This window comes from Salinivibrio sp. PR932, from assembly GCF_001996125.1.
GTDB lineage: Bacteria > Pseudomonadota > Gammaproteobacteria > Enterobacterales > Vibrionaceae > Salinivibrio > Salinivibrio proteolyticus.
Genome location: NZ_MUFM01000008.1, coordinates 1 through 115,343 on the forward strand (window position 1 = coordinate 1; position 115,343 = coordinate 115,343).

The window sequence follows — 115,343 nt, forward strand, 5'->3', positions numbered from 1 at the left end:
AAGTAAATTGATGAGTATATGATGTAACTAACTGACATTTATGAGTATTTGATCAACATTTGTACTCTTGATTTGTTTTTCTCAAGCACAGGAAGGCTATGAAAACACTTGTAACGGGTGCTGCCGGTTTTATCGGTAGCCATATTTGTCGCAGGCTTTGTGCTGATAGATACGATGTAGTCGGCGTTGATAACCTCAATGACTATTATGATGTGAACCTTAAAAAAACTAGGTTGCAATGGGTTGGAGATGTAAGGTTCAGATTTCACTGTATGAGTGTCGAAAACTCAGACGAATTGAATCGTCTGTTCAATGAAGAGCAATTTGATTGTGTGATTCACTTAGCAGGGCAGGCTGGCGTCCGTTATTCCTCGGAAGAGCCTATGGTCTATGGAGAGAGCAACCTCATGGGTTTTCTTTCAGTCCTAGAGGCGTGTCGAGCCTTTAACATTAAACACCTGGTGTACGCGTCATCGAGCTCAGTGTATGGGCTGAACGATAAAATTCCATTTTCAGCGAATGACAATGTGGATCACCCAGTTTCTCTTTATGCTGCAACTAAAAAGGCAAATGAGTTAATGGCTCATAGCTACTCTCAGATGTATGGGTTACCAACGACAGGACTACGTTTTTTCAGCGTTTACGGTCCTTGGAGTCGGCCGGATATGGCATTCTATAAGTTTACAGAGGCAATGATTGAAAAAAGGCCAGTCGATGTTTTCAATAACGGCGAACTATATCGGGACTTTACTTACATCGATGACGTTGTAGAAGCAGTAGTTCGAGTAACAAGGAGAATTCCAAAGAAGAACCAAGAGTGGCTAAAAGCTAATGAAACCATTGCACAAAGCTCAGCGCCATATCAGATTTTTAATGTCGGTAGCGGGACTCCCGTCAAACTCACAAAAATGATTGATTTGTTAGAATATCAACTGGGAGTGCCGTCGATAAGGCAATTGAAGCCAATGCAGGTAGGGGAAGTGTATACTACTTACTCTGATGTAAAAGAGCTTTTTGATGAGATTGGTTTTACGCCACAAGTGCCATTCCATGAAGGCGTCGCAGCTTTTGTAGAATGGTATAGTGATTACCGGCGAATTTCTCAGCAGCAAGTCAAGAGTGCAGCTAAGTCGATTTAGTTCTATGCTGAACTACACAGGTGCGTTGTATGCTTTCTAAAGTATTCACGCGCACCTAAAAAATCAAATACGGCTTTAGCTCCTCAAAGTTCCCCACAATAATCTGCTGACCTTTAGGGTTCGAATCTAGCACACTAATATCGATATTGTAGGTATCGAGAACGTAGCGAACCAACGCAGCATTAGTTGGAATTGTGAGTGTGCTATTTTCCATACCGTAGTCATGGGCAACGACAGCGGCCTGAGCTTCTGTCAGTCTCGGGTCCGGCATCAACTCAATAGCGAGGGGAGTATTCCATCGGTCATCGTTGGACTTCCCCATTACATTTTTAGCCTCAAGGCATGGAATACCTCTTATGCGGCTGAGCACAAAATCACGATAACCTTTCGCATGCTCACAATAGGCACGAACATGCCAGCGTAGAGGGGTGCAAACGAGGGTATGAGGAGAGATAATCCGCTCGACTTCAATGCCGTCTTTTAGTGATGTGTAGCTTATGTCGACACGTTTCTTCTCACTAATAGCTTGAATTAAAGGACGTAAGACTTGTGGTGATATATTACGAGTTGTAGGGCGAATCATCGAGACACTCTCAAACCCCATATCGAGTTCTTTAAATGTGATGGTCATATCTTCACTTCTTGAAAGAATGTGCAAATATTCATCAGCATGACCTTTTGTTACTTGTGGACTATAGCTATCACTGGGCTTGTAGCCTTTTAGCTGTTTATCATAAACAAGGTTTCCTGGCGCGATATCGGCTAGATAGGTGTTGATGTCTTTCGATGCTTGCTGTCTGCCAATACCAAAGCTCTTAATCAGGTGATTGGTCGTTAACCGTCCTTCCCACAGCGCGATGATTTCTATCATTCTGTAACGGAATAGTAGATCCCAGCGTATTGGCCATTTGCTCATCATCTAACTCCTGTCTATTTATGCGACGTGTGTATGTAATCAGTATTTACCTGTCTTTGATGGCGACATAGTATGTATTGAGTGTTTTGGAGTCAATTCATAGCGAAGCTTGCTGGAGTTTGAACTTTAAAAATAAGGGAATTGTAAATGGTTGCACCGAAAAGTCTCACCTTTCAGCTACACCAACATTGGGAGGTGGTTGAGCAGTTAACTCGGCTTTCGAGAGAGTTTCCAGCGTTTGAGCTGAGAGTACTTGAACAGGTGATCAATCAGTACAAAAGTAAAAATGCGGAAAGTAATACTGTGCTCACCAGCCTTGTTAATGCAGACATATTGCAGCCTATCAATCGCAGCAGCGACTATCAGCTAAACACGCTAGTTGTGGACTTTGTCAGAGGCTTAACTCAGGAGCATGAGTTAGGTCTATCAGCGGTACTTAAAGCTCGAGTTGATGCGATTAAAGACGCCACCAGCCAAGTGTTAGAAGGGCTTGATATGGCGGACAACGATTTACTTCGTACTGGCGCGAACAGGCTGTCGGAACTGGTTAGAAAAATTACCCAACAGTTAACGCAAGACAAACAAGCAATATTTGAAATAGCAGAATTGGCGAAGTCTGCGGACACCACTGTCCCAATTGAACGTCGTTACCGTGAAGTGTTGGAAGTGTATGACCAATACGTAGAACCCATGAACGAAATGATGGATAGCGGTCTTGGAGGCAGTTTCTATCCCTTATTAGAAAAGGCGGAAGAAGCACTCGATACTGCCGTTGACATACTTTCCATACGTGGATCTTTGTATCAACAAAGGCTGGCAATGCGCCAGATAGCTTATCAAGTCAAAGATCTTCGATACCAAGGGCGAGTCATTGCTCAGCAATGTGCTGATACTTTGTTGCCATTAAGAGAGGAAGTCAGGCAGCACAATCAACTTTCAGCGGTGATTAGCAAGCAGCTAAGCCAAGTTCGTAAAAAGGGTTTAGCGCGAGGACTAAATGCCGAAGGTTTGCCTATGTGGAAAAGTAGCCGCGTGACTAAAATTCAATTGGGTAATGAAGTACGTGAGTTGATGGCAGAATTCTTGGACTTTGAACCTAGTTCTATACCGTTCCCGGATGCAGAGGAAGCGCCAACCAGTCCAATGAACAACTGGGTTGATAAAGAGCTTTTGAGGGAACAACTTGCTGACTCGCTACCGCTCGCGAATCTAATGACGTGGCTCAGAGGAAACTATCAGCACCTACCAGATGCCGAGCTGTTGCGGCTCTATCACGAGCTTGTTCGCGACCCTCAGTGGCAAAGCACATTAGGGGCGAGCTCAAGTACTACAGCGCTGAACACAGTAACCGTAACCTACCACCCTCACGAAATAAAGATGTTGACTGGCTCAACAAATGCAAAGGATGTTGATAATGCAAACTAGCAAAATCGATTTAAATGAGCTGGCTCATCTGACTGAGCTATTTACCTTTTTTAATTCTGGCCGGCACCTAAATCGCTCGACAGATGCGACTTTATGGCATGAGCTAGAACAGCAAGCAGAGCAGTACCAGTACCTATTTGCTAACTTGGGTTTTGACTTGCGCATTGATGGACGGGGTTTTGCTTGGTTCCATGATGAAGATGGTAACCAGAACATCAATAAACAATCACGCCAGTTAGCACTATTGCTGATGGTGATATTTGACCATCAAGCTGATAGCGGCCGCTCCCTCGGTCAGTTTTACCAATGGACGATTGATAATGCCTTGCTAGATGAGGTTTGCGAAAAGCATCAAGAGCTTTTGGATGCAGAAGAAATCGACCAAGATGCACTAGCAAAGATACTCGATAACGCAGTGCGAAAAGGCTTTGCCGCTCAAGAGAATAATCACTGGCGTTTGCTGCCTCCGGTATACCGATACCTAGACCATTTCGAAGCTATCACTGAACAAACACCCAAAAATGATGTGTCCGCTTGTGAGGAAGATGAATAATGTTAAGTTACGGCTTTCAACGTTTAGCGTTAATTGGCAGTGCTGGGTACCAGCGAGCAGAACTTCCTCTTGATGACTCTGTGTCACTAATTGCGCCAAATAACCATGGCAAAACAAGCTTAATTAACGCACTCCAGTTTCTGCTCATTATCGACCAAAGAAGGATGGATTTTGGCTCTCATACACTGGAGAAGGCTCGCCGTTTTTACTTCCCAAATAACAGTGCTTACATCTTGCTAGAAGTTATCCTGCCACAAACCGGCACCGTGGTGTTTGGATGTGTTGGTAAAGGGGTAGGTTATGACTACGAATACTTCGCTTACAAAGGTGAATTAAACCTAGATGATTTCCGAATGGATGATGGCAATATCGTTGCCCAACCAAAGTTAGTTAACCACTTAGCAACGAAGAAGCATCGAGTCTATAAATTCAATGATAAAGAGTTCAGATACTCGATTTATGGTGGTGCAAAAAGTAAGAAGAATAGCGACATCGATTTTACGGTGTTTAAACTTGAACATGTAAGTGACGCTCGTTCGTTCCAGCAAGTCCTCACCAAAACGCTCAGGCTCGATAAGCTCAACTCCAGTGATGTAAAAGACTATTTGTTGAAGATATTTAGCCGAGAGCTACCCAACGCCAGTATCGATTTTAAGCAAGAGTGGGAGAAAGCATTTCAAGATATCAATCTAGAACGTGAACAGTACCTAGCAGCCGTTAATAATCTGGAAACGATTCAAGAGCTCGAACAAAAGTTTGAGCGTACCTTGTCGTTACGAGGAAAGATCGCCGCATGCCAGCCGAAGGTTAATGAATTGCTGCAGGATTGGCATAGTCATGTTCAAACGCTGACTGATAATCTATCAACGCAACAAACTAAGCTTGAACAAACACAACGTGATCTCCGAAGCCAAGATATTGCCCGTGCTGGAGAGCGTACAGACTTAACCAATAAACTGGAAGAGTTAAACCGTATAGAGAAGCAGCGACAAGAGTTGGAAGAGCGGTTTACCTTGATCCCGGATCAATCGTTTTTAGAGAGTCAGTTGAAAACAGCAGAGCAAAAATATGATGCTCAGGCTGCCTTGTGTGTTCAATCACAGCGGTCCTCTTCTGCTGCGATTGGCAAGCAGTTGAAAGAAAAACAAGATCAGCTGCAAAGATTGCAAGCTCAACATCAAACTTTGGGTGACAATTTATATCTTCATCTTTCTAAAGTGCTCAATGTAGATGAATTAGAAAAGCTGAACAAAGTACTTAGCCAACAAGTGATGCAACTGCCACCTTCACAGTATTCGTTTGACATCAATCAGTTGCGAAACATGCTCAATAGTGAATCTTCTGAGCAACTTTCGCTTTCAGGTTTAAAACTTTCACTTGAGGAGCTGATTCCTCAGCATGTTCAAAAAACAGAGCAAGAGCTTATTGAAGAAATACGTAGTGTTAATGAGCAGATCGAGAACCTTAAAGATTTGCTTGAAGCAAGCAAAGAAAGTGAGATTGCTGAAAACAAAAAGAACGAATTAAACCGTGCAGTAAGGCAGTGTGAACAGGATCTTGAGGATTACCAAAAGCTTCAACAGTTAACAAAAAGTCAGGCTCAGCGATCTGAGCAAAAAGAGAAGCTTGAGCAAGAGCTAAAAACCATTACTGCTGAGCTAGATAATGAAGAACAAAGGCACAAAACGATAACGTCAAAAATCAATGAAATTGCAGGTAAGCTAACTCAGCTTAAAACGGATAGTGAAAGTGTTGAAAAGCTCAAAAACCAAAGAATTGATGATCAATCGCTGTTTAGCATGCTTTCGGATCAACCGCATACCCCATGGATAGTGATGGATGAGTGGTCTCTTGAGTATCTACCTGTTCGCCTCCAACAGTTTATCGAGGATTGTAAAGACCTCGATAAACTGTCCAAAGACTTGCGCCAAATAAGAAATGACTTAGCTCAGAAGGGGCTTACCAAGTTTCAGATGGCCCAAACTCAAGATGAGGAAATAAAAGGGATTATTAAATTCAGTCATTGTTTAGATAGTGAGAAGAAAGCGCTGGAGAGACGCGCTCGCTCAGCGGTTGTGAATGTAACGGCGAGTTTAAGAGAGTTGCGAAGTGGGCTTTACGCACTACAAAGCAAGATGAAGGAATTCAATCGGCTAATCAGTCACAGGCAGTTATCGGATCTCAAAACATTCAAAATTGAACCCGTTGAGGAGAATCAACTTGTCGATGCAATGAATGTACTGATACAGCAAGCGGAGCAAACTGAAAGTGGTCAGAGTTTTGAGCTGTTTGATCAAGGCAGTATTCTTGATGATGCTGAGTTAGATCGAGCGAAGAGCTTGCTGATCGAAGAGGGCAATGCTCGCCAAGGTCTAAGAGTTGCAGATTTGTTCAGACTTGAGTTTGTCGTTGCTAAGCAAGGGCAACAGCAAGAGTCATTCGAAGATATTGATAGTGCCGCTTCAAACGGGACCGTATTGATGGCTAAGCTTGTGACAGGTCTTGCGATGCTCCATCTAATGCAAGATAAACGTCATCAAATGAAAGCGGTATGTTATTTGGATGAGGCGTTGGCCCTGGATACCAAAAACCAAGCTAACTTGATAGAGGTTGCTGACCAATTCGGTTTTGCATTGATTTTTGCTTCACCAGCACCGTTAACCACCGCTCGTTATTGTGTGCCTATCCACCAAGCGAATGGAAAGAATCACATTAGCCGTAATAGCTGGCAGATTTTCGAACCAATTGATAGCCAAGAACTGTCGCAACCACAAGTGGAACCATCACTATGAGCCAGGTATTGGTTAAGGCACTAACGCGACTAATCGAGATGCACCCTGATTCCATTGCCGGAAGCACATTGACATCATCTCAGAAGAAGCAGCTTGATGAGTTCAGCCGCAAAACTCAGAGTGTACAAGTTACTCCTAAAGGCCGTGGCGTTGTCTACGGCATTCTAGATATGAATGTCGTTAAAGTCACACTGGAGCAGTTGGCGCCCAATCAAAACGTGTCTCCATCAGCCCCGCAAAGAGCCGTAAACATAGCCTCCACACGCAGCAGCAAACAAGGAAGAGTAGGTCACGATGTGACCTACGTACTGGCTAAAGCGGTTGCGAATCCGCTATGGGAGTCTTTCGGAGGGCCAACTGAGCACTTAAATGTAGCGACAGAAGAGTTTGGCGTTTTTTCCCTTGAAGTGGGCGGAGAAAGAAATAGGGATCTTAACACTCATCATTCTATTTGGCTGGTGGAAAACCAAGCATTGTTTGACCGTCTAGATTGGCTACCCAATAACGAACCCACTACCGTTATTTGGTACCGAGGGCAGCTACACAACAAACTCATTGATTGGCTATCGGTGCCTGAAAGGGCAACGATGGTCTATTTTTTTGCCGATTATGATGGAGTCGGGCTAAATAACTTCCGGCGTCTGAAAGAGAAGCTAGAAGAAAGAGCAGAGTTTTGGATGATGCCGAATTGGAAGGAGCTTCTGAAACGATACGGGCAAAACCAGCTTTGGAATGATACTGCACGCGAATTCAACTCATTTCTTGAGAGTAATAGTAATTTGTTGGTTCAATCCTCTGATCTACAAGCGCTAGTTCTAGAGATGCAAACGAACGGGTTAGCACTTGAGCAAGAGTCCATTTGGCTTAGTAAGAAATAGGCTAGTGAATTGAGTAGGGGACTAATGAGTGAAAGACGTTTGTTTTAGAACGCCATCCTATTCAAGAGTCGCTTCATGAACTACTATACAAAAGTTACAAATTGTAGAGATAGCAAACTGAATGAAAGACTCAAAACTAGATCCTGAATTACTTGAGAAGCCTGAATTCAGATAATAAGTGCAACACTCATGGTTAAACTGGCGAGAGGAAGTCAACTGCTGATAGTGGTACGCTTCTCATCGCCAAAATCAAAACGTGATTACCATGAGCTACCAGTGTCAACGCCAGTTTAAAATTGACCCACTTAGCGACGTTATCGCCGAAGTAAAACTAACCCACCCACGTAATTAATTTTTGCTTTCAGATAAACTGTCCAAAGCCGATGGTACGGTTCCTGCCACCTTCTTTCCTCGTAATCGGTAGCTTTCACCGCTGATTTGTACGATGTGCGAGTGATGAAGAAGTCTATCGAGTAGTGCCGCCGTCAACGTTGTATCGTCGGCGAACGCCTTTGACCATTGAGAGAACGGCAAGTTACTGGTCACGATAATACTGCCTTGCTCATAACGTTTCGCGATGACGTTGAAGAACAAGTTGGCCTCTTCTCTGCCGAACGGTAGATAGCCGATTTCATCAACGATAAGGAGTTTGGGGGCGAGCACACTGCGTCTCAAGTAGCTTTCAAGTTTATCTTGAGCTTTTGCTGTAGACAGTTGAAGCATCAAGTCTGCTGCGGTGATAAACCGCGTTTTAAGACCTTTTTGCACGGCAAGTTGACCAAGACTCACCGCAAGGTGGCTCTTACCGACGCCACTTGGCCCGAGTAATACGATGTTTTCCTTTCGCTCAATGAACGCTAAGCCTGTTAGCTCATGAAGCTGTTTTCTTGGTGCACCAGTGGCGAACTTGAAGTCATAGTCATCGAACGTTTTTTCCATTGGGAAGCTGGCGAACTTAGTCAGTGTGGCTCTTGTGCGCTCGGCTCTGGCTTCCAGTTCTGCGTTCAACAGTGACTCCAAGTAATCAGCAAGCGTCAGCTCTCGGCTGACGGCGACGTCTGCCAGTCTCGACCATTCTTGACCGATAGCATGTAATTTCAGCGCCGTACAGGCCGCTTCGATGCGACTCATTTGAAGGTTCATGCACGTACCTCCAGCAATGCATCATACGTCGAGAGAGGGTGCTGGAAGCTTTCAAGTGGCGTCACACTGTCGTTAATGGTTGGCGCTGGGGCTGGGACTGTCATTGAGGGCAATGGCTGAAGGGTAAAGCGCTCTTCGTCTAACAGAGCTTGAGGCTTTTGGCCTGTCGTACCATGCGTTCGTTGGTGAGCGACGGTATCTAGCCATGCGCCGACGTGCCCATTGAGAGCATCTGCTGTGATTTTAAGACCATGCTGCTTGAATGTCGCTGCGAGTGGCGTGACGAAGCTACTTTTCAAGTAAGCGTTAAATCGCTCCACTTTTCCTTTGGTTTTCGCACGATATGGACGACAGACTCTTGGTTTAAAGTTGTATCTCTTGGCCGTCGCGAGCAGCGCTGGATTCCACCGATGTTCACCTTCACCGTAGGCATCACGCTCTATCATGATGGCTTTCGCATTATCGAACAGCACTTCTTTAGGGACGCCGCCGAAGTATTCAAACGCTTCTTCAAGACCTTGTATCCAGTCTTCTTGACGCTCTCGTTCACTAAAGCGGACGAAGGTCGCTCTGCTATAGCCAAGCGTTGCCAAGAAGGCTTTAACACGGACGCCGTAATGGGTGATGGTCGTAAAGTCCACTTGCATCTGCTCACCTGGCAATGTCTCGAATCGAACGACAGGGTCGGTAGGTGTACTTGGTTTGTACTGTTTGATGTACTCCTTGAGCATCGTTATACCGCCTTCATAACCCAGTAATTTTAACTCACGTAATAAGACGGTTGCTGGTATCCAATAAGGCTTTGCGGCTTCAATCCGCGTATACAAGTAGTCATGGTACGGCTGAAGCTTAGTTGGTCGGGGCTGACGCTCGGGATAAACTGGCGCTTTGCTTTTATCTCGAAGGTAATTGCGAACCGTATTCCTTGAGATACCCAAGTCTTTTGCAATGCGGCGGATACTGCGCCCTTGCTGATGTAAAACGTGTATTTCCACGAGTTGCTCCTGATTGATCATAATCCGCCGCTTTGTCCATATAACGAACGGATAGTTTGGCTCAGGTGGGTCAATTTTAAATCGACGTTAGTGGGTCATTTTTACATCGGCGCTGACACCATGTGGTCGACCATCTGATTCTATTCATGACTACCAGTGGCGAGTGCTAAAAGAAGCAATGATGTTCGATATTCCTGTTGAGCTTTCGGTACAAACTCGACGGGTAAACTGCCCTGACTGTGGAGTCAAAACAGAAGCAATATCTTGGGTTGCTCCATATTCACGAATCACAAATCGCTTAAAAGGTTATATCGAGAAACTGCTCCCGCTGTTACCCATCAAGCATATCTCCGAGCTAACCGGAGTGCATTGGCATACGATTAAAGAAATTGATAAACAACGTCTTAAGCGATTTGTGCCAACGGTGCCTTGGGGTAGTATACGTCAGCTTGTTATGGACGAGTTCGCCATCTTCAAGGGACACAGATATGCGACTGTCATCGCTGATGCCCAAACACACCAAGTGCTTTGGATTGGCATAGGCCGAAGTCGAAAGGACATTCGCCCATTTTTCGAAGAGCTTGGCGAGCATGCTGCCAACATTGAAGTTGTGGCGATGGATATGAACACAGCTTTTGACCTTGAGGTGCAGGCACATTGTCCAAATGCTCGTATCGTCTATGACTTGTTTCATGTCGTGGCTAAGTTCGGTCGAGAGGTCATGGACAGAGTTCGTGTAGACCAAGCCAACCAACTGAAAACTGACAAAAAAGCACGTCGTTGGATAAAGCGCTCCCGATGGGTTCTTTTGAAGAACCGAGAGAACTTGAGCATAAAGCAGCAAAGTTATCTTGACGAAATACTATCGATTAACAGAGATCTCATGATAACTCACCTGCTTGGATCTCAACTCAAGGAGCTTTGGTATTGTGATTCAGAGGAGCAAGCTAACGGGCTGTGGGAAGTATGGTGGCAGCAGGTGAATGAAAGTGGTATCCAACCCCTAATTAACTTTGCTAGAAAGCTCAAGCCTTACCTCCACGGAATCGTGGCGTCCGCTTCATATCATTTGAATACTTGCACGCTGGAAGGCATCAATAACAAGATAAAGCTTATCAAACGGATGGGGTATGGCTACAGAGACACGGACTACTTCTTTTTAAAAATCAAAGCGGCCTTCCCCGGAAAGCCGCGATGAACCATTTTTTTTGTAGATGTCCGGCCATGGGAAACCCCATGACGCCTAGGCCAATAAAAGCCACAGAAGGAGTTTGAGTTGTCATATAGCATCCTTGTTGTTATACGAGCGATAATTTATCAGAAACTTAACCTGATTTGTTCCTTCAGATGATAATCTTGTACCATCACATTTTGTGTTGTAACACGGATTACTATGACAGCACCTCAATCTATCGCTTTAACCATTGCACACATCAACGACACCCACTCGCATTTTGAATCGACACCTGTTTCGCTGAGCTTGGATAGCACACAGACGCGTGTTTATGCGAACTGCGGTGGCTTTGCACGTATTGCATCTGCCGTTAAGCGTTTTCGTGCTGAGGCGGACCAGAAAGGCCACGCGTTCATGTTCTTGCATGCGGGGGATTGCTTTCAAGGTACCTTGTACTATTCCCTATTTAAGGGGCAAGCCAATGCCGATATGCTCAATCAGTTGGGCATTGATGCGATGGCAATCGGGAATCATGAGCTAGATCAGGGTAATGGTCCGGTTGCTGATTTTCTTGATCGTATTACTTTTCCCTTGCTGGCCGGCAATTGGCACGTTGCCAATGAAGCTGCAGACAAAGAAAAGCGCGTCAGTGAAAAGCCCGCGTTATTGCCGTATTTGCCCGAACAGAAACGCGCTAGCGTGATGATCAAGACGATAGCAGGGCGTAAAGTGGGTATTTTTAGTCTCGCGGTCGAGCAGATGGCTGCACTGGCTAACCCTGATCATGACACGCCTTTTTTGCCTGTCACAGAAATTGCCAAAAACACGGTAGCATACTTGCGTTTGCAAGGGGTCGGTACTGTGATCCTGCTCAGCCACTTAGGGTATGACAAAGATAAATCATTGGCTGAATCCGTCTCTGGCATTGATGTGATTGTGGGCGGGCATACCCATGTCTTGCAGGGTGACTTTCAAAACATTGGCCTCGACAGCCAAGACCCTTACGGTTATCAAGTGAATGATACCTGGATTGTCCAAGCCGGTTGCCACGCTCAGGCAATTGGACGTTTTACCTTAACGCTAGATGCCAAAGGGCGCCCGACCCATTTTGAGGGGCAAAATTATTTATTGTTAGGCCGCAGTTTGGCGATGGATGCGTCGCGCGAGCATAAACTGACTGCTTCCTCATACCAAGCGGCACGTGACTATTTGAACCAACAGCCAAATCTTCTGATCTTGCCGAGTGATCTCACCCTCAAGCAGTATTTGCAGCAAACTTATCGCCCTCGGGTAGCACAGTTAGAAAGTGACATTGTCACGCATGTGCCACAGCGGTTGCGTCATGTTCGCGTGCCGGATCAGCAAGGCGGCAGTGATGTCGCGCCATTGGTGACGGAGAGTTTTCTATGGGCGGCGCGTGAACAGGGTATCGAGGCAGATTTTGCCATCCATAATGCCGGCGGCGTTCGGGTGAGCTTAAATGCAGGTCCGCTTTCTGCCGCACTTATCGCCGGTTCATTACTTCCGTTTGCGATTGATGTGATTGCGTATCGGGTAACGGGCGCGCAAATCCGCAACGCGCTGGAAGGTGCAATTAATAATGCCACGGATAATGGGGTGATTGGACTCGGTTCGGGCAGTTTTCCCTATTGTGCCGATCTGCGCTATCGCTATGAAGCATGGCAGCCAATGGGCGGGCGCATCACCCAATTAGACATTAAGCGCGGTCAGCACTGGATTGCGATTGATGATGAGCGCCAATACGTTGGTGTGTCATCTTCATATACCGCGCAAGGTAAAGAGGGCTATGACGCTCTTCAAACCGGCCGTCGTCGCTCAATTGGTTTATCGATGGCGGAATGCTTCATGCAATACGCGCGAGCGCAAGATGTATTGCAACTCCCTGACCAGCCTTTGGTGTGTTATCTCGTATCACCTCAGCAGGGCGAAAGCTGCTGGCAATCATAATCACTTACTTGGCCCATCCCTTGCTTACTATCAGATGAAGGATAACCACGGCACTTTGTTGCCGCAAGGTTAAGTTTTCATCTCCATGGTCGATATGTATCTAGGAACGCAGTTTATCGGCACACGAATAGAAAGTGAGGTTCGTATGGAAATGCGTGATTGGTTCGATGTGGGTTTAATCACCTTTTGGCTACTCGCGTGGGCATCGTTAGTGTATTTTGTGCCCGTTATTTAAGCGAGTTATCCGTGGTGGCGTTGTGGGATGCGCGCTTTAAACGTACTCCCCAACGCACCAGTAACGGTTGTAAATAAATAGGTAGCTGAATGGCCCCAATGAGGGGTAAAAATACCGGCCCCAATGCAGCGCCAGCTACCGTATAAGTAAGTAACACGTTGCGGTTCACGGCGGTAACTGCGGCAATCATACTGGCTTCTTCCCCGTATCGCCGGTAGATAATGTACGCAACTGCAAAGAAAAGCATGCATAATGCGACTGAAATTGCTAACAGCTCCAAGGCGTAACCGCTATCCTTCTGCCACATGGCGCCAATCGGACCCACTAAGCCCAATGGAAAGCTAAACACCAATACAATCGTGAACTGCGCCAGTTTTCCATGAATACGTTTTAATTTTTCAGGCTTAATCCATGCGTGAAACAGCGCGGCCATTCCCATCGGACCAAAAATAAAGATCACAAGCCTCGCAATATAACTGTATAAGTCGAGTGAGAACGCTTCGCCACTCAATAGGCTCAGATTAATAAAGAGAACAATGGGCATCAGTAACGTCGACGCAATGGTGTATGCCATGGCGATCAATGCGTCCATTTCTAATGAGCGAATAATGGCAGGTGTTGCGAATAACGAGCCAGTGGCACAGATCCCGCTGATCGCGAGTAGCATGGTATCGGAGGCGCCCAGTCCCCATGCAATCGTACAGGTAACGATAGTCAGAACCACGGCATGAACAAACGCATAGAGCCAAACTCGCCATTGCCCGAGTGCTTTTACCAATAAGGACTGATTAATCCCGAGTAAGGTAAATAACATTAATGCGAATAACACATAGGGCAGGTAGGGAAAAAGCGCTAATGAAAGGTGAGGAAACGCAAAACCGATTACAGCGGCAATAAAAAGAAACAACGCAGAATGTCGAGCAAGAAATGCCAGCATAGACAGCACCCTAATCACATGTGTAACGGCAATGTTACCAGCTTTTTTCTGCAAGTGAGTAAAGATTGTTCGTTTTCGTCGATTTATACGCAAAAAGACCTGATATAGCATGTAGCAGAAGGCAGGTTCAGCAATCGATGTTGTTTAAAATCGACCATATCTCCCATGATTTATCTTAGCTCTTTATTTAACCGAAAATTAACAAAAGTCATTGCGGTGGATAGTCGTGTTTCGGATAAATAAAACTAATGGCTAGGTTGAATTATCATCAGTGTAGAATCTAAGTCACTGTTTCTATAATGCGCCGCGAGTGATTCAGAAAACAAAGCGAGGATCGTATGACAACTGTTACGGCAAACATGCCACGCACACGTCGATCTTACGCGGTGACAATCAAAGGACTGATCGCTCATGCCATGGATGTGTTGTTCACCAGCAACACCAATGCACATGCTTATGATGCAAGCCGTTTACCCGCACATTTGCAACGTGATATTGGCATAAACCGATAAGATGACCTGATAAAAAGTAAAGCGCCATATCATAACGATATGGCGTTTTTTTTGTTCTATCGCGACGGTTAACGTAAAGAAACCGGTGCGCGACTAGTACTTTGGCTTGGATCATGGCAGGTTAGCTATTGACGCTAAACGTATTTTAATGGAGCAACAAACACAATGGGATGGTTTTCTAAATTATTCTCACGAAACGATGCCCCTCGCAAGGCATCAGCCCCAACAGTGACCCCGACTGAGTACAAAGGCTATCTTATTTATCCCGAAGCAACGCCAGAAAACGGGCAGTACCGAGTGTGTGGGCGAATTTGTAAACAGCAGGGACAAGAAACACTCACGCATCAGTTTATCCGCTCAGATTTATTGGGGAATCAGGAAGATGCTAATAGCTTGATGCTAGTCAAAGCCAAAATGATGATTGACCAGAATGGCGATCGCCTATTTTGACCTTACTTCTGGCATGGCCTTCTGCGCCATACCAAAACTAATGCATAAATATTCGAAACAAAAAAAGATAAAATGTAGCACTGATCACATTTACACCAGAATTGCGATCCTTGCCCTGTGGTGATTGTCGCTCAAACTCGTTAAGTTAGTGATGTTGCGTTGCTAAGCATCGGACGCTGACAACAGACTGCACCCACGTCGCACGTGCCTTATGTGGTGCTTGCGGCGTTATTTTTTATCGATTTTTCGCAGTCTTTATGGGTTTTATCAAGGTATGCCTTTTTTTGTCAGTATTATGCCTACAGGTGCTTGATATTTGACCTGTGGTTCGTTACAAAAAATTTCTCATAAGCCAATAGTCAGGGAATAGCTATGCAGATTGGTGTTCCAAAAGAAAGGCTCGTTAATGAAACGAGAGTTGCTGCGACACCAAAGTCGGTGGAGCAGTTGATAAAACTCGGCTTTGAAGTAGCAGTTGAAAAAGGCGCTGGCGAGCTAGCGAGCTTTGAAGACACAGCCTATGAACAAGCCGGGGCGAGTATTGTCGATACCGAAGCCGTTTGGCAATCGGATATCATTTTCAAAGTGAATGCACCGGGTGTGGTTGAAGAGACAGGCCAAGATGAAATTGCGCTCATTAAAGAAGGTGCCACGCTAGTCAGCTTTATTTGGCCAGCGCAAAATGAAGAGTTGCTGGCGCGTTTGGCGGCTCGCAAGATTAATGTGATGGCGATGGACGCGGTGCCAAGGATCTCTCGCGCACAATCGCTGGATGCGCTAAGTTCGATGGCCAACATTGCTGGTTATCGCGCGGTGGTCGAAGCCGCGCATGAGTTTGGCCGTTTCTTCACTGGACAAATCACTGCGGCAGGTAAAGTGCCACCTGCGAAAGTCTTTGTTGCGGGCGCTGGTGTGGCCGGGCTTGCCGCCATTGGTGCCGCAGGTAGCTTAGGGGCGATTGTCCGTGCGTTCGATGTACGCCCTGAAGTGAAAGAACAAGTTGAAAGTATGGGCGCCGAGTTTTTAGAGGCTGATTTTAAACAAGACAATTCAGGCAGTGGCGATGGGTATGCCAAAGAGATGTCTGATGAGTTTAATAAAGCCGCAGAAAAGCTCTACGCTGAACAAGCGCAAGATGTCGATATTATTATCACGACCGCGCTCATCCCCGGCAAACCTGCCCCGAAACTGGTGACCAAAGAGATGGTCGACAGTATGAAACCGGGTAGCGTGATTGTTGATTTGGCCGCTGCAAACGGCGGTAACTGCGAATACACGGAAAAAGATAAAGTGATCACAACACCCAACGGGGTGAAAGTGATTGGCTACACCGATATGGTGGGCCGCTTACCGACGCAGTCATCACAGCTGTATGCCACCAACTTGGTCAACCTCACCAAACTGCTTTGCAAAGAAAAAGATGGCAATATCGGCATTGACTTTGACGATGTGGTGATTCGTGGTGTGACCGTCATCAAAGAAGGTGAAGTCACATGGCCTGCGCCACCGATTCAAGTTTCGGCGCAACCTAAAGCGGCACCGAAAGCCGAGCCTGCGCCGAAAGCCGAGCCTAAGAAAACCTCTCGTGCGACCAAATATGGTTTGATGGCCGCGGCTGCCGGGGCATTTGGGTGGATCGCGAACTATGCGCCGAGCGAGTTTCTTTCTCACTTCACGGTGTTTGTTTTGGCCTGTGTGGTCGGCTACTACGTGGTCTGGAATGTCACTCACGCACTGCATACACCACTGATGTCGGTTACCAATGCGATTTCCGGGATTATTATTGTGGGCGCATTGCTGCAAGTTGGACAAGGCATTGGGTTTGTCACCTTCCTCGCATTCATTGCCGTGTTGATCGCGAGTATCAATATATTTGGCGGCTTTACTGTTACAAAGCGCATGCTTGAAATGTTCCGTAAAGGGTAAGGAGAAACAATGTCTGAAGGATTGGTACAAGCTGCGTACATTGTATCGGCGTTGTGTTTTATTCTGAGTTTGGCTGGACTGTCCAAGCAAGAATCAGCGCGTGCCGGTAACTATTACGGTATTACCGGGATGGCGATCGCGTTAGTCGCGACGATTTGGGGTCCTGAAGTACAGGGCGTTGGTTGGATTATTCTTGCGATGGTCATCGGTGGTGCGATTGGTATTTATTATGCCAAGCGTGTTGAAATGACCGAAATGCCTGAGCTGGTGGCTATGCTACATAGCTTTGTAGGTTTGGCTGCGGTACTAGTGGGCTTTAATACCTATATTGATCATCCACCATTGACCGGTGCGATGCTTAATATCCACTTGGTTGAGATCTTCCTCGGTGTATTTATCGGCGCGATTACCTTCACCGGTTCAATTGTCGCCTTTGGTAAACTCCGTGGAGTGATTTCTTCCAAAGCCTTGATGCTGCCACACCGTCACAAGTTGAATCTAGCCGCGGTTGTCGTCTCGTTCTTGTTGCTGATTAGCTTTGTGAATGCGGAAGGGTCAACGGCAGCTCTGTTGATTGTGACCGTGATTGCGTTAGCGTTTGGTTATCACCTCGTGGCCTCGATTGGTGGTGCAGACATGCCAGTTGTGGTGTCGATGCTTAACTCCTACTCAGGCTGGGCGGCTGCCGCCGCAGGCTTTATGCTAGCAAACGATCTGTTGATCGTGACTGGTGCGCTGGTAGGTTCGTCGGGTGCGATTCTGTCATACATCATGTGTAAAGCCATGAACCGTTCGTTTATCAGTGTGATTGCGGGTGGGTTTGGTTCTGATGGTACGGCGTCATCCGGTGACGAGGAGATGGGTGAGTACCGTGAAGTGACCGCCGAAGAGGTTGCTGAGATGCTGAAAGACTCAAAAAGCGTTATCATCACCCCAGGCTATGGCATGGCGGTTGCTCAGGCGCAGTATCCCGTCTATGAAGTGACAGAGAAGCTTCGTGGGATGGGTATTGACGTACGTTTTGGTATTCACCCTGTTGCGGGTCGTTTGCCCGGTCACATGAACGTATTGTTAGCCGAAGCGAAAGTCCCTTATGACATCGTGTTGGAAATGGATGAAATCAACGATGATTTCCCTGAAACGGATACTGTCTTGGTGATTGGCGCGAACGATACGGTTAACCCTGCCGCGACCGAAGACCCGTCAAGCCCGATTGCAGGTATGCCAGTGCTTGAAGTGTGGAATGCACGCAACGTGGTGGTATTTAAGCGTTCTATGAATACCGGCTATGCTGGGGTACAAAACCCGCTGTTCTTTAAAGAGAACAGTGCGATGTTGTTTGGTGATGCGAAACAAAGCGTTGAGGCAATATTTAAAGCGCTTTGATTGGCAAAAAGCATCAATATAGGTATAAAGAGTCAGCGAAGGCTGGCTCTTTTTTTGGGCGGGAGGGTTCACGTTGAACTGCGGTGTCATCGTTACCGATTGCTTTCATCGTGTGCAATACACCGAACTTACATTGCACTGACATTTCATTCACGTTGGGTGATAAGCTTGCGACTATGCGAATCCTGCTGTTAATGACCCTGGCGCTTATGGCGGTGCCAACGAGTGCTGCAAGCTCTTTCTCTGAACAAATGACAGCGTTCAGAGCACAGCTATTGCTTGCCGATCCGGTGGCACGATATAACCTCATTGGCATTAATCGCGCCTTCCCCAAGGTCTTACTCAGTCCCGACAGTTTATTGCCACAAACCGCTAATTACCCGCTTAAAGACATTCGTCGTTTGTACCAAGCCGCACAAAAGTGCCAAGGGCCGTGGCCTGTTCACCCCAAAGTGACTGAGCCTTTAGTGTTCACGCGCGCCATGTGTAATCACACTCAGTTGCCGGTTGCTTGGTTTTCCCGCTCAGGGTTTATCCATCCAGGAGGAGGCAGCTATGCGGCGAAATATGTCGAACAATTTCCGTCTCGGCGCAGTGAGCTGACCCGATTTTTTCATATTCAAGAACGGCCAACGGCTCAACCGGATACCTTGTTGGGGCGGTTGCAGCGTATGGATAACGCTGCTGTCGAAGCGCTGAATAGTGGTGCGAAATCGCTACTCAGTAGTGATGAAATGTGGGTTCGTGTCGGTAGCTATTATCACTTGTACCCTTCGACACAATGGCAGCCATTATTAGCAGAATTCGATTTGCGTTTGTCCGCGATGGGCGAACAAGATTTTTGTTTGGCGCGCGTGGGAAACATTTGCTGGAATGAAGAAAAAGCGCCGACGTATTGGCCCTATTTGGTTGGTGCTTTGATTGTTATCAACCTTGCGGCGCTCGGAGGTTGGGCATTTAACCGTTGGACGGTTCAGCGCCGGTTGATGCAAGAGCGGATGCTGGTGCTACAGATCCTCACCCACGAACTGCGTACGCCGATTGCCAGCCTCTCAATGACGGTGGAAGGGTTTAGGCGCAAGTTTGATACCTTGCCTGAGTCATTTTATGACGAGTTTCGACGCTTGTGTGAGGACGCACGTCGCTTAAAGCAGTTAGCGGAAGCGAGCAAAGACTATTTACAATCGAACCAAAAGCCGTTGAATAAAGAGACGATCCCTTCACTAAAAGAGTGGTTGGGGTACATCTGTGACGAGCACAATGTCACTATGTATGTCTCGCAAGATGGTGCCGTCAGTGCCAATGTATATTGGCTAGCAACCTCATTGAACAATTTGATCGCTAATGCGGTCAAATACGGTGTGGCACCGGTTGAAGTGCGCGCACAGGTATTGTCAGATCGTTTTACGATCGCGATTCAGGATCAGGGCGACCTGACTGCCAAGGACTGGAAACATATTCGTAAACCCTTTGTTAGTCAAAGTGGCTTAGGCCTCGGACTAACGATCGTGGAATCTATGATTGAGCGGATGGGGGGTAAGCTAAGCTTATCTGGCCCGCCCACTACATTTACTTTGGAGATTCATTGTGACGCAAGCGACGTTACTTCTGGTTGAAGATGATGCCAACTTGGCTGATGGCCTACTTGCCAGTTTAGAGCAGGCCGGTTACCGTTGTTTATACGCCGATAGCGCGACAAAAGTGGCAGAGCTATGGCGTGATGCAGATTTGGTGATCCTCGATCGCCAGTTACCCGAAGGCGACTCAATTGATTGGTTGCCTGACTGGAACAAACTCAAAACGGTACCTGTGATTTTGCTGACCGCGATGGTCTCCGTGCGTGACCGTGTCGGCGGCCTTGATTCGGGCGCCACTGACTACATCACCAAACCTTTTGCTGAAGCAGAATTGCTGGCACGTATTCGTGTTCACCTGCGTAACCCTGTTGGTGAAGTCGATGCATCCAGTGATGAAATTGTTGTTAACGATGTGCGCATTGATACTGCAAGTCGCGCAGTAATGTGTGGCGAGCAAGAGGTCGTACTGACACGGACTGAGTTTGATTTGCTTCATTTCCTGGCTAAAAATGCGGGCCGAGTGTTCACACGGGATGAGCTACTGGATCAGGTTTGGGGCTACAACCATTACCCAACGACGCGCACGGTTGATACGCACATTTTGCAACTTCGCCAAAAGTTGCCTTCAGTGAATATTGAGACTTTGCGTGGCGTTGGCTACCGCATGAAAGCATAATGCGTTTACGACTCACGCACGGTTTATTCGCTGCTGCCTTGATAGCAGGTGGTACTCAAGCGGCCTGGTTTGATGGTAATGATGCCTTGACCAGCGCCCATCAACGCCTGCTGGAAGGGAACACAGCAGGCAGTATGGACGCCATGATTGAAGCCTGGCAGCAGCCAAATCTATCCGCTTCGCGTCAGCAGCACTTGGCGCAGCTGCTTGCGTTGGCGATAACCGAAGATTGCGGGCGGAGCTTGAGTCAGCAGACGATGCCAGATTGGCTGAGCAATTTATCCCTGCGCCGTGAAACGGTGCAGACGACCAGCCGTGTCTATTATCGCTTGCAAGTTCGTGGGGAGTCTCAGCCCGGTATTGCCCGTTTTTCGCTGAAACATTGGCCTGATGAAACCATTATTTCGCAGCGTTTGAGCGGTCAAAACCAACACCAGTGGTTACTAGAGCAAGATGGTCTTTCTGAGCCAGTGAAAGAAGGGCTCTATCAGCTTGAGGTGACGTCAGTAGAAGGAGAAACATGGACCAGCTGGTTATTGATGACTCAGCCTCAACCTTTGCAAAAAATCAGTTGGAAAGACACGCGAAGTTGGCGGATAGCCCCGCCTGACAGCTTAGACTCTACGTGTCAGCGCCCGTTTTTGACGCTCAATCTCTATCCCCACAATCAGCCAGATGGTGCGCCGATATGGTCGGTCGAAAAGCACAAACGCTTGCCCACAACGTTGCCAGTGCTGGATGTACCGAACGGCCAGTATTGGTTTAGTGTGGCGCTGATTGAAAGGCGCTGGCAAGGAGCTTTGTCTGTTGAGGAAGTGCAGCGAATTGGCCGGGCGATTGATTTACCTGATTTGGATCCGGATGCGCTTCGCGCAATAAAGCCCGACTGACCAAGGTGTTACACGGCTTAAACCTGACATTGTTCACATCTTTTGACCTTACCTGATCGCGCTGGTTGCCAAGCCGCTACGCTCTTTAAATAAACGAAGAGGAAAGCGAGGCAACCTAATGCACGATAAAAAACACCTGCTTGTGTTTGCGCTTGCAGCATGTACAGGGTCTGCAGTGGCAGCGACCAATCCTACCGATGCGCGAACAAATGCGATGGGTGGGGCTGCAGTTGCGGCAGGCGACTACTTATCTGCAGGATTTCACAACCCTGCCTTGGCGGCACTTGACCCTGACAGCGCGTTTGGGGTGGTTTTTCCTTATCTTGGCGCAGAAGTGCGTGACCCAGATAAGCTCATGGATGATTTAGACGATATCTCTGATGCTTACGATAACAACGACCTAACGGCTGCGCAGCAAGCAATGCGAAATGCGCAGGGTGATCAGGCGCACTTGGATGCGGGGGTCGGTGCAGCTGTGGGGATCCCAACTGGCTCTATCTCTGCGACACTCTATGCTTCAGGGATCATCGAAGGTGCAATCTTACCGGATATTAAAGATAGCGATATTACCACACCGTCGATTAACCCCAGCTCGACCGCGACCATCGTTGCCGTGGGGGTGGGTGAGCTGGGTGTTGCGCTTGCATCAAACGTGGAAATTGCCGGTCAACGTATCGCGGTGGGTGTCTCCCCAAAATTGCAGCGCATTACAACCTATAACTATGGCGTCTCGGTTGATTCTTATGACACCGATGACTGGGATGATAGCCGTTACCGTGAAGAAGATAACGGCTTTAACATTGATGTCGGAGCGGTGTGGCAGACTGGCCCTTATCGCGTCGGCTTAGCCGGTAAAAACCTGATCAGTAACGATGTGGACACAGTGACAAGTAGTACAACGGGTCACAGCTTTACCTATGAGGTAGGGCCACAGTTTACGCTTGGCTCGGCGTTTGTCTCCGACTTTGTCACCATTGCCGGCGATATCGACTTAAACAAGAGCAAAGGGTTTAAAGGCACGCTGAATATTGACGATGATACCCAGTTTTTCCGGATCGGGGCTGAATTTGATGCCTTTGGCCATGCCCAATTACGCACTGGTTATCGCGCGGATATGAAAGATAACGTTGAAGACGCATTTACACTGGGTCTAGGCTTGTCACCCTTTGGGGTGGTCAACGTGGATATCGCGGCGAGTATCATTGATAGCAACAGCTATGGGGGCTCAGCCCAACTCGCATTTACTTTCTAAGCTCGCGGTGACGAAAAGTCGATGACAACGCAAAAGGCAGGCCCTAAAATAGCCTGCCTTTCTAATAGATGAGCGTATTTATGTTCGACGGTATTACATTGACGCATGATGAGCAGCAACAGGCTGCAGAGCGTATTCACGCTTTGATGGCAGAGGGCATGAGTAGTGGTGAAGCCATCATGAAAGTCGCGGCAGAGATCAGAGCACAAGCAGCAGCAGCCTCAGCGTCTGAAGAGTAAGAAAAAGCAGCAGAATATGCTGCTTTTTTATTTACAATTCACCGGATCCCTGATTTATTTAATAGTAGAGAGGTCAAGGGAGTCGGGGATGAGTCACGCGGTCGAACAAGCAAGAGAGTGGGCACGAGTCAGGCATGCGCTGCAACGATATGGTGCGCAGCCTTATCGCTGCCATCTCGATCATGTAGAGCGTATTGCTGCACCATATGGTGAAGACGCGCGTATTGTCGCTCAGTTGCATGATATTCTTGAAGACACCGCCACTCGCGTCGAAGAAATCGCCGAGCGCTTTGGGCCGACGATAGCGCGAGCGGTTATGCTGGTGACCGATCCGCGCAAACCGACCCGACATGAGAGAAAACGGGCACTCAACCAACGTTTGATCGCGCTGGATCCCAGCGATGAAGCCGCATGGCTCGCCTTGGTTGTCAAAACCTGTGACCGTCTTGCCAATGTGATCGCAAGCAGTGAACACAGTCCACCGCGTTTTCAGCAATATCAACGAGAGCATGGCGGCTTTCGGGTGGCCGTATATCGCCCTGGTCTATGTGATAATTTATGGGCGGAGTTGGATGGTCTGATTGATGCCGGCCAGCAAGCCGACCGACATCCCGATCACCAACTTCACGCCTCGATATCGTAGACAGTCGGAATGGGTTGACGTTTGTGCTGGGTGGATTGATAGACCTGAATGATCTTCTCTTTCACCGCCTCATCGACGGGCTTGCCTTCCAAGAAGTTATCAATTTGCTCATAGGTCAGCTGAAGCGCGTCTTCATCGGCTTTTTGTGGTGATAACTCCTCCAAATCCGCGGTCGGGACTTTATTGACCAATACCTCTGGCGCACCCAGTGCCGCAGCCAGTTGGCGCACTTGTCGCTTGCTTAATCCAAATAGAGGAGCAAGGTCGCAGGCACCATCACCGTACTTGGTATAGAAACCAGTAATGTTTTCCGCAGAATGATCGGTCCCAATTACCAACCCTTGAGTTAGTCCAGCAATCTCGTATTGAGCGACCATGCGGGCGCGTGCTTTGACGTTACCTTTGACGAAATCAAGGGTTCCTTCGTTATCGGGTAAACGATCCACCGCCGCGACGGCATCTAATACCGCACCGTGCATGCCATCAACACCGGGTTTGACATTGACCGTGACCGTTTTGCTTGGCTTGATGAACGACAATGCCAATTGCGCTTCGTCTTCATCTTTTTGCACGCCATAGGGCAACCGCACGGCGATAAATTGATAGTGATTACGGCCGATCTCTTCGTTCAATTGCTCAACGGCTAGCTGGGCTAATCGACCACAAGTTGAAGAATCAACGCCCCCGCTAATACCTAACACCAGGCTGCGCGTTCCCGAGCGGGTGAGCATGGTCTTAATGAAGTGAATGCGGCGTGTAATTTCTGCTTGTGGATCGATAAAAGGTTGAACGCGCATTTCTTCGCGGATGTGTTGTTCCATGTTGTGTTCCTCTTGATTTCGCTTGCATGCGACCGACGTGATGATTCTTATTGGGTTATTGTGCATGATCTCGCAAAGCTTGGGTATAGCTACGCCACGATTAACCGTTATCACTGGTTACGAGATGGCCAATAGCGTCGATCCACGTCGCTGATGGTCGCGCAATCAGGCAGATACATGTAAACTTCGTGGCAAAGAGGAATGATATGACTGAAAAAATTGCCATTTTTGGCAGTGCGTTTAATCCGCCCACACGCGGGCATGCTTCTGTTATCGAACAGTTGACGCATTTTGATCGCGTATTGCTGGTACCAAGTTATAAGCATGCGTGGGGAAAATCGATGGCCTCGTTTGAACAGCGTTGCCAATGGGTTGATGCCTTTATTCACGATTTGAACATGCCGCAGGCCTCGTGCTGTCGCCTTGAAGCAGAGCTGGGTAAAAATGGTGACGCTGTCACAACTTATATGTTGCTGACCGCGCTGCAGGCACACTATTGCCACGCCGATCTGACTTTTGTCGTCGGGCCAGATAACTTATTAAAGTTCGGCCAGTTTGCGCACAGTGAGCAGATCCTGGCGCGTTGGTCCGTGCTAGGAATGCCAGAATCCGTCAATGTACGCAGTACGTATATCCGCGATCGGCTGGCAAAAGGGCTGTCAGTCGACGACTTGACGACCCCAAGTGTTGCCGAGCAACTCAGCCATACAGCATTCTCGTTCTCTGATTAAGCGAGTACAGCGTGATATTCGTCGGATAGCGCAAGGGCTACATCGTAAGATAGCCCAAGCGAGGTTGCAGCAGCTTCCAGTTTGTTGCCGGATTTAAGCTGCGCCCTTAACTGGCGGACAGTGAGATACTCGCACAACGCTGAATAGGTAAGCTGAGTGCAGGCCTGGAAGGTAAAATGCGCGTTGTCACCTTCGAGAGGCCGCCCAGCATTCGCTTGATCAACACAGGCCGCTACACATTGATAGCTAGCGTCGTTTGCGATTGCGGGTGATAGCGTCACCAGCTGATCGAGCAGTACCCCATGCAGGCGACGCGTTGCCGGTGTGTTTTGGTTCGCACCGGATAACGGATCAAGTGCTGTGAGTCCGGCATGCAATAATGTGCTGGGTATCACGTGGCCCGCAGACTGAGGAAGTGACACCGTCACTCTAGGCGATACCGTTAGCTGATGCAGGCTGGTGTGTGGCGTGATCATCAGTGCGTATAGACAATCAAACGGGAGCCAAAAGCCTTGGCCAGCGTACACGGGAATATCCTGTTTACCGAGGCGTACGAGAACTAAACCGATTTCTACGTACAAGAAAGTGGCGGTATGGCGACGCTTTCGCGGGGTAAGCACGAGGCAATCTTGGTGATAGGCGGTGTATTCGCTGGTGTACTTCATGTCTGGCTCTCATTTTTACAGGCCGGCAATGTTGAGCACTTTTAAACAAGAGGTCAAGCCCCAATATGATTGAGGGAACTCATGAGTACAGTATAGGTCTGACCTCCAACCTCTATAAAATGTCGCTGGATTAACTTTGAATCCTTGTTTGACCGCGTAGAATGGCGCGGTTTTTATCAAATGAAACGGAAGAACGTGCAAACAGTTAACGATCCTTACCAAGACATCCGCCCTTATCATGATGATGAGGTACCTGCAGCGATTCATCGCTTGATCCAAGACGATGAATTTATCAATGCGATCTTATCCTATCGTTATCCTCATGCTTCGGGCCCGCTAGGGTGGTTACTTAAGCCCGCACTGAAACTTTACCTCACCCAAAAGTGGCGCAACATTAAAACCGTACAAGACGTGCAGTTGCATGTCGCGAGTTACATGCGCAAGATGATCAAAACATCATGTGACAACGTCACTGTTTCGGGGGTCGAGCACCTTTCGCCGGATAAAGCGTATCTCTTTGTCTCTAACCATCGTGATATTGCGATGGATCCCGCGCTGGTCAATTGGTGTTTGCATCAGCAAGGCTTAGACACAGTGCGTATCGCGATTGGTGATAATCTATTGCGTAAACCCTGTGCGACCGAGCTGATGAAGTTAAATAAGAGCTTTATCGTCAAACGCTCCGCCAGAGCGCCGCGTGAAATGATGAAATCTCTCTCTCAGCTGTCGGCGTACATACGCCATTCATTAGATGAAGGCCAGTCTATCTGGATTGCTCAGCGTGAAGGGCGTGCAAAAACAGGATTAGACATGACCGATCCTGCCATCCTCAAGATGTTCTACATGGAAGGGCGCAAAAACAAGCAATCCTTTGATGAGTACATGCAGGCGCTAAATATCGTGCCGGTGGCCATCTCATATCAAAATGATCCTTGCGACTTAGACAAAGCGACTGAGCTAGATGCCGTCAACCGTTTGGGCGCTTACGAAAAGAGTGAATTTGAAGATATTCAAACGATTGTAAAAGGCATTGTGGGGCAGAAGCGTCAAGTTCATGTCGCCTTCGGTGCACCTGTGACCGTGTCACAATCAACACCAGAGACTTTAGCGGCGGATATTGATCGGCAAATTCACTGTCTATATCGACTTTATCCAGCTAACTATATCGCGGCGGGGGAAGCGCATGACAGTGTTACCGCCGAAGAGCGCGAGCTGTTTGAACAAAAGTTGGCACAAGCACCTGAGGTAGCACGCGATTATATTCGTCAGATGTATGCGAATCCGGTGATTAATGCGCAACGTGCCGCCAGTGATCAAGCGACGACATCGATAGACCAATAGTGACAAGGTCACCTATTGCTAGCGTGAAGGCGATCCCACACGGGCGGATCGCCTACTTCTTCGAGCATAAAGTCGATAAACTCGCGTACTTTAGGGGCTAAATGTTTGCGGCGAGGGTAGACGATATAAATCGGAAGCGCGAGGCAGGGACGCCAATCTGGTAAGATCTCAACCAGCTCACCTTTTTGAAGTTCATCATCGAGGAGGTAGGTCGCTAAATAGGCAACCCCCATCCCCGCTTTTACAGCTTCAAGCACGGCAGGGGCGTTATTGATGTTATAGCGGCCCGATACGCGAACTACTTGCTCATTGCCTGCTTTATTGAATGGCCATTTATCATAGCTGCGCTCGCGACTTTGATAGGTGATACAGTCATGGTGCCTCAAATCACTCAATTGACTTGGTGTTCCTTGCCGAGCTAAATAGTCCGGCGAGGCAACCAGTTTAAATTGGCAATCCGCGAGCTTGCGAGCCACCATTCCCTCTGGCGGTTGTTCATGGATCGCGACCCAGCAATCATAGCCTTCTTCAACCAGATTAGGGCGATGATCAAAGAGTGTAATATCGAGATCGAGCGCAGGGTACTTTTGCCGAAATGTGGCAAAACTGCGCGTGATCAGCGTGTTACCAAATGACTGTGCGACACCGATACGTAACTTGCCCGTCACTTCGTCACGATAACCTGCCACCATGGCTTCCGCTTCGTCTAGCGTTGCCATAAGTTGCGCACCATAGTCGGCGTATTGTGCGCCGATTTCCGTTAGCGACACAGAGCGCGTATTCCGCTGTACCAATTGCACCCCCAACCTGTCTTCCAAATAACGCACTTGCTTACTGACTTGAGACTTTGAAATCCCTAACCGTTCCGCTGCGCGAGTGAAGTGTTGTTCTTGAGCCACGGTAGCCAAAACAACAATTTGTTGAAGGTGATCAAGCATTGCTTACGCTTCCCTGAAAGTTGGTAGCCAGAAGCGTACCACAGTTCAACCCAGCTCGGGAGAGCAGGGCATCATTTAGTGACGCCGTCACGTCATTAGTTGAGAGACCCAAAGTGGCTATTGCACTTATTTCATAAAATACTATCCAAGCGTGACAACTTACCAACTGCCAAGCTCGCTTATCGCTTCGATCATTCTATGACCAATGACGGGTCCACCTATCGCCTTCTGTTATCTCTAACGAAATAAAATGACTATTTATCCATTACTTGATCTTATAGTTTTCCAGTGGAAACAATGATACGTGTGAATTGTAAGTGCTTACTACAAACGCTGTAATTTAATTACGTCTGACCTGTTTGCGGATGCTGCTGCTAACTATTTATTAATTTCATTCATTTAATGAATCGATGTTATCTGTTTATATTCATGGGCTAACATGGATAGAATTCAGGCTGGAGGTGGACATGATCGAATTACTCAAGCAGTTTTTTATCTTAGGCTGTATGTCATTTGGTGGCCCTGCGGCACATATCGGCTATTTCGAGCGCGTTTTTGTGAAAGAGAAGCAGTGGCTGAGTGCAGAGGCATTTGCGTCAGGTTTGGCGATCAGTCAGTTTTTACCGGGACCAGGCAGTAGTCAGCTTGGTATGTATATCGGCTATCAGCGCGGTGGCTATTTGGGAGCATTGGGGGCATTTGTCGCGTTTACGTTACCTTCTTTCGCTTTATTAACCGCAGCAGCGATGCTTAGCAGCAGCAATGATACAGCGGGTTGGATAAGCACACTGATTAGTGCGGCTAAGTTATTGGCTGTGGTTGTGGTGATTGACGCGACAATATCGATGGGGCGAAAATTCATCCATTCGTTCACTACAGCGGTGATTGCAATTGTCACTACGGTATGGCTACTAGTGTCGCCGTCTGGCGTTGTTTATCAAGTACTCCCCATCTTACTCGCTGGCATGATCGGTGCTATTGGTTTTAAACAAACCAGTGTTCAGGCGGCTTCGATATCGATGGCGCACGCGCAACGGCGCAGCGGGATCATTCTCAGCCTGTTTGGGTTTTTACTCACGGTTCCTTGGCTTTTCAATAGTGTCCTGCCGGTACAAGTCTTCAACCTGTTCTACCAAGCGGGAAGTTTTGTATTTGGCGGCGGCCATGTGGTGCTGCCGTTGTTAGAGCCCATTGTGGGTGACGTTGTCACAGACTCTGCATTGATTGAAGGCTACGCCGCCGCACAATTAGTGCCAGGTCCGATGTTTACCATGGCCAGCTATCTTGGTGCGACGGTTGAAGGGCTATCGCCAATATGGGGAAGTCTTATCGCCACAGTCGCAATCTTTTTACCCGGTGCGTTATTGATGTTTGGTGTATTGCCCGTGTGGGAGGCCGTTAAATCGCAGCCTAGATTGGCGGGGGCTATTATCATGATTAATGCCAGTGTTGTCGGACTCTTAGCGGCAGCGCTTTATCAACCCGTATGGGTATCGGCGTATAGCCAGTGGACTGATTTAATCCCGATAGCCGTTGGGTTAGTGGCGCTCATTAAATGGCGATTATCAGTTTTTTGGGTGCTGTTAATGATGATTGGTTACCAGTGGTTCTTTTGATGCCGTCCAGCCCGATATGAGTTCGGGCTTTATTTTACTCCCTTAATGCACTATAACTTTATATGTTAATCAAAAATTCAACGTACTATCTGGTGGTCAAAGATATCTCAGTTGCCAAGACAACAGGTATCACACCATACGGTGTTTAGATGTGGTGGGCAGAAAGTATCGTGCCCCAAGCGGTTATAACTCTTGGGGCGATTGGTAGTGGAGATATCCTTTATAGCGAATATTGCCATGTCTGGCGACTGCCGGTTTCCGATGCACGTTGAGCAAGTTCAATCGCGTAAATTACCTTAGTCGCGGATTCGGCGCTCACCGGGGAAGGGCGTTGATGTGTGATCGACTCTGCCAGTAAAGTAAAAAGTTGCTGGTATTGGCCAGTATGTAATGGGCAAGTCATTTTAGTGACGCTGTCACCTTTCTCTAGCGTTGCTTCATGCGACTGAGTACCAAAGTTTTTGTCCAATATGGACATGGCTGCACGCAGTTGATCTTCTTGAATATCTAACCCGTTGCAAGAGAAGGTTGCCTTTTCGCCGTGTACCGTAAAGCGCTCTGTGGTGCCTGACCGATATGGGCTAGAGTTCAGTATCACTTCGCTATCTGGGTAATGCAACGTGAGCTGAAAATAGTCCGTTGTTTGGCTCCCTGGGCGTAAAGCGCGACACTGAGCTGAAATAGCGTCTGGGTCTCCGAGCAGGGTTAGTGTTTGGTCAATCAGGTGCGAACCCAAATCGAAAAGAATACCAGCGCCTTCGCCAGGCAGCTCTCGCCAACGTTGCCTTACTTCTGGGCGATAGCGGTTAAAGCTTGAATGCATGACTTTAATATCACCAAGCTCATTGTTTTCTATCAGTGATTGGAGAGTCAGAAAGTCGCCATCCCAACGGCGATTATGGTAAGGACAGAGGATTAGGCCTTTTTCATCCGCCAATTTTGCCAGAGCAAGACCGTCTTCACTGCGCGTGACAAATGGCTTTTCCACCAGAACATGGCAACCGGCTTCGAGTGATTGGCGTGCGTGCTCATAATGCAGATGATTGGGTGTGGTAATGACGACCAAATCAGGACTTTCATGCTCAAGCAGCGTATTGATATCTACGTAGCATGTCGCTTGGGGTAAATGTTGCGTGACGTTCTCGGGCTTACTGGAGACAACAGCCGTAATATCAAACTGCGGCATCGCATTAAGAAAAGGAAGATGGAATGTGTTGGCAGAAAAGCCGAAGCCAACCAATGCGGTTTTAATCATGAATAAACCCAAAATGGACGGTGTTTGTCTAAACCCTATAGAAAATCTCAAGGATGATCAATTGGCGCGCCCGACAACATCGATTATGCTAGTGCAGTCAAGAAGGTCGGGTCGATAGCTTTTTGACTGAATGCATCAGAGAGACGCGGATGTGTCGCCATTTTAAATTGCTTAGGCCGGGCACTGCTAAGTCAAAGAGTGATTTAAGGAGACACTTTAACTTTGCTATAAAGTGACATTACAACTTTGCCCTTACACCATTGGTGCGCATTATCTATGTTATGTTAAATGATATATCCGTCAGATCAAGATTGGCATCAACAAGACAAGTGCCTGCATTCCTCGTCGATACGTTTTGTCCCCTTCACTGTGTTTACGCGACTATTCAACGTAATCGTATATTTACCATAAAATAGCTAATCACCACTTTCTTTAATCCACTCAGTTCAAATGCTTCGCTTGACCTAAGGTGCTTCAATCTCGCAGTGATAAGCTAAATGATGATCTTTTATGGGTATATTTAGTGTTATCTCAGCAGTTTCCGCCTGTTGACCTTTTTAGGTGCTGCAAGGTTTGCTACAGTTTTGCTAGTTTGTACGCGAACCGTTAAATAAGGGAAAAAATGAGAGTTCAAATAGTGGCTTGGCTGTTAGTCGCATTGACCAGCTTCAGTGTGTCTGCCGAGGATGAAGGCGAAGCCAAACAAGCCTCCGCACAACCTAAGTCGTATGCGGAACAAAGTATTTATGACAAGCCATTGATGGAACGCTATGTTTTGGATGAGATTCGTAATCTCAGAACAGACTTCCAAGCCCTTGAAAAGCGTATGGTGGTTGAGATTACCGACCGTGAATTAGACGTGGCGGACAAATCACTTAACTATGCCAATGTCACCGTCACCTACTTTTTCTATTTGATTGCGGGCGCTGCATCATTGATCGCACTGGTTGGTTGGCAATCGTTGCGTGATATTAAGAACAACACCAAAGAACTCGCTGACCAACAGTTATCGGAAATTGCTGAACAATATGAGCGAAAGTTCCAAGCGTTAGAGCGCGATTTGAAACGCAAAACACGTATCATCGCCGAGAATAACAAAGAAATTGAACGGATTAATGAGATCCATAACCTTTGGTTACGCGCACAGCATTCACAAACGCCAGAACAACGGATGGAAATCTACAATGAGATTTTAAAAATTCGCCCTGGTGATCTAGAAGCCCTCACTCATAAAGCGGATGCCGCGATGGAAATGGGTGAATACCATTGGGCGTTGAGTATCAGTAACCGTGTTTTAGAAGTGGATGACAAAAATGCCAACGCCCTCTTCCAGCGTGCTTGTGCTTATGCCCGTCTTGGTGCGGAAGAGCAAGCGATATCTGACTTGGAAGTCGCCGTGGCGGAAAGCGCTTCTCTGCGTGAAGCGGCTCGTGAAGAGGCTGACTTTGAATCACTTCACGGTAACGAGCGCTTTGACGTGTTGATTGATCCGGAGAGTAATCCTTAGTCAGCATCCATTATGGCAAATCATAGACAATGGGCAGCATGCGCTGCCCGTTTTTTATCCACCGGCGAGTTTGACGGTGTGGCCTTTTTTCTCAAGATGGGCTTTGATTTGATCGCGTTTATCCCCTTGGATTTCGATAACGCCGTCTTTAATCGCGCCACCACAGCCGCATACTTTTTTAAGCTCGGCGGCGAGTAGTTTTAACGCCGCGTCTTCAAGATCCAGCCCTGTTACTAAGCTAACGCCCTTCCCTTTACGCCCTTTTGTTTGGCGCTGAATACGAACGATGCCATCTCCCCTTGGGCGAACTGGCTTTTCCGTTGCCTCTTTGATGCGGCCGGTTTCGGTAGAATAAACTAATCGGTTGTTATCAGACATGGTGTATACGTAATGTGAAAACCTTGGTGAGACTATACCAAAACAAAAAGCGGCTTTGCAGATAAAGCCGCTCATCTTATTGGTTGGTATACATTGAGTGTATTAGGCGCGCAGTTTTTCGCCGTTGCGATCAATATAAAGTTTGAGGGCGGGTAAGGTTCCTTTCATCAGGTTTCCCCGAACCATCATGTACCAGCCCTTTTCGTCTTTCTCGGGATCGTCATTCATCAGGCGAAACCCTTTGTACTCTTCGACTTGGCGGGTTTGTTTACGAGCAAGCGCATCAAACTCGGCAGGATCAGTGACCATGCTGGTATCGACCCACCATTCAATCGACTTTTTGACACCAGTCAAGCTGCCAGACACAACTTTACCGCCTAGCCGTGCACGATACACCTCTTGGATATCACCAGAGCCTTCTACTTTCTCAATGGTGTAGCCACGGTGAAAAAGGCGTTGGGTCATAGTTTCCTCCTGATGCCGTTCCCACAATAGTAATCTACCTATTATGAGTTACGAACCTACTAAATTTTTAGACTATTATCACGTTGAGTTCGAGGATTTTCACTAATTTTCAGTCTTGGAAAGACAGGTGGTTAGACAAAGTGCGATATGTTTCAAGTTTTATTCTTTGGTTGCTGTTATTATATTCGTATAGCAATAAAGTTATAGTGCGCTATGAAAAAGATTAATCCCATTGATGACAAGAACTTAAGTGCGAGTATTCAAAAATTTAACCAGGGCATACTCTCCGTTGAGGATTGGAATGGTGTGACAGAATCTCGGTACAGTCGAAACTCTCTACTAAGCTATCGAAATGACTGGCAAGTTTTTGTTTCTTTTTGCCAAAGCCAACATGTCACGGCGTTACCCTGCGCGGTGACAACACTGCGTCGATTTGCTGAACTCACCTCTCAGCAGCGAAAAGTATCGGCGATCCGCCGAATCATTGTTACTGTGGGCTTGGTGCATCGCTTACACCGTCAGCGAGATCCGAGTAAGCATCGCGAAGTGAAATATGCCATGGCGCGGTTGCTTGCTGCGAAACTCCCAGAGGCAAAAGAGGCCGCACCATTTAAAAAAAGACACCTGTCAGCACTTCGAGAGCAGTTCCAATCAAGCAAGCGACTGCGCGATATTCGCGATCTTTTAATTTGGTCATTGTGTTATGAGGGCTTACTCAAACGCAGTGAACTCGCCGCACTCGCCGCAGAAGATGTTATGTATGACGGCGAAAAAGCCTATGTGATGATTGGAGAGCAACGGGTTGTGCTCTCTGAACAAACGGCAATGACACTCGCCACTTGGCTCGAGTACAGTGGGATCCATCAAGGCCCCCTACTGCGACGAATTAACAAGCATGGTCACTTAGGCGACACACCGTTAGACCCCTCTTCAATTTATCGCGTTTTTCGCCGCGCCAGTGATGTGTTAGGGGAATCAGTGATGTTCTCTGGACAATCACCACGCGTAGGGGCAAGTAAAGCTCTGGCAAAGCAAGGGTTAAGTATCAAGCAAATCCAACATCTAGGCCGCTGGAAAAGTCCGGCTATGCCGGCGCAATATGTCGGCAACCGCGAAGCCAGTGAGCAAGCCAAGGCACGTTACCGACATAAAAAGCCTACAGAGTAGCGCCTAAATTACCCGTTTCCCTGTTGCTTTGCTAATACACTGGGCGAGATATTCGTGGAAAGAATAACCATGATGCTCTACCAATTTGGGGAACATCGAAATCGGGGTCATTCCTGGGAAAGTATTGATTTCATTCAGTAAGATTTGATTGTCGTCACTCAAAAAGAAGTCGATACGAGACAAATCTTTTAAGCGTAGGTGCACAAATGCTTGACGCGCATACTGTTGAATCGCCTCTATTTGTTGATCCGTGAGGTTCGCCGCTTCAATATGCGTATTGCTATGGCTCCCGTCGCTGTACTTTTCCTCGTAGGTGTAGAAGGTGTTCTCTGGGCAGCTGATTTCGCCCGGCGGTGTGACAATTACATCCTCTCCCATGTGGAACGCGGCGACTTCAAGCTCACGTGGTTTGATCGCTTTCTCGATAAGCACTTGGTCTGAAAACGTAAACGCATCTGCAATTCGCGCTTCTAGCTCATCGTCTTTCGCCACACGGTAGCAGCCCACGCTGGAGCCTTGGCTTGCCGCTTTTACAAAAACCGCCCCTTGCTCGTCATAAAAAGTGCGTGCCCGAGCCAAGCTACTTGGGCTTTGATCGGTTAAAAAGACGTAAGGTGTATTCGGAATCCCAAGGGCGTCAAACCATAGCTTGGAGGTGATTTTATTAAAGCACACTCGGCTCGCTTCAGGTCCGCAACCGAGATAAGGCAAGCCTGTAATTTCTAATAATGATTGAATATCGCCTGTCTCACCGGGAAAGCCGTGAATACAAGGCACCACATAATGGATTTGGGTGTGTTCTACCTTGCTACACAGCATGCCATCGGTATCCAAGTGGCAGCGCATGCCATCCGCTAAATGCCAACCTTGATCGGTCATTTCCACTTTATGGACTTTCACTCGCGGCAGTTTTGCCAGTTGTGACTCAAGATACTGAGCCGAAATCAAAGAAATCGCATGTTCAGCGCCACCGCCACCACACAGCAAAAGAAGGTTTATTTTACTCATCATTTTCTCACAAGACGTGTCATGCACGTATTTTGCTGACTTTTAAGCCATAGTAGACAATTGTTCGCTAGCTTTCATTATCCAAACAATCTTTATGCCCGCTTTGATAGTCAATTGCTTGTCAATTATACAAGTGAGTACGGCACACCAGGCGCTCAGCTGTGCGTCATCCACCACACACAAAAAAGCCGGCAAATCGCCGGCCAGTTCAGCAAATGGGCCGCGCTTAGTTAACGCGCACCATTTGTGGGTTGGACGAGCGTTTGATATCCGCAATGGAGCGAACAAATGGGCCATATTGGCGCACTGTTTGTGGAAGCGCCTGAATCGCTTGCTTGGCCGCATCTCGGGTTGGATACTCGCCATAGAGCAAGGTGTACCAAGGCAAACCATCGACCATTTTTTTATTGCTCCAAAGCGGCTGATCGCTGGGTAAGCGTTTAGCGTAATCGCTAAATCCACGATCGTGACTCAGTGCTACAACTTGAATGGTATAGCCCGGCCCTTGTTTCGCTGGTTTTACCGTTTGCTTTTTAGGCGCAGGTTTTGGCTGAGCTTGTGGCATCGGCTCCGCTTTCGCCATCTCTGGCTGTTCGTTCGCACGGGTATCGGTCGACTCAATGGTCTGACTATAGATTTCGGTAGTGACGCCGCCACCGCTGCATCCCGTCAAGAGCGCGGCAACAGCCAATAAGGCCAATTTTTTCATTGCAATTCTGTCAGTTATCCAAGTTTGTGTCATTGTGCCCCCGACCTAACAACCATTCAATAAAAACTTAGGTGGCGGCGTAAGGTTTCGGCTGCAGCTCACAGATGGCCACCCCTGCCTGTTTTTCAGTGTATCGTGTTGAATAAATTCTGCTCCGCACAGATCACATTGCGTTAAAAAAAACCGCTGAATTCAAGCACGAATAGATACACTGGCTGACAATCTATCCTGTTTCTCGGCTTATCATGCCACGCAAAGGAGGAGCGTTATGTCAGGGATTGATCAGTTACTTAAGCCCAAATCAATCGCGGTTGTTGGTGCCTCAGACCAAGCTAACCGCGCTGGGTATGTGGTGACTCGCAACCTGCAATCGGGGGGATTTCAAGGCCCAATCATGCCCGTCACGCCGAAATATCAGGCGGTTGCGGGAATACTGGCCTACAAAACCATCGAAGCACTGCCATTAGTGCCTGACTTAGCCATCCTGTGTACCCGCGGCGAGCACAATCTCAGTCTCATCGAACAGCTGGGCGAACGTGGCGTCAAATTAGTGATCGTGCTAGCAGCGGGCATGCGCGGGCAATTTAATGAGCAAGGCGAAAGTCACTTTTCACATATGCAGGCCATTGCGGCGCGCTATACCATGCGGGTGCTTGGACCGAACAGTCTGGGGATGATTCTGCCTTGGCTCAATTTGAATGCGTCATTTGCGCCTGTGTCTGCCAATAAAGGAAACATTGCCTTTATTTCTCAATCCGCCGCTGTCTGCACCACAATTTTAGACTGGGCCAAAAATAAGCGAATCGGCTTCTCGACCTTTATTTCACTCGGCGAAGCCTGTGACATCGATTTTCCAGAATTATTGGATTATCTGTGTCGCGACAGTAAAACCGATGCCATTTTGCTTTATGTGGACTCAATCCGTGATGCGAGACGATTTATTTCCGCCGCTCGCGCCGCGGCACGTAACCGACGTATTTTGGTGCTAAAAAGTGGCCGCACTCGCGGTGGCTCGGTGGCATTGGAACAGCTGAGCCACACCAATATGGGCCTCGATGCAGCCTATGACGCCGCCATTCGTCGCTCGGGGATGCTGCGCGTGAACAACACTCACGAACTATTCGCCGCGGTCGAAACCTTGTCGCACTCCGTTCCTTTACGTGGCGAGCGTTTGGCCATTATTACCAATGGCGGCGGCCCTGCCGTTATGGCGGTCGATACACTGATGGAGTCGGGCGGTAAGTTGGCGTCCCTCAGTGAGAAAACTATTGAAGCGTTGAATCAGGTATTACCCGCAAGTTGGTCGCGTACCAACCCGATCGATATCGTAGGCGATGCGGACACACAACGATACCAAGATGCCATTGATATTCTGTTGGCGAGTGATGATGCCGATGCACTGCTTATCATGCATTCACCCTCGGTCACGGCGCCGGGGCTGGCTACCGCGAAAGCCATTATCGCTGCTCTCAAGGAAAACCCGCGCGCGCGGCGTTTTAATATTCTCACTAACTGGCAAGGCGAAGGCGATGACGCCACCGTGGCTCGATTAGCATTTACCCACGCGGGCTACCCGACCTATCGCACACCAGAAAGCGCCGTTACCGCCTACATGCATTTGGTAGAGTACCGGCGTAACCAAAAGCAGTTGATGGAAACGCCCACGTCCACCGGACAAACAGACTACGATTTGCCGGCGGTTCGCGCCTTTATCGATCAAGCTGAAGACATTGAGCACCTCACTCTCACCACACATGAAGTCCGCCCTCTTCTTGAAGCGTATGGCTTACACGTCATGTCAACCTGGCTGGCTAGCGATCCGGTCGAAGCGGCGCAAATTGCCGAGCAAGTGGGCTATCCGGTTGCGGTGAAACTGAGATCGCCGGATATCCAGCATAAGTCGGATGTACAAGGCGTGATGCTCAACTTGCGCACGGCCGCTGAAGTGGCGAATGCTTCACAAGCCATTTTGGACCGCGTGTCTATGACATTCCCAAACGCACGCATTCAAGGCTTATTGATTCAATCCATGGCTCCCCGCGCCGGTGCGCAAGAGCTAAGAGTGACCATCAGTAATGATCCCGTGTTTGGCACCATTATCTTATTGGGTGAAGGTGGCTCGGACTGGGACGTGACCAAAGATGCCGCGGTGGCCATCCCGCCGCTCAATATGGCGTTAGCCCGCTATTTGGTGATTGGCGCGATTAAGTCTGGCAAAATCAAACAGCGCGGCTTCCCCGTTTCCATTGATGTGCCCAGTTTATGCCGCTTTTTAGTGACACTGTCACAGATGATCATTGATTGTCCTGAAATTGACGAACTGGATATTCACCCACTGTTAGTCGCTGGCGACGAGCTCACTGTATTAGACGCCTCTCTACAATTGCGTGATTATGCCGGTAGTCAGCATCAACGTTTGGCGATACGCCCCTATCCTAAAGAGCTTGAGCAACAGGTTACCTTAAAAAATGGCAATACATTGCTATTACGTCCTATTCTTCCCGAAGATGAGCCAACCCACAAAGCATTTGTAGAGCAAGTATCGGAGGAAGATCTTTATCGTCGCTTTTTCTCTGACGTGGGTGAACTTAACCATGAGGCCCTCGCCAACCTCACTCAGATTGACTACGACCGAGAAATGGCACTGGTTGCGACCTACACCTCTCCTTCTGGACAAGAAGAAATTTGGGGCGTGGTCCGTTTGCTGGCTGATCCTGAAAATACAGAAGCCGAGTTCGCCGTGCTGGTGCGCTCGGATTTAAAAGGCGTTGGCCTTGGCAGTATCTTGATGACTGCGATCATCGATTACGCCAAACAGGCCGGCCTGTCTCGCATTACCGGCATGACAATGCCGGCGAACCGAGGCATGATTGGATTAGCACAAAAGTGCGGTTTTAGTATTGATGTGCAGATGGCAGACGGCGTGGTGGATATGCTGCTGCCACTGCATAAAAACCAAGATGCATAAACCGATTACGGCGTATCAATTGGAATGTCACCGGCTTGCAAATAGGGCGCAAGCAGCTTAGGAACTTGCCGCACCAACCAAGATTTCGCATTGCCCATACGGTTGCGCTTCCACGCGAGTCCCATTTTTAACTCGAAAGGTGTGCTGCCCTTCAATAGCTTAAGACGACCCGCTTTCAAGTCATCTTGGATCCAAAACCACGGTAAAGTACCAATCCCCTGACCTGCCAATATCGCTTGATACTTATCATGCATCGAGCTGACGGTTAAACGTGGTTGATCTTCCAACACATTGTAAGTAATCGGCTGCATGCCGCGTGCAGTATCGGCAACCGCAACTCCCCGATAACCAGCCCGAATATCCGGGTCGACAGGTCGCGATTCCTTATGAATGGGATGATCAGGCGTGGCAACCCAGTACGCACTCATTTCACCTAAAGGTTGTACCTTAATCCCTTGAGGAACTGACGCTGGGATCGGCGCAATCAGCACATCTGCTCTATCTTGCGCGAGCGATTCCCAGCATCCGGCAAGAATTTCTTCTGACAGTTTCAAACGCGTGCTGCTTTTATTGGCAAGACGCTCAATGAGCGGGAAAAAGAACGCACTTTTAAACAAACCGTCATAGGCAAGCCGAATTTCGAGCTCCCACCCATGAGCTAACGACGCCGCGTCGGCAATCATCTCATCGGCCGCATTCAGTAATAAGCGTCCGCGCTCTACCAATAAATGGCCGGCGTCGGTAAATGTTGCACGGTGACCGGACCGATCAAAGATCACTAGTCCAAGCTCATCTTCCAGCTTTTGAACTTGGTAGCTCAGTGAGGAAGGGGCACGATTGAGTGACTCCGCTGCGGCGGCAAAACTGCCTTTTCGCTCAATGGCATCTAAAACCTGTAACGCTTCAAACGACAACATAGTGCTTCTCTTAATCTGCATCACGGAACGTCGCAGAGAATTGACGATGAGCGATGCAGGTAGGGACCTATAAAGTCTTAACACTTTAGCAGGGTTTTCAGTGCACTCCTACTTCAAACGCCAATAAAAAATGCCTATCAGATGATGAGATAAAAGCAATAAATCAGCGATATAGCACAAAATCGTCACCGGATTTATTTCCTTTCAACAAGAACTGTCATACAGTAAATGAGAGGTGACGATGAGACTAGACCGGATTGAAATAGCAGGCTTTCGTGGCATTAAGCGCCTGTCACTACAAGTTGATGAACTCACCGTTTTAATCGGTGAAAATGCGTGGGGTAAATCTTCCCTTCTCGACGCATTAGAAATCGCTTTGCATCCTAGTGGTGATCGCCCTAGCTTCAAACGCTCGGACTTTCATGTTGACCACACCCTAGGGATTGCCCCAGAACAACAATTTCAAATCGTACTGCGTTGGCAAGAAAGCTTTGCTGGCGAACATAAAGCGCGGCGCTATCGACGCTTTACACCGGTGTGGAATGGCGAGCATGAGGGTTGCCGCACTCTCGATTATCGCTTGAGCGCCACCACAGAAGAAAGCAAAGTCCACGTACGTCGCGAGTTTCTATCCAGTCAAGGCGATGTCATTCAAGATATCGATAGCGATGCGCTGGCACAGCACCTCATGCAGATCCACCCTGTGGTGCGGGTACGCGATGCAAGACGCATGCGAGTGCCCGGACAAACAGTGACCAAAGACAATACTCGCCTTGAGCAACGGCTCGATAATACCTATCGCCGGTTGTTAATGATGCCCGGACACGTTAATAAAGGAGAGATTAAGAGCGGACTACATGCGATGCGGCAACTGCTAGATCATTACTTTGCCGTACAAGAGCACGATCGTCCCCCTTACCCCATCCATGCCCCCGGAGCGTTAGCGTTTACCCATAATCAAATGCATCCCTTAGAGGCAGTGGCTAACAATACCTCCAATCAGAGTCATCTTGTTTTAATGGGACTGTTAAGCGCATTTGTGCGAGCGCGAGGGCCAAAGCAGCTTAAACGCAATGCGCGACCGATCATGGTATTTGAGGATCCCGAAGGTCGCCTGCACCCCACCTTATTGAATCAAGCTTGGCGCCTTATCCAGTTGATGCCGATGCAAAAAATACTGACCACCAATAGCGGTGATCTTTTGGCGGGGGTTCAACTTGATCATATCCGAAGATTGGTACGCCATCCGACCGAAACACGCAGCCACCAAGTCCCCTCACAGCTGTTAAGTAAAGATGAACGCCGTCGCGTTACCTTTCATGTCCGCTTTCATCGCCCCAGTGCCTTGTTTGCGCGCTGCTGGCTGTTGGTTGAAGGCGAGACGGAGATTTGGTTATTTAATGAGCTAGCTCGCTTGCAAGGTTATGACCTCGCTGCCGAAGGCGTCCACTTAATTGAATTTGCACAAAGCGGCCTACGTCCATTAATCAAAACCGCCAAAGCCTTGGGGATTGAATGGCACCTCGTCGCCGATGGTGATATGGCCGGGAAGAAGTATGCCGCAACAGCGCGCGGACAGATTGAGAATCAGCCGGAGGGCGTCAGGCTTACCGTTTTGCCGGATAAAGACATTGAACATTTCTTGTATAACAACGGCTATGAACCTTTGTTCCGAGATATGGCAGGCATGACAAGCCAACAGCCTCACATGAATGACAGGCGCATCATTACCAAGGCACTCAAGCGTTACGCCAAACCTGATGCCGCGCTCGCGATCATCGCCTATACCGAGAACGAACTGAAAACGCCGATCCCTAAGTTGCTTCGGTGGATCCTGCAACGCGCGATCGGCTTAGCCAGAGGGATGGGCTAATTAGCCCTCCTTGTTGATACGCTGGAAAAACAGAGTCACTTTCCCCACTTCAACCCCCCATTTGCGCATCGAGGTGACATTAAATAAATGATCTGAATCTTGTCGGAACATCCAGTCGTCAAAGTGCAGTTGATACTCGCTATCGCCAACGGGCACAACCAAATCATAGCGCCAATTTAACGCATTCCCTTCGACAACTCCTGTCGCAGTGCCCACGATATCTCCGGCGGTCCCTGAATAGGTGCCGTCTGCGTGGCGGGTAATCGTCCAAACACGCGTTTGGGTCTCGCCGTCGTCATACACAAAGGACTCGTCGAGTGTCAGTGTATCGCCATCCACAGTGCCAATGATATCTACCTCAAAACGCCGACGTTGCTCACCAGAAAAATCTTGCACCATACCCCATGCTTTTGTGTGTCCTTCAAAATACTCAAACAAGTCAAACGCAGGGGTACGCGCTTTGTAGTCTTCAATGTCCGCTGAACACGCCGTCAACAGCAGCGCAGCCACGGCGAGCAAGGCCCACTGAATTCGCTGGATCTGCCTCGTCGGTAGAATCATGTTGGATCTCCTAATAATGCTTTACGGTGATCGGGGTAATCGGTATTTTCTGATAACCAAATGGCCAAGAAGGCGTCGGCCAATGCCGTATCGGTCAGGTTAAGTGTTAGCTGCCAGTTTTGGTCCGCGCGTTGGTAATAAAACGAGCCACCAGTCCGGGTGCGCACAAATGCGAGACGATCGTTCTCCTTGATATCGCCCCAAGCTGGCGAGATTGTTTCCAGCCACACTGCGCGTTGCGATGCAGAGAACCCAAGGTGCTGCCACTGATCGTCCGTCGCTTCCATCAGCCGTTTGTCGCTGATATCTCGAGCATAGGTAATCACCAATGCATGTGGCTGTTGTGGTTGATACTCTCCGTCAGGCGCACGCAACTCGGAGCGATAGATCGTCCACCAGCCCCATGTGAGTGTTGCCTTGCCAACTTGAGGCCAAGATTGCCATGCATTCTCCATAGTAGGAGATGCCGTCTCGGCAGAACTCGGCCACGAGAGGATTAAGGTAAGCCAGCCCACGAGCAGAATAGCTTTCATCACTCACCTCCTGAGGCCAACGTCGTTGGCTGTGTTTTTTCTACCAGCCAACGTATTAGGTGGATAAGGATCACACTGTACACCGCCCATACCGCCACCAGAACGAGACTTGTGGTGAGCCAAGGTTGCGGAAAAACAATCGCGCCAAGCCGTTCTCCAGCAACATAACTGCTCGCGCCACCCAAAGCGCCAATCAAACTCATCGCCCATAGAGAATGGGTGAGAATGATCTCACGCAACAACCAAACGAAGGCGCAGAACCCGCACCAAAGTAGCGCCAGCCACACCGGCATCCACGCTGATGCAGGTTCAGTGGCAAGCCAGCCAAAATGGATTAACACATTGTCACCGACAAGGCCTATCGGCGTTAAGGTGATGATCGCCCAAAGGACATCGCGCTGATAGAAAATCGCCGCGGCAAGCATGGCGACTAGTAACCACTGGGTGCTACTTTGCCCCAACGCCGCCGTGAACCAAAACACGTTAAAAAGCAGAGAGATCACCACAAAGCGCATGATGTTAGGCCTCACGCCAAGCGGGGCGACTAAACAGCAACTGCACAGCGCTGATGGTGCGCTCGCGGAATCCCCCCTCACAGTAGCAGAAGTAGTATCGCCACAAACGCGCAAAGCGTTCATCATAGCCAAAGGTTTGTAGCGTATCTGCGTTTTGGTTAAAGCGCTGATGCCAGTCGGCGAGTGTATTGGCGTAATCGATACCAATATCTTTTAAATCACGAATCACAAAATCGGTCTGCGCGGTAAAATGATCCAGCAATACATTCACTGATGGTAAGAAGCCACCAGGAAAAATGTGCTTTTGGATAAAGTCTACATTCCGGCTATAGTGTTCATAGCGCTGATCGGCAATGGTGATGGCTTGAATGGCCATCAGTCCCTCAGGTTTGAGTAACGATTGACACTTTTTCACAAAGGTATCGAGATACTCTTTACCTACCGCTTCGATCATTTCAATCGAAACGAGCTTATCGTACTCACCGTCAAGATCGCGGTAATCTTCTTTTAGCAAGGTGATTTGGTTTTGCAGGCCCGCTTGTTCAATGCGAGCTTTTGCCCAAGCATACTGCTCTTCCGAAATCGTCGTCGTGGTGACGCGGCAACCGTACTCTTTAGCAGCGTAGATAGCCATGGCCCCCCAGCCCGACCCAATCTCAATTAAGTGATCCGATGGTTTGAGCTTGAGTTGCCGACAAAGGCGGTCCATTTTCTCAATTTGTGCCGCTTCCAGGCCCGCAGTGTTCTCGGTGTAAATAGCGCTAGAATAGAGCATCTGCTCATCAAGAAAGTGGCGGTACAGATCATTACCCAAATCGTAATGCGCGGAAATATTACGACGTGCGGTGTCTTTTTCGTTGCGGTTTCGCCAGTGTGCCAGCTTATTACCAAGATTCACCAACCAACCGGTGTGTTTTTCAATGCGATCGATGGCATGTAGGTTGCGAGCAAAGACGCGGATCACATCGGTCAGATTGGGAGATTCCCACCAACCATCCACGTAAGCTTCAGCGGCGGCAATACTTCCGCCGGTCAACATGCGAGTGTAAAAGCGCGGATCGTGGACGAGCACTGAGGCATGAAGGCTAGCTTGTGGATCACCACATTGTAAGGTTTGCCCCTGCTCGTCGACTAAAGAGATACAAGCATCTTTAACATGTGCCAGTAATGTGTAAACCAACTGCTTAGCATAGTGCTCTTTGCGTGTCAGCGTGCGTTGAGTTTGAGAAACGTCCGTCGCAGACATAATTACTCCTTCTTCGCACCTGGGTGCGGATAAAACGGTGCGCCCTTTATCCATAATTTGAGCGCCTGCCAATAAATACCAATGAGAACTTTTACTGTCTCGATCGGGGTTCGGATCAATAGTTTATTGAGGGTTTTCGTGGTAAAGGGGCGCCGCTTCATACCTAAAGTGGCATCGAACTCTCGATCATCTCGGTGCGCTTCTAAGTGCACATGCACACGTTCACCCAGTGGTTTGAGCCGCCAGTGATACCGTTGCTCAATCGGGTTGAATGGCGAAACATGAAAGGCTTTATCATGCTGCCAGCGCTTCCCCGCGGGTATCGCATAAAAATGCTTCTCTCCCCAAGGGGTATTACTCACCTCTGCCAACAAATACCGCCACTGATTGTCCGTGTCGTAGATGTAATAAAGGTTCACGGGGCTAAAGTACACGCCCAAATAGCGTAGTTGGCATAATGCGTAGACTTTACCCGAAATGCGCTCACCGGTTAGCGCATAGAGTTTATCGAGACAAGCCGCTTTGGTGTCCGACTCCCCCGCGAAATAGTCGGCGTGATGAAAAGCTGCGACCCCCCACTTCCCGAGTCGAAAGCCGCGCACACGCTCTGCCAGTGTGCTTAGCTCATCCAAATCAATCAGCGGCATAAACACGGGATAGTTAAAGGCGTGTTTGATTGGCGTAAAGCGTCTATGTCGGACTTGGCCGACATAAAGCCCGCTTTGAAGTGATTCTGCCACTGTACTCACTAACTCATTTCCTCAACTACATCGAGCGCACTGCGCACACCATCTTCATGGAAGCCGTTGTACCAGTAGGCGCCACAGAACCAGCTTCGTTGCTGGCCATTAATTCGATGGCGCTGTTGCTGCGCGGCGACGCTTTCGGTATTAAATACCGGATGCGCATACACAAACTGCCGTAAAATCTTACTCGGATCGATTCGATCCGTTTGATTTAGCGTGACACAGAAGGTTTCAGGCGCCTGAATTGACTGCAATATATTCATATTGTAGGTCAAAGCTGCAGGTTGCGTGTCTATATCTTCTGACACGGGCAGATGATAGTTCCAGCTCGCCCATGCCCCTTTGCGAGTGGGAAGTAGTGAGGTATCGGTATGGAGCACAACCTCGTTATCTTGATACGGAATTGCGCCTAACACTTCACGTTCAGCTGTTGAAGGATCGGCTAGCATCGACAGGGCTTGATCGCTATGGCAAGCAAAAATGACATGATCGAACTGATACTCGCCACTCTCTGTGGTGAGCACAACGCCATGCTGGTGACGGGTTACTTGCCTAACGGGGGTGTTTAATTGGATCTTTTCAGCAAACGCTGGGGTGAGCTTTCTAACATATTCACGCGAGCCACCCGGAATGACGTACCACTGCGGGCGATTTGTAATATCCAGCAAGCCGTGGTTTTGGAAAAAACGGAGGAAAAATGCCAGAGGAAATCCGCGCATATCTGAAAGTGTGGAGGACCATATTGCCGCCCCCATCGGTAAGATATAGTTTTGACAAAAATAGTCGCTAAATCCGTGCTGGTTAAGGAACTCACCCAAGGTGTGCATAGCCAACTGTTCTGATACTTGGCCGCGCTGATGGGCCTCACGCGCCAAACGGTTAAAACGCATAATCTCGGCTAAGAAACGGTAAAACCGAACATTCACCACATTACGTTTTTGTGCGAACAGCGACGCTAAGCTATGTCCGTTGTATTCCAGACCATTTTCATCGTTACGCACACTAAAACTCATCTCAGAAGGCTGTCGACCTACCCCGATTTCTTCCAGTAAACGTTCATAATTCGGATAAGTACGATCGTTAAACACGATAAAGCCCGTGTCGATCGCATAGCGTCCACTCTCAACTTCTACGTCAACGGTCGCCGTGTGGCCACCGAGATAGTCATTGGCTTCAAAGAGCTGAATGTCATGACGCTTATTTAAATAGTGGGCACATGTCAGGCCCGCAATACCGGAGCCGATAATGGCAATTTTCATGCTTGTTTCCTTGTCATGCGTCGAGCAATGGCGATCTGCCATGATGTAGGGAGTAAGGCGATAATTTTCAGGAAATAGGTAAACTTACGCGGAAAGTGAACTTCTGCTTTGCGTTTCTCAAGCCCTGCTTGAATGGCCGCCGACGCTTGCTCGACGGTCACCCGCATCGGCATGGCGAAATCGTTTTTATCCGTTAGTGGCGTTTTAACAAACCCAGGCGAAACGAGTGACACTGTCACTCCTTGATGAGCGAGATCAACCGATAGCGTATTGGCTAGATAACTGATAGCAGCTTTAGATGCGCCATATGCCTCTGCGCGAGGTAAAGGCATGTAACTCGCTGAAGAGCCAACGATCGCCAAATGGGTGCCCGGCACAAAGCTTGCCTGCAAGGCTTCGATACAATTAAGGACGCCAAACACGTTGATATCGAATACGCGTTTAAACAAGGGTACATCGATTTTTCCGTAGTCGATGTATTCACAGGTACCGGCATTTAGGATCACCAAATCAGAGCTTGCTGATAAGGCACCGAGCGCTTGATGGGTTTGGTCCCTGTCTGTGGCATCAAACACTAACGGCTCGAGAGACGCATGATCCTGCTGCATCGCATCGAGCTTGTCTTTGTTACGACCACACGCAATAACGCGCCACCCTTGGCGCGCATAGTCTCGCGCTAATTGCTCGCCAATCCCCGATGTCGCGCCAGTAATCACAACCTGTTTCATTGTCCTAACCTCGCTTTTATATAAGTGAGTAGTCGACCCATCAACGGCAAGGCCTCATAAATCATTTCGCCCATGTCAAAATAGTCGCGGTGACGACTGATTCGCCCATCCGTAAACGTCAAATGCGAGCAACCATGCACCTGTCTCAGTTTGCCTTGTTGTACACGCGGATGAGAAAACGTCATGGTCCACGTCACGAACGCATCACTGTCGCCAGCCGTCGTATGGTGAATATCAAACTGACAGCTGGTGACGTTTTGATACAAAGAAGCAAAGTACGCTAAGAACGCAGATAGCCCTTCAATACGGTGTGCTGGGTCGATAAACACAATGTCGGGGTGGTAGATCGTTTCAAGCGATGCCAAATTGTCTTTACTGAGTGCTTGATAGACTTCCGCAAAACGCGCCACTTGAGTTTGAACGCTCCCGCTCTCCATTATGCAGACTCCTTGGGCTGATTTTTGGCCGCCTCAAAAATCGCTAATGCCTGTTTGCGCTGCTTAGCATGATCAATGATCGGTTTGGGGTAATCCAATGACTGCGCATACTTTTCCGCCCACGACCAAGGTTGATGGATTTGCTTACCAGGCACCTCTTTTAGTGCTGGTAGCCAACGACGTATGAAGCGCCCATCACTGTCGAAGCGCTCCCCTTGGGTTGTCGGATTAAAAATTCGAAAGTAAGGCTGCGCATCGGTGCCAACTGACGCTGACCATTGCCAACCTCCGTTGTTGGACGCAAAGTCGCCGTCAATCAGCTTGGACATAAAGTAGTCCTCCCCCCAACGCCAATCGATGAGCAAGTCCTTGGTTAAAAAGCTGGCCACTATCATCCGCAGGCGGTTATGCATCCATCCAGTGGTGTTTAATTGCTGCATCGCAGCATCCACAATCGGAAAGCCGGTTTTACCCGCTTTCCACGCTTCAAAGCGGGCGTTGTCGTTATCCCACACCACAGACTCTCCCCACTCTAAAAAGCAATGCTTTTTGCTAATACTGGGGTTTTGGGCGCTCACTTCTTGATAGAAATCTCGCCAGATTAACTCTGACAACCAAGTTGCTGCGCCTGAATCGGGCTCGCGCCAGTGCGGATGCTCAGATTGCAGTCGCGCTAAGCATTGGCGAGGGGACAATGCGCCAATGGCAAGATACGGTGACAGCTGACTGGTGCCATCAATGGCAGGGAAATCCCGTTGCGTCTTGTAATCTGCGGCTTGTTCTCGGCAATAAGTGCGTAACTTATCTAAGATGGCTTTTTCCGTGGTCGGCCATGCCGAGACGGCCTCGGTTGGATAGTCAAATTCAATCGGCTCAAGAGAAGCAAAAATAGTAGTTAACCGCGTATCATCAGCACGAGCAGCTGGCGCCTTGAGCGGTGACTGATCCATGCCTTCTAATGCACGTAGACAGGCTTTTTTAAACGGGGTAAAGACTTTATACGCATCGCCTTTCCCAGAACGAATCGTGCCGGGCGCAAATAGATTGCGGTCATGGTAGGCGTACCAATCAATGCCCTGCTCCTCTAGTCGTTGCTGTGCTTGGCGATCGCGATTTTGCTCATTCAGCTCGTATTCACGATTCACAAACACAGCGTTGACGTTCAGCGAGTTCGCAAGGGTTGCGACCGTTTCAGACGCCTTCTTATAGTCAGCGGCTCTTGTCACCAACAGCGGAATGTTAAGTGCACTGAGTTCGTCACGCAGCGCCTTAAGCCTTGCTTCAATCAATCCTGCCTGAATCGGGGCCATATGGTGGGCAGCCCATTGATCCGGTGTTTCCACAAAAAGGCCCACAACAGGCTCGTTTGCTTCGCACGCTGCATGCAGTGCACGATTGTCGAGGCAGCGCAGATCGCGTCGAAACCAAACTAAATGCATAACGGATTGTTCTCCTTGAGTTCTTTTAGCTCGTCTCCATGTACGGAGCAAATAAATGGCTGGCTCACAATGTGAATGTCAGATTGTGCGTAACACTGCCGTAGCTGATTAAGCTGGGAACGATCGAGACGGTGCGCAGCCATCACTGCGAGCGTGGGGATCTTTTGCTCTCGCATCACTTCGAGGATAAGGCCAAGTTGGGAATGTGGCTCACGCAAGATAGTGACGTTGTAACCTTTCTCATTCAGACGCATCGCCATCATGGTGCGCTGATAATCTTCTGTGTCAGTAAGTGTCACTAACCAACAAGGGAACTTACTGTTGCGTTTTGCGTTCGCCAACATTGCCGCTTGGCATTTTTCGATTACCGTACTGCGCCACATATCTTTCTGCAGAGAACAGATGGCGCTTTGCTCCTCATCCAACCACGTATCTAGCGGCGTAAAGACGTGTTCGATGAGCCAATAAAACGGATATTCTTTTAATAAGGTTTCAACGTGCTGGCCGAGTTTTTTCAGTGATAAGTCATGAATCAACTTCATCAGCTCACGGGCTAACGTGTCATCTTCGCTATCTATTTGGGTCTCGGTTTGCGACAGTAACGGTTTCACTTTGCTGATCGGAACACCTTTGTCTAGCCAACGTAAGATCCGACCAATCATGGCGACGTCTTCATCACTGTAAAGACGATGACCTTTCGGTGTTCTAGCCGGAGACAGCAAGCCATAACGGCGTTGCCATGCGCGCAATGTCACTGGATTAACGCCGGTACGATCAGCGACTTGGCTGATCGTCAGCGTGCTTTCGGGATTAGAGTCCATAACGTAACCTCAAGGCATCTGGATACGGCTTCAGATACGCTTGACTAGCAAGGTAATCATCTGGGTGGTTGTGCAAATGGTGAGCAATGAGGGTCAACGGCGCTAACAGCGGCATCGTGCCTTGACGGTAAGCATGAATAAGGTGAGTCAGCTCTGCTTTTTGGCTCTTGTCTAAGTTGTTCTTAAAATAGCCTTGCAGGTGCATCAGCACATTGGTGTGCTTTTTCCGCGTCGCACGGATAGCCAACGACTGCATAAACTGCGTGCGATACTGGTGGAAGAAATCATCAATATCGTACTCCGCGATGTTCGCCATAAAACGGCCCAATTCTCGGTAACGCTCAGGCGAGTGCGCCATCAACACTAATTTGTACCGCGAGTGGAATGCAACCAGTGCTTTTCTTGTCACGCCACTTTCGACACTGCGATATAAATCGTCTAACGCAAATAACCGGAACACAAAATTCTCACGCAGGATGGGATCATTTAATCGGCCATCTTCTTCAATCGGCAGCCACGGCATACGTTCCATTAATGCTTGGGTATACAGCCCTACCCCAGAGATATCAGAGGTGTAGCCATTTTCCCGATAGACTTTGACACGCTCCATGCCACAAGTGGGCGACTTGGCACAAACGATATAGCCACGTAGTGCTTTATGGGCCAATTCATCCGCTTTTCGTTCACTAAAGGCCACCATTTTTTCAGTATGATCTTTGCTGGCGTCTTTGGTCTCAACCAAACGAATGTCGCCCACATTACCCTTGTCTAATAAACGAATCGTCGGCCTTGGCACCGGTAAGCCGATTGCGACTTCCGGACACACAGGGACAAAATTGACATAGGGAGCGAGCTCTTTGGTCACAAACGGGCTGCGTTTATGGCCGCTATCAAAACGCACCTTTTCACCAATCACACATGCGCTAACACCAACTGGAAACGACATGCTTCACCTCTTCTTATCAAGCGGCATGAGCCGCAGAGTTGTACATTTATATTTTGTTGTACAACTCAATGTAGGCGAAGGATCACTTTTGTACAATATTTTTTATTTGTACAAGTTTACTCTGGTTCTTAATGTGCCCTCACGCAGTCCCCTTAACAGCTGCTACGCTTTACCTATCCCTTATCAAAGAGGGAGTCTCAGATTTGTCTCACTATTGATACGACTTGAGTCACTCGTGTCACATACACTTGAAGCCACCATGATATAGCTCTCACGACCATGCCCTTACAGAGAACGACACTAAACATCGATGACCGTCTCTCCATTGCGAAGCGCCCATTTCGACCTCGCGGCCGCGCTATACTCGTGATTGCGATGATCTGCTTTGCTATCCTGATTGCCACTTTTTCCTTATTTAATACCGCACAAGAACAACAACGACTGCGCACCGAGCAGCTATTAAGCGTCGAAGCAAAATCCTTTGCTGACGCGTTAACGCGTCACATGAATGCTCACCTTAATGAACTCAGTGTGCTTGCCAGCGAGATAGAAAAAAACATTCCCTCGACGTACTCGACATGGCAAGCATTAGTGCTAGCCCATCAGGGGAATGACGTTCACTTTCAAGCCTTGTTCTGGGCTGAGTCTGATCGCAAGATTCGTTGGCATTACCCCCAAAGTGACTCAGAAAAGCCCGAGCAATTCCCGTTTGACGTTGTCGGAGACGATAACGCTCAGCTTTCTCATATGGATGTAGAGTCGCTTCATAACTGGCATATTGCGCACCCTATCTATACGCAAAACCGGAATACGCCTGACTACTATCTCGGTGGCACTCTCGATATTGCAGAACATATCAGCCACCTAGCAGCCGATTATCTCGATACATTTCAGAAGCTGACGCTCTACGCTACAAGTGATGGGCGCGCCGTATTCGGGGACATACCACCTAATGGAGTGGCAACAGGACAAGTTGGGCTCACGCTAACCGGCGCTAGCCCCGAGTTTGTCGTCACATTGTGGAACAGCCCTGAATCGGAACACTTTTTATCTTTGCCAATGCTCATTTACATCTCTGGGTTGGTCGTCACGATCTTAGTAGGTATTGCCTTGTATTTAATTGAAATCAATTTGATGGCGAGAAAAGCTGAACAAGCGACCATTGCTCGACTGCAAAATGAAATCGCTCAACGCAAAGACGTTGAAAATCAGCTACATTTTATTGCTAATCATGATCCCCTCACCTATCTGCCAAATCGCCATGCACTGCTTAATCACATTCAGCACACCATTAATAAGACGCTCTCGGCAACGCGTACGCTGTCGCTGATTTGTATCGACATTGATAATATTAAGGAAATCAATGATCTTCATGGCTACCGCATTCACGATGACGTATTAACTACCATCGCCAAACGCTTACAAAATCTATTGCCTCCACAAGCTTATTTAGCCAGAACCAGTGATGAACATTTTGTCATGCTGCGCACCGATCTATCGCCTTTAGAAGCCGAGATACACGCCAAGCAGGTACGCTTGAGTGTAGAAAAAGAATGCCAAGTTCAGGGAGTGACTGTTTTACCTAGCTGCGCGATTGGTGTGGCGTATCGCTATGACACATCTATGCCGGCTCATGAATTACTACGCCACGCCGATACCGCTGCGCATCGAGCACGACAACTCGTGCACCACCGTGTGGTCGTATTTCAAATGGCGATGCGTGACCACCTTCAGCAAAAGCGCGACATCGAATACACCATTCGCAAAGCCATCCAAGGCAATGAATTGATGCTGCATTTTCAGCCTCAGGTTGATTTAAAAACGCAGCGTATCGTCGGCATTGAAGCCTTAGTCCGCTGGCAAGATGAAGGGGGGACTATCATTTCGCCTGACACCATCGTCCGTACTGCTGAAGATACAGGATTGATGCAACAACTGGGGAATTGGATCATTAACAAAGCGCTAGAGCATTATGCCATGCTACTCACTGAGGGTTGCGCACCGCCGATGCTTGCTATTAATGTCTCTGGGCATGAATTTCAAGACAGTTTTCTGGCTGATACGATTTTACAAGCCATCGAACGCCACCAAGTACCAGCAGAGCGCGTGCAAATCGAATTAACCGAGCAAGTGTTTATTGAAAATTTGGAACAAAATCAACAGACATTGCACACGCTCACCGAAGCGGGTATATCACTAGCGATTGATGATTTTGGCACCGGCTATTCATCACTGGCCTATTTGAAACATTTCCCTGTCGATACGGTTAAAATTGATCGCAGCTTTATCGACCAACTCCCCGAATGCAAAGACGATGCAGTGATTTGCCAAGCCGTGATTGGCATGGCGGATCTCTTAGGCTTGAAAGTGGTCGCAGAGGGCGTCGAACACCAAGCCCAAAAGGACTACTTAGCCCAAATCGGCTGTCGTTATATTCAAGGTCACTTGTACTATCCCGCCATGGGCGTCGATCAACTACTTACCTTACTGAAACAGCATACTCCTTACCTACGCTACTCAAATTCATAGTCAAGCAACCAATGCATATGCCCTTTACGACTCCCATCGATGGACGTCATCACAGCCCTGACATAAGGCTTCTTTGCGCTGTTTGGGCCACTGTTTTATCTGATATTCCAACTGCATGGCGGCTTGTTTGCTCATTGCAGGAGATTGCCATACCAGAGAAAGTGGCCCTTTCCCTCGCAACGCACGCGCACCTTTGCCACTGAGATGTTGTTGAAAGCGGCGCTCAACATCCGTCGACACGCCACAATACAAAGCATTGTGCCGCGTACGAACCAAGTAAACGAACCACGACTCGCTCATGTTTTTTTATTTGGATAATAGCGCGTTTAATGCCTCGCGCAGGCTGGCGACCTCTTGCTCAAGCGCATCAACCCGCGCTTCCAATGCATGCTGCGTCCCGTGAGATGGGTTTGGCACCGCGGCGTTATCTAAGCTTAGCTCTAGCGTTTCTGTTTCGGGTCTCATTTCGCTTTCAGCGCTCGCTTCGGTTAATTCACCAAATAAATGGATGTAGCGCGATTCCCGTTTACCCGGCTCACGTGCTAGCTTCATTATCCATTCGGCCTCTATCATGGCACTCAACGTGCTTTCTACTTGCTGCATATCGGCAAATTCACATAACCTTTGCGTCCGTGTGCGCAGCTCACCTGCAGTCTGTGGGCCACGTAACAACAGCACGCAAATAATCGCTTTTTCTTGATCCGTAAACGTCAAATTACCGAAAGGCGTATTACAAAAACGATGCTGATACTTGCAGACACGGCTTCCCATCCCTTCCTGTGGGCTGATAAGACGTGCATCGATAAGCGAATTTACGACGTCTAACACGTCGGCGTCGGTGAGCGCATAGACAGGCTCTCGATTACTTTTTTGATTTACCGCTGTCGTGAGTGCATTTAAGGTCAGTGGATAGTAGTCAGGCGTAGTCACTTCTTTTTCCAGCAAGCAACCGATGACACGTTGTTGATAGGGCGTTAATAGCATTGACATGATCCATGTCCTCATCGAGATAATAATCGTGTTATAGCAAGTTGGGCATAGCCGAGCAATTGCGCTCCAACTAAGTGCTGAATAATTCGGCACAAACAGGCACACAGACTGGTATCAGGATCACATGTTAGTCAGGCTTGAGTGAAAAGATCGCGACACATAGCCTGACACCAGATGATATACTGGTAGGAAATGGATTGTGGAGTACAAACTATGGGCCTGTTTCGTTCAACCCCAAACCGTAACCTTGGTTTGTCAATCGTGGCAAAAAACTGCAAGGTTGTTGGTGATATTGAGCTTGACGGAGATATCCAAATTGATGGCTTTGGTGAAGGCAATATCACTCAGGCTAATGCCGTGGTTATCTCAGCAACCGGACACTTCCGCGGTACGATTCATGCCAAGCATATTACGATTAACGGTTTGGTTGAAGGACAATGCGAAGCCGATGCGATTGACATTCTCTCGCAAGGTAAAATGAAAGGCGTGCTCAATACCGAGCAGCTCACCATTGAGAAAGGCGGCTTGCTCGCAGGTGAAAACCGTGCCACCTTGGCCACCGATACCGTCGTGCCACTGGACGACCAAACACGCAGTGAGCGTACAGAGAATAACGAAAAGAAAGACCGAAAAGCCGCAAGTCGCTCATAACGACGTGGGCTTAGCATAAAAAGTGAAGGAGAGTCGGTGCATGTCCGATACCAGCAGTACCAATATGAGTTTTGACGAGTTTTCCCCAGAACTGCAAAGCGTGATTCGTTATGAAAATGCTCCTGAAGCCATGTACACGATGATAGCCTCAGTTCATGACGCGGCAGAGCCTAGTGTGCGTGAAGCATGGGAAAAGCTCCCTGCTAGTGCGCAAAATGTGCTCGACAGTTTCGACCAGTTTCATGCTTTGGTGGCAATCAGCCAAAGTTATGTCGGGATTGATACGCTCAACGAATTGCAAAACGTCAAACTCGATGACATGTCCGAAGACGAGCAAGAGAACTACAAAGCACAGGTACTGGACGATGTGCTTAAACGTTGCGTTAAAGACTTATCCAAGCAATTAAAACAGGCGCGTTTAAAACCCGCGCTCAAGCGCGAGTTTCAATCTATCTTTCAAGTACAGTAATGCTCACACAGTAAGTCCATCGCACGATAATAAAATAAGGGCCAGTATTATACGCTGGCCCTTTTCTTTTTAAGCGCTCTTACGCTGCTGTTTTGCGCCTCGTCTGGCTCTTACTGCGCCCGCTAGCTGACGTAGAGTTAGCTCGGTGTCTTCCCAGCCAATACACCCATCGGTGATGCTTTGTCCATAAGTGAGCGACTGCCCTTCAATCAGATCTTGGCGCCCCTCAATCAGATGACTTTCAATCATGACGCCAAAGATTGCGTCATTGCCGCCAGCAATTTGTCCCGCCACATCGTTGCAAACTTCTTTTTGCTTTTGATACTGCTTGCTACTGTTCGCGTGGCTAAAATCAATCATTACCTTTTGGCGCAGCCCGGCGCCTGCAAGCGATGAACAGATCTGATCAACATCTGTTGCGCTATAGTTCGGCGCCTTGCCGCCACGAAGGATCAGGTGGCAATCATCGTTTCCTGCCGTTGCAACGATAGCAGAATGGCCGTATTTGGTTACCGATAAGAACTGATGCGGCGCGCTTGCTGAGCGAATAGCATCCGTCGCAATCTTAATATTGCCATCCGTACCGTTCTTAAAACCAACCGGGCACGACAAGCCTGATGCCAACTCACGATGCACTTGAGACTCAGTGGTACGCGCACCAATAGCGCCCCAACTGATTAAATCGGCCATGTATTGCGGCGTGATCATATCGAGGAATTCGCCTGCCGCCGGTAGGCCCATATTGGCAATATCAAGGAGGAGTTCTCTTCCTAAACGCAGGCCATCGTTAATCTTGAAACTGTTGTCTAGATAAGGGTCATTAATCAGGCCTTTCCAACCCACCGTCGTGCGCGGCTTTTCAAAATAAACGCGCATCACCACTTCCAAATCATCATTAAGCTCTTCTCGGAGAGCTTTGAGCTTGCTGGCATATTCTTTGGCAGCATTTGGATCGTGAATGGAGCAAGGGCCGACTACGACCACCAATCTATCGTCTTCGTCATTCAAAATATGATGAATAGATTGACGTGCATCGAACACGGTCTTCTCTGCTATCTCTGTAGCGGGGAATTTTTCTAATACAGCGATCGGTGGCAGCAACTCTTTAATTTGTTGAATTCTTACATCATCTGTCGGGTGTACACTCATGGGCTTAATCCTGTGCTTGCATGCAGCTTCATCGGGCTGCTTTTTCTTCATGAGCCTTTACGCTAACGTGAACACCGCCATGGTGCAAATATTTTTTTACGAAAAAAACATAGATAATTTTAGGATTAAACTTGCAGTTTCAATTTAACTTAAAATCACATATCGAACTAACAACCTGATAAACCAAAGTTGCACAGTACGATCTATGTTCTTTAAACTAGGCCCTAATTATTAAGGAGTAACCTAGTGCACTATCTAACTAAGTTTGGCTTCATATCAGCGCTGCTGTTCTCATCAGCAGCAGGAGCGACGAATTTTAACTATAACTACCTTCAATTTGACGTCCTCTCAAACCCCGGAGGGTTAGGCGCTTCGACCAAATTCGTAATCGCTGACGGCGCTCACCTTGTCGCGAGAGGTGACTCACAGTTTGAAGGCGACTGGTTTTCCTCTGTCGGAGCTGGTTTTCATGCTCCCATCAATGACTTTGTCGATATCTACGGAGAAATTGAAGGAGCTTGGCTAAAACGCCCCGAAGCGCCCCACTATGAGACAGGTGAATTAACAACAGTTATAGGTGGAGGGCTTAGAGCATGGGTAGCTCCATCTTTTGAAGCAGATACATACATAGGCTCGATTATTTTCGACAAAGATGACAGTAAAAGTATCGTTGAACTTGGTGGCCGCTTTCATTCAACAGAGACACTTTCACTCGGTGCGACGTGGCGGGCAAACGGTCTTGAAGAAAATAGGTTGATTTTTTCAGTCAGATACCTGTATTAATAGGCCACGGTCATCCACCCTATTCTTTCCTACTCTGGGTGACCGTGTCAGTGTGACCTCTCTCACTGGCTTTATCGCTATATTAAACTAACTTTATGTGAGATACGTATGCCACCTATGAAGGTGGTGTGTGTCTTGTGTGCGTGGTGATAAAACCCATGTCAGGACGTTCGCCGTCATTGTGCGTGGGAACTGTCGGAGGGTAAAACGATGGTGATGACTCAACGTATTGATGAATTTGAAAGAAAAATTCAAGAGGCCTATCAAGAAGGTAATATCGAAACCGCACATCGCTTGGAAGAGCAAGTGTCGATGTTACGTCGACGGCTTACAAAACCGGCTGCGGATTTTAAAGCCGCGAGCCAAGTTGAAGATTTTCATGAGGTAGCAGACGGCGATTACTACGACAACTAACCTCACTTCCCTCTTCAGTACGCGCCTATTCAGTGCGCGATAAATAACAAAGCCTTCTCAAAAGAGAAGGCTTTTTTACTGACAGAATGAGATTTTAAAGGGCCTAGTCAGCAAGTTATCTCGTGAGGCGCTTATTGCGCGGCACGTTCGCGGCGCACAATCCACGCAGCAGCAGTGATAAAAGCAACGACCAATGCAGTTTCCACAGCGTTTCCTATTAATAGTCAATGAATCTTGTATGCAGCCGTCTACTGCACACTCCAACCCGCATTTGCTTAACCATCAAGCAACGATTGCTGCACAGTGTACGTAATATGTAATTAAATTGCTGCAAAAAAGCACAGTTTCACCAAAGAAAAGTGAGATTTTTGGGCATCATAGCGCTAAGCAATACAAAGTTTCATTGGTGTACAAAATTTAGTGATATACAGCGAATATCTTTCTGATTGTAGCTAGCCGCCGGCATAATAGATAAAACAAAGGAGGGATACCCCTCCTTTTGTTCGATAAGCCGTATTTTGCTCTATTCTGGTTTAGGTTTTTTCCGCATCATGGGCGTATCGCCAGCAGGCACATTGTTATAAAAGCTCTTATCGCGTTTCTTAGGTGCTTTCGGCTTCGCCTTTTGAGTTGGCTTTTTACGTTTCGCAGGCCCTTTCGACTGAGGCTTGGCCGACTTTTTCTCTTTGAAACCTTTAAATTTACCCGTTAGGCCCTCAATCGCAGTGAAAGATAAGCTCAAACGCAAAAAAGCTTCAATGTTTTTAAAGCTTCGCCAGTCTTTCGGGCCAACCAATGAATAAGCCAAACCTTGATGCCCAGCTCGCCCTGTACGCCCCACACGGTGAATATATTCTTCCGCATGCTTCGGTAAATCAAAGTTGATCACCATAGAAACGTTAAGCAAGTCCAGACCACGGGATGCCACATCCGTAGTGACCAAGACATCATGAAGGCCGCGCTCAAACTCATCCATAATACGATTACGAGATGACTGGTTAAGCTCACCGCTCAAGGCAATGGCTTTATAGCCGGCTTGGTTAAATCTCTCCGCAAGACGCTCAGTGTCTGCGCGCGTTGCGGTAAAGACCATCACTTGTTTGTGCGCATTAGCTTCCATTAAGTGATCCAATAGCGCATGCTTGTGATCAAGATGATCACTCAGTACAAAATGCTGTTCAATGTCACTATGTAGCGTATGCGTTTCTCCCGCCGCAATGCGTTTAGGGGACTTAAGCAGCCCTGCAGCCATGTCTGTCACTTGCTGATGGTCCAGCGTCGCAGAAAACATGAGCGTTTGGCGTAAACGATGGTTGGCTTGCTCGTTAATGGCATCTAATTGCGCCTTGAATCCAAGATCGAGCATACGATCGGCTTCATCAAGGATCAGCATTTCCAATCCAGCTAACGACAAGTGATGCTGTTTCAGATGATCGGCAAGACGCCCAGGCGTGGCCACAACGAAAGTGGGTGACTGACGGAAAACTTTCGCTTGCTCGTTAAAGTTTTCCCCCCCCAATACCAATGCGGCTTTATGGGGTGTACCACTGGTCAGCATACGCAATTGCCCATACACTTGCTTTGCCAACTCTCGTGTTGGCGCGAGCACCAAAACACGTGGGTCGCGACGACTGAGAGGTTTAGTACGTAGCACGCGCTGCATCGCCGGCAATAAAAAAGCCAGCGTTTTCCCTGAGCCCGTTTTTGAGGAGGCCAACAGATCCTTCCCGGCCATAACAACAGGAATCGCCTGTCGCTGGATATCGGTTGGCTTTTCAAATCCACGGTGGGCAATGAGCGACAGTAAACGTCTATCTAATCCCAGATCGTCAAATTGCAAGGTATTACTCCAATGGTATTTCTATGACAAAGCGCGCAGTAGCGCCATTTAAGGTCGCGAATGCTACCATACTTTACAACAAAACACTGCACTAAAAACGGGTGCAACACGCGTTGAGGATAGGGATGAAAGAGACAATTTACCACCAATGGAAACGCCTGTCGTTGGTAGAGACACAAACCGTATTGCCGGATGGGCGTCCTCATCGGCATCATGTCATTCGCCATCCAGCCGCGGCAGTCATTTTACCCATACTTGAGGATGGCCGCCTTGTGTTGCTCAATCAATTTCGACCCGCGGTTAATCAATGGTTGCTGGAAGCGCCCGCTGGGACTTTAGAGCGTGATGAATGCCCGCTAGAAGGTGCAAAGCGTGAGCTTGAAGAGGAAACGGGCTACCAAGCCACGTCGTGGTACTCGCTGGGCTCTGCACTCCCTGTGCCTGGATTTTGTGATGAAGTTCAGCACTTCTATCTGGCTTCTGGCCTCACCCAGACTGAAATGAATCTGGATGATGATGAGTTTATCCAACTCCGTCTGATGACCGTGGCCGAAGCAAGAGCACGCATTGCGGCAGGAGAGATAAACGACAACAAGACCGTTGCCCTTATTGCACGTGCTGATTATCAAGGTTTACTGCCACAGCCTCAATCTTAGCTATCCACTCCGCATTGTTGTTAATGAAATGTTGACGCCGCAGTGTAGCAACGAGTAGCTTGAACAGGTATGACCAGATTAACAAGGAGTGTGTATGTTTTCTTCCCCTTTGGCGCGCGCTAATCAGCACCTTTCGCTGTTTGGGTTTCTCAAAGTTCCTATGATTGGTTGGTGTCGGCCCAAGATTCTTGCCATTGACGATCAGCACGTACAGATGAGAATCCCATTAGGACGCCGGACTAAAAACCACCTAAACAGCATGTATTTTGGCGCGCTAGCAGTAGGTGCCGATGTGGCTGGCGGTTTTCTTGCCATGGCGATGGCCGAGCAACACGGGATTAAAATCAGTCTCGCTTTCAAAGCAGTCACGGCAGATTTTCATAAGCGCCCAGAAGACGATGTGATTTTTACCTGCCTCGATGGGCAAAAAATCCAAGCCATGATCCGCGAAACCATCGAAACCGGTGAGCGTGTCAACCAGCCTGTCACCATTGTGGCTACCTGCCCCACGCTTCATGGCGATGAGCCGATGGCAACCTTTGACTTAACCCTATCCCTCAAGCAAATTAGTTAGTTTCTCTTTATTTATCGTAAAGCAGCCTTACCGTTTCGGTAAGCTGCTTTGCCATGCCAACTCAACCTCTTACGCTCTCTTTTTGGCAATCAAATAGTTACATTTAGCATCCGGTTTGAGTGTGACTGCTCTATAAAAGTCTTACTCAGCATATTGACATTTAACTATCGCGCTTCTGATGCCCCTTAGCGACGTAATTCACCGAGTTATTAACTGTTTTTGTGGATAGTTCTGCAGTTATCCACAGCCTCAACCTTGAGACACTGACATAAAAAAAGCACCGCGGTTGCGGTGCTTAGTCGTATCAGGCATTACGGTGATAATGGATTTGATAAAAAATCCGATACAGTACAGGCACCACAATCAGTGTTAGCACGGTCGCAAAGCCCAATCCAAACATGATAGTCACTGCCATTGGGCGGAAAAATACATCCGGTAACAACGGCAGCATCCCTAAAATGGTCGTCACCGCAGCCATACAAACCGGACGAACACGACTTACTGCCGCGTCCACGACCGCTTGGTAGCGCTGTTTGCCACTGGCAACCTCTATATTGATTTGGTCAATCAATACAATCCCATTTTTCAGCAGCATACCACTTAGGCTCAAGAAGCCGAGTAATGCCATAAATCCGAACGGCGTATTCAGTAAGAGCAGACCCGTGGTCACCCCGACAACTGCAAGCGGCACGGTTAACCAAACAATTAACGACTCTTTCACCGAGTTAAACAGCAGTATGGTTACCAAGAACATAAAGAGGTAACCCAGAGGCATAATACTAAACAGCCCTTCCTTCGCTTCTGTGGATGACTCATGCTCACCGCCCCATTCAATACGGTAGCCCTCAGGAAGAGGAATCGACTCAATATCACTGCGGACCCGCGTCAATAAAGTTGCCGCCGTGACGCCACCCAATGGATCGGGGTCAGCCATCACGGTTAGCATGCGTTTGCGATTTTTACGCATGATGATGGGGTCTTCCCAACGAAGGTCATAGTCGAGGATCACCTGTTGCAAAGGAATATAATCTTTCAGCACAGGGCTCCAGATCTTCATCCCTTCGAGGGTATTAATATTGACGCGCTCCTCATCCGGCAAGCGGGCCACAATGGGCATTAAATTGGTGCCATCACGATACACGCCAATACGTTTGCCACTGAAGGTCATGGTTAAAAGATCGTCCACGTCTTTTTTGGTAATCCCGTAGCGACGCGCTTGGCTCTCGTTAAACTCAGGTTCGAGCACTTTGGTACGTTCGCGCCAATCATGACGAATATTGACGGCATCTGGGTCTTGATGAAGACGCGCTTCCACCTGCTTAGCAATAGCTCGCAATTCCGTCGGCTCAGGTCCGATAATCCGCGCTTCAATTTTTGACCCCGAAGCCGGCCCTAAAGTGATCGGTTTGAGCTTAAGTTGAACATTCGGATATTGCTGCTGAATATGTGCACGCACCAGTCCCATCGTGGGTTTTACATGGGCATACTCATCCACACGGACGATCAGCTCACCATACGCGGCGTAAGTTTTCTCTGGTGAATAGGTCAACATAAAGCGCTGAGACCCTTTCCCAGCACTGGTCGATACATAGCTCACCCCTTCTTGTTCACTCAACCAGCTTGAGACATCATCCAAGGTGCCTTGGGTCGCCCGAATATCTGTCCCTTCAGGCAGCCACAAATCCACCATGAACATCGGTGTGGTTGAGTCAGGGAAGAAAGATTGTTTCAGATGGCTAAACCCGTAAACACTGGCTCCCAGCGCAATGACCATGACAACTAGAGTCAGATAGGCATGATGCATACAAAACGATAAGAATCGTTTATAAATCACAAACAGCACGCCATTGTAGGGATCCGATTGCTCATCGTCCTCGGAGACGGTGGTTTCTTTGAAAAACATGCTGGCAAAAAAGGGCGTCAGCGTAATGGCTGTAAACCAACTGAGCATCAAGGAGATCAGCAGAACCGTAAACAAGGTGCCGCAATACTCACCGGTTGCATCTTCAGATAAACCAATCGGCGCAAACGCTGTAACCGCAATCACGGTCGCCCCCAACAAAGGCCACTTGGTCTGAGTGACAATATCGTGCGCGGCCTGCATTCGCGTTCGGCCGCGTTTTAAGCCGACTAATATACCTTCAACCACCACAATGGCGTTATCCACCAGCATGCCAAGCGCAATGACCAAGGCACCGAGTGAAACACGCTGTAAATTAATATCGAAGTAGCGCATAAACACGAACGTGCCCAGCACGGTTAGCAGTAACACCAAGCCAATTAAAAGGCCCGAGCGCAGTCCCATAAAAAAGAGCAACACGATAATAACGATCGCCACCGCTTGCCCAAGACTAGACACAAAACCGCTGACCGAGTTGTCGACTTCATCGGGCTGGTTATACACATGATGCACTTGAATACCAACGGGCTGATTATCATTGAGCTCCGCCAAACGTTTATCGACGTTCTTCCCAACTTCCACCACATTGACGCCATCCGCGAATGAAATACCCACTTGCAGCGCCTGCTGACCGTTATAAGACAGCACTTGGCTAGGGACTTCTTGGTATCCCCGTTTTACATCCGCAACGTCGCGCAGATAAATCAGCCCTTGTGAGCCCGCTTCGGTGAGGATCAAGTTGCCCAATTCATCCACAGACGAGAACTCGCCGGTAGGGTGAATACGAATATACTCATCCCCCACTCGTACAGCTCCCGCATTGCTCACCAGGTTTTGGGTTGCCAGCAGGTTAAATAAGGTATTAGGAGAAATACCCAAGCTGCTCAAACGCTGAATCGACACCTCGATAAAGACTTGTTCCTGTTGCGTACCCGTCACTTGTACTTTGCCCACCCCTTGGACTAATTCAAGCTCACGACGCAAATAATCCACATAGTCTTTAAGCTCGCTATAGCTATATCCGTCACCGGTTATCGCCAATAAAATTCCGTACACATCACCAAAGTCATCCATCACTTGTGGCGGGTTCACGCCGGGAGGAAGTTGTCCCCGTGCATCGTTCACTTTTCGGCGCAGCTCATCCCATATCTGGGGAAGATCATCGGAACGATATTTGGGTTTCATTTTAACCGTGATCTGTGAAAGGCCACGACTGGAAATAGAGCGAACTTCATCGACATAGGTAAGCTGCTGTACCGCTTTTTCAAGCGGATAAGTGACCTCTTCTTCAACCTGCTGCGGCGTTGCACCAGGATAGCTGGTGATGACCATTGCATCTTTAATGGTAAAGGCCGGATCCTCTAAACGCCCTAGCCCCAAAAACGCGATGGTACCCCCAATCAAAAAGATCAGTGTAATCATCCAACTGATAACTTTGTTTTGAATAAAATAACCTGCCACGCCTTGCTTCATGATCTCTTTTCCTCTTGTGACGCGAGCTGTACGGTTTGCCCATCGGCCAGTTGATTCGCGCCGTCAACAACAATGCGATCACCCTGTTTCAACCCTTCAACCACTTCAATCCGGTGACCGTGAATGCGCCCCATCTCAATCTGCTGCTTGTGCACGGTATTGTCCTCAGCATTCAAGAGCCATACATAACTGTGCTCGCGATCAAGCGGGTCACCATCTTGGTTAAACACCGCTTCTATCGGTATAGAGAGCCCTGTACGGGTTAACTGCAAGCCTTGACGAGAAATACTGACTTGAACGGGCATACCATCGAGAATGAATTGTTGCTCTGGCATCGGCATCGTTAAGGTCACCACAAAGGCACCGCTTTGCGGATCCGGCTCGGCGGTATATTCGTCGATCGACGCCTTGAAGGTATTGCCTTGTTGGGTAATCACTTCGGGGACCAATCGCGTTTGCACCGATTGCGTGTTTACACCGGCATTGCGACTAAACAAAATATCAGGGACTTGAATACGAATGTCGGCACGTGTGGCATCGTGGATATTCATGATCGCTTGCCCAGGGGCAATGGTTTCAAATGGCTCCACACTGACACGAGAGATAACGCCATTTTCCGGTGCTTTCAGCTCAACGTAAGATAAATGCAGCTTCGCGAGTGCCAATTCTGCTTGCGCAATTTCGCGCTGTGCTTTTAGCTCATCAAATTGTGATTGAGCCAGCATACCTTGTTCAACCAAGGGTGCCGAGCGACGATATTGAGCATCCGCGACATCAAAGCGCGCACTGGCGTTCTCGACCGCTAAGCGATAGTCCGTTGGTTCAAGTCGCGCCAGTACATCGCCTTTCTTGACCAGATCACCCGCTTTTACGTTAATTTGCTGCACCTCACCGGGAACCCGAAACGCTAACGTTGCTTTATCTGCCGCGGCGGCCACCGCAGGGAAAGTAATACGTTCATCTTGTTGCTGATGGTGCACCGTAAAGGTTGTCACCACCGGCGTTGTCACCTCGCGAGGAGCTGACTCAGGCTGGCACGCCGAAAGGAGCAATACACCGAGCCAAATACCCAAGAGTTTTGTGATTGCTTTCATAGTCCACGCTCCTTCACCCAAGCTCGTACCCGATCGCCCTCTTGAAGCGCACTCGCGCCTGTCGCGACAATCACATCGCCATTTCCAAGGCCTTCGCTCACTTTGCCATCCTCTAAACGAATGGGCGTGAAAGACACAACACCTTGCGGGTCGACTCGCCAGACACCAAGATTTTCCCCTTTCTTGATCATTGCAGAGGCAGGAATGGAGGTCTCTGTATCTGTCGGTATGGTGACACTCACCTTCGCTGCCATTCCCGGCAAGACATTCACGGCTTGTGGCCGCATCAAGCTCACTGTGACGCGATAAGACGCTGTTTTCGTGTCCGCTTCTGTATCCATTTCCTTAAGCTGGGCAGGAAAGCGACGGTCGCCATACGCATCAAACGTCACAAATGGCGTTAACTGCTCCGCTTGCTGACTAAAATAATGGAAGTAACGCTCAGGTAACTGAAAGCTGACATTGATAATATCTTTCGACTGAATGTGGAGAACGGGCTCTTGAGCTCGGGCAAACTCATTGACCTCTTTCATTCGCAAAGACACGGTACCGGAATAAGGTGCTTTTAGCTGCGTATAATTCACATTCGTCTGCGCTTGCTCTAAACCCGCAGCTGCTTCACTCAAGGCGGAGCGCGCTTCGTCAAAGCGCTGCTCAGATATGACTTTGTCGTTATGTAGACGTTCTGCGCGATTGAACTGCACCTGAGCAAGCTGATACTGTGCCTTGGCCTTGTCTAGCTGCAGACGATATTGCTGGCTATCTAGCTCCGCTAAGCTATCGCCTTGATTCACATCCATACCTGCTTTCACCGGCATGCTCTCTATCACGCCTGATACACGAAAGGAGAGTAATGCCTTGTCATCGGCTTCAACTTGGGCGGGAAATTGACGGGTAATCCCTTCATGACCGATAGCTACCGTCAACAGCTTAGCGGGCCGAGCTGGCGTATCGGACGGTGCAGAGGTCGCCTGGTCCCCACAGCCACTAAGTAGCAAGGTGGCGGCGCAAACCATCACAGCACTTTTGTTCATCTGCCTTTCCTCACAATAAAACCTAGTACTCGACTCGAGAGGCAAGCACTAGGTGTTTGATTGGTCTTTATTTTTTAATCTAAGTTGACACGTTATCCATGCTAACGAGCATGACGGGATGTATCAAGGTGTTTCCGGTAGGCTCGAGACCTGCTCAACAATAGCTTGGGTGTGTTCACGAATTGTCGGTAAATAGCCCTTCAATGTTTCAGTATCATCTGTTTGTGACTTCTCAAGCTCCAAGCAAATCCCCGAAAGCGCATTCGCACCTATCATTGCCGCCGCGCCCTTCATTTTATGGGCGAGCTTTTTAACAGCGACGACATCTTGCTCATCGAACGCCGCTTCCATTTTTTCTAAGTCATTGCTCTGATTATTCACATACTTATCAAGGATCATTTTCACCAGATCCATGCTATCACCCACCTGCTCTTTGACATGAGCAATATCGACGGGAGGCTCAGTAGATTTCATGGTTGCCGCTCCATTCACACGATGACCGGGATCAGGTTCAATATCTGTATTTATGTCTTTGTCATACTCGCTGGTGTGTTTACCTGCCGCCAAAGCGTTTTCATCTAAGTCTTCCAAATCCAGCTCATCGTTATCGTGCTGATCGTCATAATGGACTGCATCGTTGCTGGAATAGAGGATCAGCAGCTCAATCAACTGATCTTTGCTAAAAGGTTTGGCCAAATGCCCATTCATACCAGCGTCCAAGCAACGCTCTGCGTCCCCCGACAACGCATTCGCGGTTACCGCAATAATCGGTGTGTGCTTATCAAATTCACGAATACGACGCGTTGCTTCAAAGCCATCCATTTCTGGCATTTGACAGTCCATTAAAATAATATCGAAAGGTGTTTTTTTATGCAGTTCAAGTGCTTCTTTGCCGTTCTCAGCCAGCGTACGCTTGCAACCTAGTTTGGCAAGAATAATATCGATTAAGTCTTGGTTGACTAAGTGATCCTCCGCGACCAAGACATTTAAATCAAAGCGAATATTGTCGTACTGTCCGACTGCTGCAAGATTGTCATCAAGATCCGCCTCATCAGACGTCAGCACCCGATACAACTCGCTGTAATTAATCGGGCATGTCAACGTCTGCATGCCTGTATCGTGATGCCCATTGTGGCTAATGGCGATACTTTTAGCGACTTTGCCCACCAGATGCTGACAGCTCTGCATCTTGTCTTGATCAATCATCAAGGTTAGCTGTTCGCTATCTCGCGTATCAACTTGCGCCCCCTCAGTAACAGTGACAAACGAGACAGACAGGCGATCGAGATATGCTGCCAATGTTGTGGTGAGCAAATTATCTTCTGATACCAAACAGACTTGCTGAGCTTTCTCTTCTGCGCTCAGTTCATAACCATCAAACAGTGTGTGCGGTGAGTCGGTGAAGGTAATAGGCACGGTAGACACAAAGGTCGTACCTTTATTTTCTTCACTCCGAATAGTGATATCACCCTCCATCAATCGGAGCAATTTACGACATACTGGCAAGCCCAAACCTGTCCCTTGATAAGAGCGCGAATACGAGTTATCCACCTGAGTAAAGTTTTCAAAGATAGCCTCATGGCGATCTTCTGGGATCCCGATCCCCGTATCTTCCACTTCCATGACAAGATTCGTGACTTCGCCATCTCTCACTTGATACAAGCGAACATAAATATGCCCTTGCTTAGTAAACTTCACCGCATTGCCGACTAAGTTGATAATCACTTGTTTATAGCGGACCGCATCGAGTTCAATATCACATGGCATACGAGGATCAATATAACAATGGAGTCGCAACTGTTTTTCTGCCGCTTTGGCAGTGAAGATGCTTAAGGATTCGTGAACAAGATCAGCCACATTGAGTACTTGTTTAGAGAGCGTCATTTTACCGGCTTCGATTTTGGTCAAATCGAGCACATCGTTGATGATGTTTAATAGTGCGGTAGAGGAATGCTGCAAGGTGTCGACGAAATAGCGCTGCTGTTGCGTCAGTGGCGTCTCAATCAATAAATTCGACATCCCTACAATGCCATTCATCGGTGTGCGAATTTCATGACTCATCATCGCTAGGAAATTAGTCTTTGATTCATTGGCGCGTTCCGCTTGTTCTTTCGCTCTCGCCATCTCTTTAGAGATCATGTCGTTCAAGTTTTTCTGTTGAACAAAATGAATCATTGAGCTCAGGCTCGACAAAATCGGATCGATCCAGCTTTGTAACTCATCATCATAGGTGGTTGATTCATCGAACAAACAAACCACCCCTACAAGTTGGTTCGACATGTACAGCGGTAACCCTAACACATTGATGATCATTTTTTGGTTATTGCCAGCAACACCCGCCATTTGCAGGCTCCGTTTACTTTGCTTGGTCTCAATGATTTCAATCAACAAGTTACGAACAAACTCATCGCCTACGTAACCATTTTGGATCAGACGAGTCTGAGCAAGCACATGATAAGGTAAGCCCGCATACTCGGGTTCGTCATTGCCACCTACTTCAACAATAATGCCATGATTGCTTTCACCAATACGCAGCAAGATTTTGAGCACATCATGGAAGCTTTTACTGAAATCCTCTCGAATCAGAAATTTGTCTTGCAAGCTCTTCATAGCGGAGAACAGCTCCGCCCCTTTAGAGACTTTTTGTTTATCGAGGTGTTGTTCGGTGATATCGCGAATAATGGCTACATTCAGCGCGCGTGGGTCTTCGTCTTTGATGGGGGTGGATTTCACCTGCACCACTCGCTCTCCGTTCTCGGTTTCTATTTCATAAGAGCGATTGGTCTTGCCATTCAAATCGTAAAGTGCCTGTGAAAAATAAGCGCGCGAGTTGGGCTTAACGCGTGACACAATGGCTGACAATGTGATGGCTTCATCCGGGACAGACTCAAGCTCAAACAGCCGCTTAGCCGAGTCGTTAATAGTAATGATGGAATGTTTTTCACCCAGCACCAAAAGTGCATCGGTATAACTATGAATAACAGTATCGAGGTAGGCGCGGCTTTGCTCTGCTCGGCTGATTTGCTTAGCATATTTCCAAATAAAGAAACCCACCAGCAAGTTCAGCAGAACGATTTGGGTCGTCGTCCTTAATATCTCGGTATTAAGCTCCTTATCAATATATCGACTATCTCGATAAATAATCAAATCACCCACTTTAATCGAGCGACTGCGATCATCGTATTCAAGTGGAATTGTCAACTGACTCAATTCAGAATCTGCGCGCGTCCCTTTTGAATCCGTAACATAACGAAACTGACCATTGGCATCGATAAGCTCCAATCGATGGACATAGCGGGAGCCCATTTCACTATTAAGATCGTTTTGGACATTCTCAAAATCATAGTTCCACATTAGTGTCGGCAAACGCTGTTTTAGCCGTTGGCTAATGGATGTCAAATCCTGATTCATATCCGACTCTAAGCGTGATTTCGCAACATAATAGTTATAAAAGCCAAATCCACCTAGCAGCAGTGTTGCCAACACAATCAAAACGATAGCTAAGCGCATTCCCACTCGATTCATACTTATACCTGCATGGTTGCGGCCAGTGTTTGCGTTTGCTCCCGCGCTTTCTCAAACGCTTTCAACACGATACGCTCTTTTAGTGTGAGTTTTTCACAGCGTTTCGACACCCAATCCCAATGAGCATGTTCGATATGCTTGCATAATTCCAACAAAGCGCCGTAGTGGCCATGTTGTGACAACAAGGCTTGCTTAGCTTCCTTACTCAAATCGAGATGACTCACCACATCTTCCATCGGGCACCCCAACATGGCATCTAAAAAAGAAAAAGCACCAACCAGAAAACCTTCATCAGCATCGAGTCCTTTCAACATGGGTGCAGTTTGTTGCATAAAAATTGCGCGCAAAATCGCTGCGTTCTGTAAATGTAAACACTCCTGATGATTCATGTTGGACATGATTAAGAGAGAGATTAGTCGGCGCAATGATTCTAAACCGAGGTAAACGACCGCTTGTTTCGGATTAGAAATGCTCTTTTTCTTGGACTTGGCCAACACATTGGCGCTGGTGACAACTTTATAAAGCAGGGACACATCACGCGATATCACGTCGGTGATTTCGTCAATGTCATAGGGGCTTCGATTAATTATTATACAGGCATCCAGCAAGGTAATAACGGATGGTGCAACATCACCTTGACGACGGATGACGGGCTGTTCAAAAAAGTAGCCTTGAAACAAGCTAAATCCAAATTGCTGCGCCAGTGTAAACTCTTCTTGCTTCTCCACTTTTCGAATTAAAAAACGGATATCAGGATAATCAGAGATGGTTCCAACCCAGCGCATGGGGTCGTCACGATCCATATCTACACTCACAAGGTTAAACAAGTTGATATGCTCCATCCAGTGATTTGAAAACACTGCACTGGATGCGAGTAACATAAAGCCCGCTTTTTTATAGGCTCTAAGCTTATTTAATAGGAGAGGCGAGGGTTTTGTTTTCTCACTGATACAGATTACAAGACGCGTCACCGGCATCGAAAGTGGTAACTCGTCAAGTAAGGCTGTTTCGGAAAAGCTCACCACATAACGCAACTGGTCGTCCAATTCATTGCCAGACAGGAAGTTGGCACTTAGTATTCTTGATGTGGCTGTGTCTTCATCAATTGACGGAAACTTGTTTTCTAGGCCTTCACGGAAAAGCAGCTCACTTCCCCAGTGCTGCTGTCGATCATCGAAAATAGGCTGACACGAAAAAAAGGTTTCACTCACGATGTTAACCCCGCAAATTAGATCCCTTTAATAAACGTAGACTAATCGCGCCAACCCTGATGATTTTTTCTGATTGAACTGAGTAAGTTAAGCGCTAATCGCATCTAACCGATAGCCGCGCCGTATTACGGTATTTGCATCTCCGCCGACCCAAGCACGTTGATGACCTTGCGCATCGACTTTGACCACAGCAGACAGTAGCGATCTCGCCCCAATATGTTCACCCTGCTCGAAAACAARCCGATTGTGCGTACCCTGATACTCAGTCAAGTACGCCGCTAGGGCGGCAGCGGCGCTTCCGGTAGCCGCTTCTTCATCCACCCCGACCAAAGGCGCAAAGTTTCGACAACACGCAGTGATATCCGACTCGTGGGGAGATAAGGCAAACGCATGCACCCCAACGCAATCGTACGCCTCCGTCAGCGCAATAACCGCCTCCCTGTCTTGTGACATCCGGGCGAGTGCATCGAGGGACGCAAGCGGCAGAATGATACTGGGTCCACCCGCGGAGACGACTTTGACAGGCAATCCAGTCGATAGGATATCTTTACTATCTATGTGAAACGCATCGGCAATCACCTTTTCATTCGGCCCGTCACTGAGGACTGGAATTGCCGTCTCAAAGTTAACTTTTCCCGAATCCAAGATGGAAACTCGCAGGACGCCAGCCCCAGTTTCTTGCGTGTAATCGCCAGCCTCAAGTGCACCCAACTGCCAAAGCGCAGAAAATGTTGCCACAGTGGCATGCCCACAAAACGCGACCTCATGGGTCGGGGTAAAGAACCGTAATCTGACATCAGCATGCTCGCTATGACAAATAAACGCCGTTTCTGGATAGCCGAAGTCTGTTGCAATCGCCTGCATTTGTGCATCATCCAACACATCTGCATGCCTAACAACACCGGCGGGATTCCCCCCCTGCCCTTGTGCAACGAATGCATTCAGGTGATAGAACTCAACAAATCTGTCCATCATTGCTTCCTCGCGATAGCCGCTGTGTGCGGGTTTCCATTTAAAGGCTAGCGTCRTTTAACACAACCCCCTGCACGCCTTGTGCTCCTTCCATCCTATGCGCTTATACTAAAGTATGACAATAAAAACTTGTGACATATGCCAGACAGGCACTAAATAAATCAGAGTATTAGGCTAAGACTACTCCAAAACGTGTGCCAACAGGCGTTTAAAGAAATCGCGAGAGGGCATTATCTTCATGAACACTTTAGACGGTTAACTACGGCATAAAGTGACCATTATGCCAGCGAACAATCATCAATCAGGCACGCGATAAACCAAGATATGGTAGGCTTGTCAGTAAACTTTTTAATACCGTATGAGATGTAAACTTATGGACCCTTTACAGCATATTGCCGATGACGCGCCCGAGCATGAGCCGGACACCTTGCCATCGCTCGACGAACAAAAAGCGATTGTGGCAAAACTCAAAGCCCTTGAGGAGAAAGGTGAGCTCACTGACGAAATTCTCGCGCAGTATTTTGCCGTTAAGCAAAAAGACACAAGCGATGAAGAAGAGTAAGAACAACACGAAAACGTGACCGCGTCACTTTTAAAATTTATCTTCTTCTACGAAGAAAATGCCGAGGTATTATAATGAAAGGCATTAGCGGCGCAGGGTTGACACTTGCGTGGCTGGGATAGACAGAAGATTATCGACACTGATACGCCCCGAGATCACTCTCGGGGCTTTTTTTGGTTTACTCAGGGGCAATGCCGTCGGTTTTCGCCGCACAAATAAAATCATTTTTGTGCAGGCCTTTAATCTTATGCGACCACCAAGTCACGGTCACTTTACCCCACTCCAGCAAGATAGCCGGATGGTGGCCTTCTTGCTCAGCCAGCTCAGCCACTTGGTTGGCAAACGCCCACGCCAACTTGAAGTTGCGGAAGGTGAACTCACGTTCGAGCTGATCAATCCCATCTCGTGTTACTTTGCGCCACTGCGGAATGTCTTTAAGCAGCGCCGGCATTTCCTCAGCACTGACCAAAGGGGCATCAATATTACAGGCTTCACATTTCAACTCAGTTAGTTCAGACATGTTGCGTTTCCTTTTGCTGTTCTGTCTTTTTCGGTTTGGGCGGGAACAAAGGCGCATGAAGGCCTAGTTCCATGGCTTGATGCACATCAGCAATCAAATCACGTTGGCTGATGGCAAATAAATCGTCAATCGACTCAATGGTAAAGTAAATGGGTTGCATAATGTCAATCCGATATGGCGTGCGCATGACATCTATCACTTCTAAAGGCTTACGCACCGCTTTGTCGCTATTAAAGGCGTACTCGGTCTCCGCTGGCGAAGACAAGATCCCGCCGCCATAAATACTACGATTGCCTTGCGAGTCACTGAGTAAACCAAACTCAACCGTAAACCAATATAAGCGTGCAAGATAAACGCGCTCTTTGGGCGTGGCCTTTTGACCTAGCTGACCGTACATATGGGTAAACTCAGCGAACGCTGGGTGAGTCAGCATCGCACAGTGACCAAAAATCTCGTGAAAGTAATCCGGCTCTTGCAAATAATCGAAATCGTCTTTAGTGCGCAAAAACGTCGCCGCAGGGAATTTCTTATCCGCCAGCAAGGCGAAAAAATGGTCAAAATCGATCAATGCAGGCACAGGAGCCACTTGCCAACCTGTTTCTCGCATTAACACGGCATTCACATCTGGGATCTGTGGTACCGTGTCATGCGGCAAATCCAGCATTCGCAACCCGTCGAGATATTCCTGACATGCTTTGTCCTTGATACATGCAAGCTGCCGCGTAACTAGCTGGCGCCATACATCGTTTTCTTGTGCCGACCAGGCTACACGACCCAGCTCATCAACTGGTTTGGATTCGTATTTACTCTGTTTCACGTTCACCGCCTTGTGTCGTTGTCTGGCGTAAAAATCGCGCGTAAACAGCGGCCCTTAGCCTTACGCAATGTCTCCGTTACTCACAGATTACGTCGACTTTGCCGAGAAAATCATCTCTTCATCGCGGTTTTAATTTTACCTTTGCGTAACATTTATTTTACATTACACATCCGAAAGGCTGCTGCTTTAGCCAATGCTTCACCCTCGAGGGATCCGCGTGCTTGCATAGCTCGTAGTATCTTGAAAAGACCTGACTGCAAGGACGAGTGATGAATTTACAACTGAGCGAACTGATAAATTACGACAACATTGACAAGATTCAGATCCGTGGCATTGATGGCATGTTATATCAAGCTATCGCCTTTTTACGTCACGGCGATACGGTGGAGCAGAAGCTAATTTATCAAGGCGATAAACCCTATTTATCTCGCAGCTTGCTGGCGGTAAAAGATGATTTTGAATGGGTTAATGCCGCGCAATACGTGCTAGTCACTGACACGGCATATGATGAAATGATAGGGCTTGGCACGGAAAAGCCTTTGTCGACCCTCGAGCAGCCATTGCATTGGAAATAACGCAACAATGCCCCAACCTATGGGGCAATTTCTTCCCCGTCCCACGCAAACAATCGACCCGTATGACGACTGTCGAGGCCATCCAACACCGACAACAAATAGCCAGCCGATTGAGCCGGGCTGAATAACTTGCCTGGCTTAACATTGGCTTGGAATGGCGCGGATAAATGGCTATCGACCGTCCCCGGATGCAGGCCAACCACGGTTAATGATTTGTCTTGGCGGCCAAGCTCAATACTCATGCACTTGATCAACATGTTCACCGCCGCTTTACTTGCGCGATAGGCGTACCAACCGCCCGCACGGTTATCACTGATACTGCCCACGCGCGCCGATAAAATGGCAAGCTTCGCCTCGGCGTTGCGTTTCAATTTGGGCGCGAGGTGCTTGCTCAATAGCAGCGGCGCGACGGCGTTGACGTCAAAGAGCTGATGCATGGCCTCACTACTGCACGCCGCGAGCCGCTTTTCTGGGCTGACCGCATCGTCATGCAACATTCCCGAGGCAATGATCACCGCATCTAAGCTGTTGTCGTCGATGTGCTCGGCCGCTGCTTGGATTGATGCTTCATCGCAAATGTTTACCGCCACAGGCACCACCTTTTCACTTATTTCGGCAAGTGGCGCGGGGTGACGCCCTAGGGCGAAGACTTGCTGAATGGATGGCTTGTCGAGCAACGCGCGGCAAAAAGCTTCACCAATCGCGCCACCTGCGCCGACAACCGCCACTCGCTGCATGGAATCACTGTTCATTCTCTTGGCTCCTCAAACAAAAAGAGATGCAAACTGCATCTCTTTAGTTAGGGATGAGGCGATCCTGTCGATCACCGTGTGTTAAAACTATAGCTTACGCAGCACAACCATTAGGTAGAGCCCGCCAATCAAGGAGGCAATGATCCCTGCTGGCATTTCTTGCGGATATAACCATTGTCGTCCGAGCCAATCAGCAAACAGCATCAATCCCATGCCAATCAATCCGGCGGTGATCATATGCGCCCGAGCATTTTTCGCTCCCCAGCTACGCGCAATATGTGGCGCCATCAAGCCGACAAAACTGAGCGGCCCCACCACCAAGGTAGCACTGACGGTCATGACCGCGACGAGGGCCAGCAACAGCATGCGGGCACGCCCTACCTTAACCCCCAACGATTGAGCCGTTTCGCCACCGAGCGGCAAAATATCGAGCCAACGCTGGCACATTAATCCTAGCGCCACCAGCACGGCGGCAACCAAGGCCAGTGTGGTCACCGTACTGTCAGTCACATAGTAGGTTGAACCTGAAATCCACGCGAGCACTTGATATGCGCGAGGATCGCCACCTGCCATCAAAAAGCTTTGTACTGCTTGCATCAGAGCGGCTATGGCGACGCCTGTAAGCAATACCTTTTCTGGCTGAAAGCCGGTTTTGCGATTAAGCAGCACAATCAACGCCAAGGTTGCCCCCGCACCGATTAAGCCGCCGACATATAAGCTCAGCATAGATGCGCCCATGCCAGCAAAAATAGTGACAATCAGTCCCAGCGCCGTACCGGCACTGATCCCCATCACTTCAGGGCTCGCCATCGGGTTAGCACTTAAACGCTGAAGCACGGCACCCGCAACAGCAAGCACACCACCCGCCAATGCCGCGGCCAGCAACCGTGGCAAGCGCCATTCCAACAAAGACCAATCGCCGCTGAGCGCCAGCCACTGCCAGCCCTCACTTTGACGCGATACGGTGGCAAAAATCACCACACCCAACACCAGTAACATCAGCGTTCGGCCTAGTGGCCAATCCTGACGTGGTGCGGACGTACCGGCATGCATTTGTTGGCGTTGACGATTCCCCAGTGACACCCGTGGTAACAACCACAAAAGAAGAGGCGCTCCCAAGGCTGCCGTCGCCGCCCCCGTGGGCACCATCATAGCCCGGCGGCCGGGTAACAGCTGGACAGCCAAATCAGTAGCTGCCAATATCAAGGCACCTAAAATCATCGCTAGGCCCAATCGGGTGATGAGCTTGCGTGCGCCACATAAGCGCGCAATCGCGGGCGCGGCGAGACCGACAAAGCCAATCACGCCAATCAAGCTAACTACCCACGCGGTCAGTAGCACCGATAGCCCTAGAGCAATCACACGGATTTTCGCCAGTGATACGCCCAAGCTTTTCGCCCCTTCATCCGAAAGACTCAAGACGTTGAGCGGCTTTAATAAGGCAAGGATCAACACGACCGCCAATCCAACACGTGGCAATAAGGCTTGCACACTGTGCCAGTCGGTTTGCACCATCGAACCCGCGCCCCACACCATCATGCCGTGCAGCGCTTCTTGATTCATCAACAGCAGCACGGTGCTGAGCGCGCCGCAGTAAAGGTTTAAAATCAAACCCGCGATCACCACTACGGTGGGCGATAGGCCGCGTCGCCACGCTAGCGCAAATACCACCAACATGGTCAGCACCCCGCCAGACATCGCCACCATCGCGCTCGACCAAGTCAGTAGCCAAGGGGCATAAAGCGTCGCAAGCATCAGCGCCAAGCTAGCGCCATTCGCCACCCCCAGCGTCGAGGGCGAGGCCAAGGGGTTGCGCAACACTTGTTGCATCAAGGTACCGGCCAGCCCCAAACACGCCCCCGCCAGCAATGCGGTGACCAAGCGCGGCCACCAGGTTAAATGCATCACAACGCCAATCGACGCACTGTCATCCAGCGACCACAGCGACTGCCAGAGCATGGATGCATTCACATTCCACTGCCCCAACTGAGTGGAGGCGAGGCTTAACAGTGCCGCCAGTAACGCCAAGGGCACCCATAACAGGTTCAGTTTCATGCCTGCCCTCCTTGCTCGGTCAATGCCGCGGTCACAAGGCGGGCAAAACGTAACGCTGATGGAATCGCGCCAAAGCTCCATACAGGATCAATCATCAATGGCGTATGCCCCGTACGTTTAACCAAATATTGCCAAAACATATTGGTCTGAAGGGTTTGCTCGACGCCCGCGGGAAGTGGGCGCACAATCACTAGTTGCGCATCAAGGTCTAGCAGCTCGCGGGTGGAGACCATGCTAAACCCCCAACTGTTGGTGGTATTTTGCCACGCGTTGCTGAGCCCTAATTCACTGATTGCGGCGTGATACAAGCTGTTCGTCCCAAACACCCGCACATGGTTGGCGTCAAGGAATTGAATCATCAGAAGCGGTGGCTGTTCGCCGGGAATGGTATCGCGCAGGCCCGCTAATTGCTGTTTCGCATTGGCAATCAAGGTTTCACCGGCCTCAGGACGGTTGGCCTCACGTGCAATCTGCCGCGTCACGGTTTTGAGCGACGCCCAGCTTAGGCCACTTTCATACAGAGGAATTGAACTGACCGGCGCAATGGTGTTTAACTTGGGCTTCATTGCCTTAAAAATGGGCGAGATCAGAATTTTATCGGGGTGAAGCTCGGCCAAACGCTCCATGTTCGGCTGGGTGCGAAGCCCAATATCGACGGTTTTTTCTGGAATGGGCGGGGCTTTCACCCACGAATTGTAATCCGCCTTTTGCGCGACCGCGACGGGCGTCACTCCCAAGGCCAACAAGGTTTCAGTTTGGGTCCAATCCAGCGAGAGAATACGAGGTGACGCACTGACGTTCGCTGACATCATGGCCGCAGTCAGCCAGACCACAAGCGTCAAAAAAGAGGACTTGATCATACCGGCGATAACTCCCCCGGCATGGCAACCGCATAACCGGCGGTATGGTCGGCAATCGGCATCTCAATGCCATAAATCGATTTGAGGGCCGACTCTTGAAACACATCGCTAACCGCGCCTTGAGTCAGGACTTGCCCGCTGTGCAGCGCGACAATCTCATCACAAAAACGCGCCGCCATATTAATGTCGTGCACCACGATAATAATGGACTTATCCAGCTCTCGGCTGAGTTTGCGCACCAAGGTCATCACTTCAACTTGGTGGGCCACATCCAGTGCAGATAGCGGCTCATCGAGCAGCAAGTAACGCGTTTGCTGTGCCAGCAGCATCGCAATCCACAGCCGTTGGCGCTCGCCGCCCGATAAGGTATCGACCAAGCGCTCAGCATAATCTTGGGTACCAGTGAGCGCCATTGCCTCGTTAATCGCTTGGTGATCGGCTTTGGTCAACCGCCCCAGCAAACCATGCCAAGGATAGCGACCAAAACTGACCAACTCATACCCGGTCAAGTTGTCTGTTGCCGGTAAATGCTGTGGCAAATACGCCACCTCGCGCGCAAAGGCTTTTTCTGACCATTTCGACAAGGGCTTTTGGTCTAATGCGATCTGCCCGCTGCTGGTTGCCTGTTGCTGCGCTAACAACTTTATCAGCGTCGACTTACCCGAGCCATTGTGCCCGACCAACGCACAGATTTTTCCGGGCGTAAACGACAAGCTCACCTTATCGAGTAACACTTTTCCGTTGACGGCAAACGCAACGTCCTTTGCCTCTAACATATCTCGATCCTACTATTGCAAACACAAGCGCGTGGCACTTGCCCGTTATCTCTGAGAGCGCTAATTTTCCGATGCTTAAAAGGCAAATGCAAACCATTTTGATTTCGCTTTGTATGCTTAGCGCTTGTTAATGAGAGAAATTAGACCTCAACCAAGTCACTATTAGGGATCCAAGCGTCATTCAGCCTCGTACCGCCAAGGGTGAATAAAAGTTTGTTGTTACGACTGACGAGAGCCCTATGTCCGCGCCCATCAGCCTTGTATGGCTAAAACGCGATTTACGCCTGCGGGATCATGCCCCTTTACAAGCTGCCATTGCCGCGGGGCGTCCCTTGGTGATTTTGTACCTGTTTGAGCCACTGCTGCTTAACGATCCGCACCATAGCGAGCGCCACTGGCGATTTGTCTGGCAGTCGCTGTGCGATCTTAATCAGCAGCTGGCGCCGCTTGGCGGGCAGGTCACTATTTGCCAAGGTGACGCACTCGCCGTTTTCGACGCCATCCACCAGCAGCAGGCAATTGGCGCGGTGTACAGCCATCAAGAAATTGGCGTCGACGCGACATTTTCTCGAGATAAAGCGGTGGCGAAATGGCTAGCAAGCCATCAGATCCCTTGGCATGAATTTCCCACTGGGGCGGTGATCCGCGGCGCGAAAGATCGAGTTGATTGGGACGCAGAATGGCAAAAGGTGATGCGCGCCCCTCTTGCCGATCCCGATTGGCAACAAGCGCGCTGGCTAGACACATCACTCACGCTGCCCGCGCTCGATCACCACAATTGGGATTCTCCTGCGCCACGCTTTCAGCCCGGCGGCCCGAGTTGGGCGTATAAAACCTTACAGTCTTTTTTCCGCGAGCGCGGACAACGCTATCAACGTCACATCTCTAAACCGCTCGCCAGCCGCAAAAGCTGTACGCGGCTGTCACCCTATCTTGCATGGGGTAACATCAGCTTGCGCGAGATGTATCAAATCACCCTCCTCCATTGGCAGAAAAAGGGCTGGCGGCGAGCGCTGGTAGCTATGGTGTCGCGTTTGCATTGGCACTGTCATTTTATGCAGAAATTTGAAAGCGAGCACCACATGGAGCATCGGCCCGTCAATCGAGGCTACTTACATTTTGAGTACGCAAACGGTCCGCAGAGCGATGCGCACCTGCGCGCATGGCAACAAGGTAATACCGGTTATCCGCTCGTCGATGCTTGTATGCGTTGCCTACACGTCACTGGCTATATCAACTTTCGGATGCGGGCGATGCTGGTCAGCTTTTTAACCCACCATTTGTTGATTGATTGGCGCCGCGGTGTGCATCACCTCGCGCAGTTATTTCTCGATTTTGAGCCCGGTATTCATTACCCCCAATTTCAAATGCAAGCTGGCGTGACAGGCGCCAATACCTTGCGTATTTATAACCCAGTGAAACAATCGCAGGAGCAAGATCCCGAGGGGGCATTTATTCGTGAATGGTTGCCCGAGCTTTCTCCCTTGCCCGACAGTTTGATCCACACCCCATGGCAAATGACCGACATGGAAGCGATGATGTACGGGGTGGTGCTTGGCGAAGACTACCCGAAACCCATTGTCGATATCGAACAAACAGGCAAACGGGCGCGAGATATTTTATGGTCGTTTCGTCAACAAGACGCCGTTCGTATCGAGAAAGCACGGATCCTCGCCACCCATGTGCGTCCAGACAGCCCTGAGCGAACAAACAGCGCTGAGCACGCAAACAAGCGCACTCAAAAATCACGTTCGCCTGCTGCTCAATCTATTGGAGGCAACCCAGATGGCGCATAAAAAGCCACATCTTCCCAGCAAGGTATGTTTGACGTGCGAACGCCCGTTTACGTGGCGTAAAAAGTGGGCGCGCTGTTGGGACGAAGTTAGGTATTGCTCTGACCGTTGCCGTCGCGAAGGTCGTCGCCATGCGCGAGCGGCGACGCACTGAACGCATCTAACAGTGAATTCAATTTCGGATGTACCCACTGACGTTTAATTGATACCGCATAAAACGGCTCATACACACTCGGCAGTAAAGCGTAGCGGGTGAGCATGCCACTATCTAACTCATCGCGAACCACCACCTCGGGCATCACCGCTAACGCATCATTGTCTCGGGTTAATAGGCGCAGCATCGCCATATCATTGGCTTCTGCCATGATGTAAGGCTTGAGTTGATACTGGGCAGAGATGGCATCAAACCCTGAGCGAATCGGGTTATCGCCATAAGGTAACACCCACGCTTGATGCTGGTAGCTGGCGTCTAAGGTCGGCGACAAGGCTTTACCCGGCCAACCAATCACAGCTACCGGCTGGCGAGCCAATTGCTGATACTGCCAAATCTGTTTATTGGTACCCCGCACCGCAATATTGGTTAGCGCCAAATCTAACTGGTGATCAGACAGCGCATGGAGCAAGCCGGTTTGATCCATCGACTGCAACACGTAGCGGCACTCTCGTTGATTAACCAATGGCTGAATAAACTGCTCGATAAAATTCCGCGACATGGTGGATAAGGTGCCAATGCGAATCGTGGCACTGGACAGGGCCCCGCCGCTGGATAGCAACTGCTCGAGCTCTTCCCCTTGGCGGAATATCTCTTCGGCATAGTTCATCGCTTGATAGCCACTTTCGGTCAACGTCAACGTACGACCTTGGCGCTCAAACAATTGCACCTGCATCGCCTGTTCAAGCTGCTTGATTTGCGACGACAGCGCCGACTGCGAAATATGCAGCTGCCGGGCGGTCTGGGTCAGGTTCCCGTGACGCGCCACCTGCCAGAAATAATATAAATGATGGTAGTTGAGTCGGCTCATCGTTCTCTAAAACAGAATGAAAAATGATTTATTATGTATTTTACTTAACTGTAGTAAGTTTTCACAATGTATCTCATAACTATTGCTGTGAGGTAAGTCATGTTATCCCTATTTCTCGTCACCCCGCTCAAACTGGTGCTGCTCGCACTGGTTGCTCTTCTTGGCGGTGTTATCTGGCGATACAGTGCCACTGCGTTTGCAGGTGAAGCCGACAAACACCGTTTTCTTTCCTCTTTACTGCTCACCTTGTCGGCAGTCTTGTTGGTTTTAGTCAGCAATCACCTGTTGCTGTTTTGGCTCGCCTGGGTGGCGGTTAGCCTCTCATTGGGTCGCTTAATTCTTTTCTATCCGCATCGGCCTCGCGCCCAACTCGCGGCACACAAAAAAATGCTGCTCGCCCGCTTTAGCGAATTGCTACTCGGTGGCGCATTTTTACTGTTGTTTTTCCACTACCAAACCGCGCAGATTGACCAATTAATGTTTCAAGTCAGCCAGCAACCTCATACGCTGACTGTAAGCATCGCCGCCTTTATGTTGGTGGGCGTGGCGATTATCAAGTGCGCTCAACTACCCTTGCACGGCTGGCTCATTCAAGTGGTGGAAGCGCCAACACCTGTCTCTGCCTTGTTGCATGCTGGCATTGTGAACCTTGGCGGGATCTTATTGATGCTGTTCGCGCCAGTGCTCGCGGCGAGCCCCAGTGCCAGCTTGGCACTGCTGGTTATCGCGGGCGTCAGTACGCTGGTTGCTGGGCTGGTGAGCCTGACACGCGTGAGCATCAAGGTAAAACTGGCGTGGTCGACCGTCGCACAAATGGGGCTGATGTTGGTCGAAATCGCCCTAGGTCTTTACGAGTTGGCACTGCTGCACCTACTGGCGCACTCTTTCTACAAGGCGTTCTCTTTCCTCAACAGCGGCAATGGCGTGAATCATTGGCTCGCCACCCAACTGGCTGATGCCTCAGTCCCGCGTCGTAGCCATTGGCTTGCCGCGATGGCCACCGCCGCCGGTTTGATTGTCGCCGTGCATCTGAGTGTCGGTATTTTAAATAGCTTGGCCGCCGGCTGGTTGCTGTGGATGGCGATGACCATGCTGCTATTACCAGCCTTTACACGCCCAGGCGCTGCTCGCCCGACACGCGTACTGCTCAGTAGCGTGTTTGCGCTTGGCCTGCTCGGACTCTACGCCGCCATTAAACATAGCTTGATTGTGTTTGTCGCGGGCGGTAATGCCACCTACTTATTTGCCGATGCCTTTGCGCTGGTGCTGTTTATCGCGCTGTTTGCTCTGTCACTGGCGGTCCAGTACTGGCCTCACAAAGCGTGGGTGAATCGCCTATTTATTTGGCTGAACGCCGGCGCTTACCTTGATGAATGGGCGACGCGCCTAACACTCAAATGGTGGCCAAGTGCTTCTTTAATCCAACTACAAACGACCCAATGGCAACCGCATAAGGAGACGCGTTAATGATTGCGAAAACGCCCAATGTATCTGCATACCCTGAGTCCCTCGATGTGAGCGATTTTCGCGATGCCACACAGCAAGCAGTCGCCGCGATTGCGCCAAGCTGGCCGTTGGATCAAATGATTGCGGTGAACCCATGGTGGCCGCAACGCTTTACCCCCATTGAGCAAGTTTTTGCCGAACAAGCAGTGTTAAGCGGCCATTGTCCGTTAATGTCGTCGGCGTACTATCTGTCACATTGGCAATCGCCGATTAGTGAGGCACACCTTGCCGAGGCCATTTCAACCTCTGGCAGCGCATTGACGGCAAGTGATTGCCTGCGTGCGCTGCGTAGTCATAGCAGTGACCTCCCGCGTTGGAAGCCATTAGCTGAGTTGTGTGACCGCACTCGAGAAGCACAAGAAGGCTTATCGTGGCAGCAAGAAATCCAGCAGCAAGTGAGCCAGTTTCTCGCGCTCTATCACCAATACCCACAGCGCTTTGATGCTCAAGGCCAAGGCGGTGAGCACCTTTATCAATGCTGGTTGGATGTGGTGAGCCAAGATAAAGGCATTAAAACCCTCACTGGCGTGGATTTGCTTGCCGATTTCGCCGCACTACCCACCCAAATCGATGCATTGATCGCTGAAGCGGCCGACTTTTGGCAACCGACTCTTCACGACCAAGACGGTAACTTGGCCTATTGCCACGCGCTTATGCACGGTTTATCGGGTTGGGCAAGCTGGCAGGCTTGGTTAGATTGGCAGCAACAGCTCAGTGACAGTGAACAACAAGATCATGGCATGGGCCTATTCGCGATTTTACTCGCGTGGGATACAGTGCTGGCACGCTGGCTTGCTAAACATCGTGACGCAGCGTGGGCAAGCATTCGTCAGTCCATGCACCATCAAGCGGTGAATGTCCGCCATTGGTATCACCAAGCACAACAACAGCTCGCGCCCCTGTGGATTTGGCAACAAGCGCTGGAAATCAGTCAGCAGCGCCCTTGGGCACACGCCCTATCTGCGCAGGCCAGTGTCGACACGCTCGACACCTCCCCCACGCTTCAGGCTGTATTTTGTATCGATGTGCGCTCTGAGCCAATGCGTCGCGCATTAGAAGCGCAATCCGAACGGATTCAAACCCTTGGCTTTGCTGGCTTTTTTGGCTTGCCGATTGCATATCAGCCCACTGATAGCCATATTCATCGGCCACAACTGCCTGGTTTACTGGCGCCAGCGGTCACCGCCTCACAAACTCATGCTACCCCCGAACGCTGGTTGCGAATGACCAAGCTCGGCTGGCAGCGCAGCCTTGATGCGCCCGCTGCCAATTTAGGCATGGTCGAAGCCGGTGGCATGTTAAAGCTAGTGAGCTTGCTAAAACGCGCATTGCGCATTTCTGGCACCGAGAACCCGTTAAATCGACTCAGCCATACTGACAGTGATTGGGCGCTCACCCGTGACAATACACCGTTAACCGCAGCAGAAAAGGCCGAGCTAGGCGCTGGTATCTTGCGCGCAATGGGCATTGCTGATCAACTGGCCGATGCCGTCCTGTTGGTGGGTCATGGCAGTGAAACCTGTAACAACCCTCATGCTGCAGGGCTTGACTGTGGTGCCTGCGGCGGACAAACCGGCGAGGTAAATGTCCGCGTACTTGCACAGCTTCTTAACGATGCCGACGTACGTGATGCCATGGCACAGCAAGGCGTGACGATTCCCGCCAGCACCCGTTTTTATGCCGCCATGCACAACACTACCACCGACGCACTGGATGTCTTTCACGCTCCCGAGCATGCGCAATGGCAAACTTGGCTGGTCAACGCAAGCGAGCAAGCACGTGCTACCCGCGCCAGTCAGTTTGATCAGGCGCCTACCCAGCCATCCAAACTCAAACGCTTCTTTGGTACACGGGCCAAAGACTGGGCGCAAATGCGTCCTGAGTGGGGACTGTGTGACAACGCCGCGTTAATCGTTGGCCCGCGCACCCTGTCTCGACAGATTAATTTGCAAGGTCGCAGCTTTTTACACGACTACGACATGCACAAAGACCGTGACTTTAGCCAGCTTGAAACCATACTCACCGCGCCCATGGTGGTGACCAATTGGATCAATCTGCAGTACTTTGCTTCTGTCACCGCACCGGAAAAATTCGGCAGCGGCAACAAGCTGCTCCACAACATCGTGGGTGGCCACATTGGCGTATTTGAAGGGAATGGCGGCGACTTACGAATTGGCTTATCGCATCAATCAGTGCACGATGGCCGTCGATATCGCCACCAGCCAGTGCGATTAAGCGTATTTATCGCTGCCCCTCGGGAGGCAATTGATAGTATACTTGCACGCCATGACGATATAGCCGCGCTGGCGAATCACGGCTGGCTGTACTTGATGCAAATTGATGCGCAAGGTGCAGTATGGCAACGCGATCGCTCAGGTCAGTGGTATCACCTGAACGTAGCAAAATAAAACGGAGCATGTCGTTGAAAACGCAACTTCTCTCAGCGCAGTGTTCAACGGATCTAACACAAGCCGCCGAGCTGCTAAAAGCCGGCGAACAAGTCGCGGTGCCCACAGAAACCGTGTACGGTTTGGCAGCGGATGCCAGCAATCCAGACGCCGTCGCGGGCATTTTTACCGCTAAAGGGCGACCCGCCAATCATCCTTTGATTGTTCATCTCGGTGACGTCGCATCGATCACCGAGTGGGCAACGCAAATCCCGGATGAAGCATATAAGCTGGCGAATGCCTTCTGGCCAGGGCCGATGACGCTGCTGCTGCCACGTGCCGAGCATGTTTCACCGGTAGTCACGGGTGGATTAGATACCATTGGGCTTCGCGTACCCGCGCAACCTGTGTTATTGGACCTGCTTACCACTCACCAACTTGCCGTTGCCGCCCCGTCAGCGAACCCGTATAAAAAGCTCAGCCCCACCACGGCGGAGCAAGTGATGCATGGTTTAGGCGGAAAGATCGCTGCGGTGATTGATGGCGGTCCTTGCCAACATGGGCTGGAGTCGACCATTGTCGATCTTACCAAGCGTCCATTCCGCGTACTTCGCGCCGGTCCAATCACCGCTAGCGAGTTGAGCGCCGTGCTGGGTGAAACGGTCGACGCCCCTGAGCAGCACGACACCGTGGTGCCCGGCAATGTGGGAAGCCATTACCAACCCAATACGCGGTTGCAGATGGTGGCGGCAGACTTGTCTGATCTCCCTGCGCCCCATCCGGAAAAACGCGCAGCCTTGCTTCACTTTGGCGACGCCCCAACACGGGATGATCTGGTCTGTATTGCCATGCCAGATGACGCTGCACGCTACGGGCAAGCGTTATATCACCAACTTGCCCAAGCCGACCAACTGGGCGTCGATGAGATCTGGCTCGCCCAGCCTCCTCATGGCGAAGCATGGCTTGCCGTGCATGATCGCCTACGCCGCGCCGTTAGCTAGTTTTTGACGCACGCATTCGCATAAAGCTTGCCGTTGCACTGGCACACACAGTGCCCGCAACGGTAAGCGTTGCCTCCAACTGACTCATTCCGTGTTTTGCTTTTACACACCATGCTCGTACCTCCGCCTCAACCGCAATGGGCACTGGATGGTGATAGCGAATATTAAGTGACGCTGTCACACTTTGCGGGGCAAACAAAAAGGTACAATGGGTCAACGCCGCATCTAAAAGCGTGGCAATCACCCCACCGTGCAGCTGATCTTGATACCCCTGCCAAGTGCTTTCTAACCATACTTTTGCGCTCACTGCAATTTCATCGTCTTGGTAAAATCTAAGATTAAACAGCCCATTGTCACTGCAAGCTACACACTGATGATGCGACCGTGGCGGCATCACACGTAATTCAGTCATGGCAACCGCAACCCTGTCCACTGGCGTGACCGCTTTTACCTTTACCTTGCCTATTACCACATCCGCGATGCTCAGAACCTAACCCACTTCGTTTAGAACCACACCCGCACATTCGATCAGCACGACACGCTCCTTTCCGAAGTTGGGATTGCTGCTTCATTCGCTGCAACGCCGGTCGTCCTTGACTCGCATCCGTAAGCGGTTGCCAGTACGCAGGCGATAACCACTGAGTGGGATTTAGACGACCATTGGTTAACTGATAAACATGTAAGCCAGCATCAAGTAATCCCGCTAACGCATGCTCGCCAATATGGCGTGTCACCACACGCGTTACTTGGTTAGCTTTCAGCATCGCTATCAAGGCGTTTTTGGCACCGCAACCTTCTGTTACACGTGGATTGGCGAACTGAACGAGTGCTTGGCCATCGTCGTCAAACAGCGCAAAGTGCTCGGCCTTCATAAAATGTCCCGCAGGGCGGTTTTGGTTCATCGCAATAGCAATTGTCATCTTCCGTTCTCTCTTTATATAAATAGCATATGCCAAAAATACGCTTTATTTTTGGCATATGCAATAAATGAGATTAAAAGCGATAAAGAATATTGCATATGCTTGACATATGCCGCGCAAAAATTATACTGAAAAGAGATTAAGCACACGCCTGCCGACCGAGGACCCTATGAGAACAATATCCATTTTTAAAAATGGCAAGAACCAAGCGGTACGCTTGCCAAAGGATTTTGAGTTTGACGGTGTTAATGAGCTTGAAATTCATAAAGAGGGGGATGTCATCACCTTACGCCCAGCTCGACCAAGTTGGCTCTCATTTGGCGAGATCGAAAAGGCTGATAGTGATTTCATGACCCATCGCGAGGAACTGATCAAAGACGAGGGGCGGTTCAACTTTGACTAATAAAATCAACTACATGCTTGATACATGTATTTGTTCATTCATTATGAGAGAGCAACCCAAACCGGTGTTGAAAAAGCTTCACACTGTTGTCGGCAATCAACATCGCATTGTTATCTCAGCCATTACCTATCAAGAAATGCAATACGGGTTGTTAGGAAAAAAAGCATCACCAAAACATGCCGTGCTTGTTGATGCTTTTCTTCAGCGAATCGATGAGATTTTACCTTGGGATAAAGCCGCCGTTGACGCGACAACTGCAGTTAAGCGCAACCTAATGAATAAAGGTACCCCTATTGGCGGAAACGACACCGCGATTGCCGGTCACGCCATTGCGACTGGTTGTGTGCTAGTCACAAACAATACGAGGGAGTTTCAGCGTGTTGAAGGACTGAAACTTGAAGATTGGGCTTAATAGTGCTGACGTAACGACGGCTCATGTCGAATTACTCTTCTGACTCAAACACCAGTGCTTTGCCTTCTACGAGGCAGGCGGTGGTTTTGGCGCGGGCGCGTTTAACCAGGTTGGCTAACGTTTGACGAGATACGCCCATGACTTCCGCCGCTTGCAGTTGCTGCATACCTTGATGATCAACAAGGCGCATGGCTTCGAACTCATCCAAACCTATGGTCACCGTCTCTAGCTCACTGAGTGGAATGGCGTTGGGTTTAAAACAGTTGGTATGGGGTTTCCCGCAGATACGGCGGGGCATTTTAGGACGCGGCATAGGGTCTCCTTTTTTGCCTATGCTAAGTGAGTTTTTTGCTTATGCCAACAAAAAGGGATGCCAGCGCATCCCTTTTCTATTTATCGCTATGGACAGTGACTTAGCCTGCCACGTTACACGCCGTACGTTACACGTCGTACGTGGTAGACGCGGTATTACCGCCGGTACCTGTCCAGTTGGTGTGGAAGAACTCACCGCGCGGCTGATCGATACGCTCATAGGTATGGGCACCGAAGTAGTCACGCTGTGCTTGCAGCAAGTTCGCGGGCAAGCGTGCCGTGGTGTAGCCATCCAAGAAGGTCAGCGCTGAGGTAGTACATGGCATTGGGATACCGGTTTCCATCGATTTCGCCGCCACTTTACGCCATGCTGCCAAGCAGTTATCCAAGATCCCTTTAAAGTAAGCATCTGAGCCCAAGAAGGCCAAGTTAGGATCTTTATCAAACGCATCACGGATGTTACCCAAGAAGGCTGAGCGGATAATACAGCCACCGCGCCACATCAGTGCGACGTTACCGTAGTTCAGATCCCAGCCATTCTCGTTTGATGCCTCACGCATCAGCATAAAACCTTGCGCATAAGAGATAATTTTTGACGCCAGCAGCGCTTGACGCAGCGCATCAACCCACTCGGCTTTATCGCCTTCAACCGGCTGGATGTGTTTTTCAAACAGCTTCTCTGCCGCGACACGCTGATCTTTAAGTGCCGACAGGCAACGAGAGAAAACCGACTCAGAAATCAGAGTGAGCGGAATGCCAAGATCCAGCGCGTTGATGCCGGTCCATTTACCGGTGCCTTTTTGGCCTGCAGTGTCGAGAATTTTCTCAACCAATGGCTCACCGTCTTGGTCTTTATAGCCCAAAATGTCTGCGGTGATTTCAATTAAGTAGCTATCCAGCTCGGTTTTATTCCAGTCGGTAAATACCTGCTGCATCTCGTCATGGCTCATGCCAAGGCCGTCTTTCATGAACTGGTACGCTTCGGTGATCAGCTGCATGTCGCCATACTCGATACCGTTGTGCACCATTTTCACAAAGTGGCCGGCGCCATCACGTCCAACCCAATCACAGCATGGTTCACCGGCGTCGGTTTTCGCGGCAATGCCTTGGAAGATAGGTTTAACAGCTGGCCACGCTTCTTCAGAGCCACCCGGCATGATAGACGGTCCAAAACGGGCACCCTCTTCACCGCCAGACACACCGGCACCAATAAAGTGAATGCCTTTTTCACGCAGTGCTGCCACGCGGCGGTTGGTATCTGGGTAGTTGGTGTTACCGCCATCGATAATGATGTCACCTTCGTCAAGCAATGGCGTCAGTTTGTCGATAAAGGTATCTACAACGGCACCTGCACGAACCATCAGCATCACTTTGCGTGGTTTTTCGAGCTTTTCAACCAGCTCTTCTAACGAGTAAGCGCCAACAATGTTGGTGTCCTTCGCTGGGCCTTCCAGAAATTCATCGACTTTGGCCGCGGTACGGTTATGCGCCACTACTTTAAAGCCGTTGTCGTTCATGTTAAGGATCAGGTTTTGGCCCATGACCGCCAAACCAATTACGCCGATATCACCTTTCATCGTGCTCTCCATTAATTCTGTTCTGGTAATTTTTTTGCTGCCGCGGCATCGAGTACCCATTCCGTGGTGCCTTTGGCACTGCGGATATTGGCGGCAGGATATGGCAGTTGGGTAGGCTCATGTGTGGCGATCTCATGCACGATCGCTTGTTTGCCTTCACCCAACACCAGATAACTGATTTTCTTCGCCGCGCGCAGCACACGGGCGGTTTTTGATACACGCTTTTGCCCCGATTCAGGATGCGAAGCCACCAGCGCGAGCGCGGTATTGTCATACTGAGGATCGTGCGGGAACAGTGAGGCCGTATGGCCATCGCCACCGACGCCCAGCAAAATCCAATCAAACACAGGCGTGCCGTTTTCGCTTGGGATCAAGGCTTGCATTTCGGCACTAAAACGCGCCGCTTCCACGTCCGGATCGTCTTCACCACGAATACGGTGAATGTTCTCTTCCGGAATGCGAATGTGGCTAAACAGCAGCTTATTGGCTTCGCCGAAGTTACTCTCGGCATCATCCGGTGCCACACAGCGCTCATCGCCCCACCAAAAATGCAGGTTTTGCCACTGAATCGCATTGGCATAATCGTCACTGGCTAAACGCTTAAACAGCATTTTGGGTGTGCTGCCGCCAGAAAGCGAAATGTGCACGGCACGATCTTGCTCGCTCAGCGCTTGCATCGTGTCGGCTAAATGATTGACCACCGCGTCGGCATCATCAAAAACTCGGGCATTTATCATAATTCGCAGTATTCCGTGTCAGTCAGGTTTTTGCAGGGGAAGCGCCAAGCATGGCCATCACGCTCCAGCAACTGATCCGCTTCTTTCGGTCCCCATGTTCCGCAGGCATAGCCAAACAAGGCCTTGTCATTTTCTTTGTACTGCAGAATAGGCTCAACAAACTGCCAACAAGCTTCGACCGCATCACTGCGCGCAAACAAGGTGGCATCGCCTTTAAGCGCATCCAGCAACAAGCGCTCGTACGCGGTCAACATCTGGGTTTCTTCCAATGAAGCGTAATGGAAGTCCATATTCACGGCTTTGGCATTAAAGCCGGCGCCCGGCTCTTTAAGGCCAAAGCTCATTTGAATGCCTTCGTCGGGCTGAATGCGGATCACCAAACGGTTCTCAGGGGCATTTTTGCCGAATACAGGATGCGGAGTTTGTTTAAAGTGGATCACCACTTCGGTCACGCGAGTTGGCAAGCGTTTACCGGTGCGCACATAAAAGGGCACCCCGTTCCAACGCCAGTTGTTGATAAACATCTTCAGGCCAACATAAGTCTCAGTACGCGAGTCTTCCGCAACACCTGGCTCATTGCGATAGCCCGGTAACGCATTGCCACCCACTAATGATTCTGTGTACTGGCCAAGCACCAAGTTGTTAGTCAGATCATCATCAGACAATGGTTCGAGTGATTGTAGTGCTTTAAACACCTCATCACGCATGGCGTCAGCATTGATTTGTGCAGGCGGCTCCATCGCCACAAGTGCAAGCACTTGCAGCAAGTGGTTTTGGAACATATCGCGCACCGCACCCGATTGATCGTAGTAACCACCGCGGCCTTCTACACCCAGATGCTCCGCACCGGTGATCTCTACATAATCGATAAAGTTACGGTTCCAAAGCGGTTCAAACATCGCGTTGGAGAAACGGAAAACCAGCAGGTTTTGTACTGTTTCTTTGCCTAGGTAATGATCAATGCGGTAAATCTGATGTTCGGCAAAGTGGGCGTGAATGTCTTTGTCGAGCTGGCGCGCGGAGGCTAAGTCATAACCAAATGGCTTTTCGACCACCAAGCGTTTCCATCCGGTGCTCTCGTCATTGAGGCCGTGTTCAGCCAAGCTGGCAGGAATCGAATTGTAAAGCTTTGGTGGCGTGGCGAGATAAAACAGCGTGTTCCGCTGGGTGAAACCATACTGATCGGCCAACACATCTAACCGCTCGGTTAGGTGGTGGTATTCGTGCGTATCTGAGATATTAAACGACTGATAATGCACATGCGCCATAAAGGCGTCGAGTGTAGCAGGATCGGTCTTCTCTAGCTCCTGCATGGAGTGACGTAATTTGTCGCGAAATGACTCGTCACTGTAGAAGGTGCGGCTTGCGCCTAGAATTGCGAAAGACGCAGGCAGCTGTTTGTTCGCATACAAATGGTACAGGGCTGGGATCAGCTTACGGAAGGTCAGATCGCCAGATGCACCAAAAATAACAATGCTGCTGTTTTCTGGAATTACCATCATCTTTCCTTTGATAATAAAGGTACTGCATGTGATTTGCGCCACAAATTAGCAGCGCTATGGCCAAATTGGTAATTGGCGCTACCTATTGATGCCATCGTTGTAACCACTGAATCTGGCGGCTGTTCCTTGTTCATCCCTACATTGAGAACTCAGCATTCCCAGCCAGTGTGCTACAAAGGCGGTCTAGTCTAGCACTTTCTTACTCAATAAGCTTTACCCTAACTGGTATGACATGGTCGAGTGCCCATCTGCTGAGCAGCGTCACACAGCTGTTGGATCAGTGCCTCGACTTTCTCATGCCGCGCATTGCGCAGAGTATATAAACCGACGTTACCCGTTTTGTAGGGATGGGTTGTCAGCACTCTCACACCCTGACTGGCGAGGTATGTGTCGGCTTTGCTGGTATAGGGCATCACCGCTTGCGTGTCGTGCAACAGATCGATACTGGCGCTCAGCGCATCAACATCAAACACCACGGTGTGCGCACAAGTGGCAGGTGTAATCGGGTTGGCAAGTAAATGCGCATGCCGGGCATGATCAGGGGTGACACGCATCAAGGGCCAATCACTCAGACGCTGAGGGTCGATGCGGGTCGATATGTCTGTGAGTAGCGGATGGTTATCAGCCACATAATAGCTTTCCGCGTCCTGAAACAAGGGCATAAAGCGCACTTGCTGGCTTGCAACCAGATCGTCAATTTCATGACCGATAAACACATCCACATCGCCACTAAGCAGCGATGCCATCAGTGCCAAGCGATTGCCAAATTCGATGTGGACCGCACACTGGCGATCGGCTTGATAATCAAGCACTGCCGGTTTAACAAACAAAGGCCACCACGCCTCCCCAGTGCCAAGCTTTATTTGTCCCGCTTCACGCGCTTGCAAAGCATGAAGCTGGGCATGAAGTCGTTGCCGCGCAGCATGCTGTGCGGTGGCATGCTGATAATAAAGCTCTCCCGCGGCTGTCATACTGACGCCACGAGGGTGACGGACCAATAGCTGACATGCGAGACGTTGCTCCAGCTTTTGGATCTGTGCCGTCAATGAAGGTTGGCTGATCCCTAACTGCAACGCAGCCGCTTTAATACCCCCTGCCTCAACTACCGCAATAAAGTAGCCGGCGACTTTTTCTACATCCATACCGCACTCACTCACAATTTAGCGGCTTACTTTATAGCCTAATAGGGATACACGATTCAATGATATCGCCGATTTTTAATCTGTTGTCACCTTAACTATAGCCAATAGGTTATATCAAAAAGCGTTACGCCTATTTTTCTTGGCACTGCTCGCGCGCTAGGCTGTTTGCCACATCTCAAGCTGAGGCTTTGAGGATTTTTATTGTCGATAAGAGGTAATCGGTATGCAGAACGCTTGGTGGCATGATGCCGTTGTTTATCAAATCTACCCACGCAGTTTTTACGACACCAATGGTGATGGCATTGGCGATCTTAATGGAATTATCGAGAAACTCGATTACTTACATTGGCTCGGCGTCAATGTGTTATGGCTATCACCGGTGTATCAATCGCCGATGGATGACAATGGCTACGACATTTCCGATTACTGCGCGATCGCGCCTGAATTTGGCACCATGGAAGACATGACGCGCTTGATTGATAAAGCCGGCGCGCTTGGCATCAAAATCGTGATGGATTTGGTGGTCAACCATACCTCCGACGAACACCCTTGGTTCCAAGCCGCGCTTCACGACAAAAACAGTCCTTATCGCGACTTTTACATTTGGCGCGATGCCAAACCCGATGGCAGTGCACCCGATGATCAAGGCTCAATTTTTGGTGGCAGCGCATGGCAATGGGAGCCAAACACCGAGCAGTATTACTTTCACTTGTTCTCCAAGCGTCAGCCCGATCTGAATTGGGAAAACCCTGCTGTCCATGACGCCGTGTATAAGATGATGAACTGGTGGATTGACAAAGGCATTGGCGGATTCCGCCTTGATGTGATTGATTTAATTGGCAAAGAAATCGACAAAGGCATTACCGGCAATGGCCCGCGCCTTCACCCTCTATTACAGGCCATGAATCGGGCCACATTTGGCGGCAAAGACTTGCTCACCGTCGGCGAAACATGGGGCGCAACGCCGGAGATCGCCAAACTTTATAGCGCACCGGAACGCAATGAACTCTCCATGGTGTTCCAATTTGAACACATTACCGCTACCTGGAAAGACGGCGATAAATGGCAGCCCGTGCCTCTGGATGTCGCCGCACTCAAACAGGTGCTGTTCAAATGGCAACAAGAGCTGGCCGATAGCGGTTGGAACTCACTATTTTGGAACAATCACGATTTGCCTCGCGCGGTGTCCAAGTTTGGTCACGACGGCCAATATCGAACCCGCTCGGCAAAAATGCTCGCCACCACCTTGCACTTGATGAAAGGCACGCCCTACATCTACCAAGGGGAAGAGATTGCGATGACCAATGTCGCCTTCCCGTCTATCGACGATTATCAAGACATCGAAACCCGCAATTTTTACGATTTACGTGTTGCTGAAGGCGTTGATCCAGACACCATGATGGAGGCGGTATACCAAAACAGCCGCGATAACGCCCGTACCCCGATGCAGTGGGAGAACGCACCGCAGGCAGGCTTTACCCAAGGAACTCCGTGGTTACCGGTTAATCCTAACTTCACCACCATCAATGTGGCACGGGCAACTGAAAATAGCGGCTCTGTACTTTATCACTACCGTGAACTGATCAAGCTGCGCAAGCAATATCCAGTGATCGTACACGGCCAGTTTGCGCCTGTGGAAGAATCACACCCTAACGTGGTGGCTTACGAGCGCTTCGACGATACCCACCGTATTTTGGTAGTCAGCAACTTTAGCGAGCATAAACAAACCATCACCCTCCCCGCGCATTGGCGCGATAAGGACTTAACCTGCCTTAGCTACAACATGGATCCGGTCAAACAGTTAAGCACTACCTACAAACTGGCTCCTTACGAGTCGTTTGCGGTGATTGATTAACGCCTCCCATCGTATCGCATGGATAAGTTCACCAAAAAAGCCTAGGTTTAGAAACATCTCTGGACCTAGGCTACAAGACTAAATAATACTCAATATCTAAGTCACTCGAGCTGTATGAGAAATCATCACAGCACAATAGCAGTCAAACAAAGGCAGCTATCGGTTCATGAAAACTTCTCCTACCGATGAAATATTAATTCGCACTCGCCTTAAAGCAATCGCAAAAATTTCACCAATTGGTGAATACGCCCAACCGTCAAAATAATAGATAAGATAGTCGCCAAGGTTAAAAAAGTGACGAGTCAATGCAGAGATATACCTGTCATTGCGGAATGTTTAGCCATTCAACCATCGTATTAACATCAATATTATCGATGACGTGATAGTAGTCACTTATTGAGGCACCACTACCGATAAATTGAACGCAGTATTAGTCACAGACTTATTTTACTCTTATTCTATTTAATTTTCGCGTGCGCTATCGCGTTCAGCAACCGAAGCGTTCAACACGCTAATATTAGTGACAATTTTGTTATTAGTTTATTGGGCTTACCAAAAGGACTGAGTGTATGTTTGTATACTTGTTCGAAGCCAAATCGATACAGTCTTATCTGTTTCAATCTGGCAAACTTAAAGATGTTATCGCAGCAAGCGAACGTCTTGATAATCTGGTTGACGAAACTTCAACCAGTATATTGCAATCCGTCATCGCATCAGCGGGGTTAAATACCGATTTATTAGACGATGAACTCGCCGAATCTTCCAATACGATTCACTTTCTACGCTGCAAAGGCGGCGCCTTTTACTGCTGTGCACAAACGCAAGCGCCACTTATAAGGCTTCGCTCCTTATGGACATTAACCCTACAACAGATGTTTCCATCGCTCGAATATACCGATGCGCTCACAGAAGCAGAGACCCTGGTGGAAGCCCTCGACCTTGGCCACCAGCAACTGGCCAACGACCGTAATACACCAGCCATATCTTTTCCGATCGCCACCGCGCCGGTTGAACGTTTTTCAAGAACAGGCCGACCCAGTGTTCGTATGTCAGCGCTGGCCCAACGAGAAGATGATGGTCTGAATGAAGTCGATATCGATACAGACCTACATCGTCAGGCTTATCAATCCATGAATATGCGTGAAGCAGCCGCACTGCAAGACAAATTCACGCCCGAGGATCTCAAGGGAACGCTTCACTATCCGCTTGATCTTGAGACAGACTTTCTTTTCGACGATGAACAACACGGCGCACCAGACAGTGATCCTAGCAAAGATATTTCCCTCATCCATATTGATGGTAATGGATTGGGCATACTGCTGATGCGACTAAAAAATGCACTCAAAAACAAAAGCGATGCTGAACTCCGCAAAGGCTTTCGCCAATTCTCACGAGCGCTCAATCAAGCAACCACGGTAGCGGCCAAAGCAGCCACACAATATATTTACGACAAAGCCTGTTATCGAAAAGATACCCGCTCATCAGATTCAACACAGATGATACCCATGCGACCCATTGTCTTGGGGGGTGATGATATTACCTTACTTTGCCGTGCCAACTTGGCCCTTGAGTTCAGCACACGCTTTTGTAACGCGTTTATGGATGCATCCAAGGATAAACTTAGCCCCTTATTTGATGACTTTGGTTTCCCAAAAGAGTATGAACGTTATTTAACCGCCAGTGGCGGTATTCTCTACCAAAAAGCCAGTCACCCATTTACGCATTCTCACCAGCTCGTTGAGGCACTATGTGCGCAAGCCAAAAAACGCACAAAATCGGTCGTTGACGAGGGCGCAATTGGTCCGGCCGCACTGGCCTTTCATCGTCAATCAGAAAGCACCAATGACAGCTTCGACATCCTTGCCGATCGCACATTAGTGCACGGAGACAGGATGCAAATGGGTCAAACGGCATATTTTGTTGATTCATCGACACAGGCACACGCAAGGCTCGCGCAGGCGCCCTTCGAACTTAGCAAACTAAAACGGTTGGTGGCTTATTCCGCATCCGCTGAGCAAGCCGACACCGCGATGCCGCCTGTTTCAATCGCGCGTTGGCGACAAATGGCAACCGCCATTGCCCAAGGCGATATCGACGAAGCCGACATCATTTATCATCGTGGCTTAAGTTTGGCTGCAACGAATCAAAAGAAAGCGCTGGAAGAGCTGCTCGATAATCTCACACCCGATGGTTATCAACGCCAAAACTGGTACTGGGTCAATCAGCAAACAGGAGAGCAATACTGCCTCATTAATGATCTGCTGGTATTGCACCACTTTGCCGAGCCGATGAAAGGAAACTCGCACACAAACGATAAGGAGGTCACGCATGGATAGCTATCGGCTGGTATTCGATTTACACAGCGACTGGCACGTAGGCAGCGGGAAAGAAGCTGGGGCATACGCGGATGCACTATGCCTGAAAGACAGTGCCGGGCTGCCTTATCTCCCTGGTAAATCCATAAAAGGTCTCTTGAAAGAGGCATTTCAACTCGCCACTGATAATCAATGGTTTAGCCAAGACCTTGTTCCACTTTTATTCGGCCGTGAAGGGCGTGATGGCGTAAGCGAGCAAGGTATGCTGCAAATATCCAGTGGCCAGCTGTCCGCCCAAGAAAGCCACTATCTTATTGATAACAATGTCGCTAAATATCTATACCGTGTGCACCAATTCACTGCTATCGATAAAGAAACGGGTACCGCCAAGCCATCAAGCTTAAGAAGTATGGAAGTCGCGGTACCGATGCAGCTTGTTGCCCAAGTTCGCCTCAATACGCAGCACCCGCATTATCACACTCAGATCGACGGGCAAACAATCCACCAAGGGTTCACAACTTGGTTAGATCAAGCCATCACGCTAATCACCGCCTTAGGTGGAAAGCGGCATCGAGGTTTAGGACAAGTGACTGTATCATTGGAGGAAGCATAGCCCATGCGTATCTATTACTCACTCACCACGGTTGATCCCATCGTGATGAGCCAAACCACTGCCACCACTCATAACCACGAAAGCCTCGATTATATTCCGGGCAGTGCGATACTTGGTGCCATCGCAGCAAACCTCTATCCATCCCTTAATAAGGCCGAATCATGGGACATGTTTCATACCGGCTCGGTCAAGTTTGGGCCCTGTTTTCCTGTTGCCGACCATCAGTTGGCACTTCCTATTCCGGCCAGTTGGCACTACAAAAAAAATCAAACACCGTTCACTAAAGGTCAGCTCAATAAAACAGAGATATATAATCAAGCCAGTCAGCACTTCGAGCGCGCAGCCAACACGCAATATAAGCAGTGTCGGACCGGCTATGTCACCGCATCTGGTGAGATAGGTGAAGTGGCGAAAGGCATCAGCACCAAAACAGCCATTGAGCGCAATACGGGCAAAGCCAAAGATCAAACGCTCTACACCTATGCGTTTATCGAGGCTAAACAAACCTTTGTTGGTTGGGTTGAGTCCGATAACCAAGCGCACTTGTCAGCGATCCGTAAGCAGCTGCAAATGCCATTAACCCTGGGGCGTTCGCGCAACACTGAGTTTGGCCGCGTTGAGATCGCACTGATTGATCCCCCTGCCCAACCCGAACCGGCTATGGATGAACAGCAGCTAACGGTGTGGTGCTTAAGTGATTGCCAATGCATTGATTGGCGCGGCCTTCCCACCTACGTGCCAGCGCTTGAACAACTGGTCCCACACGCCAAAGGTACACTTAATCCGTCAAAAAGCTTTATTCGCGCAGACAGCGTGACGCGCTTTAACCAAAAACGACAAGGTTACGACTCCGAACAATGTGTGATTAATAAAGGCTCGGTTCTGGTTTATGATTTAGAGACTCCGCTATCGCAGCAAGACTTGCTGGACCTACAGCATCAGGGACTAGGCATCAATCAACACCAAGGGCTGGGTTGGATCATGATCAATCCGGCTTGGGCCACCCAAGCCACATTGGCTGATGATGACCTCTACCAGCGGTTTACTGTGCCGACAAAAACACAGCAACCTTCCGATGCACAGCCGCACTCTGCGCTAACACACTGGGTGGCCAGCCAAATTGCGCATGACGAATGTACCAACGATCAGAAACAGCGCGTTAGCCTGTTAATCAAGCAGGTTGGGCAAGCCTACGACAAGGCTCGCCAATACCATAATATTATGCCTCGCGACTCCGCGGGTCCCTCATCGACCCAATGGCGCCGGATCCATGATGAACTAAAACACAACAATCCAGATTGGCGCCAAGCGCTTTTTGATATCAGCACGGGTATCTGTAAGGCCAACAATGACGAATTCGGCTGGGGCATCACCTGGAGTGACGGGGATAAACCAATCACATTTGCAGCTTGGCTTGAGCAAGTGCTGGTCGATCACGATGCCGCCACGGTATTGATGCTTGTCAGCCAGATCACTCGCTATGACTTCTCGCGCTATACAAGCCTAAAACAAGCCAGTCAACAAATCGGCTTTAGTCTCATTACCCACGCGCACGATTCGGAGGTTAAACAATGAGCCATATTCATGTCACTAAGCTCATCCTCGAAACCCAAAGCCCGATGGCGATCAATTCAGGTCACAGAGAAGAAGGGTTTGATACCCAACTTGCGCGCGAGGCAAATGGCTTGCCGTATATCCCGGCGAGTGCGATTGCCGGTGTTTGGCGCCATCTCGCCCACCAACGACTCGCCGACGACGGACTTCCATTAGCGTCATGGTTTGGCACCACAGAGGGCGCGTCACGACTGACCATTTCTCACGGCATTGTTCACGATAGCCAAAATCGCCCGGTGTCACCGCTTATGCCTGCACAAGACATCGCCCACGATCCGATTCTGAGTCGCTTGGCACTGGCGCGCCCGCACCACCGTGAGCGCGTCGCGGTAAACGACCGAGGCGCGGCAAAAGAAACCGGAAAGTTTGACCAAATCCTCTTACCCAAAGGCGTGCGTTTTAGTGTCACCCTGCAATGGCACAGTGACGAGATGAGCGAACACGAGCAACAACAGTGGCAGGCACTGCTAGCATTGTGGGCCGATCGTCACTTCACATTAGGAGCCAGCAGCCGCAATGGTCTTGGGCAAATCAAGGTGATCGCCTGTGAGCAAACATCGTTTGATTTAATGCAAGGCCCGAGTGCCGGCCAGGCATTACAACAGTTTTTGCATAGTGAGAACACCAGCACACAGCCGCTTACGCCTGCAGACGATCGCCATCAAAGACGCCTCGCCTCACTGCCATTACAAGCCGTTGACAACTGGCGTTGTGGTTCTGGAACCACGCGGCTCGGCGATCACGACACCGGCAATGACATTGGGATCAAAACATACAGTGAACCCGAGATTCATTGGCAAGCCAACCACGGCGCATTCTCCGAGCCACGGCCGATTTTATGTGGCAGCAGCATCAAAGGCATTCTCGCCCACCGTCTGGCCTATCACGTGCGTCGCCATCAGGCCGATTGGGCTGAGGATCGCGACACTATGATTCACGCCGAATGGCAAGTGCGCCCAGATGCATTGTCATCACTGTTTGGCGCCGCCACCAGTTCACAAGGGGAAGGCATTGCCGGCCACCTCTTTATTGACGATGCCGACGTGACGGATTACCGCACCACAGTACGCACCCACAACCGGATCGACCGCTTTACTGGTGGGGTGCAACAAGGCGGCTTATTCAGCGAAGAATTACTGTATCAGCCTAAATTTACCCTCAATATTTGGGTGAGCCAAAACACACGCCTCTCCTCGACGCTGCAAGCCGCCTTAGCAGATACCATCGAGGATCTGCGCCAAGGATTATTGCCCATGGGCGCGGGCAGTGGCCGCGGGACCAGCCTTGTCATGCCACAAACAGATGCTGAATGGATCGTTAACTGGGCAGCATTAGACACTGACAACCTTGCTACGGAGCACGCGCAATGAGTTTACCCCAATACCACACCCTCCAGCAGCAATCCGACGTGGATAACACAAAGCTCGGCGTCACGTTACCACGTTTACATGCAGGTGTTTTGCACATCGCACAAAGCATGCTCAGTTTTGATGACGTTTGCTCTCAAATTCACGCTTTTTCGCCCCAACAAGGTTGGGTGATGTATAGAGATAGCGTTACCTCAACCACACAGATACCCTCGCGCGACGATCTTATCGAAGCGGAATATTGCCATGATAACGATAGCCTACAAGTCCGATTGGTGGGTCCAAATCGCTACAGTGTGTGTGCAATGACGCACCAAGCATCCGATGCCTCTCATACAGTCAGTATGGTTTATCAACACGTTTCACTGATTGGTGATGTCCGACTGGGCGACCATCAATATGTACAATACCGCCTTTGGTACCAGCAACAAACCGACCACGTGCAACAAGGTCGCTGGATCCCGCTTGCCCAGCAATTTATCGGCTTTGCCCCAAAAGAGGAGAAATAATATGACTGAAGTTCATGCGCCTTATCATTTTGCTCCCTTGTCTCGCTGGGTTTACATGCCTGAATGGGCGCATTTAGTCAGCCATGATGTGCCCTTTAAAGAGGGCTATTCGGGGGCGATTCATTACACACTCTCGAATCGCACCGCCCTGTGTGTTGGCGGCCAACAAACCACAGACAAGCCCGCACAAGTAAAATGGCAGCGAGATCCCGAAGGCAACCCTGTTATTCCAGGCTCCAGCCTTAAAGGTATGCTGCGCAACCACCTCGACATCGCCACCTTTGCTAAAATGCGTCAAGTTGACGATCAACACCTGTCATATCGTGATATTTCGACAGGAAAAACTGAGTATGCGCAAGAGATCCACGACACAAACGCCCAAGCCTATTGGATCAAATTTGATCCTGATGCAAAGCGTTGGCAGTTTAAAAAGGCAGAGCACACCGTGCTCTTTCATGCCGATCTCAATCGATACGCCCACATCAATATCAAGAACAAAGACGCGGTCCCAGACAAATATCGCGCTTATTCCTTAACTCAACCGGCAGTGCCATTTAGGCTCGGTGAACAAACCATGGAGGGAACGAAAGGAAAGCCGGTTAAAGTGGAGTGTGCAACGGACCTTGGCCAAGGCGAACAACAGGGTATTCCTGTTTTCTCAGGATTTCGCCCCGGCCGTAAAGAGTATCAAGACAAGCGCTTAAACTTTAGTTACCTCTTTTATAACGAGGCACAAGAAAATACCGACCTCCCTCGAGAAGAGGCCCAACAGCTCGTCACCAAGCTGTTTAACAGTCATGACCAAGCGCTAGTGGATTACTTAAAAAACCACCCTCACCCCACATTCGGCATACCGGTATTCGCGCGTGAGCAAGCCGGTAAGATTGTCGCGCTGGGGTTTGCCAAGATGCCGCGCAAACTGTACCCACAGTCGATCAAGCAGACAGTGAAGAGCGCCCAGCCACTGAGTGAATCAGACGCTATTTTTGATCTGCCAGAATTACTATTCGGCACCTTGCGTGAACAAGGCTTTTCACTCAAAAGTCGCGTTTATTTTGCTGATGCCACCTGCAGCCTCAATCAGGGCTTCAGTCACTCTAATCCAGTCATTCTTGGCGCGCCAAAAGCCAGCTTTCTACCCAATTATATTGAGCAACATACGGGGGAAACCCCCACAACCCGTACCCTTACTCATTACCAAAAAGGAGCCATCCCCAAGGGATGGAAGCGCTACCCCACGCAAGCCCAATTTAATCATACCAGCTTGCCCGACAACCTGAAGGACAAGCGTGATGTCCAATCGCAGTTAGAGCTGCTGGCACCGGATAGTCAATTTGCCGGCAAGATTGTCTTTCATAACCTAAAAAGACAAGAAATCGGCGCGCTATTATGGGCACTGCAATTTAAAGATCCAGAGGGCAAGGTTTTTTATCATAGCTTGGGTCATGGCAAGCCCCTTGGCGCTGGGGCGGTCTCATTCACTGACTGCACCCTCGATGCCCGGCCCAACCAAACAGACGACGGTGATCCACTCACCATCGAGCAAGCGGTTGACGAATTTGTGGCGCACATGAATCACGTCTATCAAGCGAGTCACGAAGGCGAGAACAACTGGCAACACAGCCCACAAGTCCGTCATCTGTTTGCGTTTGGCGATCTGGCGGATAACCAAGATAAAAACCTCACCTATATGCCGCTTGAGTCCAAAGGTGCCGCTGGCATGAGCTATCAGCAAGCGCTGCAAGGTCACAGCAAAGATGTGTTGCCCGATTGGTATCACGGTGGCGCCCATCTACCTAGAAAAAGTGACCAGCCCAAACCCGCGCCCGGTGACTACAAAAATTTTGGTCAAGGGCGACTGGCGGATTTGGTCAGCCAACTTCCGCTCACTGACCGCGAGCAACAACTTTGGGCGACAGCCGACGAACAAGCCGAAGCCGAGCGCAAAGCGAGTGCGTTTGCCCAGCTTTCACCGCTGGAACAACAGTTTATGCAACTCGAGCACGACTTAGCCTTGCCAGAAGTTCGCGCCTCTCAAGACAGACGGCGCGACTATGTGCAAGCCATGGACGATCTGCTCGATGCCTGCTTAGCCGATCCCCACCACTATGGCTTTGTTCCCTCGCTGCTCGCGCTCTGTCGAGACACGTCCAAGTCTGCTTATTTGGATCTGGCTAAGAATAAAAAGAACAAACCCAAATTGGCTGCACGCAAAGACAAACTGGCAGAACTAGAAACGAAATATAAGTGAGATCAACCATGATAACACCTGCATGGGCAGCGCTAACCGAGACGTTCACCCTGTTAAAACTAAACATCACCATTCAGCTTCATGAAGATGCGGTGCTACCGGCGTTTAAAGGCTCGATGCTGCATGGATGGTTTGGGCATGCACTCCAACGCGCCGACGAGCATGCCTTTTTTGTCTGTTACGGCAATCATGACAACCAACAACCCAAACCCTATGTTATTTGTCCCAATGAGGATCACAAAACCCATTGGCGCAAAGGGGAGTTGTATCACTTTGACATCACCCTGTTTGGCCATGCCACACAATTGGTGGATGCCCTGTTTAAAGCATTAAAACAGGGCGAATCCTTGGGTATGGGGCCACAGCGTACCCCATTTCGTGTGTTAAGCGTGGCATCCATGACCCCCACCGGGCTGCGTTCGGGGGTCGTTCCCCTGTCGTTGGCCGACTGGCTGGCGGTGGCGCCAGTCAGTCAATTAGACACTGCGGAAAAAGAGCTGGCCATCACCTGCTTAACCCCCACACGCTTAAAGCGAAACGGCAAGGTATGCCATCAATCGCTGCCTGATCTGGGGGAGTGGGTGCAGCAGATCTTACGCCGCTTGGTGCTACTAAGTCGGTTCTGGGTAAACGACGACCAACGCCTATTTGATGCCCTTTACCAATATCAACCGCGCATTGGCCCGCATCAAGTCAGTAGCGATTGTTACTTTGAAGACTGGCAAAGGTTTTCACACAAGAATAAGGAGTTTGTCCCATTTGGCGGCATTAAAGGCCAAGTGAGTTTTTGCGGCGACATTGCCCACGTGATCCCGCTGTTAACCCTCGGCCAAGCCTTACATATCGGTGGCAAAACCACGTTTGGTTTAGGCAAATACCAATTAATTGCCTAACCGAGCGAATGACCAATTGGTGATGGCCGTCATCACAACGGCGCGCCATCCATAATGGCCAACACACGCCCGCGATTTAACAAGGAATGACAATGAATAAAGACTACGTTTTACTGGCCGTTGCCGGCATGACACCACAAATTATTACCGAGACCCTATACGGCATTTATCAAAAAACCCCGGAAAAGCTCCCACACCGCGTGAAGGTGATCACTTCTCAAGCAGGGGAGGAGCGACTCATTAAGAACTTACTCGGCGATGATAGCCCGCTGAAGCAGCTGATCGCCGATTATAACCTGCCGGAGATTGCGTTTTCCAAGAAAGACATTTTGGTTCCAAAGGATCGAAACGGACAGCCGCTGAATGACGTGCAAAGTGAAGAGGATCAAGCGATCATCACAGACTTTATTACCGAGCAAGTGCGGCAACTTAGCCAGCAACCGGATATTGCCATTCATGCCTCATTGGCCGGCGGACGTAAAACCATGGGCTTTGCCTTGGGATATGCCATGAGCTTATTTGGGCGCCCATGTGACTGCCTCAGTCATGTACTCGTCAATGAACCGTACGAAACGATTCCCGACTTTTATTACCCGACCCCTTACACCGTGATGCGCGCGGATCGAAGCAAATCGACCCGTTATGATTTGAGCCAAGCCAAAGTGATGCTCGCCAATATTCCCCTAGTCATGATGCGCGAAGAAATGCCGCAAGATTTAATTAAGCGCGATGATCTCAGTTACACCGAAACGGTCAACCGAATCAACCAAGCCAATGCCATCACCCAAGAACAAGCCAGCGTGGTGCTGGACTATTCAACCATGACTATTTTTTGTGATGGTCTCCCTATTCCCCTGCAACCGATCAACTTTGCCTTTTATAGCTGGATGGCGAGAGAAAGCCGCGAATTTCCTGGCGAAGGGATCGAGCCGGCCTCTGACGACATGTCCGCCCGCGAGCTTGATATGCGCTTAGCGCAACTTATCCATGCGGCCACGTCCTTTGATAGTGCCGCATTGCCAAGCGAGCGCGACGATTGGGATCTAGTGAGGTGGGTAGAGCTCGCCGAAGAAACCGCGGAGGAAATCGTAAAATATGACACGGATTCGGGCGTAGCCCGCAAGCGTTGGTTGTTCCAAGGCGATAGAAAAGATACAGACATTCTGTTCAACAGCGACTTAGAGCGACCGCTTGATGAGCTGAGAAAACGGCACAAAAATTTATGGAATCGCTTGTTAAAAGAGACCAACAAGCAAATCACCGACAAGCTGGGTAAGAAATTAGGCCAGTACTACACGATTAATAACGTGCATAAGCGGAAAGTCAACAGAGCGGGTTATGTGTATAAAGGCCTAACGATTGCGCCTGACAATATTCAATACAAAAACGCCACCAGTTAGGCAACTTAGACGATGCGCACACGCAAAAGACCACAGGGTTAACCCTGTGGCCTTTTTTTATCGCTCACGATCTTGGTGCCCGGGGGGCTAGGCACGACAGATAAAACCCTTTAGTCAGGGCGTGGTCCGTGAGGACATCAAGCTAATGAAGTCATGCTACAGCAACAACTGTCTTAATCCCTTTAGTCAGGGCGTGGTCCGTGAGGACACGGAAAGGGAATATACCCTAGACGATGAACTTTGGTCTTAATCCCTTTAGTCAGGGCGTGGTCCGTGAGGACACGATGTGGAAGTTCTAAGCCCATTGACCGTTAGCGTCTTAATCCCTTTAGTCAGGGCGTGGTCCGTGAGGACGATAGACAATTGCAAAACAGCCAAGCAAATGCAGGTCTTAATCCCTTTAGTCAGGGCGTGGTCCGTGAGGACTTTGAGCACATCTTCTATTTTATCATCCACAATAGGTCTTAATCCCTTTAGTCAGGGCGTGGTCCGTGAGGACTAAAAATTCATTAATTGATACCCAAACGCCCATTAAGTCTTAATCCCTTTAGTCAGGGCGTGGTCCGTGCGGACTCGAAGAGTTGGCCTCTGACGCCGAGAGCGCAGCGTCTTAATCCCTTTAGTCAGGGCGTGGTCCGTGAGGACTCGACCTGCCTGTATACGACGCTATGGCCTTCGTGGTCTTAATCCCTTTAGTCAGGGCGTGGTCCGTGAGGACCATGGGTGTTGAAAAGGAAAACACACATCGTTACAGTCTTAATCCCTTTAGTCAGGGCGTGGTCCGTGAGGACATAAGCAACAACGTGGAGGGGTTATCCCCTCCACGTCTTAATCCCTTTAGTCAGGGCGTGGTCCGTGAGGACAGTTTCTACTTATAACTGATTGTTTTTATCTTTGCAAGCTGCAAAATAAACAGTCGTTTTAAACAGTGGATAACTTTTAAAATCAAGCAATTTTCATACCGTATTATTGAACAAACCGCGCTAAGCGAGGATCATCATGGGCGATCACCAGGTCACTGGACGGCATAAGATGAAAGCTGCCCGCGGTGGGATTAAAAGGAATACACAATAGCTTATCTTCATTATCATCAATTATGCCAATAAGATGCTGACACGCTTTTTCTTTTTCTGCTTTATTAAGCGCAAACACGAACACCGACTTTTGTAACGGCCAACCATACTGACTGCAATATTGATAAATACGCCGTAACCGCTTAGGGTGGCTCACATCGTAGCTGATTAGCCATAGGGGTTTATCCATGGATTATGCCCTCTCGATATAATGGCGACAAAGACGCGCTAACCGACGCAATCTCTGACGCCGCTTTTTCTGCCATGCAAACCATTTTGGATAAAATTGTTGCTGCCCTTCTCGGGTTAATCGGCACCCCGCCGATGTTGAGGAAAAATGCGCAGGTGTGAATGTGCCAGCCTGCCACTGAGCAATCACCCATAACTCCAATTCCGCCCGCGTGAGCTCTTTAATATCCAATATCAGGCTTGCACGACGGTAACCCGTTGCATGATGAACGCCGATGGTTAAGTCAAACCCCTCGGCCAGTAACGCCGGCGCTAATGCCTGATCTTCGAGGGTGGACGTCAGTGACAATAGCGCGTTAATGGGATCATGCGGCGGCTGTCGCTCGCGACCTTTAAAGCCGTCATGATAAAACGCCACCGCCCATTGGCGCCAATATTGATGGCTCATCTGTGCCTCTTGCAACATGGGGTGGGCGTGGGTGTGGTCGATGGCGGGCAGTTGAGCGCAGTCTAGCTTGGCTAACACACGATTTTGCCCTTCTCGGCGCGCATCGAGCAGGGCGCGGATCAGCGCTGCTCGCTTGGCTGGCACACAGACGGCTTGATATTGGCGGATCCGCACATTATTGGGCGCAGCGTGTGGGTTAAACAGGCTTACACAGTGTTTGCGGCCGATCACTATTAGATCTTTGCCTGCCGCGGCTAACGCCAGCTGTAAGTCAGTACTTAGCGTGATCCCTTTACCTAACACCACCCTGTCTATCGCATGCAGCGGCAATAAGCGAGGCGGCGCGCTGTTGTGCTGTATATGCAGGATCTGATTGTTAATATGGACATGGTAGTTCGGTGAATCCAGTACGACTGTGGTCATAGCCAAGCTCCATCGTTAAACATGGCCCCAGTGTACTCAACGCCTTAACCGCTAACTTGTGTTCACCAATTGGTGAGCCCACTGTGTTTCCTTACTCAGCCGCCGTAACATGATAGGCTTGCAGGCTGGCCCCCATATCCTCCAGTTGCGTGGCGGTCAGCTCTTGCCCGCGTTGTGCCCATGTTACCGGCACGGTTAAATGCCAGTAGTGTCCGCCACGGGCCGCGACGGCAGCGGCCAGTGGGATCGGTAAGGTGCCAATCACCGTGTCCCCAGCTTGAATCGTCTCGACGTCCAAATGAGGGAGACACGCATCCACCGTTATCTTGTGTCTTGCACACCATTCGACGGCGCCTTGATGGCGTGTCACCAAATAGATCATGCGACGCTTACTCCTACCTTGATCGTTTATGCTAGCCCATGTTTTGTTGGCACTGAGCCAACGCAGCCTTAATGGCGCTGATGGTGGCGGGCTCACAAAGCGCAATATTGACGTCGTTAGCACGGGTGCGCATTGCATCAGGACATTCATGAAAACTCACTAATAAGCTTTGTCCATATAGCCCCCCCAACTTACGGCTCAGGTTATCCAGTTTATGGGTTACATCTTGGCTGTTGGTAGATTTCGATTGCCAATTGACCGCCTTGCATTCAATGGTTAAAAGCTGATTATTGTGGCGCACTAACACATCAAATTCGTTGTTTTTCCCTTTACTCGCGTTACTCGCGGTGTTTTCAGTCATAAAGTGTGCGCGATCATGGCGATCGCCCCATACACCTTCCACATTCATCATCACTTGTTCAAACCCGGCGTCTTTCGCAAGCAGATAGGTTAATTCCTCTAGCCACATGCCCGCTAAATAGCGGCATGCCTGATGGCTGGTAAAGGTGACTTGCTGCTCCCCCTCGCGCCATTCAATCAAACCTTCATCCGCCAATCGTTGATAGAGCGTGGCCCATGTGTTGAAAGGCGCGTGGGGCATGCTCTGCGTCGCCGTATTCGGATAATCCTTGGCTGCCTCAGCGGCGAGATATTGCAACTGCCCGAGCATCTGGGGAGTTTTCTCCTTGCTACAGTGCTTGGCTAAAAATCGGCTTAAGGCTGCACGCGCTACTACCGCGTCATCATTGGTGGTATCAATGGCGTCGGTCATCATAAAGCCATTGGCTTCAAGCAACTGATCCAAACTGAGCACCGACTGATAAGGCAAGGGAGGTAACTGCAGCCCGTCTTCGTCGTTTAAGATAGGAATCGCTTTATTTTGGCTATCGGTATAAATGATTAACGCCCAATTAGGATCTTGTCCTGGTGCGGCGTGTGCTTTGGCCATAATGTTGTATTGGTTAAACGCGTTGGTAAAGGTCAGTGACATGGGTTTGGTGCCACCGGTGGCATTCAATATCCAGCGCATATGGGCAAACTCGGTGCTGAGACAGTCAATCACTTCGCGCGCTTGTTGTTTCAGCGCCCCCACTTCATGACTGCTGCGGCCTTCGCAGAGTGTCACCACAATATCGCGATCACGGTACATATCGGCTAATGCCTCAGCGCGGGCTTTGAGGGTGTGATCCCCAAGCACCAGGATCACATGCGTGCAGGCGTTGTCGCCCAATGTGGGAATAAGATTAGGCAGCAATTGGTTGGAGACAAGATTGATATGAACGTGTTGCATAGCACCTCCTTGTATGGGGCCGTGGCAATGGGTGATTAAACGCTGCCCAGTATCGCGGGCAACTGATAAGGGTAAGGATACCTGTTATCCGATGCCAGCGCACGGTTCACCAATCGGTGATAGTAGGAAAATCAAACACAAGAGGGAGCCCTTTAAGCGAGGCGTGAAATAAAGGGCCTAGGGCCTAGGCTCCTAGGCCCTACATATTAATCCCTTTAGTCAGGGCGTGGTCCGTTAGGACTAGACGTTCAGGACGCTTATCAAGAGGAACTTGAGTCTTAATCCCTTTAGTCAGGGCGTGGTCCGTTAGGACGCAAAACTCCCCTTTGTAATTACTGGTTCCGTATTAGTCTTAATCCCTTTARTCAGGGCGTGGTCCGTTAGGACGATGGTAGAAATGAGAAAAGACTTTGACGGATTATGTCTTAATCCCTTTAGTCAGGGCGTGGTCCGTGAGGACGGCAAACCGCAACCGCAGCATGACCAACATGCTAAGTCTTAATCCCTTTAGTCAGGGCGTGGTCCGTTAGGACTTTAATTTGGAGATAAAATTATGAGCAAAGTAAAGGTCTTAATCCCTTTAGTCAGGGCGTGGTCCGTTAGGACTTTACGTCAAGACTGGCAATGTGGTTGACATTAAGTCTTAATCCCTTTAGTCAGGGCGTGGTCCGTTAGGACACAGATTTTCTGTGCAGCAATCTCCTCACCTGTTGTCTTAATCCCTTTAGTCAGGGCGTGGTCCGTTAGGACATAGCCAGTGGGTTTTTCCCTGCAACACCGTAGAGTCTTAATCCCTTTAGTCAGGGCGTGGTCCGTTAGGACAAAACACGACAAGACAAAGGTCATAAAAATGATTGAGGTCTTAATCCCTTTAGTCAGGGCGTGGTCCGTTAGGACACCAACCGGCACCTTTACTTCTTCTATCTAATAAACGTCTTAATCCCTTTAGTCAGGGCGTGGTCCGTTAGGACTCCAGATCCTACCAACAAGTGGTTGGGTAACGAGTCTTAATCCCTTTAGTCAGGGCGTGGTCCGTTAGGACATTAATCACTTCCCTATTGTTCGTTACAACAAAGGTCTTAATCCCTTTAGTCAGGGCGTGGTCCGTTAGGACGATCAATTTCTTTCGGTGAATGATGTGTGGTTAAGTCTTAATCCCTTTAGTCAGGGCGTGGTCCGTTAGGACTGAAATTTAACAGGGCCGTCAAATGCGTCACCGAGTCTTAATCCCTTTAGTCAGGGCGTGGTCCGTTAGGACGATCAATTTCTTTCGGTGAATGATGTGTGGTTAAGTCTTAATCCCTTTAGTCAGGGCGTGGTCCGTTAGGACTGAAATTTAACAGGGCCGTCAAATGCGTCACCGAGTCTTAATCCCTTTAGTCAGGGCGTGGTCCGTTAGGACCAAAAGGGGCCATCCGGCCCCTTAATCAATCAAAGTCTTAATCCCTTTAGTCAGGGCGTGGTCCGTTAGGACCTGCAAGCATCATTCGATAAGCAGTCAGCATCAATGTCTTAATCCCTTTAGTCAGGGCGTGGTCCGTTAGGACGCTAACGATGCAGAAGCTGCACTTGACACACTCTCGTCTTAATCCCTTTAGTCAGGGCGTGGTCCGTTAGGACTCTATGTGTGACACAATATTACGTTCGAGTTGTTCGTCTTAATCCCTTTAGTCAGGGCGTGGTCCGTTAGGACAGTTTTCATTTATAACTGATTGTTTTGACCTTTGCAAGTTGCGAAATAAACAAGCGTTTTAAACACGCTAAATTTTACAAAAATAAGCAAATGACGTGCCATGTTGTTATTCTCGCTGGTAAGCGATTGAACGTCTTGTCATCTTATTTTAATCTTCTCGATCCCACACTCGCCAGGTATTTGCGCGTAAATGTGCCTTGGCGGTGTCTTTTAGCATCCAGGTAAAACTGTCGCTGTTTGCACGGTTATCCGACAAACACCACGACGAAAATTGATGGCAGTTGTCAAACAGCATATTGTAGTCTTGACGTTTGCCTACCGCCTGCATCGCTCGCGTGGCTGCCGCTGGCGAGCCGACCGCTTGCTCATCTTGGCATGACACATAAATACTTATCGCTGGGTTAAAGCCACCCAAGCGCTGTAAAAACTGTGCCGGCGATACGGCTTCAATAAAACCGTCACCATTTAGGTGGACAATCTGATCATTTCCCACATAAATCCCTGAGTGCTCGAAGGCAAGCGCTAAATCACAATAAACAAGGCTACCGGGCACAGGCAGCACTTTGTCACGCAAAACATTATCGGCAATGTGCCGCGCTAATAAAAAACTTGGCCCCGTTCCCAAATAGATTTTCATTCGCTTGCCTCCTCACTTCGTATAGATTATGCCGATCGCGGTTGAACACGACGACGATGTCTTGGCAGGTGCGCCAGCAAGTGCGTCATCACTGCCTCAAGGTTGTAGTGGTATTCGGCGCTGTAACACACAGGTCGTGCGATTGAGAGCCCGGTGGAATCGGCAATCCGCGCTTGTACGGATGCCGCCTTCTGGCTTAAAAATTCAGCCAAGATGTGATCCGGTGAGTGAGTTATTCGATCCCAGTGCCGCCCTTTCATGGCCATATCGGCTTGGTTGATCATCACCGCCACCCGCTCTGGGGCAATATACGGCAAGACCACGGTTTCCAACAGGGTGACACTGGTGCCCAAATCGCGGATCCCGCCTTCAAGGATCACCACCACCATATCAATAAAGCCATATGCGCCGCCTTGGGTGCTGGTACAGGTTTCTTCAAGGCTACGTTGGATAGCCAAACCATGTCGTTGGTCCGCGGCTTTCCCATCTCCCAGCCCGGCAGAATCATGAAAACGCAGGCTGTCTGACATGGCATAGCCACTGATTTGCTGGGTATGCGGATCAACGCCACTGCCGACGTCGGCCACCGGGGCCTTTGCCAGTGCATTGATGGTGCTGCTTTTGCCACTGCCGGTGGCACCAACCAGTAACACATCAAGCGGGAATAGCAGACCGCGTTGGCGCATCGCCGTATCGAGCTGGGTGAAATAAGACATCGTTTCTCCTATTATCTAGCCTGTAAAGGGTGTCACTACTGTCGCTGTAAGTTAAGGCGGTATGCACCGCCTCTGGGCCACATCAACTGAATAGCCCAACAAAGAAACCAACCGCTGCCCCAGCGGCCGCGCCCAGCACTTTTCCTGGGGCACCAAAGTAGCTACCCAACTCTGCGCCTTTTTCCGCCCCCTCGGTGACCGATTCCCACAACGATTTGCGCACGGACTCACGATAGTCTTCATCGCTATCGTTGTGCTCACGCATCGCTTTGTCACGGTTAATGTCGCGCATTAACGCCACACGTTTGCTTGCTTTCACATGGCGCAAGATGTAAGCAAACAATTTTCCCATGTTATAGGGCGGTTGCTGTTCGTCGCCTTCCTTATAGCCTGCGGCATAATGCACCACCTCGACGTTCTCACCGGTAGCCTCATAGATACGGCGCTGTGTTGATCTGATCTTGTCACGCAAGAATGCATCCAATATTGGCTCGGGCTTATTGTTAATCGGATCCCAATGCCGCCCTTTCATGGCCATATCGGCTTGGTTAATCCCCACCAGTAAGCGGTCGGTATGCTCGCCCAGTGCGGGAATAATCACCTCGTTAATCAACTCAAACGAGGTGCCAAGATCACGGCTGCTACCATCTAACACCACTAACACCAGGTCGATCAGTAGTTCACCGTTTTCATCGCACTCTTCGAGCTTGTTGAGGATATTGCGCGCGTGCCGAATATCGCTTTCGCGACCATCCCCCAACCCTGGGCTATCAAACAAGACAAGGTTGTTAAATTGATACTGCTCGATGGTCATGGTCTCCGGATCCGGGCTTTGTCCAACTTTGGCCTTGTCCGCATCAAACAACGCGTTAATGGTCGACGATTTACCGCACCCTGTTGCGCCTGTGACTAAAATATTCACCGGCCGATTGCCAAGCTCGCCAAACATGTCAAACCAACTGTGCTCTCGCGGGTAGTTTGCGCCTGTCATGCTCTGCTCGCTACCTTGCATCTGCGCCTGGGTGTGTTGATTCCGCGTCATAAGCGTTCTCCTGTTATCGGGTTGCTGTGATAAACAACGCGCCTTGATGGCTGCGTTGTGGCAATGAGTCAATGCTACTTCACTGGGATAAGGGCTGCGGCCCTTGACCAATTGGTGAACTCTTAGCACCGTGCCGGTGTGCCCACGATGATCTTGGCTTTGGGGATCCCAGCAATGTCACGCACGTAGTGGTAACTGTCGGCCTCATTAACACGCACGGGTTTATTCAGCAACTCGCTGACTAAACTGGCGTGGATCAGGTATTGGTGACCCTGGCAGTGCAGCATCACAAAGTGTTCGGCGCGTTCAGAAAGCTCCATCCAACTATTGGGGAGAGCGCCACAAATGAGCCGTTTTAGCGCGGCACGCGCGGCCGATTTAGCACGACGACACGCTGCCATTGCCACTAATTTCCAGCCACGTTTGGCTTTGAATAAAATC

General features: G+C 49.4%; 106 protein-coding genes, 1 pseudogene and 2 CRISPR repeat arrays (1 of these 109 running past the window's edge). Of the genes and pseudogenes, 50 read left to right on the forward strand and 57 right to left on the reverse strand.

Annotated features, from left to right (window positions below):
• Positions 1–98 precede the first annotated feature (98 nt).
• Positions 99–1,139, forward strand: a complete 1,041-nt coding sequence (locus BZG84_RS05540; RefSeq protein WP_077481572.1) for an NAD-dependent epimerase/dehydratase family protein — start codon at positions 99–101, stop codon at positions 1,137–1,139.
• A 55-nt stretch (positions 1,140–1,194) separates the two neighbouring features.
• Here BZG84_RS05540 and BZG84_RS05545 read toward each other — a convergent pair whose 3' ends face one another.
• Positions 1,195–2,055, reverse strand: a complete 861-nt coding sequence (locus tag BZG84_RS05545) for a helix-turn-helix transcriptional regulator (protein WP_077481570.1) — start codon at positions 2,053–2,055, stop codon at positions 1,195–1,197.
• Between the two features lie 147 nt (positions 2,056–2,202).
• Between BZG84_RS05545 and BZG84_RS05550 the strand changes: the two genes are divergently transcribed.
• From BZG84_RS05550 to BZG84_RS05565, 4 genes are read left to right on the forward strand one after another with little or no spacing between them, the layout of a single operon-like run.
• On the forward strand, positions 2,203–3,480 hold the full coding sequence (locus BZG84_RS05550) for a hypothetical protein (RefSeq protein WP_077678026.1): 1,278 nt from the start codon (positions 2,203–2,205) through the stop codon (positions 3,478–3,480).
• On the forward strand, positions 3,470–4,033 hold the full coding sequence (locus BZG84_RS05555; protein ID WP_077481566.1) for a condensin complex protein MksE: 564 nt from the start codon (positions 3,470–3,472) through the stop codon (positions 4,031–4,033). The genes BZG84_RS05550 and BZG84_RS05555 overlap by 11 nt, the downstream gene beginning before the upstream one ends.
• Positions 4,033–6,825 (forward strand): hypothetical protein, encoded by a 2,793-nt coding sequence (locus BZG84_RS05560; protein ID WP_077678027.1) that lies wholly within the window; start codon positions 4,033–4,035, stop codon positions 6,823–6,825. Before BZG84_RS05555 ends, BZG84_RS05560 begins: the two co-directional genes overlap by 1 nt.
• A complete protein-coding gene (locus BZG84_RS05565; protein ID WP_077481562.1) occupies positions 6,822–7,703 on the forward strand; it encodes a DUF7281 domain-containing protein in 882 nt (293 codons plus the stop codon). The genes BZG84_RS05560 and BZG84_RS05565 overlap by 4 nt, the downstream gene beginning before the upstream one ends.
• Before the next feature lie 348 nt (positions 7,704–8,051).
• On the opposite strand, the gene istB is transcribed toward BZG84_RS05565, so the two are convergent.
• Positions 8,052–8,846 (reverse strand): IS21-like element helper ATPase IstB, encoded by a 795-nt coding sequence (gene istB / locus BZG84_RS05570; RefSeq protein ID WP_077481560.1) that lies wholly within the window; start codon positions 8,844–8,846, stop codon positions 8,052–8,054.
• On the reverse strand, positions 8,843–9,862 hold the full coding sequence (gene istA / locus BZG84_RS05575) for an IS21 family transposase (RefSeq protein ID WP_077481558.1): 1,020 nt from the start codon (positions 9,860–9,862) through the stop codon (positions 8,843–8,845). Before istA ends, istB begins: the two co-directional genes overlap by 4 nt.
• An 88-nt stretch (positions 9,863–9,950) precedes the next feature.
• On the opposite strand from istA, the pseudogene BZG84_RS05580 reads away from it, so the two are divergent.
• A pseudogene (locus tag BZG84_RS05580) lies at positions 9,951–11,039 on the forward strand (ISL3 family transposase); the annotation flags it as partial.
• On the opposite strand, the gene BZG84_RS16615 reads toward BZG84_RS05580, so the two are convergent.
• Positions 11,008–11,124: an NAD(P)-binding domain-containing protein gene (locus BZG84_RS16615; RefSeq protein WP_108743594.1), complete on the reverse strand. Its 117-nt coding sequence runs from the start codon at positions 11,122–11,124 to the stop codon at positions 11,008–11,010. The pseudogene BZG84_RS05580 and the gene BZG84_RS16615 overlap by 32 nt on opposite strands.
• A 110-nt stretch (positions 11,125–11,234) precedes the next feature.
• Here BZG84_RS16615 and BZG84_RS05585 point away from each other — a divergent pair, with 110 nt between their 5' ends.
• Both BZG84_RS05585 and BZG84_RS16310 read left to right on the forward strand, forming a co-directional pair.
• Positions 11,235–12,983 (forward strand): bifunctional metallophosphatase/5'-nucleotidase, encoded by a 1,749-nt coding sequence (locus BZG84_RS05585; protein ID WP_077678029.1) that lies wholly within the window; start codon positions 11,235–11,237, stop codon positions 12,981–12,983.
• Positions 12,984–13,068: 85 nt separating this feature from the next.
• A complete protein-coding gene (locus BZG84_RS16310; protein ID WP_158074971.1) occupies positions 13,069–13,218 on the forward strand; it encodes a hypothetical protein in 150 nt (49 codons plus the stop codon).
• On the opposite strand, the gene BZG84_RS05590 is transcribed toward BZG84_RS16310, so the two are convergent.
• A complete protein-coding gene (locus BZG84_RS05590) occupies positions 13,211–14,155 on the reverse strand; it encodes a hypothetical protein (protein WP_198536714.1) in 945 nt (314 codons plus the stop codon). The genes BZG84_RS16310 and BZG84_RS05590 overlap by 8 nt on opposite strands.
• A 338-nt stretch (positions 14,156–14,493) precedes the next feature.
• Here BZG84_RS05590 and BZG84_RS16380 point away from each other — a divergent pair, with 338 nt between their 5' ends.
• The 10 genes from BZG84_RS16380 (at position 14,494) to BZG84_RS05635 (ending at position 23,706) form a co-directional block, all read left to right on the forward strand.
• Positions 14,494–14,667 (forward strand): hypothetical protein, encoded by a 174-nt coding sequence (locus BZG84_RS16380; protein WP_167315127.1) that lies wholly within the window; start codon positions 14,494–14,496, stop codon positions 14,665–14,667.
• Positions 14,668–14,832: 165 nt separating this feature from the next.
• Entirely contained in the window at positions 14,833–15,117 is a 285-nt protein-coding gene (locus BZG84_RS05595; RefSeq protein WP_069586631.1) for an HlyU family transcriptional regulator, read from the forward strand.
• Between the two features lie 372 nt (positions 15,118–15,489).
• Complete coding sequence (gene pntA, locus BZG84_RS05600) at positions 15,490–17,043, forward strand: Re/Si-specific NAD(P)(+) transhydrogenase subunit alpha (protein WP_077481639.1); 1,554 nt, start codon at positions 15,490–15,492, stop codon at positions 17,041–17,043.
• Positions 17,044–17,052: 9 nt separating this feature from the next.
• On the forward strand, positions 17,053–18,429 hold the full coding sequence (gene pntB, locus BZG84_RS05605; protein WP_077481637.1) for a Re/Si-specific NAD(P)(+) transhydrogenase subunit beta: 1,377 nt from the start codon (positions 17,053–17,055) through the stop codon (positions 18,427–18,429).
• A gap of 176 nt (positions 18,430–18,605) precedes the next feature.
• Positions 18,606–20,045: an ATP-binding protein gene (locus BZG84_RS05610; protein WP_077481635.1), complete on the forward strand. Its 1,440-nt coding sequence runs from the start codon at positions 18,606–18,608 to the stop codon at positions 20,043–20,045.
• Complete coding sequence (locus BZG84_RS05615; RefSeq protein WP_077457738.1) at positions 20,017–20,682, forward strand: response regulator transcription factor; 666 nt, start codon at positions 20,017–20,019, stop codon at positions 20,680–20,682. Before BZG84_RS05610 ends, BZG84_RS05615 begins: the two co-directional genes overlap by 29 nt.
• Entirely contained in the window at positions 20,682–21,572 is an 891-nt protein-coding gene (locus BZG84_RS05620; RefSeq protein ID WP_077675272.1) for a DUF2861 family protein, read from the forward strand. The genes BZG84_RS05615 and BZG84_RS05620 overlap by 1 nt, the downstream gene beginning before the upstream one ends.
• 118 nt (positions 21,573–21,690) lie before the next feature.
• Entirely contained in the window at positions 21,691–22,824 is a 1,134-nt protein-coding gene (locus tag BZG84_RS05625; protein ID WP_077662438.1) for a conjugal transfer protein TraF, read from the forward strand.
• Between the two features lie 80 nt (positions 22,825–22,904).
• The gene (locus BZG84_RS05630) at positions 22,905–23,063 is read left to right on the forward strand and encodes a YoaH family protein (protein ID WP_077480879.1); all 159 of its coding nucleotides are present in this window, start codon (positions 22,905–22,907) and stop codon (positions 23,061–23,063) included.
• An 88-nt stretch (positions 23,064–23,151) separates the two neighbouring features.
• A complete protein-coding gene (locus BZG84_RS05635; RefSeq protein ID WP_077480881.1) occupies positions 23,152–23,706 on the forward strand; it encodes an HD domain-containing protein in 555 nt (184 codons plus the stop codon).
• On the opposite strand, the gene nadE is transcribed toward BZG84_RS05635, so the two are convergent.
• On the reverse strand, positions 23,688–24,527 hold the full coding sequence (gene nadE, locus BZG84_RS05640) for an ammonia-dependent NAD(+) synthetase (protein ID WP_077678030.1): 840 nt from the start codon (positions 24,525–24,527) through the stop codon (positions 23,688–23,690). The genes BZG84_RS05635 and nadE overlap by 19 nt on opposite strands.
• A gap of 206 nt (positions 24,528–24,733) precedes the next feature.
• Here nadE and BZG84_RS05645 point away from each other — a divergent pair, with 206 nt between their 5' ends.
• A complete protein-coding gene (locus BZG84_RS05645; protein WP_077480885.1) occupies positions 24,734–25,258 on the forward strand; it encodes a nicotinate-nicotinamide nucleotide adenylyltransferase in 525 nt (174 codons plus the stop codon).
• Here BZG84_RS05645 and BZG84_RS05650 read toward each other — a convergent pair.
• Positions 25,255–25,923, reverse strand: coding sequence for a hypothetical protein (locus tag BZG84_RS05650; RefSeq protein WP_077480887.1), 669 nt, complete (start codon positions 25,921–25,923; stop codon positions 25,255–25,257). The genes BZG84_RS05645 and BZG84_RS05650 overlap by 4 nt on opposite strands.
• A gap of 195 nt (positions 25,924–26,118) precedes the next feature.
• Between BZG84_RS05650 and BZG84_RS05655 the strand changes: the two genes are divergently transcribed.
• The gene (locus tag BZG84_RS05655) at positions 26,119–27,264 is read left to right on the forward strand and encodes a lysophospholipid acyltransferase family protein (protein ID WP_077480889.1); all 1,146 of its coding nucleotides are present in this window, start codon (positions 26,119–26,121) and stop codon (positions 27,262–27,264) included.
• 8 nt (positions 27,265–27,272) lie between these two features.
• Here the strand turns inward: BZG84_RS05655 and BZG84_RS05660 are convergent, their stop codons facing one another.
• On the reverse strand, positions 27,273–28,202 hold the full coding sequence (locus BZG84_RS05660; RefSeq protein ID WP_077480891.1) for a LysR family transcriptional regulator: 930 nt from the start codon (positions 28,200–28,202) through the stop codon (positions 27,273–27,275).
• A 467-nt stretch (positions 28,203–28,669) separates the two neighbouring features.
• Between BZG84_RS05660 and chrA the strand changes: the two genes are divergently transcribed.
• Positions 28,670–29,818, forward strand: coding sequence for a chromate efflux transporter (chrA, locus tag BZG84_RS05665; protein ID WP_077480893.1), 1,149 nt, complete (start codon positions 28,670–28,672; stop codon positions 29,816–29,818).
• A 220-nt stretch (positions 29,819–30,038) separates the two neighbouring features.
• Here chrA and BZG84_RS05670 read toward each other — a convergent pair whose 3' ends face one another.
• Entirely contained in the window at positions 30,039–31,073 is a 1,035-nt protein-coding gene (locus tag BZG84_RS05670; protein WP_077480895.1) for a Gfo/Idh/MocA family oxidoreductase, read from the reverse strand.
• Between the two features lie 622 nt (positions 31,074–31,695).
• Here BZG84_RS05670 and BZG84_RS05675 point away from each other — a divergent pair.
• Positions 31,696–32,580 (forward strand): TPR end-of-group domain-containing protein, encoded by an 885-nt coding sequence (locus BZG84_RS05675; protein WP_077481223.1) that lies wholly within the window; start codon positions 31,696–31,698, stop codon positions 32,578–32,580.
• A 54-nt stretch (positions 32,581–32,634) separates the two neighbouring features.
• Here BZG84_RS05675 and yciH read toward each other — a convergent pair whose 3' ends face one another.
• Entirely contained in the window at positions 32,635–32,958 is a 324-nt protein-coding gene (gene yciH / locus BZG84_RS05680) for a stress response translation initiation inhibitor YciH (RefSeq protein ID WP_077481225.1), read from the reverse strand.
• A gap of 102 nt (positions 32,959–33,060) precedes the next feature.
• Entirely contained in the window at positions 33,061–33,423 is a 363-nt protein-coding gene (locus tag BZG84_RS05685) for a DUF3319 domain-containing protein (protein ID WP_077481227.1), read from the reverse strand.
• A gap of 213 nt (positions 33,424–33,636) precedes the next feature.
• On the opposite strand from BZG84_RS05685, the gene BZG84_RS05690 reads away from it, so the two are divergent.
• A complete protein-coding gene (locus BZG84_RS05690; RefSeq protein ID WP_077481229.1) occupies positions 33,637–34,590 on the forward strand; it encodes a tyrosine-type recombinase/integrase in 954 nt (317 codons plus the stop codon).
• Positions 34,591–34,593: 3 nt separating this feature from the next.
• On the opposite strand, the gene BZG84_RS05695 is transcribed toward BZG84_RS05690, so the two are convergent.
• Together BZG84_RS05695 and BZG84_RS05700 are read right to left on the reverse strand one after the other, a co-directional pair.
• Positions 34,594–35,598 carry a D-alanine--D-alanine ligase gene (locus BZG84_RS05695; RefSeq protein ID WP_077481231.1) on the reverse strand — a complete coding sequence of 335 codons (1,005 nt, stop codon included), beginning with the start codon at positions 35,596–35,598 and terminating at the stop codon, positions 34,594–34,596.
• A gap of 226 nt (positions 35,599–35,824) precedes the next feature.
• The gene (locus BZG84_RS05700) at positions 35,825–36,307 is read right to left on the reverse strand and encodes an SPOR domain-containing protein (RefSeq protein ID WP_077481233.1); all 483 of its coding nucleotides are present in this window, start codon (positions 36,305–36,307) and stop codon (positions 35,825–35,827) included.
• A gap of 268 nt (positions 36,308–36,575) precedes the next feature.
• On the opposite strand from BZG84_RS05700, the gene BZG84_RS05705 reads away from it, so the two are divergent.
• Positions 36,576–39,275, forward strand: coding sequence for a bifunctional acetate--CoA ligase family protein/GNAT family N-acetyltransferase (locus BZG84_RS05705; RefSeq protein WP_077678031.1), 2,700 nt, complete (start codon positions 36,576–36,578; stop codon positions 39,273–39,275).
• Between the two features lie 5 nt (positions 39,276–39,280).
• On the opposite strand, the gene BZG84_RS05710 is transcribed toward BZG84_RS05705, so the two are convergent.
• On the reverse strand, positions 39,281–40,192 hold the full coding sequence (locus BZG84_RS05710; protein ID WP_077481236.1) for a LysR family transcriptional regulator: 912 nt from the start codon (positions 40,190–40,192) through the stop codon (positions 39,281–39,283).
• 241 nt (positions 40,193–40,433) lie between these two features.
• On the opposite strand from BZG84_RS05710, the gene BZG84_RS05715 reads away from it, so the two are divergent.
• Complete coding sequence (locus BZG84_RS05715; protein WP_077481238.1) at positions 40,434–42,065, forward strand: DUF2813 domain-containing protein; 1,632 nt, start codon at positions 40,434–40,436, stop codon at positions 42,063–42,065.
• Here BZG84_RS05715 and BZG84_RS05720 read toward each other — a convergent pair whose 3' ends face one another.
• From BZG84_RS05720 to BZG84_RS05770, 11 genes are read right to left on the reverse strand one after another with little or no spacing between them, the layout of a single operon-like run.
• Positions 42,066–42,626 carry a DUF3833 domain-containing protein gene (locus tag BZG84_RS05720; RefSeq protein ID WP_077481240.1) on the reverse strand — a complete coding sequence of 187 codons (561 nt, stop codon included), beginning with the start codon at positions 42,624–42,626 and terminating at the stop codon, positions 42,066–42,068. It abuts the gene before it with no gap.
• A complete protein-coding gene (locus BZG84_RS05725; protein ID WP_077481242.1) occupies positions 42,623–43,159 on the reverse strand; it encodes a hypothetical protein in 537 nt (178 codons plus the stop codon). The genes BZG84_RS05720 and BZG84_RS05725 overlap by 4 nt, the downstream gene beginning before the upstream one ends.
• A complete protein-coding gene (locus BZG84_RS05730) occupies positions 43,159–43,674 on the reverse strand; it encodes a DUF2878 domain-containing protein (protein WP_158011466.1) in 516 nt (171 codons plus the stop codon). Before BZG84_RS05730 ends, BZG84_RS05725 begins: the two co-directional genes overlap by 1 nt.
• A 4-nt stretch (positions 43,675–43,678) precedes the next feature.
• The gene (locus BZG84_RS05735) at positions 43,679–44,920 is read right to left on the reverse strand and encodes an SAM-dependent methyltransferase (protein WP_077481246.1); all 1,242 of its coding nucleotides are present in this window, start codon (positions 44,918–44,920) and stop codon (positions 43,679–43,681) included.
• Positions 44,921–44,922: 2 nt separating this feature from the next.
• Positions 44,923–45,660, reverse strand: coding sequence for a DUF1365 domain-containing protein (locus BZG84_RS05740; protein WP_077662539.1), 738 nt, complete (start codon positions 45,658–45,660; stop codon positions 44,923–44,925).
• An 8-nt stretch (positions 45,661–45,668) separates the two neighbouring features.
• Positions 45,669–46,925 (reverse strand): NAD(P)/FAD-dependent oxidoreductase, encoded by a 1,257-nt coding sequence (locus BZG84_RS05745; protein ID WP_077481926.1) that lies wholly within the window; start codon positions 46,923–46,925, stop codon positions 45,669–45,671.
• Positions 46,922–47,653, reverse strand: a complete 732-nt coding sequence (locus BZG84_RS05750) for an SDR family NAD(P)-dependent oxidoreductase (protein ID WP_077481928.1) — start codon at positions 47,651–47,653, stop codon at positions 46,922–46,924. The genes BZG84_RS05745 and BZG84_RS05750 overlap by 4 nt, the downstream gene beginning before the upstream one ends.
• Positions 47,650–48,090: a nuclear transport factor 2 family protein gene (locus BZG84_RS05755; protein WP_077481930.1), complete on the reverse strand. Its 441-nt coding sequence runs from the start codon at positions 48,088–48,090 to the stop codon at positions 47,650–47,652. Before BZG84_RS05755 ends, BZG84_RS05750 begins: the two co-directional genes overlap by 4 nt.
• A complete protein-coding gene (phrB, locus tag BZG84_RS05760; RefSeq protein WP_077481932.1) occupies positions 48,090–49,529 on the reverse strand; it encodes a deoxyribodipyrimidine photo-lyase in 1,440 nt (479 codons plus the stop codon). The genes BZG84_RS05755 and phrB overlap by 1 nt, the downstream gene beginning before the upstream one ends.
• Positions 49,520–50,350, reverse strand: coding sequence for a MerR family transcriptional regulator (locus BZG84_RS05765; protein WP_077481934.1), 831 nt, complete (start codon positions 50,348–50,350; stop codon positions 49,520–49,522). Before BZG84_RS05765 ends, phrB begins: the two co-directional genes overlap by 10 nt.
• Complete coding sequence (locus BZG84_RS05770; protein WP_077481936.1) at positions 50,340–51,296, reverse strand: YbgA family protein; 957 nt, start codon at positions 51,294–51,296, stop codon at positions 50,340–50,342. The genes BZG84_RS05765 and BZG84_RS05770 overlap by 11 nt, the downstream gene beginning before the upstream one ends.
• A gap of 279 nt (positions 51,297–51,575) precedes the next feature.
• Here BZG84_RS05770 and BZG84_RS05775 point away from each other — a divergent pair, with 279 nt between their 5' ends.
• Positions 51,576–53,825: a putative bifunctional diguanylate cyclase/phosphodiesterase gene (locus tag BZG84_RS05775; protein WP_077678032.1), complete on the forward strand. Its 2,250-nt coding sequence runs from the start codon at positions 51,576–51,578 to the stop codon at positions 53,823–53,825.
• 24 nt (positions 53,826–53,849) lie between these two features.
• Here BZG84_RS05775 and BZG84_RS05780 read toward each other — a convergent pair whose 3' ends face one another.
• On the reverse strand, positions 53,850–54,125 hold the full coding sequence (locus BZG84_RS05780; protein WP_069586450.1) for a GIY-YIG nuclease family protein: 276 nt from the start codon (positions 54,123–54,125) through the stop codon (positions 53,850–53,852).
• A gap of 6 nt (positions 54,126–54,131) precedes the next feature.
• Positions 54,132–54,815: a YceH family protein gene (locus BZG84_RS05785; RefSeq protein WP_077480032.1), complete on the reverse strand. Its 684-nt coding sequence runs from the start codon at positions 54,813–54,815 to the stop codon at positions 54,132–54,134.
• Positions 54,816–55,028: 213 nt separating this feature from the next.
• Between BZG84_RS05785 and BZG84_RS05790 the strand changes: the two genes are divergently transcribed.
• A complete protein-coding gene (locus BZG84_RS05790; protein ID WP_077457476.1) occupies positions 55,029–55,466 on the forward strand; it encodes a bactofilin family protein in 438 nt (145 codons plus the stop codon).
• A 40-nt stretch (positions 55,467–55,506) separates the two neighbouring features.
• Entirely contained in the window at positions 55,507–55,935 is a 429-nt protein-coding gene (locus BZG84_RS05795; protein WP_077480031.1) for a DUF3069 domain-containing protein, read from the forward strand.
• A 69-nt stretch (positions 55,936–56,004) separates the two neighbouring features.
• Here BZG84_RS05795 and aroG read toward each other — a convergent pair whose 3' ends face one another.
• Positions 56,005–57,084 carry a 3-deoxy-7-phosphoheptulonate synthase AroG gene (aroG, locus tag BZG84_RS05800; protein ID WP_077662422.1) on the reverse strand — a complete coding sequence of 360 codons (1,080 nt, stop codon included), beginning with the start codon at positions 57,082–57,084 and terminating at the stop codon, positions 56,005–56,007.
• Positions 57,085–57,330: 246 nt separating this feature from the next.
• Between aroG and BZG84_RS05805 the strand changes: the two genes are divergently transcribed.
• Complete coding sequence (locus BZG84_RS05805; RefSeq protein ID WP_077480029.1) at positions 57,331–57,867, forward strand: hypothetical protein; 537 nt, start codon at positions 57,331–57,333, stop codon at positions 57,865–57,867.
• 216 nt (positions 57,868–58,083) lie between these two features.
• A complete protein-coding gene (locus BZG84_RS05810; RefSeq protein ID WP_131825065.1) occupies positions 58,084–58,281 on the forward strand; it encodes a hypothetical protein in 198 nt (65 codons plus the stop codon).
• Positions 58,282–58,804: 523 nt separating this feature from the next.
• On the opposite strand, the gene BZG84_RS05815 is transcribed toward BZG84_RS05810, so the two are convergent.
• Positions 58,805–60,121: a DEAD/DEAH box helicase gene (locus BZG84_RS05815; protein ID WP_077678033.1), complete on the reverse strand. Its 1,317-nt coding sequence runs from the start codon at positions 60,119–60,121 to the stop codon at positions 58,805–58,807.
• A 125-nt stretch (positions 60,122–60,246) separates the two neighbouring features.
• Here BZG84_RS05815 and BZG84_RS05820 point away from each other — a divergent pair, with 125 nt between their 5' ends.
• Complete coding sequence (locus tag BZG84_RS05820) at positions 60,247–60,777, forward strand: NUDIX hydrolase (protein WP_077480027.1); 531 nt, start codon at positions 60,247–60,249, stop codon at positions 60,775–60,777.
• Positions 60,778–60,871: 94 nt separating this feature from the next.
• Positions 60,872–61,351 carry a PaaI family thioesterase gene (locus tag BZG84_RS05825; protein WP_077457486.1) on the forward strand — a complete coding sequence of 160 codons (480 nt, stop codon included), beginning with the start codon at positions 60,872–60,874 and terminating at the stop codon, positions 61,349–61,351.
• Positions 61,352–61,655: 304 nt separating this feature from the next.
• On the opposite strand, the gene BZG84_RS05830 is transcribed toward BZG84_RS05825, so the two are convergent.
• From BZG84_RS05830 to BZG84_RS05855, 6 genes are all read right to left on the reverse strand, one after another.
• Positions 61,656–64,724 (reverse strand): efflux RND transporter permease subunit, encoded by a 3,069-nt coding sequence (locus BZG84_RS05830; protein ID WP_077678034.1) that lies wholly within the window; start codon positions 64,722–64,724, stop codon positions 61,656–61,658.
• On the reverse strand, positions 64,721–65,818 hold the full coding sequence (locus BZG84_RS05835) for an efflux RND transporter periplasmic adaptor subunit (protein ID WP_077480025.1): 1,098 nt from the start codon (positions 65,816–65,818) through the stop codon (positions 64,721–64,723). Before BZG84_RS05835 ends, BZG84_RS05830 begins: the two co-directional genes overlap by 4 nt.
• Positions 65,815–66,852 (reverse strand): efflux RND transporter periplasmic adaptor subunit, encoded by a 1,038-nt coding sequence (locus BZG84_RS05840; RefSeq protein ID WP_241825758.1) that lies wholly within the window; start codon positions 66,850–66,852, stop codon positions 65,815–65,817. Before BZG84_RS05840 ends, BZG84_RS05835 begins: the two co-directional genes overlap by 4 nt.
• A 123-nt stretch (positions 66,853–66,975) precedes the next feature.
• Entirely contained in the window at positions 66,976–70,377 is a 3,402-nt protein-coding gene (locus BZG84_RS05845; RefSeq protein WP_077480024.1) for a PAS domain-containing hybrid sensor histidine kinase/response regulator, read from the reverse strand.
• Between the two features lie 2 nt (positions 70,378–70,379).
• On the reverse strand, positions 70,380–71,588 hold the full coding sequence (locus BZG84_RS05850) for an EAL and HDOD domain-containing protein (protein WP_077480023.1): 1,209 nt from the start codon (positions 71,586–71,588) through the stop codon (positions 70,380–70,382).
• An 87-nt stretch (positions 71,589–71,675) separates the two neighbouring features.
• The gene (locus BZG84_RS05855; protein ID WP_241825759.1) at positions 71,676–72,563 is read right to left on the reverse strand and encodes a PhzF family phenazine biosynthesis protein; all 888 of its coding nucleotides are present in this window, start codon (positions 72,561–72,563) and stop codon (positions 71,676–71,678) included.
• A 370-nt stretch (positions 72,564–72,933) separates the two neighbouring features.
• On the opposite strand from BZG84_RS05855, the gene BZG84_RS05860 reads away from it, so the two are divergent.
• The gene (locus BZG84_RS05860) at positions 72,934–73,122 is read left to right on the forward strand and encodes a restriction endonuclease subunit S (RefSeq protein ID WP_077480021.1); all 189 of its coding nucleotides are present in this window, start codon (positions 72,934–72,936) and stop codon (positions 73,120–73,122) included.
• 178 nt (positions 73,123–73,300) lie between these two features.
• Here the strand turns inward: BZG84_RS05860 and BZG84_RS05865 are convergent, their stop codons facing one another.
• Together BZG84_RS05865 and phhA are read right to left on the reverse strand one after the other, a co-directional pair.
• On the reverse strand, positions 73,301–73,642 hold the full coding sequence (locus BZG84_RS05865) for a 4a-hydroxytetrahydrobiopterin dehydratase (protein ID WP_069586485.1): 342 nt from the start codon (positions 73,640–73,642) through the stop codon (positions 73,301–73,303).
• On the reverse strand, positions 73,635–74,507 hold the full coding sequence (gene phhA, locus BZG84_RS05870; RefSeq protein WP_077480020.1) for a phenylalanine 4-monooxygenase: 873 nt from the start codon (positions 74,505–74,507) through the stop codon (positions 73,635–73,637). The genes BZG84_RS05865 and phhA overlap by 8 nt, the downstream gene beginning before the upstream one ends.
• A gap of 221 nt (positions 74,508–74,728) precedes the next feature.
• On the opposite strand from phhA, the gene BZG84_RS05875 reads away from it, so the two are divergent.
• Positions 74,729–75,034 (forward strand): DUF6482 family protein, encoded by a 306-nt coding sequence (locus BZG84_RS05875; protein ID WP_069586487.1) that lies wholly within the window; start codon positions 74,729–74,731, stop codon positions 75,032–75,034.
• Positions 75,035–75,051: 17 nt separating this feature from the next.
• On the opposite strand, the gene BZG84_RS05880 is transcribed toward BZG84_RS05875, so the two are convergent.
• The 4 genes from BZG84_RS05880 to BZG84_RS05895 form a co-directional block, all read right to left on the reverse strand.
• The gene (locus BZG84_RS05880) at positions 75,052–75,786 is read right to left on the reverse strand and encodes an SDR family NAD(P)-dependent oxidoreductase (RefSeq protein ID WP_077480019.1); all 735 of its coding nucleotides are present in this window, start codon (positions 75,784–75,786) and stop codon (positions 75,052–75,054) included.
• 87 nt (positions 75,787–75,873) lie between these two features.
• Positions 75,874–77,841 carry a Fe(3+)-hydroxamate ABC transporter permease FhuB gene (gene fhuB, locus BZG84_RS05885; protein WP_077678036.1) on the reverse strand — a complete coding sequence of 656 codons (1,968 nt, stop codon included), beginning with the start codon at positions 77,839–77,841 and terminating at the stop codon, positions 75,874–75,876.
• On the reverse strand, positions 77,838–78,701 hold the full coding sequence (locus BZG84_RS05890) for an iron-siderophore ABC transporter substrate-binding protein (RefSeq protein WP_077480017.1): 864 nt from the start codon (positions 78,699–78,701) through the stop codon (positions 77,838–77,840). Before BZG84_RS05890 ends, fhuB begins: the two co-directional genes overlap by 4 nt.
• Positions 78,698–79,477: an ABC transporter ATP-binding protein gene (locus BZG84_RS05895; RefSeq protein WP_077480016.1), complete on the reverse strand. Its 780-nt coding sequence runs from the start codon at positions 79,475–79,477 to the stop codon at positions 78,698–78,700. The genes BZG84_RS05890 and BZG84_RS05895 overlap by 4 nt, the downstream gene beginning before the upstream one ends.
• A gap of 239 nt (positions 79,478–79,716) precedes the next feature.
• On the opposite strand from BZG84_RS05895, the gene BZG84_RS05900 reads away from it, so the two are divergent.
• Together BZG84_RS05900 and BZG84_RS05905 are read left to right on the forward strand one after the other, a co-directional pair.
• A complete protein-coding gene (locus tag BZG84_RS05900) occupies positions 79,717–81,273 on the forward strand; it encodes an FAD-binding domain-containing protein (protein ID WP_077480015.1) in 1,557 nt (518 codons plus the stop codon).
• Positions 81,263–81,424 (forward strand): DUF2256 domain-containing protein, encoded by a 162-nt coding sequence (locus tag BZG84_RS05905; protein WP_077458369.1) that lies wholly within the window; start codon positions 81,263–81,265, stop codon positions 81,422–81,424. Before BZG84_RS05900 ends, BZG84_RS05905 begins: the two co-directional genes overlap by 11 nt.
• On the opposite strand, the gene BZG84_RS05910 is transcribed toward BZG84_RS05905, so the two are convergent.
• A complete protein-coding gene (locus BZG84_RS05910) occupies positions 81,360–82,292 on the reverse strand; it encodes a LysR family transcriptional regulator (RefSeq protein WP_069589407.1) in 933 nt (310 codons plus the stop codon). The two genes, BZG84_RS05905 and BZG84_RS05910, sit on opposite strands and share 65 nt — an antisense overlap.
• 99 nt (positions 82,293–82,391) lie before the next feature.
• On the opposite strand from BZG84_RS05910, the gene BZG84_RS05915 reads away from it, so the two are divergent.
• From BZG84_RS05915 to BZG84_RS05925, 3 genes are read left to right on the forward strand one after another with little or no spacing between them, the layout of a single operon-like run.
• The gene (locus BZG84_RS05915) at positions 82,392–83,759 is read left to right on the forward strand and encodes an NADH-quinone oxidoreductase subunit L (RefSeq protein ID WP_077678037.1); all 1,368 of its coding nucleotides are present in this window, start codon (positions 82,392–82,394) and stop codon (positions 83,757–83,759) included.
• A complete protein-coding gene (locus BZG84_RS05920) occupies positions 83,759–86,206 on the forward strand; it encodes a DUF2309 domain-containing protein (protein ID WP_077480012.1) in 2,448 nt (815 codons plus the stop codon). The genes BZG84_RS05915 and BZG84_RS05920 overlap by 1 nt, the downstream gene beginning before the upstream one ends.
• Before the next feature lie 8 nt (positions 86,207–86,214).
• Entirely contained in the window at positions 86,215–87,186 is a 972-nt protein-coding gene (locus tag BZG84_RS05925; protein WP_101494746.1) for an L-threonylcarbamoyladenylate synthase, read from the forward strand.
• Here BZG84_RS05925 and BZG84_RS05930 read toward each other — a convergent pair.
• Together BZG84_RS05930 and BZG84_RS05935 are read right to left on the reverse strand one after the other, a co-directional pair.
• The gene (locus tag BZG84_RS05930) at positions 87,179–87,598 is read right to left on the reverse strand and encodes a PaaI family thioesterase (protein WP_077678038.1); all 420 of its coding nucleotides are present in this window, start codon (positions 87,596–87,598) and stop codon (positions 87,179–87,181) included. The two genes, BZG84_RS05925 and BZG84_RS05930, sit on opposite strands and share 8 nt — an antisense overlap.
• Positions 87,591–88,106: a NifB/NifX family molybdenum-iron cluster-binding protein gene (locus BZG84_RS05935; protein WP_077481683.1), complete on the reverse strand. Its 516-nt coding sequence runs from the start codon at positions 88,104–88,106 to the stop codon at positions 87,591–87,593. The genes BZG84_RS05930 and BZG84_RS05935 overlap by 8 nt, the downstream gene beginning before the upstream one ends.
• Positions 88,107–88,215: 109 nt before the next feature.
• Here BZG84_RS05935 and vapB point away from each other — a divergent pair, with 109 nt between their 5' ends.
• A complete protein-coding gene (gene vapB / locus BZG84_RS05940; RefSeq protein WP_415752728.1) occupies positions 88,216–88,509 on the forward strand; it encodes a type II toxin-antitoxin system VapB family antitoxin in 294 nt (97 codons plus the stop codon).
• Positions 88,502–88,921 (forward strand): type II toxin-antitoxin system VapC family toxin, encoded by a 420-nt coding sequence (locus tag BZG84_RS05945; RefSeq protein ID WP_241825760.1) that lies wholly within the window; start codon positions 88,502–88,504, stop codon positions 88,919–88,921. The genes vapB and BZG84_RS05945 overlap by 8 nt, the downstream gene beginning before the upstream one ends.
• A gap of 31 nt (positions 88,922–88,952) precedes the next feature.
• Here the strand turns inward: BZG84_RS05945 and BZG84_RS05950 are convergent, their stop codons facing one another.
• From BZG84_RS05950 to BZG84_RS05970, 5 genes are all read right to left on the reverse strand, one after another.
• A complete protein-coding gene (locus tag BZG84_RS05950; protein ID WP_021023566.1) occupies positions 88,953–89,234 on the reverse strand; it encodes a DUF134 domain-containing protein in 282 nt (93 codons plus the stop codon).
• 127 nt (positions 89,235–89,361) lie between these two features.
• The gene (gene gnd / locus BZG84_RS05955) at positions 89,362–90,810 is read right to left on the reverse strand and encodes a decarboxylating NADP(+)-dependent phosphogluconate dehydrogenase (RefSeq protein WP_077481681.1); all 1,449 of its coding nucleotides are present in this window, start codon (positions 90,808–90,810) and stop codon (positions 89,362–89,364) included.
• 11 nt (positions 90,811–90,821) lie between these two features.
• Positions 90,822–91,547, reverse strand: coding sequence for a 6-phosphogluconolactonase (gene pgl / locus BZG84_RS05960; RefSeq protein ID WP_077481679.1), 726 nt, complete (start codon positions 91,545–91,547; stop codon positions 90,822–90,824).
• A complete protein-coding gene (zwf, locus tag BZG84_RS05965; RefSeq protein WP_077481677.1) occupies positions 91,544–93,046 on the reverse strand; it encodes a glucose-6-phosphate dehydrogenase in 1,503 nt (500 codons plus the stop codon). Before zwf ends, pgl begins: the two co-directional genes overlap by 4 nt.
• Before the next feature lie 221 nt (positions 93,047–93,267).
• Positions 93,268–94,191 carry a LysR family transcriptional regulator gene (locus BZG84_RS05970; protein WP_077481675.1) on the reverse strand — a complete coding sequence of 308 codons (924 nt, stop codon included), beginning with the start codon at positions 94,189–94,191 and terminating at the stop codon, positions 93,268–93,270.
• A 223-nt stretch (positions 94,192–94,414) separates the two neighbouring features.
• On the opposite strand from BZG84_RS05970, the gene BZG84_RS05975 reads away from it, so the two are divergent.
• From BZG84_RS05975 to csm6, 9 genes are all read left to right on the forward strand, one after another.
• On the forward strand, positions 94,415–96,046 hold the full coding sequence (locus tag BZG84_RS05975) for a glycoside hydrolase family 13 protein (protein WP_077481673.1): 1,632 nt from the start codon (positions 94,415–94,417) through the stop codon (positions 96,044–96,046).
• A gap of 569 nt (positions 96,047–96,615) precedes the next feature.
• A complete protein-coding gene (locus BZG84_RS05980; RefSeq protein ID WP_077678039.1) occupies positions 96,616–98,382 on the forward strand; it encodes a Cas10/Cmr2 second palm domain-containing protein in 1,767 nt (588 codons plus the stop codon).
• The gene (locus BZG84_RS05985; RefSeq protein WP_077481709.1) at positions 98,375–98,974 is read left to right on the forward strand and encodes an RAMP superfamily CRISPR-associated protein; all 600 of its coding nucleotides are present in this window, start codon (positions 98,375–98,377) and stop codon (positions 98,972–98,974) included. Before BZG84_RS05980 ends, BZG84_RS05985 begins: the two co-directional genes overlap by 8 nt.
• Before the next feature lie 3 nt (positions 98,975–98,977).
• Positions 98,978–100,549, forward strand: coding sequence for a hypothetical protein (locus tag BZG84_RS05990; RefSeq protein WP_077481707.1), 1,572 nt, complete (start codon positions 98,978–98,980; stop codon positions 100,547–100,549).
• Positions 100,546–101,958, forward strand: a complete 1,413-nt coding sequence (locus BZG84_RS05995) for an RAMP superfamily CRISPR-associated protein (RefSeq protein WP_077481705.1) — start codon at positions 100,546–100,548, stop codon at positions 101,956–101,958. The genes BZG84_RS05990 and BZG84_RS05995 overlap by 4 nt, the downstream gene beginning before the upstream one ends.
• Positions 101,955–102,464: a hypothetical protein gene (locus tag BZG84_RS16315; RefSeq protein WP_158011467.1), complete on the forward strand. Its 510-nt coding sequence runs from the start codon at positions 101,955–101,957 to the stop codon at positions 102,462–102,464. The genes BZG84_RS05995 and BZG84_RS16315 overlap by 4 nt, the downstream gene beginning before the upstream one ends.
• Position 102,465: 1 nt before the next feature.
• Entirely contained in the window at positions 102,466–104,715 is a 2,250-nt protein-coding gene (locus BZG84_RS06000) for a TIGR03986 family type III CRISPR-associated RAMP protein (RefSeq protein WP_158011468.1), read from the forward strand.
• A gap of 8 nt (positions 104,716–104,723) precedes the next feature.
• Positions 104,724–105,608, forward strand: coding sequence for a CRISPR system precrRNA processing endoribonuclease RAMP protein Cas6 (gene cas6, locus BZG84_RS06005; protein WP_077481701.1), 885 nt, complete (start codon positions 104,724–104,726; stop codon positions 105,606–105,608).
• A gap of 92 nt (positions 105,609–105,700) precedes the next feature.
• Complete coding sequence (gene csm6, locus BZG84_RS06010; protein WP_158011469.1) at positions 105,701–107,008, forward strand: CRISPR-associated ring nuclease Csm6; 1,308 nt, start codon at positions 105,701–105,703, stop codon at positions 107,006–107,008.
• Between the two features lie 98 nt (positions 107,009–107,106).
• Positions 107,107–107,871: a CRISPR direct-repeat array (repeat unit 38 nt; unit sequence GTCTTAATCCCTTTAGTCAGGGCGTGGTCCGTGAGGAC).
• Between the two features lie 103 nt (positions 107,872–107,974).
• Here csm6 and cas2 read toward each other — a convergent pair.
• From cas2 to BZG84_RS06050, 8 genes are all read right to left on the reverse strand, one after another.
• Positions 107,975–108,271 carry a CRISPR-associated endonuclease Cas2 gene (gene cas2 / locus BZG84_RS06015; protein WP_077482079.1) on the reverse strand — a complete coding sequence of 99 codons (297 nt, stop codon included), beginning with the start codon at positions 108,269–108,271 and terminating at the stop codon, positions 107,975–107,977.
• 3 nt (positions 108,272–108,274) lie between these two features.
• Entirely contained in the window at positions 108,275–109,141 is an 867-nt protein-coding gene (gene cas1, locus BZG84_RS06020; RefSeq protein WP_077678042.1) for a CRISPR-associated endonuclease Cas1, read from the reverse strand.
• A 91-nt stretch (positions 109,142–109,232) separates the two neighbouring features.
• On the reverse strand, positions 109,233–109,523 hold the full coding sequence (gene csx16 / locus BZG84_RS06025) for a CRISPR-associated protein Csx16 (protein ID WP_077678043.1): 291 nt from the start codon (positions 109,521–109,523) through the stop codon (positions 109,233–109,235).
• A 31-nt stretch (positions 109,524–109,554) separates the two neighbouring features.
• Positions 109,555–110,814 (reverse strand): Card1-like endonuclease domain-containing protein, encoded by a 1,260-nt coding sequence (locus BZG84_RS06030; RefSeq protein WP_077678044.1) that lies wholly within the window; start codon positions 110,812–110,814, stop codon positions 109,555–109,557.
• Between the two features lie 203 nt (positions 110,815–111,017).
• Positions 111,018–112,507: direct repeats of the CRISPR family, unit length 38 nt; unit sequence GTCTTAATCCCTTTAGTCAGGGCGTGGTCCGTTAGGAC.
• A 148-nt stretch (positions 112,508–112,655) separates the two neighbouring features.
• The gene (locus tag BZG84_RS06035; protein ID WP_077481882.1) at positions 112,656–113,144 is read right to left on the reverse strand and encodes a lecithin retinol acyltransferase family protein; all 489 of its coding nucleotides are present in this window, start codon (positions 113,142–113,144) and stop codon (positions 112,656–112,658) included.
• A 26-nt stretch (positions 113,145–113,170) separates the two neighbouring features.
• Positions 113,171–113,860, reverse strand: a complete 690-nt coding sequence (locus BZG84_RS06040; RefSeq protein WP_077481880.1) for a GTPase family protein — start codon at positions 113,858–113,860, stop codon at positions 113,171–113,173.
• Positions 113,861–113,942: 82 nt separating this feature from the next.
• Positions 113,943–114,902 carry a GTPase family protein gene (locus tag BZG84_RS06045; protein WP_077481878.1) on the reverse strand — a complete coding sequence of 320 codons (960 nt, stop codon included), beginning with the start codon at positions 114,900–114,902 and terminating at the stop codon, positions 113,943–113,945.
• Between the two features lie 122 nt (positions 114,903–115,024).
• Positions 115,025–115,343, reverse strand: the 3' portion of a protein-coding gene (locus tag BZG84_RS06050) for a hypothetical protein (protein WP_077678045.1). It continues 188 nt past the right edge of the window; 319 of the gene's 507 nt are visible here — the last part of the coding sequence; its start codon lies off the right edge, out of view — the gene reads right to left on this strand; it ends in the stop codon at positions 115,025–115,027.

Coding starts and splice junctions, on each gene's coding strand:
- BZG84_RS05625 (WP_077662438.1), top strand. CDS start 21,691: ATGCACGATAAAAAACACCTGCTTGTGTTTGCGCTTGCAGCATGTACA.
- cas6 (WP_077481701.1), top strand. CDS start 104,724: ATGATAACACCTGCATGGGCAGCGCTAACCGAGACGTTCACCCTGTTA.
- BZG84_RS05920 (WP_077480012.1), top strand. CDS start 83,759: ATGATTGCGAAAACGCCCAATGTATCTGCATACCCTGAGTCCCTCGAT.
- BZG84_RS05755 (WP_077481930.1), bottom strand. CDS start 48,090: ATGGAGAGCGGGAGCGTTCAAACTCAAGTGGCGCGTTTTGCGGAAGTC.
- BZG84_RS05890 (WP_077480017.1), bottom strand. CDS start 78,701: ATGATCAAGTCCTCTTTTTTGACGCTTGTGGTCTGGCTGACTGCGGCC.
- BZG84_RS16310 (WP_158074971.1), top strand. CDS start 13,069: ATGGTCGATATGTATCTAGGAACGCAGTTTATCGGCACACGAATAGAA.
- BZG84_RS05565 (WP_077481562.1), top strand. CDS start 6,822: ATGAGCCAGGTATTGGTTAAGGCACTAACGCGACTAATCGAGATGCAC.
- BZG84_RS05820 (WP_077480027.1), top strand. CDS start 60,247: ATGAAAGAGACAATTTACCACCAATGGAAACGCCTGTCGTTGGTAGAG.
- BZG84_RS05635 (WP_077480881.1), top strand. CDS start 23,152: ATGAGTCACGCGGTCGAACAAGCAAGAGAGTGGGCACGAGTCAGGCAT.
- BZG84_RS05795 (WP_077480031.1), top strand. CDS start 55,507: ATGTCCGATACCAGCAGTACCAATATGAGTTTTGACGAGTTTTCCCCA.
- BZG84_RS05810 (WP_131825065.1), top strand. CDS start 58,084: ATGACTCAACGTATTGATGAATTTGAAAGAAAAATTCAAGAGGCCTAT.
- BZG84_RS05835 (WP_077480025.1), bottom strand. CDS start 65,818: ATGAAAGCAATCACAAAACTCTTGGGTATTTGGCTCGGTGTATTGCTC.
- BZG84_RS05595 (WP_069586631.1), top strand. CDS start 14,833: ATGGGATGGTTTTCTAAATTATTCTCACGAAACGATGCCCCTCGCAAG.
- BZG84_RS05825 (WP_077457486.1), top strand. CDS start 60,872: ATGTTTTCTTCCCCTTTGGCGCGCGCTAATCAGCACCTTTCGCTGTTT.
- vapB (WP_415752728.1), top strand. CDS start 88,216: ATGCCGCGCAAAAATTATACTGAAAAGAGATTAAGCACACGCCTGCCG.
- BZG84_RS05715 (WP_077481238.1), top strand. CDS start 40,434: ATGAGACTAGACCGGATTGAAATAGCAGGCTTTCGTGGCATTAAGCGC.
- BZG84_RS05745 (WP_077481926.1), bottom strand. CDS start 46,925: ATGAAAATTGCCATTATCGGCTCCGGTATTGCGGGCCTGACATGTGCC.
- BZG84_RS05995 (WP_077481705.1), top strand. CDS start 100,546: ATGAGCCATATTCATGTCACTAAGCTCATCCTCGAAACCCAAAGCCCG.
- BZG84_RS05675 (WP_077481223.1), top strand. CDS start 31,696: ATGAGAGTTCAAATAGTGGCTTGGCTGTTAGTCGCATTGACCAGCTTC.
- BZG84_RS05620 (WP_077675272.1), top strand. CDS start 20,682: ATGCGTTTACGACTCACGCACGGTTTATTCGCTGCTGCCTTGATAGCA.
- BZG84_RS05650 (WP_077480887.1), bottom strand. CDS start 25,923: ATGAAGTACACCAGCGAATACACCGCCTATCACCAAGATTGCCTCGTG.
- BZG84_RS05775 (WP_077678032.1), top strand. CDS start 51,576: ATGCCCTTACAGAGAACGACACTAAACATCGATGACCGTCTCTCCATT.
- nadE (WP_077678030.1), bottom strand. CDS start 24,527: ATGGAACAACACATCCGCGAAGAAATGCGCGTTCAACCTTTTATCGAT.
- BZG84_RS05880 (WP_077480019.1), bottom strand. CDS start 75,786: ATGAACAGTGATTCCATGCAGCGAGTGGCGGTTGTCGGCGCAGGTGGC.
- fhuB (WP_077678036.1), bottom strand. CDS start 77,841: ATGAAACTGAACCTGTTATGGGTGCCCTTGGCGTTACTGGCGGCACTG.
- BZG84_RS05735 (WP_077481246.1), bottom strand. CDS start 44,920: ATGTCTGCGACGGACGTTTCTCAAACTCAACGCACGCTGACACGCAAA.
- BZG84_RS05685 (WP_077481227.1), bottom strand. CDS start 33,423: ATGACCCAACGCCTTTTTCACCGTGGCTACACCATTGAGAAAGTAGAA.
- BZG84_RS06040 (WP_077481880.1), bottom strand. CDS start 113,860: ATGTCTTATTTCACCCAGCTCGATACGGCGATGCGCCAACGCGGTCTG.
- BZG84_RS05975 (WP_077481673.1), top strand. CDS start 94,415: ATGCAGAACGCTTGGTGGCATGATGCCGTTGTTTATCAAATCTACCCA.
- BZG84_RS05830 (WP_077678034.1), bottom strand. CDS start 64,724: ATGAAGCAAGGCGTGGCAGGTTATTTTATTCAAAACAAAGTTATCAGT.
- BZG84_RS06030 (WP_077678044.1), bottom strand. CDS start 110,814: ATGCAACACGTTCATATCAATCTTGTCTCCAACCAATTGCTGCCTAAT.
- BZG84_RS05690 (WP_077481229.1), top strand. CDS start 33,637: ATGAAAAAGATTAATCCCATTGATGACAAGAACTTAAGTGCGAGTATT.
- BZG84_RS05845 (WP_077480024.1), bottom strand. CDS start 70,377: ATGAATCGAGTGGGAATGCGCTTAGCTATCGTTTTGATTGTGTTGGCA.
- BZG84_RS05895 (WP_077480016.1), bottom strand. CDS start 79,477: ATGTTAGAGGCAAAGGACGTTGCGTTTGCCGTCAACGGAAAAGTGTTA.
- BZG84_RS05560 (WP_077678027.1), top strand. CDS start 4,033: ATGTTAAGTTACGGCTTTCAACGTTTAGCGTTAATTGGCAGTGCTGGG.
- BZG84_RS05630 (WP_077480879.1), top strand. CDS start 22,905: ATGTTCGACGGTATTACATTGACGCATGATGAGCAGCAACAGGCTGCA.
- phrB (WP_077481932.1), bottom strand. CDS start 49,529: ATGCATTTAGTTTGGTTTCGACGCGATCTGCGCTGCCTCGACAATCGT.
- BZG84_RS05770 (WP_077481936.1), bottom strand. CDS start 51,296: ATGTCGTTTCCAGTTGGTGTTAGCGCATGTGTGATTGGTGAAAAGGTG.
- aroG (WP_077662422.1), bottom strand. CDS start 57,084: ATGAGTGTACACCCGACAGATGATGTAAGAATTCAACAAATTAAAGAG.
- pgl (WP_077481679.1), bottom strand. CDS start 91,547: ATGATAAATGCCCGAGTTTTTGATGATGCCGACGCGGTGGTCAATCAT.
- pntA (WP_077481639.1), top strand. CDS start 15,490: ATGCAGATTGGTGTTCCAAAAGAAAGGCTCGTTAATGAAACGAGAGTT.
- BZG84_RS05545 (WP_077481570.1), bottom strand. CDS start 2,055: ATGAGCAAATGGCCAATACGCTGGGATCTACTATTCCGTTACAGAATG.
- BZG84_RS05695 (WP_077481231.1), bottom strand. CDS start 35,598: ATGAGTAAAATAAACCTTCTTTTGCTGTGTGGTGGCGGTGGCGCTGAA.
- cas2 (WP_077482079.1), bottom strand. CDS start 108,271: ATGGATAAACCCCTATGGCTAATCAGCTACGATGTGAGCCACCCTAAG.
- BZG84_RS05645 (WP_077480885.1), top strand. CDS start 24,734: ATGACTGAAAAAATTGCCATTTTTGGCAGTGCGTTTAATCCGCCCACA.
- BZG84_RS05780 (WP_069586450.1), bottom strand. CDS start 54,125: ATGAGCGAGTCGTGGTTCGTTTACTTGGTTCGTACGCGGCACAATGCT.
- BZG84_RS05980 (WP_077678039.1), top strand. CDS start 96,616: ATGTTTGTATACTTGTTCGAAGCCAAATCGATACAGTCTTATCTGTTT.
- istB (WP_077481560.1), bottom strand. CDS start 8,846: ATGAACCTTCAAATGAGTCGCATCGAAGCGGCCTGTACGGCGCTGAAA.
- BZG84_RS05750 (WP_077481928.1), bottom strand. CDS start 47,653: ATGAAACAGGTTGTGATTACTGGCGCGACATCGGGGATTGGCGAGCAA.
- BZG84_RS05910 (WP_069589407.1), bottom strand. CDS start 82,292: ATGAGCCGACTCAACTACCATCATTTATATTATTTCTGGCAGGTGGCG.
- BZG84_RS05915 (WP_077678037.1), top strand. CDS start 82,392: ATGTTATCCCTATTTCTCGTCACCCCGCTCAAACTGGTGCTGCTCGCA.
- BZG84_RS05590 (WP_198536714.1), bottom strand. CDS start 14,155: ATGCTGGCATTTCTTGCTCGACATTCTGCGTTGTTTCTTTTTATTGCC.
- BZG84_RS05585 (WP_077678029.1), top strand. CDS start 11,235: ATGACAGCACCTCAATCTATCGCTTTAACCATTGCACACATCAACGAC.
- yciH (WP_077481225.1), bottom strand. CDS start 32,958: ATGTCTGATAACAACCGATTAGTTTATTCTACCGAAACCGGCCGCATC.
- BZG84_RS05670 (WP_077480895.1), bottom strand. CDS start 31,073: ATGATTAAAACCGCATTGGTTGGCTTCGGCTTTTCTGCCAACACATTC.
- BZG84_RS05720 (WP_077481240.1), bottom strand. CDS start 42,626: ATGATTCTACCGACGAGGCAGATCCAGCGAATTCAGTGGGCCTTGCTC.
- BZG84_RS05865 (WP_069586485.1), bottom strand. CDS start 73,642: ATGTCTGAACTAACTGAGTTGAAATGTGAAGCCTGTAATATTGATGCC.
- BZG84_RS05930 (WP_077678038.1), bottom strand. CDS start 87,598: ATGACTGAATTACGTGTGATGCCGCCACGGTCGCATCATCAGTGTGTA.
- BZG84_RS05950 (WP_021023566.1), bottom strand. CDS start 89,234: ATGCCGCGTCCTAAAATGCCCCGCCGTATCTGCGGGAAACCCCATACC.
- BZG84_RS16315 (WP_158011467.1), top strand. CDS start 101,955: ATGAGTTTACCCCAATACCACACCCTCCAGCAGCAATCCGACGTGGAT.
- BZG84_RS05540 (WP_077481572.1), top strand. CDS start 99: ATGAAAACACTTGTAACGGGTGCTGCCGGTTTTATCGGTAGCCATATT.
- BZG84_RS05900 (WP_077480015.1), top strand. CDS start 79,717: ATGTCCGCGCCCATCAGCCTTGTATGGCTAAAACGCGATTTACGCCTG.
- BZG84_RS05765 (WP_077481934.1), bottom strand. CDS start 50,350: ATGGACTCTAATCCCGAAAGCACGCTGACGATCAGCCAAGTCGCTGAT.
- BZG84_RS05730 (WP_158011466.1), bottom strand. CDS start 43,674: ATGCGCTTTGTGGTGATCTCTCTGCTTTTTAACGTGTTTTGGTTCACG.
- BZG84_RS05970 (WP_077481675.1), bottom strand. CDS start 94,191: ATGGATGTAGAAAAAGTCGCCGGCTACTTTATTGCGGTAGTTGAGGCA.
- cas1 (WP_077678042.1), bottom strand. CDS start 109,141: ATGACCACAGTCGTACTGGATTCACCGAACTACCATGTCCATATTAAC.
- BZG84_RS16380 (WP_167315127.1), top strand. CDS start 14,494: ATGACAACTGTTACGGCAAACATGCCACGCACACGTCGATCTTACGCG.
- BZG84_RS05905 (WP_077458369.1), top strand. CDS start 81,263: ATGGCGCATAAAAAGCCACATCTTCCCAGCAAGGTATGTTTGACGTGC.
- istA (WP_077481558.1), bottom strand. CDS start 9,862: ATGATCAATCAGGAGCAACTCGTGGAAATACACGTTTTACATCAGCAA.
- chrA (WP_077480893.1), top strand. CDS start 28,670: ATGATCGAATTACTCAAGCAGTTTTTTATCTTAGGCTGTATGTCATTT.
- BZG84_RS05700 (WP_077481233.1), bottom strand. CDS start 36,307: ATGAAAAAATTGGCCTTATTGGCTGTTGCCGCGCTCTTGACGGGATGC.
- csm6 (WP_158011469.1), top strand. CDS start 105,701: ATGAATAAAGACTACGTTTTACTGGCCGTTGCCGGCATGACACCACAA.
- BZG84_RS05985 (WP_077481709.1), top strand. CDS start 98,375: ATGGATAGCTATCGGCTGGTATTCGATTTACACAGCGACTGGCACGTA.
- BZG84_RS05550 (WP_077678026.1), top strand. CDS start 2,203: ATGGTTGCACCGAAAAGTCTCACCTTTCAGCTACACCAACATTGGGAG.
- BZG84_RS05555 (WP_077481566.1), top strand. CDS start 3,470: ATGCAAACTAGCAAAATCGATTTAAATGAGCTGGCTCATCTGACTGAG.
- BZG84_RS05875 (WP_069586487.1), top strand. CDS start 74,729: ATGAATTTACAACTGAGCGAACTGATAAATTACGACAACATTGACAAG.
- BZG84_RS05610 (WP_077481635.1), top strand. CDS start 18,606: ATGCGAATCCTGCTGTTAATGACCCTGGCGCTTATGGCGGTGCCAACG.
- BZG84_RS05840 (WP_241825758.1), bottom strand. CDS start 66,852: ATGAACAAAAGTGCTGTGATGGTTTGCGCCGCCACCTTGCTACTTAGT.
- BZG84_RS05860 (WP_077480021.1), top strand. CDS start 72,934: ATGGACCCTTTACAGCATATTGCCGATGACGCGCCCGAGCATGAGCCG.
- gnd (WP_077481681.1), bottom strand. CDS start 90,810: ATGAAAGGTGATATCGGCGTAATTGGTTTGGCGGTCATGGGCCAAAAC.
- BZG84_RS05935 (WP_077481683.1), bottom strand. CDS start 88,106: ATGACAATTGCTATTGCGATGAACCAAAACCGCCCTGCGGGACATTTT.
- BZG84_RS06045 (WP_077481878.1), bottom strand. CDS start 114,902: ATGACGCGGAATCAACACACCCAGGCGCAGATGCAAGGTAGCGAGCAG.
- BZG84_RS06035 (WP_077481882.1), bottom strand. CDS start 113,144: ATGAAAATCTATTTGGGAACGGGGCCAAGTTTTTTATTAGCGCGGCAC.
- BZG84_RS16615 (WP_108743594.1), bottom strand. CDS start 11,124: ATGACAACTCAAACTCCTTCTGTGGCTTTTATTGGCCTAGGCGTCATG.
- BZG84_RS05710 (WP_077481236.1), bottom strand. CDS start 40,192: ATGTTGTCGTTTGAAGCGTTACAGGTTTTAGATGCCATTGAGCGAAAA.
- BZG84_RS06000 (WP_158011468.1), top strand. CDS start 102,466: ATGACTGAAGTTCATGCGCCTTATCATTTTGCTCCCTTGTCTCGCTGG.
- BZG84_RS05725 (WP_077481242.1), bottom strand. CDS start 43,159: ATGAAAGCTATTCTGCTCGTGGGCTGGCTTACCTTAATCCTCTCGTGG.
- BZG84_RS05790 (WP_077457476.1), top strand. CDS start 55,029: ATGGGCCTGTTTCGTTCAACCCCAAACCGTAACCTTGGTTTGTCAATC.
- pntB (WP_077481637.1), top strand. CDS start 17,053: ATGTCTGAAGGATTGGTACAAGCTGCGTACATTGTATCGGCGTTGTGT.
- BZG84_RS05990 (WP_077481707.1), top strand. CDS start 98,978: ATGCGTATCTATTACTCACTCACCACGGTTGATCCCATCGTGATGAGC.
- zwf (WP_077481677.1), bottom strand. CDS start 93,046: ATGGTAATTCCAGAAAACAGCAGCATTGTTATTTTTGGTGCATCTGGC.
- BZG84_RS05925 (WP_101494746.1), top strand. CDS start 86,215: ATGTCGTTGAAAACGCAACTTCTCTCAGCGCAGTGTTCAACGGATCTA.
- BZG84_RS05785 (WP_077480032.1), bottom strand. CDS start 54,815: ATGTCAATGCTATTAACGCCCTATCAACAACGTGTCATCGGTTGCTTG.
- csx16 (WP_077678043.1), bottom strand. CDS start 109,523: ATGATCTATTTGGTGACACGCCATCAAGGCGCCGTCGAATGGTGTGCA.
- BZG84_RS05705 (WP_077678031.1), top strand. CDS start 36,576: ATGTCAGGGATTGATCAGTTACTTAAGCCCAAATCAATCGCGGTTGTT.
- BZG84_RS05660 (WP_077480891.1), bottom strand. CDS start 28,202: ATGCTTGATCACCTTCAACAAATTGTTGTTTTGGCTACCGTGGCTCAA.